The organism is Promicromonospora sukumoe (genome assembly GCF_014137995.1).
Classification (GTDB): Bacteria; Actinomycetota; Actinomycetes; order Actinomycetales; family Cellulomonadaceae; genus Promicromonospora; species Promicromonospora sukumoe.
In genome coordinates this window covers 742,974-857,522 of the sequence record NZ_JACGWV010000003.1, presented here as the reverse complement: position 1 = coordinate 857,522, position 114,549 = coordinate 742,974, and the positions used below count along the sequence as shown (strand labels likewise).

Sequence of the window (114,549 nt, the reverse complement as noted above, 5' to 3'; positions counted from 1 at the left end):
ACCGTCTGCGCGCGCACCTCGGCGGCGACGGCGAGCGTGGGCTCGGCCGCCGAGTCGTCCAGCGAGCCCTCGCTCGCGCCCGCCTCCAGCAGCGACCGGAACGGTCCGGGCGTGCGGGCGAGCCGTGCCCGCGGGCCCTGCTGCACCACGCGGCCGTGGTCGAGGACCGCCACGAGGCCGGCGCGCTCGATGGTGCCGAGGCGGTGCGCGATGAGCACGCCGGTGCGCCCGCTGAGCAGCCGGTCGGACGCGGCGACGACGCGCGCCTCCGTGAGCGGGTCCATCCGCGCGGTCGCCTCGTCGAGCACGACCAGCTGCACGTGCCGCACGAGCAGGCGCGCGAAGGCGACGAGCTGCTCCTCCCCCGCCGACAGCGTGGTGCCGCCGGGGCCGAGGAGCGTGTCGAGGCCGTCGGGCAGGCCGGCCGTCCAGTCGGTCAGGCCGAGCTCGCGGACCGCGGCCTCGATGTCGGCGCGCGGCACGTCGGAGAACAGCGCGATGTTCTCCGCGAGCGTGCCGGCGATGATCTCCGTGCGCTGGGTGACCACGCCCACGGCGCCGCGCAGCTTCTGCAGGTCCAGGTCGCGCACGTCGGCGCCGCCGAGGAACACCGAACCGCGCTCCGGCTCGACGGCGCGCGACAGCAGCGCGGCCAGCGTCGACTTGCCCGAGCCGGTGCGGCCCACGAGGGCGATGGTCTCGCCGGCGGGGACCAGCAGGTCCACGCCGCTCAGGGCGAAGGTGCCCTCGTCGTAGGCGAAGGTCAGGTCCCGCAGCTCGAGGTCCAGCGGTCCCTCGGGGAGGTCGTCGCCGCCCTCGGGCTCGGGCTCGACCTCCAGCATCTGCCGGATGCGCAGCACCGCGCCGAGGCCCTCCTGGATGTCCGGCAGGTGGTGCACCAGGTTGTCCATCTGTCCCACGAACATCGCGGTGACCAGGAACAGCGTGACGAGCTGCTGCACCGACAGGCCGCCCCCGGCGGCCACGACCGCACAGGTGACCGCGGTGCCGGCGAGCAGCGCGTACATCACCAGGCCGGCCCGCCGGAGCAGGCGCTCCTCGACGCGCACCACCGCGCGGAACTTCTCGTGCACGATCGCGGAGAGCTGGGCGACGCGGCGCACGGCGAACGCCTGGCCGAGGCTGGTGCGCAGGTCGTTCCGTGCGGCGACCGCCTCCTCGAAGGCGGCGGCGTGATCGGTCCAGGCGGCTTCCTCGATCACCTTGCGGCGCGCGATCTCGCCGAGCAGCGGCCGGGTGAGCAGGGCGACGATGCCGCCCAGCACCGGGAACAGCAGCCAGGCCGGCCACCAGGTGACGCCGGCGATGATCCACATGGGCACGACGCCGACGACGGTGCGGCCGGCGCCCCAGAGCTGGCGGCGCACGAGGGTCCCGACGGCGTGGGTGTCGTCGTCGACCCGGTCGAGCACCTCGCCGACGGCCTGCTCGGAGAGCGTGGCGAGCGGCTGCCGGAGCGCCGCGCTGAGCAGGTCGCTGCGGAGCTTGCCCTCGGCGCGGTCGACGACGCTCGCCCAGGTCACCTGGCCGATGCCGTCGAAGATGGCCCCGCCGACGACGCACACGGCGAGCAGCGCCAGACCGACGACGGTCGCGTCGTCGGCCAGCCGGCCTGCCGCGACGGTGCCCAGCGCCAGACCGACGGCGCCCGCGGTGAGCGCGAGCAGGGCGATGACGGCGGCCGGACCGCGCAGCCGGCGCCAGTCGAGCCGGCGTGCCGGGTCGGTCGGCTTCACGGGCGCAGGACGAGGCGACGCCTCAGGAACGGGCGTGGTCTCGGGGGTCCGGGGTGCGTCGATCATCGTTTCCCGAGGCTACGTCCAGACACCGACAGTCCCCGCCTCTTTTTCCACAGGAGCGACCAAGGTCACTCCACACGTGTCAGACCCTCAGGTCACCCGGGGGACCTGAGGGTCTGACACGTGCGAGGGGGCGGCGTCAGAGGGACGCGAGCGCCTCGTTGAAGGTGCTGCTCGGGCGCATCACCGCGGTGGCCTTGGCCTCGTCCGGGCGGTAGTAGCCGCCGATGTCGGCCGCCTTGCCCTGGACCGCGACGAGCTCGTCCACGATGGCCTGCTCACCGGCGGCCAGCGCCTCGGCGAGCGGCTTGAACGTGGCGGCCAGCTCGGCGTCGTCCGACTGCGCGGCGAGCTCGCGGGCCCAGTACAGGGCCAGGTAGAAGTGCGAGCCGCGGTTGTCGATGGTGCCCAGGCGGCGACCCGGGGAGCGGTCCTCGTCGAGGAACGTGCCGGTGGCGCGGTCGAGGGTGTCGGCCAGGACCTGGGCCCGGGTGTTGCCCTCGGTCACCGCGAGGTGCTCGAAGGACGCGGCCAGCGCGAAGAACTCACCGAGCGAGTCCCAGCGCAGGTAGTCCTCCTCGACGAGCTGCTGCACGTGCTTCGGCGCGGAGCCGCCGGCGCCCGTCTCGAAGAGACCGCCACCGTTCATCAGCGGCACGATCGACAGCATCTTGGCCGACGTGCCGACCTCGAGGATCGGGAACAGGTCGGTGTTGTAGTCGCGCAGCACGTTGCCGGTCACCGAGATCGTGTCCAGGCCCTGGCGGATGCGCGCGAGCGAGAACGCCGTCGCCTCAGCCGGGTTCATGACGTGGAGCTCGAGGCCGTCGGTGTCGTGCTCCGGCAGGTACTTCTCGAGCTTGCCGATCAGGTTGGCGTCGTGCGCGCGGCGGGAGTTCAGCCAGAAGACGGCGGGCGTGTCCGAGAGACGGGCCCGCGTAACGGCCAGCTTGATCCAGTCGCGGATCGAGGCGTCCTTGGTCTGGCAGGCGCGCCAGACGTCACCGGCGTGGACGGCGTGCTCCAGGAGCACGGCGCCGGAGCCGTCGACGACGCGGACGGTACCGTCCGTCTCGATCTCGAACGTCTTGTCGTGCGAGCCGTACTCCTCGGCCGCCTTCGCCATGAGGCCGACGTTGGGCACGGAGCCCATCGTGGCCGGGTCGAGGGCGCCGTTGACGCGGCAGTCGTCGATGACGGTCTGGTAGATCCCGGCGTAGGAGGAGTCGGGGATCACCGCGAGGGTGTCCGCCTCCTCGCCGTCGGGGCCCCACATGTGGCCGCCGATGCGGATCATGGCGGGCATCGAGGCGTCGACGATGACGTCGGACGGGACGTGCAGGTTGGTGATGCCCTTGTCGGAGTTCACCATGGCCATCTTCGGGCCGTCGGCCAGCGCGGCGTCGAACGCGGCGCGGATCTCGGCGCCGTTCGGCAGCGCGGCCAGGCCGGCGAAGATGCCGCCCAGGCCGTCGTTCGCCGACAGGCCGGCGGCGGCGAGGTCCTGGCCGTACTTGTCGAAGACCGGCTTGAAGAACGCGCGGACCACGTGGCCGAAGATGATCGGGTCGGAGACCTTCATCATCGTGGCCTTGAGGTGCACGGAGAACAGCACGCCCTCGGCCTTGGCCCGCTCGATCGACTCGGCGAGGAAGGCGTCCAGCGCGGCGGCGTCGAGGAACGTGGCGTCCACGACCTCACCGGCCAGCACGGGCAGCGACTCCTTGAGCACGGTCACGGTGCCGTCGGCGGCGACGTGCTCGATGCGCAGGGTGTCGTCGGCCTCGACGACCACGGACTTCTCGTTGGAGAAGAAGTCGTCGTGGCCCATGGTCGCGACGTTGGTCTTCGAGTCGGCCGACCACGCACCCATGCGGTGCGGGTGCGCCTTCGCGTAGTTCTTCACCGAGGCGGGGGCGCGGCGGTCCGAGTTGCCCTGGCGCAGCACCGGGTTGACAGCGGAGCCCATGACGCGGCCGTACCGCTCGCGCGCGTCCTTCTGCTCGTCGGTCACGACGCTCTCCGGGAAGTCCGGCAGGTCGTAGCCGAGGCCCTGGAGCTCGGCGATCGCGGCCTTCAGCTGCGGCACCGACGCCGAGATGTTCGGCAGCTTGATGATGTTGGCGGACGGGTCGTTCGCCAGCTCGCCCAGCTCGGCGAGCGCGTCCGAGAGACGCTGCTCCTCCGTGAGCCGCTCCGGGAACTGGGCGATGATCCGGCCGGCGAGCGAGATGTCGCGGGTCTCGACGTCCACACCGGCCTTGGCCGCGTACGCCGAGACGATCGGCAGGAACGAGTAGGTCGCCAGCAGCGGGGCCTCGTCCGTGTGGGTATAGATGATCTTCGACATGGGTGTGGCTGACTCCCCGGGATGTTGGAATGTGCCGATCTCTCGACATCAAGATACCTGAGGGTGCCGCGCGGACCTGAATCGCGACATCCCCAGGAGTACCGCGACAAGCGTGAAGCCGGCCACTCCGACCCACAAGGCGGGGCGGTAGCCGAGGTGGTCGGCGAGCAGACCGCCGGCCGGCGCACCGATCACGAGCATGGCCCGGTTGATGCTGCGGATGGTCGTGTTGGTCCGTGCCTGCAGGTGGTCGGGCGTCACGGCCTGGCGGTACCCCATCTCGTTCGCGTTCTCGAGACCCGTCGCCAGCCCGTACAGCCCCTGCCCGACGGCGATGGTCGCCACGGTCAGCCAGGTCGCCGTCGTCCCGGGCCCGTCCGACGACGACGACGTCGCGCCCGCCGGTGCCAGCGCGACGACCGCCCACGCCGGGACCATCGCGAAGCGCGCCGCGACGACCGTGCGCCCGGCTCCCCAGACCCGGCCCGCCCGCTCGGAGAGCAGCGCCCCGGCCAGCCCCGCGGCGCCCGCGGCCGCGAGCGCCAGCCCGAGCTGGAACGCCGTCATCCCGAGCCCGACGAGCGCGAACGGGGCGAGCACCGTGGTGACGATGCCGTTGCAGAGGAACCAGCCGTGCGTGGCGAGGGCCAGCGGCGCGAGCATGGTGTGCCGGTAGACCCAGCGCAGTCCCTCGCGGACGTCGTCGACCAGGCGCCGGGCCGCGGGCCGCAGGCCGCCGTCGGGCCGGGGCGTGCCGCGGGCCGGGCCGGGCTCGGGCACCTTGGCCCGCCAGACGGCGAACGCGGCGAACAGGTAGGTGGCCGCGTCGACGAGGACGGCGAGCGGCGCGCCGAGCGCCGTCGTCAGCGCGCCGCCGATCGCCGGGCCGGAGGCCTGGGCGACCGCGCCGGTCTGGTCGAGCCGGGCGTTGGCCCGCACCAGCGCGGTGCGGGGCACCAGGCGGGGCACGAAGGACTGCGACGCCGCGTCGTTGAGCAGCGAGGCCAGCCCGAGAAGTGCCATGAACACGGCGAGCACGGGGATGTTCAGCATCCCGGCCCACCAGAGCAGGGGCACCGCGCCGAGCAGGAGCCCCCGGACAAGGTCGGTGGCGATCAGCAGCGGGCGGCGCCGCCAGCGGTCGACGACCGCGCCCAGCACGAGGCCGAGCACGAGGTAAGGGACCCAGCGGGCCGCGTTGACGACGCCCAGCTCGGTGGCGCTCGCCCCGAGCGTGACGACGACGAGCACCTGCAGCGCGACGGTGGTGACGTAGGTGCCCAGCTCGGACACGGCCTCGCCCGCCCAGAACCACTTGAACGCACGCCCGAGCAAGCGGTGCCCCCTTCGTCGGCGTGGGTCTCGTCGGTCCTGGGCGGGCAGGCGGTCCGGCTAGATCAGGCCCAGGGCCCGCACCGCGTCGCGCTCCTCGACCAGCTCGGCGACGCTCGCGTCGATCCGGCCGCGGGAGAACTCGTCGATGTCCAGGCCCTCGACGATCTTCCACTCGCCCGTGCCGTCGGACGTCACGGGGAACGAGGACACGAGCCCCTCGGGCACGCCGTACTCGCCGGACGACCACAGGCCCGCCGACGTCCAGTCGCCCTCGGGGGTGCCGAGCGTCCAGTCGCGCACGTGCGCGATGGCCGCGTTGGCCGCCGACGCCGCCGACGACGCCCCGCGCGCCTGGATGATCGCGGCGCCGCGCTTGGCGACGGTCGGGATGAACTCGTCGGTGAGCCACGCGGTGTCGGCCGCGACGTCGGCGCCGGGGCGGCCGCCCACGTCGGCGCGGAACAGGTCGGGGTACTGCGACGCGGAGTGGTTGCCCCAGATCGTGAGCCGCTTGATGTCGGCGACGGGGGTCCCGGTCTTGGCCGCGACCTGCGAGAGCGCGCGGTTGTGGTCGAGCCGGGTCATCGCGGTGAACCGCGTGGCCGGCACGTCGGGCGCGTTGGACGCCGCGATGAGGGCGTTGGTGTTGGCCGGGTTGCCGACCACGAGCACGCGGACGTCGTCGGCCGCGCCGTCGTTGATGGCCCGGCCCTGCGGGCCGAAGATGCCGCCGTTCGCCTCGAGCAGGTCGGCGCGCTCCATCCCCGGGCCGCGCGGGCGCGCGCCCACGAGCAGGGCGACGTTGACGCCGTCGAACGCCTTGACCGGGTCGTCGAAGATCTCGACGCCGGCCAGGTTCGGGAAGGCGCAGTCGTCGAGCTCCATGGCGGTGCCCTCCGCGGCGGCGACCGCCTGCGGGATCTCGAGGAGTCGGAGCCGTACCGGCACGTCCGGGCCGAGCATCTCGCCCGCTGCTATGCGGAAGAGGAGCGCGTACCCGATCTGGCCAGCGGCTCCGGTGACGGTGACATTCACGGGTTCAGTCATGACCCCACTCTTGCATCCACCGACCCGCCTCGCCCAGCCCCTGGCCCGATCCGAGTTACGCCTGGTAATCGACGCGAGTACGGTGAAGAAAATACCCGCGCGTATCCAGGGTTTGTTCAGGTGGGTAATGGCAGGATGTGCGCGACATCGCACTGCACGCCGCCATGACGCGCACCGGAAGGTGTGCCACTGAAAGGAACAGACTTCATGTCCCAGGACCTCGCCGCGACCAGCGGCGTCACCGAGGTCGAGGAGCGGTCGCCCAGCCTGCTCTCCCGCCTGCTCGCCGAGACCTTCGGCACGTTCCTGCTGACGCTCGTGATCGTGGGTGTGCTCGTCTACAGCCCGCTGAACACCGTCGGCGGGCTCGGCGTGGCGCTCGGTGCGGCATTCGCCTACATCGCGGGCGCCGCGACCGTCGGCCGTGTCTCCGGTGCGCACTTCAACCCGGCCATCTCGCTGGGCGCCTGGCTCAGCGGCCGTATCTCGGTCACGAGCATGTTCAGCTACTGGGGCGCCCAGCTCGTCGGCGCCATCCTGGCCTCCGCCGTGCTGTTCGCGACCGTGCCGCAGCCGCTGCTCGCGCTGCTCGGCAAGGAGAACACCTCCGACGCCTTCGACGCGGCCGTCAACGGCTTCTCCCAGCACTCCCCGCTCTACCTGCAGACGCAGGGCCAGGCCCAGTTCGACTGGCTCCCGGCGCTGCTCGTCGAGGTCATCATCTCCGCCGTGCTCGTGGGCGTGTACCTGGGCGTGCACGACCGCCGCAGCAAGATCGGCTACGCCCCCGTCGCCGTGGGCAGCGCCATCGCCGCCCTCTCGCTGGTCTCGTGGTTCGTCACCAACACGGGCATGAACCCGGCCCGCTCCACCGCCGCGGCGCTGTTCGCGAACAACTGGGGCGCCGACGGCTCCGGCCGCCAGCTCTGGCTGTTCTGGCTCGCCCCGCTGGTCGGCGCCGCGCTCGCCGCGCTGTTCTACCGCGCCTTCGCCTCGGTCGAGCCCGAGGAGCTGGAGCTCGACGAGGACGACGACGAGGACGACGCTCCTGAGCTCGTCGCCGCGCAGTCGGCCCCCGCGGCCACGACGACGGAGACCTCCCCGGTGACGGAGGAGAAGGCCGCCGAGCCCGTCGCCGAGCCGGCCACCGAGCCGGAGAAGAAGAACGACGACAAGGCCTGACCGCTCGCAGCACCCGTACGACACCGGGGCCGCACCTTCCGTCCGGGAGGTGCGGCCCCGGCGTCGTACGGGTCGTATGTCCCGGGGAAGGGGCGGCGGGCAGACGGCGGTCCATCGGGTGAAGTCGGCTCACGAAACGGTCACACCGCCACGACGAGGGCGGATCACCTGATAGAGATCAGCCGTGACCGTCCCCCCACCCGTTCCGCGGCTGCCCCTGCACCGCGGCTGGATCATCGCCTGCGCGATCCTGTTCTGGCCGCTCGCCGTCGCCGCCGTGCTCGCTGCCAACCAGGCAGCACGCGCCATCGGCGCCGGAGACACGGCGACCGCTGCCCGGGAGGCGCAGACCGCCCGCAACCGCGCCCGGACCGGGGTGCTGGTCGGCTCGATCTGGACGGTGCTCGTCCTCGCGGTCAACGCCCCGCTCGCCGTGCTGGGCATGCACTACGCGCCCGGCCTGCTCGACCAGGCAGGCCTCAGGACTGCACCGGAACAGCCGGTCGCCGAGTCCTACCGCACGGCCGCGGCGCCGGAGCGCGAGCCGATCTCGGTCGACCCGCTCGACCTGCGGACCGGCGACTGCTTCATGGCGCCCGACTGGGACTCGCCCTGGGCGGGTATCGACGTCATCCCCTGCAGCCGCCTGCACGACGGACAGGTGATCGGGGTCATCGAGCACCACCAGATCGATTTCCCCGGCAGCGCGGCCCTCGAGGACGACTTCTGGTACGACTGCTGGTCCTGGTACGAGACCTACTCGGGGCGAGAGGCCGTGGACAGCTCCCCGGTGTGGTCGTTCCAGCCCACCCGGGAGGACTGGGCCGCGGGCGACCGCACGAGCGTGTGCTTCATCGAGGCGTTGTACCCCGTGGAGGGTGAGTTCTCGGCCCACCCGCAGGTCTTCGAGCTGAAGGTCAACTCATGAGCGACCCGACCCTGCCTCCGCTGGTGCCGCCGAGCGGGCCTGCGACCACTCCGCCGCAGACTCCGCCACAGCACCACGGGACCGCCGTACCCCACGTCCCCGACCCGTACGCCCCGCTCCCGCTCCGCCCCGGTGTTCGCCCGCCCGGGCCTGTGGCCCATCCGCCGGCGTTCCGACCCGCGGCCGAGCCGTCCACCGGCGCGGGCTGGACCGTGGTCGGGCTGCTGTCCTGGTGGCCGTTCGGCGTCACGGCCTACCCGCACACCCAGCGGGCGACGGCGGCCCTGGCCGCCGGCGACCGCGAGCAGGCCGCCGCCGAGGGGGCGAAGGCACGCCGGATCGGGATCGCCGGCCTCGTGTTCGCGATCGTGATCACCTGCGCAGCGGTGGTCGCGATGACGGCCGGGCTCCTCGCGCTGGGCTTCTGGACGGCGTCGCAGGAGGACCGGACGGAGTCGGCGACGAGCTACGCCGCCGACGACGAGCCCGGGTCCGGCCCGGAGGCGGGGACCGACGTATGGGAGCTGCGCGAGGGTGACTGCTACCTCACAGAGGGCCTGACCGATGTGGTGCGGACCGTCGACGTCGTGCCGTGCGACGAGCCGCACGGCGGCGAGCTGTTCGACATCACGTACGTGGCCGACAAGGTACTGGTCCAGAACGACGACGGCAGCTACCCGGACTACCCGGGTGACGCGTGGATGGCCCGGTACGCCGACGAGGTCTGCCTGGCCGAGCTGGAGAAGCAGAACGGGACGCTCGCGGAGCGCTCGAACCTGCACCGCTGGCACATGGCGCCGGACGCCTGGGACTGGCGCACGATGGACCGGCGGATCGCCTGCCTGGTCGAGTCGGACACGGACCTGACCGGACGCGTGGGCAGCTCGTAGGGAGGCCGCCGTCTTCCACCGCGAAACCTCCCACCGCTACGATCGCGCATCATGGCCGACACCACGCAGACTCCCCGCGACGCCACCGAGCCCGACGGGGCGGAACCGCAGGTGACGGACCCCGAGGACGGCGAGGCGACGAAGCCCGAGTCGTCCGGGGCCCCGGAGGACGGGCCGGGCGAGGACGGACCGGACGAGGGTGGTCCGGACGAGGGACCGGGCGAGGACGAGCCGGACGAGGGCGGGACCGCGGACGCCGCGGACGCCGACGAGGACGGCGACCCCTACGAGCTCCCGTACCCGACCCGCGTGGGCTGGGTCGTCGCCGCGTTCCTGTTCTTCTGGCCGCTCGCGATCCCCGCGCTCGTGCAGTCGATGCGCACGGCCGAGGCCAACGGCACGGGCAACGCGCGCCGGGCGAAGAAGTCGTCGGTCCGCACGCTCGACTTCTCGCTGGGCGCCGTCACCGTGGGCGTGCTGAGCGTCGCCGGCCTGTGGATCGCGATCGCCGCGGCGCCCACGTACGCGTCGTCGCTCCCGCCCGGGGTCGTCGCGGCGGCCCGGTCGTTCGTCCCGCCGGCCCTGGCGGGCCCGCTCGGCATCACGCTGCCCGACGACGGCCCCGCGGTCGCCGAGCCGTCGTACTCCCCCACGCCGACCGACGACCCGTTCGCGACGACCGACCCGTACGCCACGGACCCGTACGAGGACCCGGCGGACGCGTCGGACCTGCTGCCCACCCCGGGTGCCGAGGGCGCGCTCGAGCCGAGCGGGGAGCCGACGGCGACGTCGGACGGCGCCGCGACCGCCGAGGCGGAGATCCCGGACCTGCAGGTGGGCGACTGCATCGACACGGCGGCGACGTCGGGCCAGACCACGCTGTACCGGATCCCGGTGGTGCCGTGCACGACCGCGCACGGCGGCGAGATCTACGCGGAGACGACGGCGGAGGACAGCCTCGCGCAGGGCGGGCAGCCGCCCACGCAGCAGGCGCTGTGGGACGCCGCGGACGCGTACTGCTATCCGCAGTTCACCAAGTACGTGGGCCTGCGGTGGGCCCAGTCGGAGCTGCTCTACTGGCCGATCGCGCCGTCGGAGGAGAGCTGGGCCGAGGGCGACCGTCGCATCCTGTGCGTGGTCGAGTCGGAGCAGCCGGTGACGGGCACGCTCAAGGGCGCAGACCGCTAGGCGGGACGCCCGGCGTCGGACGGCTCGGCGTCAGATGCTGGGCGTCAGATGTGCTGAGCGTCAGATGCTGGGCGTCAGATGTGCTGAGCGTCAGATGCTGGGCGTCGCGACGGCGAGGATGCCGATCAGCACGGCCGTCGAGCCGTACAGGATGATGTCGACGGTCCGGCTGCGGATGACCAGGCCGACGGGGCTGTCGAGCACCGCGCGGAAGATCGCGCAGACCACGAGCACCACGCCGATGCCGATCGCCCCGGCGCGCGCGCCGGCGAACATCCCGAGCAGCACCGAGATGCCGACGCCGCCGAGGACGAGCCAGATCGCGAGGTTGCTGCGGTGCGGCTCCGCCGGACTCACGTCGGAGTCCTCGCCGCTGGCTGGCTCACTGCGGTCGAGCTCCTGGCTGGTCGTCGTGATGGCCGTCAGAAGGTCGGCCGGTCCGGTGCGTTCGAGCGTAGCGGTTCCGACCGGGCCCGGCTCGAGGAGCGTCGTGGCACCGCCCGGTGCGCCGGGCGTCGTCCGCATCTCACTGAGATCCACGGGACGAGACTACAACCGAAACGTCGCGATTCTGCAGGACCGTGACCTGCTTGCAACCTGATCCGAAGCACATTCCCAGGTTGGCGGCCTGCGAGCTACCGTGAGGTCCATGCCGTCCCCTTCAGGTCAGGTCCCCAGCAGCGTGGTCGTCGTGGGTGCGGGGCTGGCGGGCGCACAGACCGCCGCCGCGCTGCGCAAGCACGGTTTCGAGGGGCACCTGACGGTGCTCGGCGCGGAGGGCCTGCCGCCCTACGACCGCCCGCCGCTGTCCAAGGAGCTGCTCAAGCGCACCGAGCCGGTCTGGCTCGCCGACGACCTCGGGACCGATCTCACCGCCCTCGTCGACGACCTGCGGCTCGCGGACCCGGCGACCCGCCTCGAGGCGGACCAGGAGCGGGTCGTGGTGCGGACGGCGTCGGGCGACGACGTGGTGGCCGACGCCGTGGTGCTCGCCTGCGGCAGCGCTCCCCTGCGCCCCGCGGGCTGGGACGCCGCAATGACTCTGCACACGGCGCCGGACGCGGAGCGGCTCCGTGCCGCCGTCGCCGTGCCGGGCATGCGGCTCGTGGTGGTCGGCGCGGGCTGGATCGGCGCGGAGGTGGCGGGCGTCGCCGCGGGCGCGGGCGCCCGGGTGACAGTCGTCGAGGCGGGCCCGGTGCCGCTGGAGCGGCAGCTCGGCCGCACGGTCGGCGGCCTGCTCACCCCCTGGTACGACGCCGCCGGGGTCACGCTGATCACGGGTGTCGCCGTCGAGAAGGTGCTGCCCGGGCCTGCGGACGGCGCCCCTGGGGCGGGCAGCGTGGTGCTCGCGGACGGCCGGGTGCTGGAGGCCGACCTGGTGCTCGCCGCCGTGGGGGCGCGGCCGGCGTCGCGCTGGCTCGCCGGCTCCCTGCCGCTGGAGACGAACGGCGGGCTGCGGGTCAACCGTGCCGGCCGGTTCATGGGCGTGCACTCCCCGACCGACCCGGCGGGCCGGCTGCACCTCGACGCGCTGCGCCGGGTGTGGGCGGTGGGCGACATCGCGACCCGGGAGCACCCGGTGTTCGGGCCGGTGCCGGGCGGGCACTGGTCGGCCGCCCTGCACGACCCCGAGGTGACCGTCCGGGCCCTGCTCGGCCTCGACGAGCGCGCCGCCGAGCCCGACCACGTGCGCGAGCGGCTCGGCCTCGTGCCGATCCCCGCGCACGCGCCGTACGTCTTCTCGCAGCAGCTCGGGCACGACCTCGCCCTCTTCGGCGTGCCCTCCCCGTTCGACGACGTCGTCCTGCGCGGGACCCCCACGGCGTCGGGCGGATGGGCGGCCCTGTACCTGGAGAACGCGCTCGACCGGCACCCGCGCCGCACCGCGGACGGGCACCGCGTGGCGACCGTGCGGGCGGTGCTGCTGGTCGACTCGCCGCGCGAGGTGGGGCAGGTGCGCAAGCTGATGAACCGCAGCGTGCCGCTGACGGTCGACCTGGACCGCGCGCTGGACCCGGCGACCAGGCTCAAGGACGCCGTCGTCTGAGCCGGAGGTGCAGCGCAGGGTGGGGGCCGAGGAACGAGGCGCCCGCCCGGAGCGGAACCGCAGGCTCAGACGACCAACAAGCAACGCCTGACCGATCTCGCTGGTCGAGGCCTCTCCTTCGAGACCTAAGTTTCTTCGCTTTCGACTGCCGCAAAGCGAAGAAACTTAGGTCTCGAAGGAGAGAGCCGCTCGCTGGTCGAGCTTGTCGAGACCTGGTGAGGTCTCGACAAGCTCGACCAGCGGAGGGACGACTCGACCGGCGGAGGGTGCCAGATCGGGAACGACGTCAGTGCGCGAAGTGGCGGGTGCCCGTGAGGTACATCGTGACGCCGGCCGTCTCGGCAGCCTTGACGACCTCCTCGTCGCGGATCGAGCCACCCGGCTGCACGACGGCGGTGACCCCGGCGTCGAGCAGCACCTGCAGGCCGTCGGCGAACGGGAAGAACGCGTCCGACGCCGCGACGGCGCCACGGGCCCGCTCGACAGGACCGGACTCGCCGTCGGCCAGGGTGTTGGCGCGCTCGACGGACAGGCGGCACGAGTCCACGCGGTTCACCTGGCCCATGCCGATGCCGACCGCGGCCCCGTCGCGCGCAAGCAGGATCGCGTTCGACTTGGCAGCCCGCACGGCCTTCCACGCGAACGCGAGGTCGGCGAGCACCTCGGGTGACGCCGCCTCGCCGGTCGCCAGCGTCCAGTTCTCGGGGCTGTCGCCGTCGGCCTGGAACCGGTCGGTCGCCTGCATGAGCAGCCCGCCGGAGATGGGCCGGGTCTCGACGGCGCCGGCGGGCGCCTCGGGGACCACGAGCAGCCGGATGTTCTTCTTGGCCTGGAGGATCTCCAGCGCCTCGGGCTCGAAGCCCGGGGCCACGACGACCTCGGTGAACACCGGGGCGATCTGCCGGGCCGCCGCCGCGGTGACGGTGCGGTTCGCGGCGATCACGCCGCCGTACGCGCTGACCGGGTCGGTCGCGTGGGCCCGGGCGTGCGCCTCGGCGATGTCGGTACCGACCGCGATGCCGCAGGGGTTGGCGTGCTTGATGATCGCGACGGCGGGGCCCTCGTGGTCCCAGGCGGCGCGCCACGCGGCGTCGGCGTCGACGTAGTTGTTGTAGCTCATCGCCTTGCCGTGCAGCTGCTCGGCCTGGGCGAGGCCGGTGACGCCGTCGCCGCGCGTGTAGAGGGCGGCGCGCTGGTGCGGGTTCTCGCCGTAGCGGAGCACGTCGGCGCGCTCCCAGGTGCCGCCGACCCAGGCGGGGAAGCCGGTCGAGACCGGACCGTCGGCGCCGTCGACCGCGTCCGTCGGGGAGACGACGGAGCCCATCCAGGACGCCACGGCGACGTCGTAGGTCGCGGTGTGCACGAACGCGGCGGCGGCGAGCGCCTTGCGCTGGGCGTAGGTGAAGCCGCCGGCACGCACGGCGGCGGCGACGTCGTCGTACCGGGCCGGGTCCACGACCACGGCGACGGACGGGTGGTTCTTCGCGGCGGCGCGCACCATGGACGGCCCGCCGATGTCGATCTGCTCGACGACGGCGTCCGGCCCGGCGCCCGACGCGACCGTGGCCGCGAACGGGTAGAGGTTCACGACGACGAGCTCGAACGGCGAGATCTCGAGCTGCGCGAGCTGGTCGAGGTGGTCCTGCTTGCGGGTGTCGGCCAGGATGCCGGCGTGCACGCGCGGGTGGAGCGTCTTGACGCGGCCCTCGAGGCACTCGGGGAAACCCGTGAGCTCCTCGACCGGCGTGACGGGGATGCCCGCGTCGGCGATCTTGGACGCGGTGGAGCCGGTGGAGACCAGCTCGACGCCGGCGTCGTGCAGCGCCGTGGCGAGCTCGATCAGGCCGGTCTTGTCGTAGACGCTCAGCAGCGCGCGCCGGACGGGGCGCTGCGAGTCGTCGGTGAGCTGGACGTCAGGGGTGGACGGGGCGCCGGACATGGCGGTTCTCCTCGGAAGTAGCCTCGTGGAAAACCCTGGCACCCAGGCGGGCGGCGCGCATCACGGGTCGGTCGGCCGCTCCCCGGTGGTGACCCACCCTCGCCAGTCACGGCCAGGTGCAGTCTAGCGGTGGCCGGAAGGTGCCGTTCCGCCCCGGGGTCTTGCGGCCCTCCGGGGGCACGGGAGTAGGTTGTGCCCCAACCGGACAACGTCGTCCGGTAGCGCCGGGAGACCGGCGCCGGGCAACCGGAGGGATCGCGCGATGACGCACGAGGAAGTGGTCGACGTACTGGTCGCGGGGACGGGCGCCGCCGGGCTCAGCGCGGCGATCGCCGCGGCCGACGCCGGGGCGAAGGTGCTGGTCGTGGAGTCGGCGGACCGGTGGGGCGGCACCACGATGCGCAGCGGCGGCGGGCTGTGGCTGCCGGACAACCCGGTGATGCGACGCGCGGGGATCGCCGACTCCCGCGCGGAGGCGCTGACGTACCTGGAGGCGGCGATCGGCGACGTCGGCCCCGCGAGCTCGGCCGCGCGCCGGGAGGCGTTCGTGGACACCGTCGACGAGCTGGTCACCGCGCTGGAGGGGCACGGCGTGCGGTGGTCGACGGCGAAGAAGTACCCCGACTACTACCCCGAGCGGCCCGGCGGCAAGATCGGCCGGTCCATCGAGCCCCGGCCGTACGACACGCGGCGGCTCGGCGACTGGATCGAGCGGTCCCGCGTCAAGGACGGCGTGCCGCTCGCCGTCATGAACGACGACTTCTACGAGCTGGGCCGGGCCTGGTCCACGCCGTCGGGCTTCGTCCGCGGGGCGCGGCTGGTGTTCCGCGTGCTGGGCGGCCTGCTCACCGGCAAGAAGCAGGTGGGCATGGGGGCGGCGCTGGCCTGTTCCCTCATGGAGGTCGTGCGGGCGCAGGGCACGGAGGTGCGGCTGAGCACGCCGCTGACCGAGCTCCTGGTGGAGGACGGCGCCGTGGTGGGCGCCGTCGTCGGCATGCCGCAGGCCCGGCGCACCGTCCGCGTGACCGGCGGCGTCGTGCTGGGCGCGGGCGGGTTCGCCCACCGGACCCGGTGGCGCGAGAAGCACCACGGCGTGCCCGGCTGGAGCGCCGCGTCCGAGGACGACCAGGGCACGGGCATCGAAGCCGGGGCCGACGCCGGCGGCGCGCTCGCTCTGATGGACGACGCCTGGTGGGGCGCGGGCGTGGACAACAGGGGCCAGGGGATGCACGGCTTCGTGCTGTCCGAGCGGTCCATGCCGTACTCGATGGTCGTGGACTCCTCCGGCGCCCGGTACGTCAACGAGTCCACGAGCTACATCGACTTCGGCCACGCGCTGCTGGAGCGGGACCCGCAGGTGCCGGCGAACCCGTCGTGGCTGGTCATGGACGTGCGCGCGCGGCGTCGGTACCTCAACACGTCACTCCTGGCCGGCCGACGGCGGTACGTCGACGACGGCACCCTCGTCTACGCGGACACCCTCGCTGAGCTGGCGGACACGCTCGGCCTGGACCCGCGGACCTTCCGGGACACGGTCGCGCGGTTCAACGGGTTCGCCCGGACCGGCAAGGACACCGACTTCGGCCGCGGCGACTCCGGTTACGACCGCTACTACTCCGACCCCACCGTCCGGCCCAACCCGAACCTCGGCGCGATCGAGCGCGGACCCTTCTCCGCGCTGCGGATCGTGCCCGGCGACCTGGGCACCAAGGGCGGGCTGCTCACCGACGAGCACGCGCGGGTGCTGCGCGAGGACGGCTCAGCGATCCCGGGCCTGTACGCGGCGGGGAACACCACGGCGTCCGTGATGGGGCGCACCTACCCCGGGCCCGGGTCGACGATCGGCCCGGCGGCCGTGTTCGGCTGGATCGGCGGGCAGCAGGCGGCGGGGAGGCGGGACTAGGGCGCGGGCCGCGTGCTACGCGGCGTCGGGGATGCGGACCTCCAGGCCCAGCAGCTCCCAGGCGCGCCGCGCGCGGCGCACGCGGTCCTCGCCCTCGGCCTGCGACAGGCCGCCGGCCATCATGGCGACGGCGAGCAGCAGGTCGTCCGACGTCGTCCCGGCGGGGACGTCACCGGAACCGGTCGCGCCCGCCAACCGGGTACCCAGGGCGGCGGCGACCCGCTCGCCCAGGGCGACGATCCGCTCGTCCGCGGGCACCCGCGACCGCACCAGGTCCACGAAGCCCACCGAGTCGACGGCGTTCCGCGTGACCAGCCCGAGCAGGTCGGCCAGGTCGGCGTCAGGGGTTGCGGCAAGCTCCTCGACGGCGACGACCTGCTCCTCGAACACCGCGACCACGAGGTCCAGCCGGTCCGGGAAGTGCCGGTACAGGCTCCCCTGCCCGACGCCGGCCCGCTTGGCGACCGCGCTCAGCGGCGCGTCCGTCCCGCCGGACCCGAAGATCTCGCGGGCCGCGGCCAGCAGCGCCGCGCGGTTTCCCGCGGCGGCGCGGGGGCCGAGGTTGGGCGCCCCGCCGCGGCGCGTCGTGCCGTGCGGGACGGCGGTGCCGTGCGGAAGGGCACCGGGGCGGGGGTCGCGGAGTACGCCGGTCATGGGGCTATCCTAGAACCGGACAGTGTTGTCCGGTATCCACCCCGTCCGAGGAGCGCACCATGGCACTGACCCCCCGATCGACCGTCGGCGACTGGCTCGACCACCCCGTCGGTGGCCCGATCCTGACCGCATTTCTCGCCCAGGGCGGCGCGACGCCGGACTCGCTGGCCCCCACTCGCGGGCTGGCGCTGGAGCAGCTCGTCGCGATGTCCGGCGGCAAGTTCCCCGCCGAGGCCCTCGACGCCCTGGTCGCGGCGTACTGGGAGGCGGCACCCGAGGAGGCCGCGGCGGGCGACGCGGCTGCTGCGGCCGGCGAGACGGCGGGCGGCGAGCCCGCCGCGGCCGGCTGGGCCGAGCAGATCACGCCGGGCCGCTTCGCCGGGCAGACCGTCGTCGTGACCGGCGCGGCCTCCGGCATCGGCCGGGCCGTCGCCTCCCGTGTGGCCCGTGAGGGCGGGCGCGTGATCGCCGCCGACCTCTCGGCCGAGAAGCTCGACGAGGTCGCCGCCGGCTTGACCGGGCTGCCGTCCGGGGCCCAGATCATCCCCGTGGCGGGCGACATCTCGCGCCAGGACGACGTCGAGCGCATCGCCGCCGCGGCCGGCGAGCGGGTGGACGCGCTCGCGAACATCGCCGGGATCATGGACGACATGTCGGCGGTGCACGAGGTGAGCGACGCCCTGTGGGAGCGGGTGCTGCGCGTGAACCTGGAGGGCACCATGCGGCTGAGCCGCGCCGTCGTGCCCGGGATGCTGACGGCGAAGGAGGGGCGCATCGTGAACGTCGCCTCCGAGGCCGGGCTGCGCGGCTCGGCCGCCGGCGTCGCCTACACGGCGTCCAAGCACGCGGTCGTGGGCCTGACGAAGTCGAGCGCCGTGATGTACGCGAAGCACGGCATCCGCACCAACGCCGTCGCGCCCGGCGGCGTCGCCACGGGCATCCCGGTGCCCGGGCAGGCTGAGTTCGGCGCCCCGGTGCTGCGGCCCCACCAGGTCAACATCCTCAGCCTCGCCATGGCCGAGGAGCTCGCCGCCACCATCACGTTCCTGCTGTCGAAGGACTCGGTGAACCTGAACGGGGCGATCATCGCGGCGGACGGCGGCTGGTCCGCCGTCTGACCCCTCCCCTCCCCTCCCCTCCCTTCCCCTTCCTCCGTGTCAGACGCTCAGGCCCCCCGGGGGACCTGAGCGTCTGACACGGGCCGCGTTACTCCAGCGCGTCGGCCGCCCAGGTGTCCGGGAGGCCGACCCGCCACAGCGGGCGCACCAGGAACATCGCCAGGAACAGCACGGTCCACGCGGCGGCGAAGCACCACATCGCGGCGCTGATCCCGACGCCGTCGAGGAGCAGGCTGCCGACGAGCGGCGCCGTCGGGCCGGCCACCAAACCTGTCAGCCCCAGCGTCGCGGCCATCCGGCCCTGCATCCGGCCCGGCGTGATGGCCGTGACGTACGAGAGCATCCCGGCGTTGAGGGCGGGCGCGAACAGCATCATCCCGGTAAGCGCCGCGACGAACCCCCAGTACGTGGGGAACAGCGCCATCACGACGACGGCGACGCCGGAGACGCCGAGCGCCAGCACGGTCAGGACGCTCACCCGCACCCGCCGGACGAGCGCGCCCGCGAGGACCGAGCCCGTCAGCACACCCACGCCGACCGCCGTGTTGACCAGGCCGATGAGCGCGGGCGCCGTGCCGGTGCTGACCAGGTGCAGGTTGATCGCGACCATCATGCCGTTCAGAACCACGTTGACCAGCATGAACAGCCAGATCGTGGCGCGCAGCAGGGGCACGGCGAACACGTACCGGAGCCCGGCCCGGAGCGCGGCGACCGGATGCTCGGCGCGTGCGGCGCCGAGGTCGCCGTTGAGCGGTTCGCGCACCAGGGAGGTGGTGACGACGGCGACGAGCCGGCCCGCCGCGGAGACCACGAAGGGCAGCACCGTGCTCATACCGTAGAGCAGCCCGCCGAGCGGGCCCTGGAGCAAGGCGGCCGCGGCGTCGCGCCCCTGGGCCACGGACATCGCCTGGCCCAGGTGCTCCGTACGGACGACGGCGTGCAGCGCGGCCGTGCCCGCAGGGTCCAGCAGGGAGCCGACGGCGGACGACACGAACAGGGCCGCTGCCAGGTGCGGGGCGGTGATCGAGAGCCCGTCCGCCAGCCCCGCGACCACGACCGTGGCCCAGGCGAGGGCCGCGACCGCGCCGCCGGCCATGATGAGCCGACGCCGGTCCACGCGGTCCACGATCACGCCGGCCGGGAGGGTCATGAGCACCGACCCGAGCTGGCCGACGAACGAGATCACCCCGGCCTGGACCACGGACCCCGTGATCGCGAACGCGGCGAGCGGCACTGCGAAGGCGCCGACGGCGGCTCCCACGTCCTCGGCCGTCGCGCCCGTCAGGAGCAGGCGGTAGGAGCGGTTCTTCCAGAGGCTGGGCGCCGTCTCGGTGGGCACCTCGCCCGGCATCCGGGCCTCGTCCGTCGTCATGCCGCACACCATAGTTCCGCAATTTGAATTGCGCAATGGATCTTGCGCAATTCGAGATGCACGCTCTTGCTAGCCTGACGGCATGCCGAAGGAGCCCCTCCAGATCACCGACCCGGAGACCCTGCGCGCCATGGCGCACCCGCTCCGGCAGCGGATCCTGGTCGAGCTCAACGTCCGCGAGCACGCCCGGGCGGCCGACCTCGCCCGGTCGCTGGGCGAGCCGGCCAACTCGATCAGCTTTCACCTCCGGGTGCTCGCGAGGCACGGGTTCATCGAGGAGGCGCCCGAGCTCGCCCGCGACAAGCGGGACCGGGTGTGGCGGCCCGTCGTGGAACGGTTCGTCGTCGACCGCAACATCGCGGGCGCCGAACGCGTCATCGAGCCGTACCTGCACTGGCTGCGCGACATGTTCCTCCGCGACCGGGACGCACCCGGCGCGCGAGACGACCTGCACGAGGGTGTCGCGTCGGCCGGGTTCTTCACCCGGGAGGAGGCCGAGGAGATGACGGCCGAGGTCCTGACCGTGCTGGAGAAGTGGTCGGAGCGCACCAGCGCTGCCAAGCGTGCCGATCCCGACGACCCGAGGCGCCGGTACTACCAGCTCCTCTTCGCCATCGGCCCGCGCGCCGTGGACACCCCACCGGAGGCTTGAACCGGCTCAGCAGTCGCTCTCCAGCGCGTCGTCCGCCCACGTGCCGGGGCGCCCGATCCGCATCAGCGGGCGGGTGCACGCCAGCGCGACGAGGACGGCGACCATGGCGCCGACCATGACCCACAGCGTGACGCCGATGCCCCAGCCCTCCAGGAGCGCGCTGCCCAGCACGGGCGCGGTGGGCGCGGCGATGAGGCCGGTCAGCCCGAGCAGCGACGTCGCGCGGCCCATCATGCGGTCCGGGATGATCACCGTGAGGTAGCCGGTGAAGCCCGCGTTGAGCGCCGGGTAGAGGAAGACGCCGACCGCGAGCATCGACACGAACACCCAGTACGACGGCGCCAGCGCCATGACGACCAGCGCCGCGGCGAGCGTCCCGATCGCGAGCAGCCCGAGCCGGCCGACGCGGGTGCGCCGCACGATCGGGCCGGCGACGATCGCGCCGGCCAGCATGCTGACGCCGGCGCACGCGTCGACCAGGCCGATGAGCCGCGGGTCGGTGCCGGTGCGGACCAGCTCCAGGTTCACGGCCACGACCAGGGCGATCGCGGTGAGATTGAGCAGGGTGATCAGCACCAGCACCGCGCGGAACAGCGGCACGGCGCCCACGAAACGCAGGCCCTCGCGGAGGTCGGCGAGCGGGTGGCTCCGCTGGGTCCGCTCGCCGTTGAGCGGCTTGCGCACGAACGACACGGCGACGACCTCGATCAGGTGCCCCAGCACGGACGCCACGAACGGCAGCACGTGCGCCATGCCGTACAGGAACCCGCCCACGGGACCCGCGAACAGCGCGACCGCCGCCATCCGCCCCTGGTTCACGGCCATCGCGTTCGCCATCTGGGCGGGCGGGACGACGGCGCGCAGCGCGCCGCCCGACGCCGGGTTCACGAACGCGCTCACCATCGACGACCCGAACAGGACCGCCGCCAGGTGCCACGCGCCGAGGGTCCCCACCAGCCCGGCCGCGACGACCGTCGCCCACAGGACGGTCCCCGTCGCGGCGGCGACCACCAGGAGCGCGCGGCGGTTGACCCGGTCCGCGACGACGCCCGCGGGGAGCGTGGCCAGCAGCGCACCCGCCTGGCCGATGCCGCTGATCAGCCCCGCCTGCCCCACCGAGCCCGTGACCTCGAACGCCAGCAGCGGGATCGCGAACGTACCGACCCCGGCGCCGATCGCCTGCGCGAACCGCCCGGTCGTCAGCAGCAGATAGGCGGTGTTGCGCCGCAGGGGCGGTTCGGGGGTGCCCGGGTCCGGGGTCGCGAGAGCCGGCGTCACGACCACCGAACTCTCAAGATCGGCAGAACCCGCCGTCGTCGTCTCCCCAGTCACGCTGCACAACGTACCGGGTGAAATGTCCGCCTGATGACGCCGCGTGACTCGGGCGCCGCGGCCTCGTCAGTGGCCGATGGATGCCTTGCGGCCCGTGACGTGGAGGCCCTCGCGGGCCAGGCGGCCGACCGTCTCGACCAGCAGCGCGCGCTCGGCGACCTTGATCCGCTCGGTCAGGGTGGGCTCGTCGTCGGTGTCGAGCACGGGCACGGCGGTCTGGGCGACGATCGGGCCGGTGTCGACGCCGTCGTCGACCAGGTGCACCGTGCAGCCCGTGACCTTGACCCCGTGGGCGAGCGTGTCGCGCACCGGGTGCGCGCCGGGGAAGCTGGGCAGCAGCGCCGGGTGCGTGTTGATCATCCGGCCCTCGAACTTGCGGACGACGCCCGGCGCCAGGATGCGCATGAACCCCGCCAGGATCACGTAGTCGGGCTGGAACACCGTGATCGCCTCGAGCACGCCGTCGTTCCAGGCCGCGCGGTCGTCGAAGTCCTTCAGCGCGACGACGGCGGACGCCACCCCGGCGTCGCGCGCGAGGTCGAGCGCCCCCGCGGCCGGCCGGTCGGTGACGAGGCCGACGACGCGCGCGCCGTAGGCGGCGTCGTCGTGCGCGGCCAGGAGTGCCGCGAGGTTGGATCCGCCGCCCGAGGCGAGCACCACCAGGCGCTTGGCGGATGTGGACTCGACGGGGTGACCGGAGGGCGTCTGCACGGGCCCCAGCCTACTTTCCCGGGCCCGTCCCGCGTGCGTCGTCGGCGTCGGCGCCGACGTCGCTCGGCTTTCGCCAGGGATCAGGTCCCGGGTCCGAGTCCGGGTCCGAGACCGCGTACGCCTGGGTCCGCGCCCAGTCGCCGGCAGGACCCGCGCCCTCACCTGGCGAACCCGCGTCCGGGCCGACGGCGTCCCGCGGGTCCGGATCGCCGTCCGACGTCGCGCCCCCATCCCCGTCGTCGCCGTCGCCGTCCGAAGCGGGCGAGCCGTCGAACCCGAGCTCCGCCGCGAGGTCGCGCACCTCCCCATCAGCCGCGCCACCAGCCGCTTCGTCCCGGTCACCACCCACCGAACCGTCGCCACCCACAGCCCCAGGACGCCGCAGCCACGCCACGAGGTCCTCCCCGATCTCGCCGCGCCGCGCCACCACGTCCAGCTTGGCGCCGAGCAGCACGGCCGCCGCTCCCCCGCCCACCTCGGCGGCGACGAGCCCGGCGGTCACCAGGGGCTGGGCGCCGATCTCGGACAGCCGCCCGGGGCCGACCGCGCCCGCGGCGGCCCACTGGCCGAGCAGCACGAACACCCCCGGCACGAGGACGATCCCGCCGAGCACCCAGCCGACGTCGGCCCACCGCACCAGCGACGGCTCCAGCCGGCGCCAGGCGAACACGGCCGCGGCGACGCCGCACGCGACGACGAGCGCGGGCGACCAGGCGCTGACCGGGTTGGCCCAGTCCTCGCCCGGCAGCGACCCGAGCAGCGGCACGGCGGGCAGCGGCCCGGAGACCGTGCCGAACGGCGTGAAGCTCGTCCCCTCGCCGACGGCGAAGCCCGGCCCGGCGAGCCAGGCGAGCGCCCAGAGCAGCAGGTTGGGCAGCAGCGCGAGCTGCGCCACGGCGAACACGATGCCGCCGGTCCAGCCGGGTTCGAGGGACGTGACGATGTCCGACGACGTCGCCCGGCCCGCCAGCGCCCACGCCGCCACGAGCAGCGCGGCTCCGCCGACGAGCAGCGCGACGACGACGGCGCCGCCGCGCAGCCCGAGGCGCAGCGTCGCGGGGACCAGGTCGACGCCGGTGAGCCGGCGGGCCAGCGTCTCCGCGCCCTCCCCGATCTCGGCGGCCGACGGCGCGTCCGGGCGCGCGAGGATACCCAGGCCCGTGCCGAGCCCGCCCATGACCAGGCCCGCGACCGGCGCCAGGGCCAGCGACCAGCCGGGGGCGCTGCCCGCGAGGACGGCGACCGCCGTCGTGCCCAGGGCGTAGGTGACGGTGCCCGCCGCCCAGGCCCGGACCGAGGCCGCGGCGAACCGCTTGGCGCAGGCGTACGTCGTGAACAGCGCCAGGGCAGCGATGCCGAGCGGCGCGAGGGTGACCGTCACGTCGTCCGCGGTCAGCGGGACGCCGTGACCCAGCAGCCAGAGGCCCGCGGCGACGTCGATCGCGGAGCGGACCTGGGTGCCGCCGTCCGCGGCGTCGGACGGGGCGGCGAGCGCGGCGTTGCCCACGAGGAAGGCCACCACCGCCGGGAGCACCACGACGGCAAGCGACAGGACCAGCGCCTGGGCGGCCGCGAGCACCCCGGCGACGACGTGGGCGAGCGCGGACGACGCCTGCTCGGGGGCGGGTTCCTGCTCGACCACGCGGCCGCGGCGGGCCGCCGGCCGGTTGCCGGCCGGACGGGTCGTGCGGGTGCCGGCGGAACGGGTGGCCGTGCTCGGGCGGGGTGGTGCGCTCACCCGGCAATCTTCACCCGGGGCCCGGCGTCACCCCGGGGACCTGCCTCGGCGTGGCCCGGGTGAACTTCGGGAGATATTACGGCCGGGTATGGAGTTCACCGGGGGAACTGGTGTAGGAACGCCCCTTTTGCGAAGAGCCCCTCGGTCGCTTCAGCAGAACGGGCCCGGCCGCGCCCAGAGCAACGAGTCCGATCACCCCGGTGCCGAAAACTGCCCAAGGGATGAGGTATCGCCATTCGGGCAGGCTCTCAGCACTCGCGTCAGCGCTGTAACCCATCTGCACCAGGAGCACGATCCCGAGGACCGTCACCGCTCCGGCAGCTACGAGGGATCCCCAGAACGGATGGACCCGAAGTATCGACTCCCTGTCGTTCACGATCTCGACGTCGTTCACGATCTCACTCCGCTCGGTTGCGTGCCGCCGGACAGGACGACGACGGCGGCTCCCCCGAGAGAGGGAACCGCCGTCGCCGATCAGGGTCAGAGCCCCTGCAGGATCTCCCGCATGAGGTCGGCGGTCTCGGACGGCGTCTTGCCGACCTTCACGCCGACGGCCTCGAGGGCCTCCTTCTTGGCGGCCGCGGTACCGGCCGAGCCGGACACGATCGCGCCGGCGTGGCCCATCGTCTTGCCCTCGGGGGCGGTGAAGCCCGCGACGTAGCCGACGACCGGCTTGGTGACGTGCGCCTTGATGTACTCGGCGGCACGCTCCTCGGCGTCGCCGCCGATCTCGCCGATCATCACGATCGCCTTGGTCTCCGGGTCGTTCTCGAAGGCCTCGAGCGCGTCGATGTGCGTGGTGCCGACGATCGGGTCGCCGCCGATGCCGATGGCGGTCGAGAAGCCGAAGTCCTTCAGCTCGTACATCATCTGGTAGGTCAGCGTGCCCGACTTCGACACGAGACCGATCGGGCCCTTGCCCGTGATGGTGTGCGGGGTGATGCCGGCGAGCGACTCGCCCGGGGTGATGATGCCGGGGCAGTTCGGCCCGATCATCCGGGTCTCCTTGCCCTGCAGGTACGCCCACACCTCGGCGGTGTCCTGCACCGGCACGCCCTCGGTGATGACCACGAGCAGGCCGATGCCCGCGTCGATGGCCTCGATGGCCGCGTCCTTGGTGAAGGCCGGCGGCACGAAGACGACGGAGACGTCCGCGCCGGTCTCGGCCATGGCCTCCTTGACGGTGCCGAACACGGGGAGGGTCACGTCGGCGCCGGTGGCGTCCTTGTGGGTCACCGTGGTGCCGGCCTTGCGGGCGTTCACGCCGCCGACGATCGTCGCGCCGGAGTCCAGCATCAGGGCGGTGTGCTTGGCACCCATGCCACCCGTGATGCCCTGGACGATGATCTTCGAGTCCTGGTTCAGGTAGATCGACATTGTCTTCTTGTCTCTGCTTTCGAAGTCTTCAGCGGGCGATCAGGCGGCGGCAGCCTTGGCGGCGGCAAGGTCGGCGCCACCGTCCATGGTGTCGGCGAGGGTGACGAGCGGGTGGTTGCGCTCGTTCAGGATCTGGCGGCCGAGCTCGACGTTGTTGCCGTCGAGGCGGACGACCAGCGGCTTGGACGCCTCGTCGCCAAGGATGTCCAGCGCGCCCACGATGCCGTTGGCGACCTCGTCGCAGGCGGTGATGCCGCCGAAGACGTTCACGAAGACCGCCTTGACCTGCGCGTCGTTCAGGATCACGTCGAGGCCGTTGGCCATGACCTGCGCGTTGGCGCCGCCACCGATGTCGAGGAAGTTGGCGGGCTTGACGCCGCCGTGCTTCTCGCCCGCGTAGGCGACGACGTCGAGGGTGGACATGACCAGGCCCGCGCCGTTGCCGATGATGCCGACCTCGCCGTCGAGCTTCACGTAGTTGAGGTCGTTCTCCTTGGCCTTCGCCTCCAGCGGGTCGGCCGCGGCGGAGTCCTCGAGCTCGGCGTGGTCCGCGTGGCGGAAGCCGGCGTTCTCGTCGAGCGTGACCTTGCCGTCGAGGGCGACGATCTCGCCGTCCTCGGTCTTGACCAGCGGGTTCACCTCGACCAGCGTGGCGTCCTCGGCCTTGAACACGGTCCACAGGCCCTGGATGACCTCGGCGACCTTGCCCTTGATGTCCTCGGCGAAGCCGGCGGCGTCCACGATCTCGGCGGCCTTGGCCTCGTCGATGCCGACGGCCGGGTCGACGGCGATGCGCGCGAGCGCCTCGGGCCGCTCGACGGCGAGCTGCTCGATCTCCATGCCGCCCTCGACGGAGCACATGGCGAGGTAGTTGCGGTTGGACCGGTCCAGGAGCACGGAGAAGTAGAACTCCTCGGCGATCTTGGCGCCCTGGGCGATCATCACGCGGTGCACCGTGTGGCCCTTGATGTCCATGCCGAGGATCTCGCCGGCCTTCTCGGCCGCCTCCGCGGGCGAGTGGGCCAGCTTGACGCCGCCCGCCTTGCCGCGACCACCGGTCTTGACCTGGGCCTTCACGACGACGGTTCCGCCGCCCAGCTTCTCGGCGCCTTCGCGAGCCTCCTCGGGGGTCGTCGCGACAACCCCGCCCAGCACGGGAACGCCGTGCTTCTCGAAGATGTCGCGCGCCTGGTATTCGAACAGGTCCACCCTGCTGCGTCCTTCCATCGGGATGCGGCCCTCGGACGTCGTTGTCGCCCGGAGCCCGGCTGAAGCGATGTCTCGACGTCAAGACATCCCCGTACAGAGTAGCCCTGGATCGCCCGTGGTTCCGAACGAGAGCGGCGGTATTCCGGGCCTCTTCGGCGCAGGTGTGTGGCACACGTCTCGTTCGGCGACGGTACGGCGAATTCTGTCAACCAGGGTTGACAAGATGCCGGATTGTCAACCATGGTTGACACATGACCCAGCAAGCACTCGCCGCATCCGCAGCCGGGGACGACCCCGCCGAGGGACTGCGCGCCGTGAAGGCCATGCGCGAGCTGGCCGACCGCCTGGAGACCCTCCAGGTGGAGCGGGCGCGGCGCCTCGGCTGGTCGTGGCAGGAGATCGCCGACGCGCTCGGCGTCAGCCGGCAGGCGGTGCACAAGAAGCACAACAGGAGGATCTGATGTTCGAGAGGTTCACGAAGGACGCCCGCTCCGCCGTCGTCGACGCCCAGCAGGTCGCCCGGCACGCGCACAGCGACCAGATCGACAGCCGCCACCTGCTCGTCGCCCTCGCCGAGTGCGCGGGCCCGGCCCGCACCGCCCTCGCCGACGGCGGGGTGGACACCGCCGCCCTGGTCGAGAGCGCCCGGGCCCGGATCGAGGCGGGCGACGCGCTCGACCCGGCCGCGCTGGCCGCCGTCGGCATCGACCTGGACGAGGTGACCCGCGCCACCGAGGCCACGTTCGGCGAGGGCGCGCTCGCCCGGGCGGGCCGCACCCTGCGCGGACGCCGCAAGCACATCCCGTTCACCCCGGACGCCAAGAAGTCGCTGGAGCTCGCGCTGCGCGAGGCGATCCGCCTAGGCTCCAAGGAGATCCACGGCGGGCACCTCCTGCTCGGGCTCACCCGGGGCGAGTCCCCCGCCCGCACCCTCCTGTCCGACGCCGGCGCGGACGTCGACCGGGTCCGGCACCTCGCGGAGGGGTCGAGCAGGGCGGCGTAGCCGCGCCGTCGGGCACGCCCCGTACCCCCTCCCGGGGTGCGGGGCGTGGCCGTTGCCTGCCACCTGTCCGGAGTAGGCCAGGAAATGGCGTTGCCGTTACACGGGGGAAACCCAGCGCACCGCGTCCGAGGGTTAGGAAATGGGCACACCACTCTCGAAAGGGACACCTGTGTTCACCATCTCCACCCGCGCCGGGGCGTTCGTCGCCGCCGGTGTGGCCGCGGCCCTGGCCGTCGGGTCCGCGACGGCGTCCGCCGCGGCGCCCGCGCACCCCGGCGGCACGGTGCCGCCGGGCGGCACCGCCGCCGCCCTCCCGCCATCGGCGGCGGGATCGCGCAGCGTCACCCTGATCACCGGCGACACCGTCACCATCACGACGGCGGCGGACGGCACCAGCGTCACGAACGTCACCGGCCCCGGCGGGACGACGTCGTCCTACCACCGCACCGAGCGCGACGGCGCCACCTTCGTCTACCCCGACGCCGTGCTGCCCTACGTCACGGCCGGCACGCTCGACGACCGCCTCTTCGACGTCACAAGCCTGCTCGCGAACGGCTACGACGACGCGAGCACGGACACCCTGCCGCTCATCGTCCGCTACACCGAGGCCGCGGCCCGGTCGCGGGGCACGACGCCGCTCGACGGCGCCGACGTCGTCCGCGCGCTGCCCAGCGTCGACGGCGCCGCCGTCGAGCAGGACCGCGACGGGGCCGCCACCTTCTGGGCGGACCTGACCGACACCGGCTCCCCCGCCGGGGCCCGCCGTGAAGGCGGCGCCCCCGCGTTCGCCGGCGGCATCGAGAAGGTCTGGCTCGACGGACCCGTCACGGCCGACCTCGCCGAGTCGACCGCCCAGATCGGCGCGCCCGGCGTCTGGGCCAGCGGCAACACCGGCGAGGGCGTCGACGTCGCCGTGCTCGACACGGGCATCGACCCGACGCACCCCGACCTGGCCGACCAGGTCGAGGACGCGGCCAACTTCGTCGAGACCGAGGACTACGTCGAGGACTACCAGGGGCACGGCACCCACGTCGCCTCGACGATCGCGGGCACCGGCGCGGCCTCGGAGGGCCTGGAGCGCGGCGTCGCGCCGGGCGCCCGGCTGCACGTCGGCCGCGTGCTCGACAGCAACGGCCGGGGCATGGAGTCCTGGATCATCGCCGGCATGGAGTGGGCGGCCCGCGACCAGGACGCCCGCATCGTCAGCATGAGCCTGGGCGGCGACCCCGCCGGGGCCGACGACCCGATGGCGACCGCCCTGGACGAGCTCACCGCCGAGACCGGCGCACTGTTCGTGACCGCCGCCGGCAACGGCGGCCCGCACACCATCGGCACCCCCGCCCTGGCGGACTCCGCGCTGGCCGTGGGCGCCGTCGACGCGACCGACACGCTGGCCGACTTCTCCAGCACCGGGCCCGCGCTCGGCGGCGGGATCAAGCCCGAGGTCACCGCCCCGGGCGTCGACGTGCTCGCGGCCCGGTCGCAGCTCGTGCGCGGCTCCGGGATGTACACGACGATGAGCGGCACCTCGATGGCGACCCCGCACGTCGCGGGCACGGCCGCCCTGGTCGCCGCGGCGCACCCCGACTGGACGGCGGAGCAGATCAAGGAGGCGATCGTCGGCACGGCGGCGCCGACCCCCGACTACACCCCGTACGAGGCCGGCAGCGGTCGCCTCGACGCCGCGGCCGCCGTGGAGGCGACCGTGCTGGGCACCGCGAGCGCCGGGTTCGGCTTCCACACATACGACTCCGGCACGGACGAGCCCGTGTCGAAGCCGGTCACGTACACGAACCTGGGCGACGCCCCGGTGGACCTGCACCTCGCGGTCGACGGCGCGGTCCCGGCGGGCTTCCTCACGCTGTCCTCGGAGACCGTGACGGTGCCCGCGCAGGGCACGGCGTCGGTGGACCTCACGGCGGACCTCTCGCTGCTGCCCGCCGAGGCGGACCTGAGCGCGACGGTCGTCGCGACGGACGACGCCGGGGCCGTGCGGGCCCGGACCCTGACGGGCGCGACCCGCGAGGGCCAGCGTCAGGAGCTGACCGTCACCGTGAAGGGTGACGACGGGCACCCCGCGGTGGGCAAGCTGCTGGTGACGTCGGACGAGATCTTCTCCGGGGCGGACCTGGACGAGAACGGCACGGCCGTGCTGCGGATGCCGGTGGGCAGCTACAGCGGCTGGCTGACGGTCGACGTCGAGGGCGCCAACGGGGCGGGCTCGCTCGGCACGGCGCTGCTGAGCTTCGTGGACGTGGACCTGAGCCAGGACCGCGACATCGTGCTGGACGCCCGCAAGGCGGTCCAGGTGCGGGCCGAGGTGCCGCAGGACACGGACCCGGGCTCCATGCGCCTGGACGTGATCCGGCAGTTCCCGAACGGCGGGTACACGGCGAGCTCCATGTTCCCGGCGGGCGAGTACGACAGCCTGTGGGCGCTGCCCACCGGCAAGAAGGTCACCGCGGGCCTGTTCGAGTTCGGGGCGCAGTTCCGGCTGGAGCAGCCGGCGCTCACGGTGCTCGGGGGCCGGGGCGGCTTCGACGGTCTGGGCGACCTGCGGGTCAAGCGGGGCGCGACGCCGCTGCCGGCGGGGAAGCGCACGCTGCGGGTGGTCGAGGTCGAGAGCGCGTCCGACCTGGCGCGGCAGGGGGGCGGGCACGGCCTGAAGGACACCGCCGTCGTCGTGCGTGCCGGGGACACGCGGGAGATCGCCGCGCTGGCGCAGGCCGCGGCGGACGCCGGGGCGCGTCTGCTGCTCGTGGTGCACGACGGCGCCGGGCGGCTGGCGCCGTGGGACGAGTCGCCGTGGATCCCGGGCGAGCCCGCGCCGCTCACGGTCGCGACACTCACGTCCGGCCAGGGCGCGGAGCTGCTGCGGTCGCTGGACCGGCGTCGGCCGGAGGTCACGGTCTCGGCGGAGCCGACGACGGAGTACGCCTACGACGTCGTGCACCACTGGACGGGCGCGGTGCCGGCCCGGCCTACGTGGACCTCGACGACGCGTGACCTGGCCCGGGTCGACATGTCGTTCCGCCACCACCGGCAGGGTCCGGCGCTGGAGGCGCGGTTCGACGTCTGGCACGGGTGGACGGCGGGCAACCAGCTCGTCGCGACCGCGCAGGGCGAGCGGACCGACTGGGTCGCGGCCGGCGTGCCGTGGACGCAGAGCGCGTACCTGCCCGGCGAGATGGGGCAGGCGAACGTCGACGTGCTGGAGTACCGGGCGCGCACGACGAGCGACGTGACGTGGTTCGGGCCGGTCCTGCGCCCCCGCATGGGCCTGGGCTCCCAGCCGATCCGGTACCTGGACCAGATGTACGTGCCGGTGCCGGGCTGGGGCGACTCCGGCAGCGGGCACGTGGGCAGCACGGGCGGCGGCAACTTCGACGTCCGCAACCGGGCGACGCTCTACCAGGGCGACACCGAGCTGCTGTGGGGCAACGCCGAGTTCCTGCCCGTCAACGGCGGGCTGGCCGCCGAGCGGCTGCCGTACCGCGTGGTGGCCGACAACGACCGTGCCGGCTGGGCGGGGCCGTACTCGACGCACACGCACACCGAGTGGGACTTCACGTCGGAGGCGAGCGGGCCGGACGCCGTCGAGCCGCTGCCGCTGATCCAGCTCGACTACGCCGTGGACACCGACCTGGCGGGACGCGCGTCGCGCACCACCCGGCTCGCGGTGACGCCGTCGCACCTGCCCGGCATCGAGGCGCGGGTCGGCAGGCCCACGGTCGAGGTGTCGTACGACGACGGGGCGACCTGGAAGCGGCTCGACCTCACGCGGGACCGGCAGCCGGGCGGGCCGGACGCCTGGTCGGCGCGGCTGTCGGCGCCGCGGGGCGCGCAGTTCGCGACCCTGCGGACGGTCGTCGAGGACGGTGAGGGCAACCGGGTGGCACAGACGCTGACGAGGGCGTTCGGGCTGCGCTGACGTCGCCGTCGGGACCTGATCGGCACCTCTCCTTCGAGACCGGGGTTTCTTCGCTTTCAGCAGGCTGAGAGCGAAGAAACCCCGGTCTCGAAAGGGTGGCCGTCGCGGGCTTGTCGCGGTCGTGGACTTTCGCCCGGTTGGTCCGTGATGCACCGCTACGATCGTGCGCCATGAAGCATGCCCGCACCGGCGGCCCCGACATCGCGTTCCGGCTGGGCCGCCGCGTCGTCTCCGCCGTCGCCGACGACATGTCGACGATGCAGCGCGTCGGCGCGGGCGTCGCCGCCGCGCTCGTGGCCGTGACCCCGTTCGGGGCGTGGAGCAAGGTCGAGGCGCAGGCCGACCCGGTCGTGGCGGGCACCGCCATCGAGGTGGGCCCGTTCGACGTGACCGTCGTGCGCGTGGTGAAGACCGGCGACCTCGGCTACCTCACGCCCGCACCGGGCAACCACATGCTCGCCGTGGTCGCGGACGTGACGAACACCGGCGACGAGCCCCAGTACAGCAGCACGCTGGGCAGCGCGATCCCCGCGCCGAAGGGCGTCGGCGTCGTGCCCCAGGAGCCGCTGGCGGGCCTGGACACGGACCTGGACTCCGGGGCCGACGACGGCGCGGAGCCCGAGGCCGAGCCGTCCGCGAGCGCCTCCCCCGAGCCCGGGGAAGAGGACGCCGAGGAGGAGCCCGACCTGCCCTCCGCGACCATCGTGAACGTCGCCGACGCGAGCAACATCCGCATCTTCAACCCGGGCGTCACCTATCAGGTCGCGCTGATCTGGGAGCAGAGCGACGAGTTCACGGGCGACGAGATCCCGGTCGAGGTCGTGGGGCTGGACTGGATCGACGAAAGCCGGCTGACCCTGGACAACGGGTACTGGCTGCCCGGCGAGGTCGCGTTCCAGGGCGACCTCCCGCTCAAGGACAACACCGACCGGACCGGCGACGGGCAGGGGCAGCAGTGAGGCACGGACGCCGCCGGATCACCTGGAAGGGCTCGCTCCTCGTCGTCGGGGGCGTGGTCGCGGGCTGCACGCTCGTCACCCTCGTGCCGCAGGAGGCCGTCGTGGAGACGCCGTTCGTCGTCGAGGGGACGGTGGGCGAGACGCTCGACCTGACCTATGCCGACCTCACGGTGACCGAGGTGCGGGTGGCGGACACCCTGGAGAGCTTCTCGGAGGCCGCCCAGGCGGGCGGCACGTTCGTGGTGGTGGACGCGACCTGGCGCGCGACGCAGGGCGCCACGACCTTCGTGGGCGCGGAGATCACCGACGCCGAGGGCCGCACGTTCTGGCCCACCGACCAGGCCGGCTGCTCGACGTCGGCCAACGCCCAGCCGGGCTACGCGTGGCGCGTCACGTACTGCTTCGACGTGCCGAAGGACGCGCTGGCCGGCGCGAGCGTGCGCCTGGCGCGCGGCGGGCAGACGGAGGAGCACGCGGGGCAGCGGCGGGACGCCGCCGGCGTCGTCGACCTGGGCATCTCGGCCGAGGACGCGACCGCGCTCTGGGAGGCGACCGACACGGTGACGCCGGAGTCGTCGGGCTATGCGACGGCGAGCACGGAGGGTGACGAGGGATGACGACGCTGGTGACCCCGGCCGTGCCGGGACCGTCCCAGGGCGGGCCACAGAGTATGCCGCCGGGCGGCGCCCCGAGCCTGCAGCCGGGGCTGCTGCCGGGATCGGTTCCGCCCGACGTCCCGACGGCGGGGCGGCCGCGGGGCTGGTGGCGGCGCAACGCCGTCTGGCTGGTGCTGCTGCCGGTCGCGATCGTGGTGGCGACGGGTGCGTCGTCGTTCCGGGTCTGGGCGTTCTGGTGGCCCGCGGGCGTGCACTACGAGTCCCAGCGGGTCAGCCTGGGCGAGCCGGCGCACCTGGCGAGCGAGTACCTCGACATGGGCTTCGACGTGCCGGAGCGGGCCAACACCACCGTGCTGCGCGAGCTCGACGCGACGGTGACCGGCGTCGAGCGGGTGGACGAGCTGCCGGCGCCGTCGTACGGCGACCCGGTGCCGATCCCCGAGGGCTCGGTCGCGTACGAGGTGCAGCTGCACTTCGCCGCCGAGCTCCAGACAGACCTGTCGCTGTGCTCGATCGCCCTCGTGGCCGACGACGGCACCCGCTACGGGGAGGCGTCGCCCGACGTGCTGGGCAACTCCAACCGGTGCTCGCTCCCGGACGCCGACGGGTTCGTGAGCGAGCAGCCCGAGTGGGACGTCAGCTCGTTCGTGCTGGCCGACCCGGACGCGGCGATCGAGCAGGTGCGGCTGTCGTTCGGGGGCCCGGACTACCTCACGGTCGAGCTGCCGTAGCCAGAGTTCCGGGGGCGGTCGGCCTGCCAGGGGCCGCGACCGCGCGGTTCCCGGCGACGGGCGTCGCGTCGTCGTCCAGGTCACGGACCGCGAGGCCGCGCTCGACGAGCGCCTCGACCGTCGCCGCGATGAGCGCGGCGGCGAGCGCGAGCGAGATCACGAGACCCGCTGCCGCCTCGAAGGGGCTGAACGCGATCCAGGCGTTGGTCTCGACGGGCCCGGTCACGGTACGCACCAGCCAGCCGACGGCGAGCGGCGCGCGCATCACCACGAGGTAGCCGAGGCAGAACACGAGCATGGGGCCGAGGCCGCCGTGCACGATCAGCTTCAGCCCGTTCCAGAGCGCGGAGAACCGGGCGCGGAGGTCCTCGGTGAGCGACTCCAGGATCGAGCGCAGGCCGGCGGGGATCCAGGTCATCCGGTCGAGCCAGCGGTGCTCCGACGACGGCGGGTCCATCAGCTTGTGCCCCAGCACCACGGCGCCGATGGCGAGCCAGGCCACGGGCGCGACGAGGACGACGTCGAGCGACTCCAGGACGGTGACGAAGCCGTTGGCGGCGAAGGCCGCGGCGTCGTTCCCGGCGTCGCCCACGCTCTCCTGCGCGGCGCCCACGGTGCCGACGGCGGCCGCGACGAGCTGCCGCTCCTCCGCGAGGTACCAGAGGCCACCCTCGAGCGACTCGATCTGGCCGGCGACCTGGCTGGTCCAGTAGATCTCCAGGCACCCGCCGAGCACCGCGATCCCGAGGAACTGGACCTTGCCCTCCAGGCGGCCGAGCAGCCAGCGCAGCACGAACGCGCCCGCCACGATGGCGACGAGCGTCCAGCCGGACCAGACGCCGAGGCGGGACATGAAGTCCACGCCCTCGGCGCTGAAGGTGTCGTTGAACAGCTCGTCGGCCGCGGCCTCGTTGGTGAACCGCAGGCGGTCGGCGTCCATGAGGCCCTCGACCTCGTAGACCACCAGGAACGGCACCAGCACGGACAGGGCGATGTCGATGAGGCGCCGCTCGCGTCGCTCCGAGGGCATCATCGGCGCGCGCCGAGTGGGCAGCATGCCGGGGATCGCCGCCTGCGCGGCGCGCTCCCGGCGGCCGAGGTCCGAGCCGCCCAGGCTCGGCAGGCTGTTCCGGCAGACCCACAGCATCCCGACCACGGGCACCAGGTAGCCGAGCGGGCTCAGGATCAGCAGGAGCTGCGCCACGAACGAGTTCCACTGGCTCAGCTCGACCGCGCCCCACATCGCGCCGTTGCGGACGGCGACGCCGAGCAGGCCGAGCGTCAGGAGCGCGGGCCAGTGCGCCACGAACAGGCGACCCGCGGAGACCAGAATCCTCATGGCGACACATAGTGGCCTAAAGCGGGCAGGCTGCGCCAAGCCGTGTCATTCCGGGGTCACTCCGGGGTCACTCCAGGGTCGCGAACGACTTCTCCACCAGGTCCGTGTAGGCCTCGACGCCGTCGAGGTTCGGGTGGGTCGCGTCCGCGTGCAGCAGGCCGGGGTGGCGGTCGACGAGCGCGTGCCAGTCGGCGACCGCGACGTTCTCCCGGCCCGCGGCGACCTGGTCGAGGGTCTTGTTCGCGTCGGGCACCCAGTAGCTGATCCCCACGCTGTTGACGAGCACGACGCGGCGGTCCGGGCCGATCATGTCGAGCACGTTCCGGGCGGCGTCGGCCGAGCCGTCGAGCTGGAACCCAGCGTTGGTGCCGAAGTTGAGCAGCACCGTCTCGCGCAGCCGGCCCTCACGCTTCGCGGCCCGGACCATGCGCTCGGCGTCGAGCCAGTCGGTGCTCACCACGCCCTCGACCTCGGCACGCGGGTAGCGCGCGAGGATCGCCGGGGTGGCCGCGGCCAGCACGGAGTCGCCGAAGGCGGAGACCTGGGCACCCTCCCGTGCGCCGAAGGGCAGACGCTCCGGACCCGGCCGGCCGCTGCGCGACGTCGGCTCGGGCGTGCCGGTCCGCGCCGCGGCAGTGGCGGCCTGCGGGCCCGCGGCGTCCTGCCCGGCCTGGACGCCCGCGGCGATGGCGAGCTCCGTCGCCGTCCGCTCCGGTGCGGAGGTGACCGCCGCGCCCGTCCCGGCCAGCGCGAGCACCGCGACCACCACGGCACCCTTCGGCACGACGGCGGACGTGCGTACCGCGCCGAGCAGCTCCCGCAGGGCGCCGCGGAAGCCGAGCCGCCGCACCGGCATCTCCACCCACCGGTACGACGCCGCCGCGAGTCCGAGGGTGAGCACGACGGCGAGGCCGGTGCCGACGCCCCACCACGGCGTGCCGGGCTGCGCCCCGACCGCCGCAGTCACGATGCAGGCGACCGGCCAGTGCCACAGGTAGATCCCGTACGACCGCTCCCCCACCCAGCGCAGGACGGGAAGCTCCAGCGCGGCGACGAACCAGGTGGGCTGGGTGCGGGCGGCGTCGCACGCCAGCACCAGGACGAGGGCCAGCAGCGACGCGGCCAGCAGCCCGAGCGGATAGGTGAGCGGCGAGTCGCTGCGCAGCAGCAGGAAGAGCGCGACCAGGCCGGCCAGCGCCAGCGGCGGCAGCAGGTGGGCGCGCGCACCCCGCAGCGCGGGACCGGCCTTGGCCCAGCGCAGCGTCACCGCGGCGCCCAGGAGCAGGCCGAACGCGTGGGTGTCGGTGCCGTAGTAGACGCGGGTCGGGTCGACGCCGGTGCCGTACGCCGGCATGAGCAGGAGCGCCATGGCCGCCGCCGAGACGAGCGCGCCCACGGCCACGACCCGCACCCGCCAGGCCGCCGAGCGCACCGCGATCAGCAGGACCACCAGCAGCACCGGCCACGCCAGATAGAACTGCTCCTCGATGGCCAGCGACCACAGGATGCGGAGCAGCTCCGGCTGGGACTCGTCGAAGTAGCCGGTGCCCGCGGCGATCTCGACCCAGTTGGTGCTGAACGTGACCGCCCCGAGGATCTGCCGCCCGATCCCGACCGTCAGGTCCGGCTCGACCACCCGCGCCACGGGGATGCTGACGACCAGCACCAGCGCGATGGCGGGCAGCAGCCGGCGGGCCCGGCGCACCCAGAACCGCGGGAGCCGGATCCAGCTCGTGCCCGCGACCTCGCGCAGCAGGAGCGTGGTGATCAGGAACCCGCTGACCACGAAGAACACGTCCACGCCCAGGAACCCGCCCGGCACCCACGCGGGCGCCAGGTGGAACGCCACGACGGCGACCACGGCAAGTGCCCGCAGCCCGTCGAGCCCGGGGATGCGTGCGCTGCGGGCGGCCGGGGACCCTGGGGGCTGGTGGGTCGGGACGCCGGCCGGGGAGTGCGGTGCCACGGCGGCGGCCGCTGCCGGAGTGCCCGCCGTCGTCGGGCCGGCTGCCGGTACCGGGGCCGGTGCTGCGCCCGGTGCCAAGGCTGGGGCCGGTGCCGGGGCTGCGGCCGTGGCGGACCCGGCGACCAGGCCGGGCCGGGCGTCGTCGGTCAGGACCATGGGCGGACGGTACCGAACCTCCGTAGACCGAAAAAGTCCGGAATGTGAAGCCCCCGCCCCGCCGGGCGTCCGGCGTCCGCCGACGTCTCCTTCGAGACCTAGGTTTCTTCGCTTTGGGCCGCCGCAAAGCGAAGAAACCTAGGTCTCGAAGGAGAGGAGCGGCCGCGGCCAGTCCCGGCCCCGATCCCGAAGGTCCGGTCAGAGCTTGGTGATGGCCGTGTACTTCAGCGCGATGCGCTTGGTGCCGTTGGTGCCGAAGTCGATCTTGACCACCGCGTTGGCCTCGACGTCCACGACGGTGCCCAGACCGTACGAGTCGTGCGTGACGCGGTCGCCGATCTCCAGGCTCGGGACGTCCTTCTGGACGTTGAGCCCGCCGAACCCGCCCTTGGCGCCCGCCTTCTTCTGCGGGGAGAACGGGTTGGGCTGGCTGCCGCCCGACGACGACGCCGTGCCGGCGCGCGAGGACCCCGACCGGCCCGAGGACCAGCTCGACCCGGACCCCGACCCCGACCCGGAGCCCGAGCGCCCGCCGGAACCGTAGCCGCCGGAGCCGTACCCGCCGCTCCAGCCGCCCCGGCCCGCGCGGATCGCGGCCGTCGACGACTCGCGGCGCCGCCAGTCCCACAGCTCCTCGGGGACCTCCTGGAGGAACCGGCTCTCCGGGAACTCGTTGGCCATGCCGAAGGCCGCGCGCACCGACGACCGCGTGATGTAGAGCCGCTCGCGCGCCCGCGTGATGCCCACGTAGGCCAGGCGGCGCTCCTCGGCGAGCTCGCTGTCGTCGTGCAGGGAGCGCATGTGCGGGAACGTGCCGTCCTCCATGCCGGTGAGGAACACGACCGGGAACTCCAGGCCCTTGGCGGTGTGCAGGGTCATCAGCGTGACGACGCCCTGGTTCTCCCGGGGCGCCTCCTCCGCGGCGCCGTCGGCGACGTCCTCGGCGGGGATCTGGTCGCTGTCCGCGACCAGCGAGACCCGCTCCAGGAAGTCGGCCAGCGACCCCTCCGGGTCGGTCTCGCCGAAGTCGACGGCGACGGCGTGCAGCTCGGCCAGGTTCTCGACCCGGCCCTCGTCCTGCGGGTCCTCGCTCGCGCGCAGCTCGGCGAGGTAGCCGGTGCGGTCGAGCACGGCGCCGAGCACCACGGCCGGGGCCGCGCCGTCGTCGACCAGGCCGCGCAGCTCGCGCATCAGGTCGCGGAACACGAGCAGGGGCTTGAGCGAGCGGTTGGTCATGCCGGGGATCTCGTCGGCGCGCTCCAGGGCGGCGCCGAACGAGATGCGCTCCCGCTCCGCGAACGTCGCGACGAGCGACTCGGCGCGGTCGCCCAGCCCGCGCTTGGGCACGTTGAGCACCCGGCGCAGGTTCACGTCGTCGTCCTCGTTGGCCAGCGCGCGCAGGTAGGCGACGGCGTCCTTGACCTCACGGCGCTCGTAGAACCGGGTGCCGCCCACCACCTTGTACGGCAGGCCGACGCGGACCAGCACCTCCTCCAGCGCCCGCGACTGGGCGTTGGTGCGGTAGAAGATGGCGACGTCGCCCGGCCGGACGCCGTCGCTGTCACCGAGCTTGTCGATCTCGTCGGCGACGAACCGCGCCTCCTGGTGCTCGTCGTCGGCGACGTAGCCGGTGATCTTGGCGCCGGCGCCCGAGTCCGTCCACAGGCGCTTGGGCGTGCGGCCCGCGTTGCGGGAGATGACGGCGTTGGCGGCGCTCAGGATGTTCTGCGTGGAGCGGTAGTTCTGCTCCAGCAGGATCGTGGTGGCGTCCGGGTAGTCCTTCTCGAACTCCAGGATGTTGCGGATCGTGGCGCCGCGGAACGCGTAGATGGACTGGTCGGAGTCGCCGACGACGGTGAGCTCGGCGGGATCCAGGCCACCGTTCGAACCGGCGGAGTCGTCGTCCGCGCCCACGCCCGCGAGCTCCCGCACCAGCGTGTACTGCGCGTGGTTGGTGTCCTGGTACTCGTCGACCATGATGTGCCGGAACCGGCGGCGGTAGTGCTCCGCGACGTTCGGGAACGCCTGGAGCAGGTTCACCGTGGTCATGATGATGTCGTCGAAGTCCAGGGCGTTCGCCTGGGCGAGGCGCGCCTGGTAGCGCGTGTAGACGTCGGCCAGCACCTGGTCGAACTTGGGCACGGCGGTGTTGCGCTCGTCGGCCGACTGCCCGCCCCACGGCCGCCGGATGCCGCCGGACGCCGCCGACGCGGCCTCGGCCTGCGCCTCCTGCTCCGCGTACGCCCCGGCCTGCTGCGCGTAGGTCTCGGGGTCGACCAGCTCGTTCTTCAGGTCGCTGATCTTGTTCGACAGCCCGCGCGCCGGGTACTTCTTGGGGTCCAGGTTGAGCTCGCGCGTGACCAGCGTGATGAGGCGCTGGCTGTCCGCGGCGTCGTAGATGCTGAAGCTCGACCGCAGGCCGAGCGTCGTCGCCTCGCGGCGCAAGATGCGCACGCACGCCGAGTGGAACGTGGACACCCACATGCGGTTCGCGGCGGGGCCGACCAGGCCCTCGACGCGCTCGCGCATCTCGGCAGCGGCCTTGTTCGTGAAGGTGATCGCGAGGATCTCGCCCGCGCGCGCACGGCCGGTGGCCAGCAGGTAGGCGATGCGGTGCGTGAGCACGCGCGTCTTGCCCGACCCGGCGCCGGCCACGATGAGCAGCTGCCCGCCCTCGTGGACCACGGCGGCGCGCTGCTCCGGGTTCAGCCCGTCGAGCAGGGCGTCCGGGTCCAGGTGCGCGAAGGCCCCGCCGGCGCGTGGCGCCTCGGACTCGTGCGGCAGGCCGGCCAGCCAGTCCGGCTCGGCGGGCACGGCCGCCTCGCCGGGGTCGCCTTCGCCCCCGTCGTCCCACCGCGGGGCGGTGCGCGGCAGGCGCGCCCCGTCCCCCGGCGACGCGGGGTCGAGGCCGGGCAGGGAGAGGCTGTCGAAGAGGGAAGTCATCGCCCCTAAGCCTAGGCGGGCTCACCGACACTGCCGACGGGCCGCGCGGTCGCGAGCGTCACGGACCGGAGGCGGTCCCCGGTCGAGCGCGTGGACGACGCCGTTCGCCGGGTCGGCCCCGCCCGGACGACCCCGGGCTCCGGCCCCCGGCACCGCCCGCACCCCACCCCGGGCATTCCCCGGAAACAGCACAGGATGAAATATCGGCGACCCCTTTTCCTGGACCTACCCGGAAAGAGCACGGATAAATCAACCTCCGCGAGGGTGATGTTCGGGTGATATCTCGCACCGGCGTATCACCGAGGCCCGCGGGTGAATCCCCGTTCTCACCCGCTCCCCGGCTTTCTGCACGCCGTACCTGCGGCAAGACTTTCGTCATGCATTCCGACGCTCCACACGTTCTGGTGATCATTCAGAACCTACCGTTCCGGATCGACCGCCGGGTCCGGTCCGAGTGCCGCGCCCTGACGGACGCCGGCTACCGCGTGAGCGTCGTCTGCCCGCAGGAGAACGGCGACGAGCCCGCCAGCTTCCAGGTCGACGAGGTGACCGTCCACTCCTACCCGCCCCCGCCCGAGTCGCGCGGGGTCATGGGCTACGTGCGCGAGTTCGTCGTCTGCTGGTGGCGCACGGCCCGGGCCGCGGCCCGCGTGCACCGCGACGCGCCCTTCCAGGTGATCCAGGCGTGCAACCCGCCGGACACGTACTGGCTGCTCGCGCTGCTGTGGCGGCTGCGGCGCGGGGTGCGCTTCGTCTACGACCAGCACGACCTGTGCCCCGAGGTGTACGTCGCGAAGTTCGGCCGGCGGGACGTCCTCTACAAGGCCCTGCTCCTGCTGGAGCGTGCGACGTACCGCACGGCGGACCACGTGATCTCGACCAACGGCTCCTACCAGCAGATCGCGCTGGAGCGGGGCCACGTGGACCCGAGCCGCAGCTCCGTGGTGCTCAGCACGCCCGACGCCGACCTGATGCACCGCGGCGACCCCGAGCCGGGGGCCCGTGACCTGGGCAAGCACCTCGTGTGCTACGTCGGGATCATGGGCTCGCAGGACGGCGTCGACCGGCTGCTCGCGGCCATCGAGCACGTGGTCAAGGTGCGCGGCCGCACCGACGTGCGCTTCGCGCTGCTCGGCTTCGGGGACGCGCTGGAGGAGCTGCGCGCCGACTGCACGCGCCGCGGGCTGGACCTGTGGGTGCAGTTCACCGGCCGGGTCGACCACGCGGCCATCGGCCGCTGGCTGTCCAGCGCGGACCTGGGCGTCACGCCCGACCCGCCCAGCGAGTTCAACGACCGCTCCACCATGAACAAGACGCTGGAGTACATGGCGCACGAGCTGCCCGTGGTGGCGTCGGACCTGACCGAGACGCGGCGCAGCGCGGGCGAGGCGGCGCGGTACGTCCCCGGGACCGACCCGGCGGCGTTCGGCGACGCGATCCTCGAGATCCTCGACGACCCCGACCGCGGTCGGGAGATGGGCCTGGCGGGCCGCGCCCGGATCGAGGGCGAGCTGTCCTGGCGCCGGCAGGCCGAGACCTACGTGCGGGTCTTCGACGGGCTGACGGGCCGCACGCCCGCATTCTCGGAGAAGCAGGGCTGAATACCGGCCACGGCAATTGAGGGCATTCATCTTTCACCCCCGGGTGAAACACGCGCCGGGTGAAACAAGCACCGGCCACGGGTGATTTCCAAAGGCACCGGCGGGTTCGCCGTGAGGCCGGGACGTACATTGATCGAAGCCAGGATGACAACACTCCAGGCCGATCCGAGCTGATACCGGAAGAAGGCAGCATGGACCAGAGAATCTTGCGGGCGGCCGTGGTGGGCGCCGGCTACTGGGGACCCAACCTGGCACGGAACCTCGCGGCGTCGGACCGCTGGGAGCTGGCCGCCGTCTGCGACCTCGACGCGGACCGGGCGGCCAAGGTCGCCCGCGCGAACGGCCGGGCCGACGTCGAGACGTCGCTCGACGCGCTGCTCGCCCGCGACGACATCGACGCGGTGGCCATCGCCACCCCGGCGCGGACGCACCACGCCATCGCCCTGGCCGCCCTGCGCGCCGGCAAGCACGTGGTCGTCGAGAAGCCGATCGCGGACAACGCGGCGGCCGCCGCCGAGATGGTCGCCGAGGCGAAGGCCCGCGGCCTGGTGCTGATGACCGACCACACCTACTGCTACACGCCCGCGGTCAGCAAGATCCGCGAGCTCGTGGCGGCCGGTGACCTGGGCGACATCCTCTACATCGACTCCGTGCGCATCAACCTCGGCCTGGTCCAGCCCGACGTCGACGTGTTCTGGGACCTGGCGCCGCACGACCTGTCGGTCCTCGACCACATCTTGCCCGGCGGGCTGCGGCCCGAGTCCGTGGCGGCGCACGGCGCCGACCCGATCGGCGCGGGCAAGTCGTGCGTGGGCTACCTTGTGCTGCCGCTGCCCGGCGGCGCCGTGGCGAGCGTGCACGTGAACTGGCTCAGCCCCACCAAGGTGCGGCGGATGACGATCGGCGGGTCGCGCCGCACGCTGGTGTGGGACGACCTGAACCCGCAGCAGCGGATCAGCGTCTACGACCGCGGCGTCGACCTGGAGACCCAGGCGTTCGACAGCCTGGAGCGCCGGGCCGCGACCATCTCCTACCGCCTGGGCGACACCTGGTCGCCCGCGCTGGAGGAGCGCGAGGCGCTCGGCTCCATGGTCGACGAGCTCGCCTCGGCGATCCTCGGCGAGCGCCAGGCGCTGACGGACGGCTCCGCGGGTCTGCGCGTCCTGGAGGTCCTGGAGGCGGCGGACCGCAGCCTCGCGGCGGGCGGCGGGGTGTCCCCCGTCGGGGCCGGCGCGCGCACGCCGGTGCTCGCGGGCGAGCCGGCCGGGAACGGTGCGGCATGAGCGGGCTCGACCGCACGAGCGGTCTCAAGGGCGCGGACGTGCTGGTCACGGGCGGCGCGGGATTCATCGGCAGCCACCTGGTCGACGAGCTGGTGCGCCGCGGCGCGGCGTCGGTCACCGTGGTGGACAACCTGGTCAACGGGCGGCGCGCGAACCTGGCGCACCACCTGGACGACGCCGCCGCGAACGGGGCGGACGGCACCGGCGCGCACGCGGGCACCGTGCGGCTCGTCGCCGACGACATCCGCAGCGAGGCCGCGCTGGCGCTGGTCGACGGCGCGGACGTCGTCTTCCACCTGGCCTGCCTCGGGGTGCGGCACAGCCTGCACGACCCGCGCGAGAACCACGAGGTCAACGCGACCGCCACGCTGGAGCTGCTCGAACGGGCCCGCGCCGCGGGCGTGGGCCGGTTCGTCCACGTGAGCTCCAGCGAGGTGTTCGGCACCGCGCAGTACGCCCCGATGGACGAGAAGCACCCGACCTGGCCCGAGACCGTCTACGGCGGCTCCAAGCTGGCCGGCGAGGCGTACGCGCGCGCCGGCTTCCGCACCCACGGCATGCCCGTGGTCGTGGTCCGGCCGTTCAACACCTTCGGCCCGCGCAGCCACTTCGAGGGCGACAGCGGCGAGGTGCTGCCGCGCACGATCGTGCGCGCCCTGTGCGGCCTGCCCGGCTTCGTGTACGGCGACGGCGAGCAGACGCGCGACTTCCTGCACGTCACCGACACCGCGCGGGCGCTGGCCGACATCGCCGAGGCGGACGCCGCCGTCGGCCGCACGGTCAACGTGGGATCGGGCGCCGAGGTGACCATCAACGAGCTGGTGGACACGGTGGCCCGGCTCGCCGGGCGGCCCGACCTCGAGCCGGTGCGCCTGGAGGCGCGCCCGGGCGACGTCCGCCGCCTGCTGGTGGACAACACCCTGGTCAAGGAGCTGACCGGCTTCGAGCCGCGCACGAGCTTCGAGCAGGGCGTGGCCGACCTGGTCGACTGGTTCCGCAGCCGACCGGAGAGCCCCGAGGAGATGCTGAGCCGGATCGAGGACCGCAACTGGGTGGCCTCGTCGCCGGACGCGACCGACACGGCGGACGCCGTCGACACCCCGGACGCGAACGACACGGCCGACGCCGCCGACGAGCCCGCACCCGCGGGGGTGGTCGCATGACCGCCGTCGAGACCGGCCTGCCGCGCGTCGACGTCATGAAGCCGTGGCTCGGCGCGGAGGAGGTCGCCGCGGTCACCGAGGTGATCGAGTCCGGCTGGGTCGCGCAGGGTCCGCGCGTGGCCGCGTTCGAGTCGGCGTTCGCCGACGCGATGCGCGCCCGCGCCGCCGTCGCGACGTCGAGCTGCACGACGGCGCTCCACCTCGCCCTGGTCGTCGCGGGCATCCGCGCCGGCGACGACGTCGTGGTGCCGTCCTTCTCGTTCGTCGCCACGGCGAACGCCCCGACGTACGTGGGCGCGCGCCCCGTCTTCGCGGACGTGGACGCCGCCACCGGCAACCTCACCGCCGAGACGGTGGCCGCGGCCCTGACGCCCGCCACCCGTGCCGTCATCGCCGTCGACCAGGCCGGCGTGCCGGTGGACCTCGCCCCCATCCGGGAGCTGTGCGACCCGCGCGGCATCGTGGTGATCGAGGACGCCGCGTGCGGCGCCGGCTCGACCTACCACGACCGGCCGGTCGGGGCGGGCGCCGAGATCACCGCCTGGTCCTTCCACCCCCGCAAGATCCTCACCACCGGCGAGGGCGGCATGATCACCACCAGCCGCCCCGACTGGGCCTCCCGTGCGCGCCGCCTGCGCGAGCACGCGATGAGCGTCTCGGCCGCGGACCGGCACGCCTCTCTCGTGTCACCGCCCGAGGAGTTCGGCGAGGTCGGGTTCAACTTCCGGATGACGGACCTCCAGGCGGCCGTCGGCCTCGTGCAGCTCGGCCGCCTCCCCGCGATCGTCGCCCGACGGCGGGAGATCGCCGCCCGCTACCGCCACGAGCTGGCGGACGTCGCGGGCCTGCGCCTCGTCGACGACCCCGCCTGGGGCGCCGGCAACGCGCAGTCGCTCTGGGTCGAGGTGCTGCCCGCCTACCGGCTGGACCGGGAGGGGCTGCTGCTCGCGCTGGCCTCGGCGGGCATCTCCGCGCGGCGCGGCATCATGGCCGCCCACCGTCAGCCCGCGCACGCCGGCCGCACGCACGTGCCGCTGCCGGTGACCGAGCAGCTCACGGACAGCACGCTGATCCTGCCCCTGTTCCACCAGATGACGGACGACGAGCTCGGCCGCGTGGTCGACGTCCTCCGCGGGTACGGAGGAGAGTGACGTGGCAGCGAGCTGGGGCGGGCCGCTGCTGCTGGTCGGGGCGAGCGGCCTCGCCCGAGAGGTGCTCCCGGTCGTGGCCGAGGCCGGGCACGACGTGCTCGGCGTGCTCGACGACCGGTTCGCGGAGCTGTCGATCACGGTCGGCGGCGCGCCGGTGCTCGGGCCGGTGACCTCGGCCGCCGAGCACCCCGGCGCCCGGCTGCTGCTGTGCGTCGGCCCGAGCCTGACCCGGGCCGCCGTGCACGGCCGGCTGACGAACGGGTCGACGTACGCGCGCGTCGTCGACCCGTCGGTGCGCAACCCCGCCGGGTCCCCGGTCGGGGAGGGCTCGATCCTGCTGGCCGGCGTGACGATCACCGCGGACGCCGTGCTCGGCGCGCACGTCGTCGCGATGCCGCGGGTGACGGTCACGCACGACTGCGTGGTCGGGGACTTCGCGACGCTGGCGGCCGGGGTCTCCCTGGGCGGCGGCGTGCGCGTGGGCCGCGCGGCCTACGTCGGCATGAACGCGTCGGTGTACCCCGGGGTCCGGATCGGTGCCGGCGCCGTCGTCGGCATGGGCGCCGTGGTGCTCACCGACGTGCCCGACGGCGAGACCTGGGCCGGCGTCCCGGCCCGGCGGATCACGTCCCGCGCCGTGGGGGCGGCCCGATGAGAGTCGTCGTGTACGTGCACCACATGGAGATCGGCGGCAGCCAGCTCGGCGCGCTCGAGCTCGCCCGCGAGACCATGGCCCGCGGCCACGACGTGCTGGTGCTCGCCCCGCCCGGCGGGGCCCTGTGGGAGGTGGCCGACCGGTTCGGGCTCGACACCGAGACCCTGCCGACCCACCTGACCTGGCCGTCGCCCCGGAACATGGCGCGGGTGGTGTCGGCCGTGCGCCGCACCCGCGCCGACGTCGTGCACGCCCACGAGTGGGGCCCCGCGATCGACGTCGCGCTCGGCACGCACCTCCTGCTCGGCACCCCGGCCGTGGTGACGACCATGTCGATGTACGTCTCCGGCTACATCCCGCGGCACCTGCCGCTCGTCGTCGGCACCCGCGACCTCGCCGAGGACGCGGAGGGCCGGGGCTACCGGCAGGTCGAGCTCCTGGAGCCGCCCGTGGACACCGTCGCCAACGCGCCGGGCGTCGCGGGCGGCCCGGTGGCGCGCGCCCGCTGGGGCTTCGGGCCCGACGACGTCGTGGTCTCCGTGGTCTGCCGCCTCACCGACGACCTCGACAAGACGGCGGGCGTCCTGGAGGCGATGGACGTCGTCGAGCAGGCCGGCCCGGCCAGCCCGGTCCGCCTGCTCGTCGTGGGCGACGGCCCCCGGTCCGACGCCGTCGTGGCGCGGGCCGAGAAGGTCAACGCCGAGCTCGGGCGGCCCGCGGTCGTCGTGGCGGGAGCCCTGGACGACCCGCGGCCCGCCTACGACGCGGCCGACGTCGTCATCGGCATGGGCAGCTCCGTGCTCAAGGGGATGGCGTTCGGGAAGCCCGTCGTCGTCCAGGGCGAGCGCGGGTACTGGCGCGCGCTCGACGAGCAGAGCCTGGCCGTGTTCCTCGGCCAGGGCTGGTTCGGGGCCGGGGGCGCCGGGGCAGCGGCGCTGGCCGCCGCGCTGAGCCCGCTGGTCCGCGACGCCGGCCTGCGGGCGGAGCGCGGCGCGTTCGGCCACCGGGTCGTGACCGAGCGCTACTCGCTCGTGGCGTCGGCCGAGCGGATGGAGCAGGTCTACCGGGCCGCCGCGGCGACCGGACGCCGCTCCCCGCGCGACCTGGCCCGGCTCGGCGCCCGCGTCGCGTGGGACGTCGTCCGCGGCCGCCTGCGGGAGAGGCCGGCCCGTGACTGACGAAGGCACCCTGAGCGGCAAGGTCGGGCGCGCCCTGCGCTGGAGCACCACCGGCACCGTCGTGGTGCGGCTGGGGAACCTCGGCCTGGGCATCGTCATCGCGCGCATCGTGTCGCCGGAGGAGTTCGGCCTGTACGCGATCGCCCTGACGGTGCAGAGCGTCGTCATGGCCCTGGCCGACCTCGGCCTGAGCGCCGACCTGGTCCGCAGCCCCGACTTCCAGCGGCGCACCGGCCCGGTCGCGATCCTCGGCCTGGTCACCGGCGGCACCCTGACCGTCATCACGGCGCTGTCCGCGCCCGCGCTCGCCTCCGCGATGGGCGGCCCCGGCGCGGCCGGGCCCATCGCGATCCTGGCCGCGACGTTCCTGCTGGCCGGCATCGGCGTGGTGCCGTTCGCCACGCTCCAGCGCAACCTCGACCAGCGCGGGCTGTTCCGCTCCACCGCGCTCGACTTCGGCGTCGGCGCCGTCGTGACCCTCGCCTTCGCCGCGTTCGGCTACGGCCTGGTGGGGCTCGCCGTGGGCCGGGTCGCCGGCCAGGCGTGCGGCGTCGCGATGCAGTTCTGGCTCACCCGGACCCGGCTGCGGCTCTCGTGGGACCGCACGGTCGCCCGGTCCGTGCTCGCGTTCGGCCTGCCCGTCGCGGCCGCGAACCTGCTGTCCTGGGTGCTCCTGTCGGTCGACCGCGTGGTGCTCGGCAACACGGCCGGCGCCGTCGCCCTCGGCTTCTACGTGCTCGCCGCGAACATCTCGACGTGGCCGATGACGCTCGTGGGCCAGGCCCTGCGCTCGGTCACGCTGCCCGCCTTCTCACAGGTGCGCGAACGCGCCCGGGCCGCGCTCGTGCCGCTGCTCGGCCCCGTCTGGTGGGCCGTCGCCGCGGCGGCCGCCATGCTCGCCGCACTGGCCCACCCGGTCGTCGTGCTCGTCTACGGCTCCCGGTGGGAGCCGGCCGCGCAGATCCTGGTGCCGCTGGCCGTCGTCGGCGCCGTGCGCGTGATCGCCGACGTGCTGGCCGGATACCTCTACGCGCTCGGCCGCTCGCGCGGCGTGCTCGTGGTGCAGATCGTCTGGCTCGCCGCCCTGGTCCCCGCCACCGTGGTGGGCGCCCGGACGGGTGGCAGCATCGGCGTCGCCGTGGCGCAGGCGGCCGTCGCCGTCGGCGTGCTGGTGCCCGCCTACCTGGTGCTGCTGCGCCGCTCGCGCGACGAGGTCGGGGCCCTGGCCTGGGCGCTCACCGTGCCGGCGGTCGCCGCCGTGGCCTCCGTCGCCGCGGGGATGCTCGCGGCCGACCGGGTCGAGAACGCGCTGCTCGGCGGGCTCCTCGCCGGCGGCGTCACGCTCGTGCTCTACGCGGCCAGCACCCTCGCCTGGGTGCGGCCGCGCTGGCGCGCCGCCCGCACGGCGCTCGACGGTCCGGCCGAGCCGGACGCCGGGACCGACGCCGAGCCCGAAGCCACCGACCAGACCCCGGACCTTCTGCCGGACGCCGTCCCGGCTGCCCGACCGAGAGGAACGACCTCATGACCGAGACCACCACCGCGACCCCCGCCGTCGCCCCCACCGCGGTCCCCGCCCCGGCTCCCGCGACGATCCCCGTCGCGCCCCCGCACTCCCCCGTGCCGTTCCTGGACCTGGGCGTCCAGACCGCCGAGGTGGAGGCCGACGTCCGCGAGCGCTGGGACGCGATCCTGCGCACCTCCGGCTTCGTGCTGGGGCCCGACGTCGAGCGGTTCGAGCGCGAGTTCGCCGTCTACAGCGGGGTGCGCCACGCGATCGGCGTCGGCAACGGCACGGACGCCCTGGAGATCGGCCTGCGCGCGGCCGGCATCGGCCCCGGCGACGAGGTGATCGTCCCGGCCAACACGTTCTTCGCGACGGCGGAGGCGGTGCTGCGCTGCGGCGCCCTGCTGGTGCCCGCCGACGTGGACGACGACTTCCTGATCGACCCCGAGGACGTCGCCGGCCGGATGTCGGCGCGCACCCGCGCCGTCGTCGGCGTGCACCTGTACGGGCAGATGGCGCCGGTGGCGCGGCTCCGCGAGGTCGTCGGCCCCGACGTCCTCGTGGTCGAGGACGCCGCCCAGTCGCAGGGCGCGAGCCGCGACGGCGCCCGCTCGGGCGGGGCGGGCGACGTGGCCGCCACGAGCTTCTACCCGGGCAAGAACCTGGGCGCGTTCGGCGACGGCGGCGCGGTCATGACGCCGTCGGACGACGTGGCCGAGCGGGCGCGCCGCCTGCGCAACCACGGCGGCATCAACCGGTACGAGCACCTGGAGGTGGGCGCCAACTCGCGCCTGGACTCCCTGCAGGCCGCCGTCCTGTCCGCGAAGCTGACCCGGCTGGACGCCTGGAACCAGCAGCGGTCGGAGGCCGCGACCCGGTACGGGGCGCTCATCGCCGAGGCGTTCGCGGACGTGCCGGAGCTCGTCGCGCCGCGCGAGCTGCCGGGCGCCACGCACGTGTGGCACCTGTACGTGGTCCGGACGCCGGACCGGCCCGCGGTGTCCGCGGCGCTGTCGGCCGCCGGGATCGGGCACGGCATCCACTACCCGGCCCCCGTGCACCTGCTGCCCGCGACCGAGCACCTGGGCTTCCGCCCCGGCACCGCGCCACGCGCCGAGGCGCACGCCGACCAGATCCTCTCGCTGCCGATGTTCCCGGGGATCACCGCCGACCAGCAGGAGCACGTGGTGCGCACGCTGCACGACGCCGTCACCAGGCGGGTGCCGCGATGAGCGCCGGGACGCTCGACCGGGCGGCGAACGCCTGGCGCGGGTGGGTGGACCGGCACGCCACGGGCGGGCAGGGTCCGGGCGCCCGTGTGGTCCGGACGCTCGGGTCGTGGGTCCGGTCGCCGCTCGCGGCGCAGTCCTTCCGACGTCGTCCCGCGGCCGCCCCGCAGCTGCGCCCGAAGGTCTCCGTGGTGGTGCCCTGCTACAACTACGGCCGGTTCCTGCCGCAGACGGTGGGCAGCCTGGTGACCCAGGAGGGGGTCGACGTCGAGGTGATCGTCGTCGACGACACGTCCACCGACGACAGCCTCGCCGTCGCGCGGGCCCTGGCGGCCGAGCACCCGGCGGTGACGGTGCTGGCGAACGAGCACAACCTGGGCCAGGTCGGGTCGTTCAACCGCGGCTGGGAGCAGAGCACGGGCGAGTTCGTCGTGCGGCTGGACGCCGACGACATGCTGCCGCCCGGCGCGCTCGCGCGGGCGACGGCGGTCATGGAGCAGTACCCGCGGGTCGGGCTGGTCTACGGCCACCCGCAGCACTTCGAGGACGGCACGCCGCCCGTCGGGGCGCTGCACGAGCTGTCCTGGACCGTCTGGGACGGGCGCGCGTGGCTGTCCGAGCGGTGCCGCACGGGCGTCAGCTCCATCACCTCGCCCGAGGTGGTCATGCGCGCCGACCTGCTCAAGGACGTCGGACCGCTGGACCCGCACCTCAAGTTCACGATGGACGTCGAGATGTGGCTGCGGCTGGCCGCCGTCGGCGACGTCGCCTACGTGGGCGGCGCCGACCAGGCGCTGCACCGCGAGCACGCGGGCAGCCTGAGCGTGAACGAGGGCTCGGGCGCGCTCCTGGACCTGCGCGCCCGCGTGGACGCGTACGACCGGCTGTTCGCCAACGTCGGGGACCGGATCACCGGCGCGCGCGGGCTGCACGACCGCGCCCGGTCGGCGCTGGCCCGGGACGCCCTGCGGTACGCCGCGGCGGCCGCCGACCGGTCGGAGCCGCCCGCGCCCTACCTGGAGCTCGCGGCCGAGGTCTGGCCGGCGTCGGCGTCCTGGCCCTCGACCGCGCGGATCGGCCGCCGGGCGGTCCGCGCCGAGCGGACGGGCCGGGCCGGGTCCGGCGCCGTCGTCCGCAAGGTCGCCCGCCGCGCCCGGGCCGAGCTGATGTACCTGCGCTGGGCGACGTCCGGCCTGTGACGCCGCCCGAGACCGCGCCACCGAACGAGCCCGTGAACGAGGGGACCTACCGATGAACCGGCTGACCAAGGCCACCGCGAAGCTCCGGCGCCTGCGCCGCGTGGGCGCGCGCGGGCTGGCGCAGCGCGCCGCCGCCCGCGCCTACCGGACGACGGACGCCGCCTCGCTCGGCTTCCAGCTCGACGCCGCCGACATCGCCGAGGACGTGCCCGATGCGCTGCCGACGCCGGAGCCTGTGCTCGGCGACCGGCCGCTGACCGTGGGCTGGGTGACGTCGCCGCCCGCCGCGGGCTCCGGCGGCCACACCACCCTGTTCCGCATGGTCGAGGGCCTGGAGGCCCGCGGGCACAAGTGCGTCGTGTTCCTCTACGACCGGCACGGCCTGGACGTCGCCCAGCGGACCGCCGAGCTGCGGGCGGGCTGGCCCGGGGTGCGCGCCGAGGTACGGGACGCGCGCGCCGGCATCACCGGGATGGACGCCGTCGTCGCGTCGTCGTGGGAGTCCGCGCACGTCATCGTGGCGAACGCGGCCCGGCCCGTGCACCGCCTCTACTTCATCCAGGACTACGAGCCGTACTTCTACCCGCGCGGGTCCGAGTACGAGCTGGCGGCGATGACCTACCGGTTCCCGTTCCGGCGCATCGCGCTCGGCGACATGGTGGCCGGCTGCCTCACCTCCGAGCTGGGGCAGGGCAGCGACGTCGTCCCGTTCGGCTGCGACACCGACACGTACCACCTGCCCGAGGTCGAGAAGCCGCGGTCCGGGGTGGTGCTCTACGCGAAGCCCGACGTCGGCCGCCGGGGCTACCTGCTGGCCCGGCTCGCCCTGGAACGCTTCCACCGCGCGCACCCCGAGCAGGAGATCCACGTCTACGGCTCGCGCCCGGCGGACCTGACGATCCCGGTCACCTACCACGGCCGCCTGACGCCCGCGGAGCTCAACGACCTGTACGGGCGCGTCGTGGCGGGCCTGGCGATGTCGTTCACCAACATCTCGCTCGTGGCCGAGGAGATGCTGGCCGCCGGCGTCGTGCCCGTGGTCAACGACTCGCCGCTGGCGCGCGCCGACCTGCCCAACCCGTACGTCGGGTGGGCCGAGCCGACCGCCGCCGGGATCGCGGCGCAGCTCGCCGCCGCCGTCGAGCGGCCCGACGGCGCCGCGTACGCGGCCAAGGCCGCCGCGAGCGTCCTGGGCCGGTCCTGGGCCCCGGCGCAGGAGTCGGTCGCCCGCATCGTGGAGGACGAGGTCCGTGGCGCCGCGCACGGCTGACGGCCGGGGCGTGGCTGACGACCGGGGCACGGCCGTCAGCCGGCGGCCCGGGTCAGCGCGCGGCGGCCGGTTCCGGCTCCGCGGGGACCTGCTCTGCCGGGACGGGCTCGGCGGGCTCCGCCGGGGCCGGCTCGGCTGCGGCCTCGGCGGCGCGCCCCGCGGCGTCGCGCCGGCGGGCGCGGGTCTCCAGCACGGCGATGAGCGTGAACGTCGCGCTCGCGCCGAGCAGGCCCGCCATGCCGGCGGCCCGCATGCTCGATCCGCCCACCTGGTGCACCACGGTGGACTCGGGGGCGACCGTCACGGTGATGTCGTTGACGGGCGCCACGCCGGCGTCGCGCTGCAGGCGGTCCAGCTCGTGCTCGATCTGGTCGATGATCTCCTCCTGCCGCGCGCCGACCTGCTCGGCCGTGGCGCCGACGACCTCGACGTACAGCACCTGCTGGGCGAAGTTGGGGGCCCACTGGCCGCCGGTGTCGGGCAGGCGGACCGACCAGCCGTCGCGGATGCCCTCGCCGACCAGGGTCGCGTCGGGCGACGCGTACTTGGTGACCGCGGCGGGCCCGGAGACGGCCTTCGCGACCACGCCGGCCGTGATGATCAGGTCCTCGGAGGTGGTGCGCAGGGCGTTCGGGTAGGCCTTGCTCGCGGGCGCCAGGAAGACCACCTGGGTACGGCTCCAGTAGACGCCGTCGTCCAGCGTGGTCGTGTACACGAGCCCCAGGGAGGCGACGGCACCGGCCAGCAGGACGGGCCACCGCCGTACCGCCGCACGTATCAGGTCCCACACCGTCATCGATTCCCCGCAATTTCTCGGAGCGGGCGAAATTCCCGTCGGAGTTCCGCGACTCGTTCCTTTGCCCGCCCTCGGCACGATACCTTTGTCGAGCGCGGCGTGATACGCCCGGAAAGGGTGAACAAATGTCATTCCTCGACGTGATAGCAGCCTTGGGCCGCCGGTGGTACGTGACCGTCGCGGGCCTGTTCGCCACGGTCGCCCTGCTCCTCGGCGCGAGCACGCTGGAGCCGCCGGTGTACACCGCGCGCGGCCTCGTCCTGCTCGTGCCGTCCCAGCAGATGGTCGGCAAGGGCGGCAACCCGTTCCTGGCCCTCGGCGGGCTCGACCTGCCCGCCCGCGTGGTGGTCGCGTACTACGAGAGCGACGTCGCCAAGGCGCGGTTCACCTCCGGCTCGGCCGACTCCGAGTACGTCGTGGCCATCGAGGAGTCGACGCGCGGCCCGGTCATCTCTGTCGACGTGACCGACAGCAGCCCCGAGGGCGCGCTCGCGACGCTGGAGGAGCTCACGACGTCGGTGCCCGTGGAGCTGCGCCGCCTCCAGGAGGAGGTCGACGCGCCCGAGAACGCCATCGTCTCGACGCTGGTCCTCGCCAAGGACGAGGAGGCGGAGGCCGACAACAGCGGCACGGTGCGCATGATCATCGCCGCGGCCGGCGTCGGGCTCGTGGTGACCGTCGTCGGCGCCGTGGCGGTGGACGGGATGGCGCGCAGCCGGATGCGGGGCCGCAAGCGGGTAAGCCCGGCGAAGCCGAAGCCGGAGCCGAAGGACCCGTCCGACGGCGACCCGGAGGCGCCGGACGCGACGTCCGGCGCGAAGGCGACGGGCGCGAAGGTGGCCGAGCCGAAACCGGCCGGATCGAAGGCGGAGGCCCCGCAGAAGACGGACCCGGAGCAGGCCGCCGCGCAGCAGGCGGAGCCGAGCACGGCCGACGCCGGGGCGCAGACCGTGAAGCCGTTCGTCGCCAAGCCGCCGACCGTCAAGCTGCCCACCCTCCGCCCGCCGTCGGTGCAGCCGCAGGGCGGCGCCGCCCCGGACGACCGGTCCCTCCCACCCTGGCACAACCCCCCGCTGGAGTCCCGTGAGCGACGCCGCGACGAGGCCGCCGCCCGGGCGTCCTCCGCGGAGTCCCGGTGACCCAGGCCCGGCCCGTCGCCGTCCAGCGGCACGCCGCCCCGGCGCGGCCGCTGCTGCGGCGGGGGGCGGTGCGGTTCGACGTCGTCACCTGGCTCTCGATCTACCTGCTCCTCCTGTTCGCCATCCCCTCCAAGCTGGTGATCGGGCCGCTCGGCAGCGCGGGCGCACCCTCGATGGTGGTGGGCCTCGCGAGCCTGCTGCTGTGGGTGCTCATGGGCGTCGGGGCGGCGCGGCCCACGCTGAGCGGGCCGCGGCTGATCCGCGTCTCGCTCTCCGTGTTCCTGTTCAGCGTCGGCGTCACCTACGTCCTGGCGATGTCGCGGCCCGTCGTGTCGAACGAGGTGAGCCCCGCCGACGTCGCGATCCTGGCGCTGCTCGCCTGGTCCGGGGTGCTCCTGCTGGCGCACGACGGCATCACGTCGGCCGCCCGGCGCGACCAGCTCGTCTGGCGGCTGGCCCTCGCCGGCGGCGCGCTGGCCGTGCTCGGGCTGGCGCAGTTCGCCTTCGGCGAGCTCTTCGTGGACCGGCTGACCCTGCCGGGGCTGACCCTCACGTCGCCGTACGAGCTGGGCCAGCGCAACGGCCTGTTCCGCCCGCAGGGCACCGCGACCCACCCGATCGAGTACGGCGTGCTCGTCACGATGCTGCTGCCGCTGACGCTGCACGTCGGCTTCGAGCACACCGAGCGCAGGGCGGTGGTCCGCTGGGCGCCCGCCGCGGCGGCGCTCGTCCTGGTCCCCGCGACGGGTTCGCGGTCCGCCTACGTGGGCGCCGCCGTCGCCCTGATCGTCATGCTGGTCGGCTGGAGGGGCGCGCGGCGCCGGGTCATGCTCGGCGTCACCGCCGTCGGGGCCGTGGCGGGCATCGTGGTCGCGCCCAACATGCTGTCCTCGATCCTCGGCCTGTTCACCGGCGCCTCGGAGGACCCGAGCGTCACCTCCCGGACCGGCTCCTTCGAGCTGGCGGGCGAGTTCATCGCGCGCGACCCCCTGTTCGGGCGCGGGCTGGGCACGTTCCTGCCCACCTACCGGATCTTCGACAACCAGTACCTCCTGCTGCTGGTGACCGTCGGCCTGGTGGGCACGGTGCTGTTCCTCGGCATCTGCGTGGCGACCGTCCGGGTGCTCGTGCGGGTGCGCAAGCGCAGCGCGGACACCGACGCCCGCACCTACGACCTGGCCCTGGCCCTCATGGCAGCGGTGCTCGTCGGGTTCGTCAGCCTGTTCTTCTTCGACGCCTTCGCGTTCCCGATGACGATGGGCGCGCTCTTTCTCCTGGTCGGTGTCGCGGGCTCGCTGCGCACCCGGGCATAGGCCTGCCGCTATGTCCCGAGAATCACCCGGAGAATCACCCGGTAATACATTCCACGGCCCCGGCCCGTCGTTCACGATAAACAAATGATCAATCTCTGCTTTCACGGCATCGGGACGCCGCCGGACGACGTCCCGGCCGAGGAGGCCGCCTACTGGGTCGACGCCGACACGTTCCGGCGCGTCCTCGACCTGGTGGCCGTCCGGCCGGACGTGCGGCTCAGCTTCGACGACGGCAACACATCCGACCTGACGGTGGCGCTCCCCGAGCTGGTCGAGCGCGGGCGCGCCGCCGACTTCTTCGTGATCGCCGGCCGGCTCGGGCAGCCGGGCTCGCTGTCCGCCGGCGACGTGCGCGCGCTGCGCCGGTCGGGGATGGGCGTCGGGTCGCACGGCATGCACCACCGGGTGTGGCGCCGGCTGACCCCGGACCAGGTGCACGAAGAGCTCGTCGAGGCGCGGGAGCGGCTGGAGGAGGTGCTGGACGAGCCGGTGACCACCGCCGCGTGCCCGCTGGGCCGCTACGACCGGACCACCCTGGCCGCGCTGCGCAGGCTGCGCTACACGCGTGTCTACACCAGCGACCGCGCGCTGGCCCGGCCGGACTCCTGGCGGCAGGCCCGGTTCAGCCTCCGCGCGAACGACACGGCCGACGACGTCGCCGTCTGGCTCCGGCACGGCGACCGCTACACGGTGCGCGCCGCGGACCGGGCCCGGACCTTCGTCAAGGGGCTGCGCTGATGGGGGCCGAGGTGGCGGCGGTCGTCGTGACCTACAACAGCGCCCAGCACGTCGACGCCCTCCTGGACAGCCTGCCCGCGGCCTTCGGCGACGTGCCGTACACGACCGTGGTGGTGGACAACGGGTCCACGGACGACACGCTGGCGCTGCTGCGCCGGCGCGGCGACTGCACCGTCGTGGAGAGCGTGAACGACGGCTACGGCGCGGGGATGAACCGGGCGGTGCGGCACTCCCCGGAGGCCGCGGAGATCCTGGTGCTCAACCCGGACGTGGAGCTCGACGCCGAGTCGGTGCCGCGGATGCTGTCGGTGCTGCGCCGGCCGGGGGTCGGCATCGTGGCGCCGCGCACCCGCGAGGCCGACGGGAGCCTGTCCCCGACGCTGCGCCGGGAGCCGACCCTGGCCCGGGCCGGCGGCCTGAGCTTCACGGGCCTGCCGCTGCTCGCGGAGCGGATCGAGGACCCGCGCGCCTACGTCACGGAGCACCCGGTGGACTGGGCCGTCGGCGCCATCTGGCTCGTGGACCGGGAGTGCTTCGACGCGCTCGGCGGGTTCGACGAGACGTACTTCCTCTACTCCGAGGAGACGGACTTCGCGCTGCGCGCCCGGGACCGCGGCTGGCTGTCGGTGTACGCGCCGGACGCCGGCGGCATGCACGTGGGCGGCGGGTCGGGCACCAGCCACGCGACGCACACCATGCAGATGCTCAACCGCGTGCGCCTGATCCGGCGCCGCCGCGGCACCCCGGCGGCCTGGACGTACTACGGCGTGACCCTGCTCGTGGAGCTCCGGCGGGCCCTCCTGGGGCACCGCGCGTCGTGGCCCACCCTGCGGGCGCTGGTCCGGCCCTCCCTGCGGCCGGCGGCGCTCGGCGCGAGCGACGCGGTGCTGCCCCGATGAGCGGGCCCGTCGCGTCCGTCGTCGTGCCCGCGCACGACGAGGAGCGCACGATCGGCCGCCTGCTCGACGCGCTGTGCGCCACCCCCGGGCTGCTGGAGGTCGTGGTCGCGTGCAACGGGTGCACGGACGGGACGGCGGCCGTGGCCGCGCGGTACCCCGTGACGGTCCTGGACCTGCCCGAGCCGTCCAAGGCCCGCGCGCTGCGCGCCGCAGACGACGTGGCCGTGACGTTCCCCCGCGTGTACCTGGACGCCGACGTCGAGATCTCCGCCGACGGCGTGGCCCGGCTCGCGGCCGCCGTCGGGCCAGGGGATGCCGCCGTGGCGGCGCCGTCGCGCACCCTGCCCCGTACCGGGGTGACGCCGCTCGCCCGCTGGTACTACGACGTGTGGGAGGCGCTGCCGACCGTGCGGTCCGGGCTGTTCGGGCGCGGGGTGCTGGCCGTGTCGCGGGACGCCGCCGCGCGGGTCGCCGCCCTGCCGCCGGTGATGGCGGACGACCTCGTGCTCTCGGAGGCGTTCGCCCCCGCCGAGCGCGTCGTCGTGCCGGACGTCGCCGTCGTCGTGCACCCCGCCCGCACCCTGGGCGACCTCGTCCGGCGCCGGGCGCGCGTGACGACCGGCAACGTCCAGGCCGACCGCGCGGGCCTGCGCGGGGCGGAGGCGCGGACGTCGCTCGGCGACCTCTGGCGGGTCGTCCGGGAGCGCCCGGCGCTGGCGCCCAAGGTGCCGGTGTTCGCCGGCGTCGTGCTCGCGGGGCGGCTGCGCTCGCGCGCCGCGGTGCGCGCGGGCGACTTCACGACCTGGGAACGCGACGCCAGCTCGCGGGCGTGAGGGGCGGCTGCCTGGTCCCCTCGCGCCTGAGGCCGACTGCCGCCCTCCGCTGCACGCCTCAGGGCGGCTGCCGCCCTCTCCTTTGAGACCTAAGTTTCTTCGCTTTGGGGCGGCCCAAAGCGAAGAAACTTAGGCCTCGAAGGAGATCGTCACCCAGGGCGTTGGGGACAGATCGGGGCAGAGCGGACGACGCCGTACGGCAGGCCTCGATCAGCGGACGTCAGTTGCCGCTGCCCGCGCACTCGATCGGGTCGCCCGGCCGCGTGCCGCTGCTGCCGACCGTCACGGTGTTCGCCTGCCACTCGGTGAGGGCCCCGCACAGGACGTCGACCGGGCCGTAGCCCCAGGCGTCCTGCACGATCTGGAGGTTGCGCACGCTGCCCGGGGTGCCCGCGCGGAACGCGTAGCCGCCGCCCTCGACCAGCAGCCCGTCGACGGTCAGCGACGTGTTGCCCTGGCCGCTCGGGTAGAAGAACGGCGCGGTCCCGTAGCAGTCGGGGGCCTCCTCCATGATGATCCGGACGTTCCGGACGGTCACGCTGCCACCGCCGTAGCCCTGGATGCCGTCGCCGTGCCAGTCCTCGCACACGTCGGGCGGGACGATCTTGACGTACGTGTCCTCGACGACGACGTCGCCGCACTCCTTGGCGCCGACCCGGATGCCCTCGGGCAGCTCGTCGATCACCACGTCGCGCACGGTGAACCCGCCGTTCCCGATGATCGGCTGGTCGGTGTCGCGGGTCTGCACCGAGCTGCGCAGGAACTCGGACTGCTCGACCACCATCCCGGACCCGCACACCCCCGGGGTCGCGTCGTTGACGACCCGCGACCCGAGGGCCTGGACGCGACGCAGCGTCACGTTGTCGGCCTCGACGTAGATGACGCCGTCCGTGATCCGCAGGTCGCTGACGACGGTCCCGGCCTCGCGGATGAACAGGTCGCCAGTGTGGGTCTCCTTGGGCTTCCAGCCCTCGGGCAGGCCCGCGGTCGCCGGCGTCGGGAACTCCAGGGCCTCGCCCTTCTCGACCACGCTCGCGGGCGGCGACGGCGCCTCGGTGGACACCGGGCTCTCGGCGGGCGCGGAGGCGCCCGAGCCGGCCGGGTCGGTGCCCGGAGCGGTGGTGGCGACGGTGGTCAGCGCGGCGGCGAACAGCGCGCCGACGGCCCAGCGGAGCGGTGACCGCCACGACGAGGTGCCCATGCCGGTCATCCTCACACGCCGGTCGTTCTCGCTCATCCGGACGCCTGTGATCCCGAGGTGAGCCGCGTCGCCGCGACCTGCTCGTACAGCTCCACCATGCGGTCGACCTTGCGCTCCCACAGGTGGGTGGCGGCCACGTGCTCGCGCGCGGCCTCCCCCATCTTGAGGCGCTGGTCCGGGGCGGTGACCAGGCGGCGGACCGCCGCGGCCACGTCGCGGGCGAGCTGGTCCGGGGACAGTGCGGGCACCCGGACGGCGCACTCGTCCGACACGTTGGCGCCCGGGCCGCCCCGATCGCAGACGACGAGCGGCAGCCCGTACGCCATCGCCTCCAGCACGACGGCGCCGCCCGGCTCCCGGTAGCTGGGGAAGACGAAGACGTCGGCGCGCTCGTAGAACCCGTCGACCTCGGCGCGCGGCACGGCGCCGTGCACCGTCACCCGGTCGGCGAGCCCGAGCTCGCGCACGAGGTCGTCGCAGGCCTGGCGGTCGTTGCCGTCGCCGACGACGTCGAGCACCACGGGCAGGTCGCGCAGCTCGGCCATGGCGCGGATCGCGTCCCGGGCGCCCTTGGTGCGCACCAGCCGCCCGACGTGCAGCAGCCGGACCGGCCCGGGACGCCCCGTGCGGTCGACGGCGGGCCGCACGGCGTCGACGGACACGTCGCCGATCGTCTCGAACCGGCGCAGCCGCAGGTCGCCCAGGAGCTCGCGCACGTAGGGCGCGATGCCCACCACGCAGTCGGCCTGCTCGTAGGTGGAGCGCAGCAACGGGTCGCGCCGCAGCCGCACCCGGTCGAGCCGGCGGAGCTGCTGGTACCAGGGCGTGGCCGCCTCCTCGGCGGCGAACGCGGGCGGCGACTCCAGGCTGCCGCCCACCGGACCGATCACGAGCGGGATGCCCAGGCCGACGACGGGCGACGGGTAGCGCAGCGCCACGGGCGTCGCCTGGTGCGCGACGTCGAACCGCTCGCCCTCCGCGAGGCGCGCGCGGACCCACCGCCGGGCCCGCGCGTAGAACGGGACGTACGCCGGCTGGAGCAGGCTGTTCAGCCGCTCGGCGCGGTGCACGAGCGGCGGCTCGGGCCACTCCACGACCCGCACCCCGGGCAGCTGCCGGGACGGCGGCACGTGGCCCTTCTTCCAGGTGGACAGCAGGGTCACCTCGAACCGCCGCGACAGGCGCTCCGCCCACTGGTGTGCGAGCCACGACTCGCCCACGTCGTTGCCGTCGCACGCGGGTGCGACGAGCAGCACGTGGGCCCTGCGGGCGGACCCGGCTCCATCAAAGACGACCACACCCCGATAGTGACGGCTGGCGTCCGCAGAAGCACGCGCCTCCCGGGTGAACGCTGGGGTGATAAATGCCTCGCGGCACGCTTACGCAAATCACCGGATGAAATTGACGCGCGTTGTTCCTTTCACCCCGCCCCACCCCGGACGGCGACTATTTCCGGGGTCATACTCACCGACGTGGCACATTCGAAAGAGGTCAGTCTCGCCCCCGTCACGACAGGTGACCTGCCGCGTGTGGGCGAATTTCTCAGCGTGCACCTGGACAGCACCCTGACGCCCGGGCAATGGGCGCGCTCGCTGCGCCCCACGTGGACCACGAGCCATCCCGACCACGGGTTCCTGCTGGAGTCCGAGGGCACCGTCGTGGGCGTCTACGCCGCCCTGTACTCGGAGACCGAGGGGCGCGCCGTGTGCAACGTCGCGGCGTGGTGCGTGCTCGACGAGTTCCGGCACCACTCGCTCCGGCTGCTGCGCGCGATGCTCGCCCAGCGCGACCGGGAGCTCACCGACCTGTCCCCGAGCGGCACCGTGATCCCCCTGAACGAGCGGCTCGGGTTCCACCACCTCGACACCTCGGGCGCCCTGGTGGCGAACCTCCCGCTGCCCACGCCGGGCGTACGCCTGCTGACCGGGCGCGCCGACATCGAGGCCGTGCTCAGCGGCGCTGACCTGGCCGCTTACCGGGACCACGCCGACTCCGCCGCCGCCCGGCACGTCGTCGCGGTCGTCGACGGGCGGCCGTGCTGGGTGGTGTTCCGCGCCGTGCGCCGCAAGCGGGTGCGGCTGTTCGCCTCGGTGCTGCACGTGAGCGACCGCGACCTGTTCCGCGCCGCCGCGCCCGCGGTCTACCGGCACGTGCTGCTCGCCCACGGGCTGCCGTTCACCCTGCTGCAGACCCGCGTCAGCGGCCCCCGGCCGTGGCACTCGGTGCCCCTGCCGGCGCAGCGGCCGACGATGTACCTGAGCCGGACCGGCGAGCCGCCGGAGACGGTGTCCTACCTCTACAGCGAGCTCACCCAGGTGCCGTGGTGAATCCGGCCGGGTGAATCCCGCGAGGTGAAAAGGGCACGGCGGGGCCTAATTCACCATTTGCTTTCCTTGAACAGGGGATGACATCGGGTCCATGCACGGTAATTCACCTCCTGCGCCTCGTGGATGTGATTGACATAACACTGCACACGCGTTGTGACCTCGCCTTTTTCACCTCTCCCGCGGTTCACCCGCTTTTCGGCCCTATTCACCCTCGCCTGGCCTGCCGAAAATGATCGTGCGCGCTTTACCGTGATGTTCGTGACCACCATCCATCAGCATCTGGAGCATCAGGCGCGCCTGCGGCCGGACGCCCCCGCGCTGTCGGCCCGCGACGCGACCCTGACGTACGCGGAGCTGTGGCGCGCCGTGCGGCGGGCCGGCGTCCGCCTCGCCGGGCTCGGCGTGGCGCGGCACGACCGGGTGGCGGTCTTCCTGGAGAAGCGGTTCGAGACGGTCGAGGCCCTGTGGGGCACCTCCGTGGCCGGCGGCGTCTTCGTCCCCGTCAACCCGCTGCTGAAGGGCAAGCAGGTCGCCCACGTCGTGCGCGACTCCGGCGCGCGCGTGCTGGTCACCTCCACGGGTCGGCTGAGCGCCGTCCGCGACCACCTCGGCGACACCGGGCTGGTCACGGTGCTGCTCGTCGACCAGCCCGACGGCGGCGCCGCGGACGACCTGCCCCAGGTACCCGGCCTGGAGGTGCGGCGCTGGAACGACGTCGCCGACGGCGAGGCGCCCGGCGGCACGGCGTCCGACGACGAGGCCCCGGCGGCCGCCCCCGAGCTGCACGACGGCCCCGACACCGACATCGCCGCGATCCTGTACACGTCCGGCAGCACCGGCGCCCCGAAGGGCGTCGTCCTGTCGCACCGCAACCTGGTCGTGGGCGCCACGAGCGTCTCGGGCTACCTGCACAACACGGCCGACGACGTGCTCCTGGCGGTCCTGCCGCTGAGCTTCGACGCCGGGCTGAGCCAGCTCACCACCGCGTTCGCCGTCGGCGCCCACGCGGTGCTGCTCGACTACCTGCTCCCCCGGAACGTCACCGCCGCGTGCGAGAAGTACGGCGTCACCGGCATCACGGGTGTGCCGCCGCTGTGGACCCAGCTCGCCTCGGTCGAGTGGCCGTCCGGCGCCCGGTTCGCGCTGCGGTACTTCGCCAACACCGGCGGCCGCATGTCGGGCGCGCTCCTGGGCGAGCTGCGCGAGCTGTTCCCCACGGCCGCGCCGTACCTGATGTACGGGCTGACCGAGTCGTTCCGGTCCACCTACCTGGACCCCGCGCAGGTGGACGCGCGCCCCGGCTCGATCGGCAGGGCGATCCCGAACGCCGAGGTGCTGGTGCTGCGCCCGGACGGCACCCCGTGCGCGCCCGACGAGCCCGGCGAGCTGGTGCACCGCGGCAGCCTCGTCGCGCTCGGCTACTGGAACGACCCGGAGCGGACGGCGGCACGGTTCCGCCCCGTGCCGGGCTACGACGAGCCGTGGCGTGCCGTGCCGGAGCCCGCCGTGTGGTCGGGCGACACCGTGGTGCGCGACGCCGACGGCTACCTGTACTTCGTGGGCCGCGAGGACGAGATGATCAAGACCTCCGGGTACCGCGTCAGCCCCACCGAGGTGGAGGAGGCCGCCCTGGCCTCCGGCCTGGTGCGCGAGGCCGTCGCGATCGGCGTGCCGGACGAGCGCCTGGGGCAGCGGATCGAGCTCGCCGTCCTGGCCCCCGAGGCGGTCGACACCGACCGGCTGCTCAAGGAGATGCGGCAGACCCTGCCCACCTTCATGCTGCCGGCACAGGTCCACGTCGCCGCCGCGTTCCCCCGCAACCCCAACGGAAAGCTCGACCGCCCCGCCATCCGCGCGGAGCTGGTCGCGGAGGTGTCCCAGTGACCGCCCAGCCCCTGGCCGAGGCCCCCGTCGGCGCCACGGCGCCCGCCCCGGCGAGCCCCGCGGCCCCCGCCCCGGCAACACCCACCCCGCACCCGGCCGTCGCCGCGATGCCCGTGTCCGGCGACGAGATCCTCGTGGGCGGCGTCCCGCTCGAGCGCCTCGCCGCCCGCGTGGGGTCCACGCCCTTCTTCGCCTACGACCGGCAGCGCATCACCGACCGGGTCCGCGAGGTCAAGGCCGCGCTCGGTGACGCCGTCCGGCTCGGGTACGCCGTCAAGGCCAACCCGATGCCCGCCGTCGTGCAGCACCTGTCCGGGCTGGTGGACGCGCTCGACGTCGCCTCCGCGCACGAGATGCACACCGCCCTGGACACCGGGACGGACCCGGGCCGGATCAGCTTCGCCGGCCCCGGCAAGACGCCGGCGGAGATCCGGTCGGCGGTCGCCGCAGGCGTGCTGATCGAGCTCGAGTCGTACACCGAGGCCCGCCGCGTCGTCGCGGCCGGCGAGGCACTCGGCGTCGTCCCGCGCGTGGCGATCCGCGTCAACCCGGACTTCGCAGTGCGCGGCTCGGGCATGCGCATGTCCGGCGGCCCGCAGCAGTTCGGCGTCGACGCCGAGCAGGTCCCCGACCTGCTGTCCTACCTGGGCACCACGGGCGCGGACGTGACCGGGTTCCACATCTTCGCCGGCTCGCAGAACCTCGACGCGGAGCTGATCGCGGGCGCGCAGCGCGCCACGGCCGACCTCGTCGTCGCGCTCGCCGAGCACGCGCCCGCCCCGGTGCGGTACGTGAACCTGGGCGGCGGCCTGGGCATCCCGTACTTCCCCAAGGACCGGCCGGTGGACCTGGCCCGCGTCGGCGAGAGCCTCGCGGCCGTCGTCGCCGACCAGATCGCCCCGGCGCTGCCCGAGGCCGACGTGCACATCGAGCTGGGCCGCTACCTCGTCGGCGAGGCGGGCAGCTACGTGACCCGCGTCATCGACCGCAAGGTCTCCCGCGGCCGCACCTACCTGGTGGTCGACGGCGGCATGCACCACCAGCTCGCCGCCTCCGGGAACCTCGGCCAGGTGATCCGGCGCAACTACCCGGTGCTCGTCGGCAACCGGATGGCGTCGTCCGACGTCGAGCAGGCGACCGTCGTCGGCTGCCTCTGCACCCCGCTCGACCTGCTGGCCGACGACGTGCCCCTGCCCCGGGCCGAGCCCGACGACCTGGTGGTCGTGCTGCAGGCGGGGGCCTACGGCCTCACGGCCAGCCCGACCGCCTTCCTGGGCCACCCGGCGCCCGCCGAAGTACTGGTGTGAGGCGGAGGTGCAGCGAAGGGTGGGGGCCGAGGAACGAGGCACCCGCCCGTAGCGGAACCGCAGTCTCACACCACAAAGACACAGTGTGAAGCCACGACAGGAGACCCTCATGACCAGCGACGTGACAGACAGCCCCGCGGGCACCACCACGAGCGGCGTGGCCCTCGCCGACGTGCTCGAGGTGCTCGGCAGGGTGCTCGGCATCGAGGACCGGGTGCGCACGTTCGACGCCGCCACCCCCCTCTTCGGCGACGTGCCCGAGCTCGACTCGCTCGCCGTCCTGGAGCTCGTGACCGCCCTCGAGGACCGGTTCGGCATCACGGTCGAGGACGACGAGCTCGCCGGCGGCCTGCTGGAGACCGCGGGCAGCCTGCACGCGTTCGTCAGCGAGCGGGCTCGGTGACGGGGACACCATGAGCACCGGTGAGCAGGGGGCGGCGCGGGTCCTGGACTCCGCGGACGTCGACGAGCGCGCGACGATCGGCGACGGCACCACCATCTGGCACCTGGCCCAGGTGCGCGAGGACGCCGTCGTGGGGTCCGGCTGCATCGTGGGACGGGGCGCCTACGTCGGGCCCGGCGTACACCTGGGTGACGGCTGCAAGCTGCAGAACTACGCCCTGGTCTACGAGCCGGCGGTGCTGGAGGACGGTGTCTTCGTCGGCCCCGCCGCCGTGCTCACCAACGATCTCTACCCGCGCGCGGTGACCCCGGACGGGACCGTCAAGACCGGCGACGACTGGGAGGCCGTGGGCGTCACGATCCGCACCGGTGCCGCCGTCGGCGCCCGGGCGGTCTGCGTGGCCCCGGTGACGATCGGCCGGTGGGCGACCGTCGCGGCGGGCGCCGTCGTGACCGCCGACGTGCCGGACTTCGCGCTCGTCGCCGGCGTCCCGGCCCGGCGCATCCGCTGGGTCGGCCGGGCCGGCGTCCCGCTGGAGCGGACCGAGGGCGACGGCTGGCGATGTCCGGTCACCGGTGACGAGTTCACCGAGGCGGACGGCGTGCTCACCGAGGCCGCGTCGAACGCGTCTTTTCCTCGCTGAACCACGTTCCGTTATTTCTTTCCGACGCGCGCCGTCCGCTTTTCCTCACCCATTCCTTGAGAAGGGTGAGGTCGCGGGTGAAGGCTTGGGTGAAAGGGGCACCCGGCGCACGACAGAAAGCATCGCTCCTCATATTATCGAGTTGAGGAAATAGCACCGAGAACCGGGCACACACAACGCCCCGTGGCTGCTGTAGCAAGGCCCGGACCACCACCCCCGGCTCCACCAGAGCGCGTCGACGCGTCACGATCGAATGCGCCCGAAAACTCATCCTTGGCAAGAGGTAAGGAAGGATTCGACGTGGCGAGCCAGACAATAGGTGGCGGTTTCGAAATTCGCCCTCGAACCCCCGAGAGACGGGTGAAGAATGCGGCGTCGCGTGGTTTTCACGACGTCCGCGCGAGGCGCGCTCATCCTGAGTGGCAGGTGCGTTACCGCGCCCGGCTGCGCTTCACCGACACGGCCGTCGTGATCGCCTCGGCGGTCCTCGCGTACGTGCTCGACGCGACCCTGCTGGCCGGCACCCCCGGCCATCCCGGACCGCTCTGGTCGGCCGTCGCGCCGGCGCTGGTCGCGGTGGTCTGGATCGCGGCGCTGACCGCGCGCAGCTCCTACGACCTGCGCGTCGTGGGCCGCGACCACACGGAGTACCGGCGCATCGTCGGCGCCACCTGGACGTCGATGAGCCTCCTCGTCGTGGTGGCCTGGCTCACCGCGTCCGTCGGGCCACGCGACGTTCTCGCGCTGGCCGTCGCGCTGCCGCTCGGGCTCGTCGGGCTGATCGGCTCGCGGTACGCCTGGCGCCAGTGGGTGGCGCGCACGCGGCGGCGCGGCACGGGCTGCATGACGCCGGTCCTGGTGGCCGGGCACCGCGAGCACGCCGAGCGGGTCATCCGCCGGCTCAACGACGCCCCGTACCGGGGGTTCGTGGTGGTGGGCGCCTGCCTGCCGTCCGACGAGACGCCGGCGGGCGAGACCGCCCCCGGCGAGACCCCGCCGCTGGACGGTCTGCCCGGCGACGAGGTGGGCGGCGTGCCCGTGCTCGGCGACCTGTCCCGGGTGGGCGAGGCAGCGGCCCTGGTCCGCGCGAGCGCCGTGGCGGTGAGCGCGTCCGGCAGCATCACGACGGAGGTCGTGCGCCAGCTCGGCTGGCAGCTCGAGCGGGTCGGCGTCGACCTGATGCTCACCACGGAGCTGGCCGACGTCGCCCCGGCGCGCGTCAGCGTCGCCCCCGCGGCGGGTCTCTCGCTGCTGCACGTGGCCGCGCCCCGGTTCCGGGGGAGCAAGTTCCGCGTGAAGCAGGCCATGGACTGGGTGCTGGCCGCCGTGCTGACCCTGCTCGCGTCGCCGGTGCTGCTCGGCGTGGGGCTGGCGGTCGCGCTGACCAGCCAGGGCCCGCTGTTCTACCTGTCGGAGCGGGTGGGCCGGGACGGCAAGATCTTCCGGATGTTCAAGTTCCGCACCATGCGGGTCGGCGCCGACCGTGAGGTGAAGGCGCTGACCGAGGACAACGACGGGGCCGGACCCCTGTTCAAGATGCGCACCGACCCGCGCATCACCCGCGTGGGCCGCGTGCTGCGGCGGTACTCGCTCGACGAGCTGCCCCAGCTCCTCAACGTCCTCGGCGGCCACATGAGCCTCGTGGGCCCCCGGCCGGCCCTGCCGCACGAGGTGGCGGCGTACGAGGAGCGCATGCGGCGGCGCCTGCTGGTCAAGCCCGGGATGACGGGCATGTGGCAGGTCTCCGGCCGCTCCGACCTGCCCTGGGAGGAGGCCGTCCGGCTCGACGTGTACTACGCGGAGAACTGGACGCCGCTGCAGGACCTCGCCATCCTCGGGCAGACGGCCCGCGCCGTCGTGTCGGGCCGCGGGGCCTACTGAGACCGGGCGGGCGGGCCCGGCCGCCTACCCGGCCCGGTCCGCCCGCCCTCAGGCCTTCTCCCACACGGAGACGTGCTTCTCGGAGTCGGCGGTGAACGGCGACCGGTCCCAGTCCGCCCACCGGTCCCGGAGGCGGAGCCCGGCGATCCGGGCCATGAGGTCCATCTCGGCGGGCCAGGCGTACCGGAACGGGGCCACCCGGAACTGGCCGGTGCCGTCGGGCCGCACGGTCACGTGGTTCGACGTGAAGAGCTGCGTGACGACGTCGTACCGGTCGAAGCCCACGTAGCCGCTGTCCCCCGCCTCCGGCGCGACGGTGAACGGCACGGTGTCCTGCCCGGGCGGGAGCCGGCGCAGGCCGGGCACGCCGACCTCGACCAGGAACAGCCCGCCGGGCCGCAGGTGCGCCGCGGCGTTGCGGAAGACGTCGACCTGCCCGTCCTGGGACGTGACGTTGCTGATCGTGTTGAACACGAGGTAGGCCAGCGAGAAGTCCCCCGGCCCGACGGCGCCGTCGAACCCGTCGAACCGGGTGGACGTCATGTCGCCGACCGTGACGGCGACGTCGGCCCCGCCGGGCTTGCCGGCGATCCGCGCGGCCATGGCCCGGCTCAGCTCGATGCCGCCCACCTGGAGGCCGCGGGCGGCCAGCGGCGCCGCGATCCGCCCGGTGCCGACGGCGAGCTCCAGCACGGGCCCGCCGTCCGCGAGCCGTTCCAGCAGGTCCACGGCGGGCGTCACGACCGCCGGGTCGTTCGCGCCGCCCGGGCCGTCGTAGCCGGCGGCCACGCTCTCGGGGAACTGGCCGTCGGCGGGGTCGTCGCCGGGGTGGTGGGCACGCAGGTCCGTGGTGTGTGCGTCGTCGGTCACGCGCCCGACGCTATGCCCGACGGCGGCGTCGGCTCACCCTCTTTTCCGAGGCTCAGGCCGTGGCGCGCACCGTGCGGCGCATCGGCGTGTGCGGGATGCCGTCGTCGAGGAAGTCGGCGCCGTCGGCCACGAACCCGTGCTTGCCGTACCAGCCCGTCAGGGGCGACTGCGCGTCCAGCACGATGTCCCGGGTGTCGTCGGCGTCGGCGATGTACGCCAGGGCGGCGCGCATGACCTCGTCGGAGAGGCCCTTGCCGCGCGCCTCCTTGGCCAGCGCGACCCGGCCGATGCGCCACACGTCGCCGTCGTCGAGCACGCGGGCCGTGCCGAGCACGCGGGTGCCGCCGTCGGACACGGAGTCGGGTGCGGCCTCGGCCAGCAGGACCACCTGCACGGCGCCCGGCTCGACGTCGCGCCCGTCGAGGTCGTGGTACGGGCAGTCCTGCTCGACGACGAAGACGTCCTGGCGCAGCTTCCAGACCCCGTAGGCGATGACGACGTCGAGCTGGGCGAGCGGGGCGGTGATGATCTGCACGCATCGATCCTCGCACGCCCAAGCCCCTCCCGTGTCAGACATACAGGTCACCCGAGGGACCTGTACGTCTGACACGTCGTTAGGCGACCGGGAGGTACCGCTTCCACCAGTCGAGGAGGATCTCGAACCGCTGCTGCCGGTGGCGCGGGCGCCCGGAGCGGGACAGCTCGTGGTTCTCCCCGGGGAAGACCACCAGCTCCGTCTCCACGCCGTGCCCCTTGAGCGTCGAGTAGTAGCGCTCCGCCTGAGACAGCGGGCAGCGCAGGTCCAGCTCGGAGTGCAGCACGAGCGTGGGCGTCGTCACCTGGCCGGCGACGGCCTGCGGCGACTGCGCGGCCACCTGCTCGGGCTTCTCGCCCACGTACTCCAGGCCGAAGAACGAGCCGATGTCGCTGGTGCCGAAGAACGTCTCCGGGTCGAGGAACCCGCGCTCCACGACCGCCCCGGCGAACCGGTGGTCGTGCGCGATGGTCCAGGCCGTGAGGTACCCGCCGTACGAGCCGCCCAGCACCCCCACGCGCGACCCGTCCAGGCGCCCGTCCGCGGCGACCGCCCCGTCCAGGAAGTCGAGCACGTCGTGCAGGTCCACGGTGCCCATGGCCTGCTTGATCGTGCGGCCGTGCGCCTGCCCGTAGCCCGCGGAGCCGCGCGGGTTGCAGTAGACGACGGCGTACCCGGCGTCGACCAGCACCTGCGTCTCGTCGAACAGCCCGACGCCGTACGACGAGTACGGGCCGCCGTGGATCATCAGCAGGGTCGGGTGGGTGCCGGTCCCCTCGGGCACCGCGACCCAGCCGTGCACCGGGTACCCGTCGCGGCCCGTGACCGTCAGCTCCGTGGGGGTGACGACGCCGGCCGCGCGCAGCGGCGCGGAGAAGTCCGTCCGACGCCGGATCGCGCCGTCGGCGACGACGCCCACCTCGCCGTAACTGCCCGGGTCTCCGTACGAGACGGCGATCGTCCCGCCGCCGGCGCCGACGCCGACGCCGATGTCCGTGACGACCACGTCTCCGCTGGTCAGCTGGGTTGTGACGCCGTCGTCGGCGACGTGGACCACCTGCTGGGTGCCGCGGCTCGCGAGCACGAGCAGCACGCCGCCGTCGGCCAGCGGGACGGGCTCGTGGCCGAGCTCCTGCGTCTCGGGGTCGGTCAGACGACGGGGTGCCGGGTCGGCCCACGCGGACAGCACGTAGAGCGCGGCGTTGCGGGCCACGAAGTCCTTGCCGTCGGGGCCGTGGTCCTGGGCGAGCACGTACAGCTCGCCGCCCGGGCCGAACGCGACCGCCTGCGGTCCGAGCGTGCCGAGCTCGACCTCGGAGCCGCCGCCCGCCGCCCCGGCGGCCAGGGGCAGCACCCGAAGGATGCTGCGGCCCACCTGGCCCGCGCCCTGCTCGCGTTCGGCGAGCACGGCGATCGAAGCGCCGTCGGGCGTGAAGGCGATCCCGCTGTGGTCGACGTCGTCCGTGGTCAGGCGGCGCGGCTCGCGCACGGTGGGACGGGGCTCGGCCGGGCCCTGCGCGGTCGCGACGGGCTGGACCACGGGCTCGGCCGCGACGTCGGGCACGTCGACGAGATAGACGTGCTGCGGGCGGTCGCGGTGGTAGCCCAGGCCGTTGCGCGTCCAGCTCCACTCCGTGATGCGGCGGGGGCCCTCGGCGGCGGGCGCGATGCCCTCGACGGAGCCGTAGCGGCCCGCCTCGGGCTCGCGGCTCAGGAACGCCAGACGCTTGCCGTCGGGCGACCAGCGGAAGCCGCTGACGCCGAGCGTGCGGTCCGTGACCTGCACGGCCTCGCCGCCCGCGACCGGGAGCACCCAGAGCTGCGGGGCGGCCTGCGGCGCGGCGCGCAGGAAGGCGACCAGGGCGCCGTCGGGCGAGAAGCGCGGCTCGGTGTCGCGGAAGCCGCGGGTGAGGCGGGTGGGCGTCGCTTCGCTGGTCGAGCTTGTCGAGACCAGGGGCACCCGCCAGAGCTGCCCGACGACGGCGTCCGCCTCCAGGTCGGGGCGGGTCACCGACACGACGGCCCACGTACCGTCCGGGTGGACGGCGGGCCGGGAGACGGTACGGATCAGGGGAAGGTCGGCTGCCTGCATGACCCGGACATTACCCTTGCGAACATGTCCGAAACACAGCAGACCGACGCGCCCGACGCTCACGAGGCCACCAGCGCGCACGAGGCCTGGGGCGCACCGCGCAGCCGCGACCTGACCTGGTACGACCCGATCCAGACCGCGGCACAGGCGCCGCTGATGTCCGGCGTCGAGTTCCTGCGCCGGATGCGCGACGGCCTCATCCCGCCGCCGCCCATCGCCTCGCACTTCGGCCTCGACATCGACGAGGTCGAGGAGGGGCGCGTGACCTTCCGGTGCACGCCCGACGAGTCCGGCTACAACCCGATCGGCACCATCCACGGCGGCGTGCTCTGCACGCTGCTCGACACGGTGTGCGGCTGCGCCATCCAGTCGGTGCTGCCGCAGGGCAAGGGCTACACCTCGATCGAGATCAAGGTCAGCTACGTCAAGGCCGTGCGCGGCGGCGGCGGGCCGCTCAGCGCCGAGGGCACCGTGGTCAAGGCAGGCTCCCGCGTCGGCTTCACCGAGGGCGTGGTCCGGGACGCGACGGGCGCGGTGGTCGCAACGGCGTCGAGCACCCTGCTGATCTTCGACCTCCCGACGCCGACGCCGCAGGCCTGACGCCGTCGTCGGCCCCCGGAGCGCGCCCGCGCCGGCTGGCCCCGCCGCGCCCCGGCCCGCCCCCAACGCAAAGGTGCGCTTCTACCCCGCCATTAGGCCCGGAATCACACTGTTTCGGGGCGCAATGACTGGGTAGAAGCGCACCGTCGCCGCGACCTGGCCAGGGCGGCCGCGACCAGCCCGGCGTCATCGGCCCGCGGAGCGCGCGCCGGCCCGCACCAGCCCGCGCCGCCGCAACGCAACAGTGCGCTTCTACCCAGCCATTGGGCCCGGAATCACGCTGTTTCCGGGCGCAATGACGGGGTAGAAGCGCACTCTCGCGGCGGCCGACGGCGACGCCTCGACCAGCCCGGCGTCGTCGGCCCAAGCGCCGCGGCAGCCCGGCGTCGTCAGGTGAAGAAGAGGCCCACGACCCACGTGCCCGCCGCGACCAGCGAGCCGACGAGCTGCACGCCGATCGTGATCAGCGTGGCCTGGACGGCGGCCTTGGTGGAGGCCCACGCCGCCGGGACCTCGCGGTGCCGCGCCCACTCCATCAGGAAGATCGCGCCGACGAAGAACAGGAACAGGCCGAGCACCGGGATCACGAAGAAGCCGATGATGCCCGCGATGCCGCCCACGGCCAGGGTCAGCCACGGCACGTTCGCCTTGCGCAGGTGCTTGCCCGCGATGAGCCACTGCGCGACCTCGGCGATCGCGATGGCGGCGGCGGCGATGCCGAACACGACCCACGCCTCGACGCCGCCGGTGAAGATGGCCCACACCAGGATGCCGCCGAGCACGAGCACCGCCCCGGGCAGCACCTGGACCACGATGCCGATGAGTCCGACCAGGATTGCCACACCGACGAGTACCTCTGCCCAAACGTCCACGGCCGCACACTAGCCTGCTGGAGCAAATCGGACACAAAGCGGGTGTATATCCTGCTCGGCATGACGCACGAGGCGGCCGGCTACCTGACCCGGCTGGGCCTGGACGAGCGGCCGCCCGCGACGGCCGGCACGCTGGCCGAGATCCACCGGCGGCACGCCGAGCGCATCCCTTACGAGAACCTGCACACCATGCTCGGCGACCCGCCCGCCATCGACGCGACGTCGACCCTGGCGCGCGTCGCGGCGGGCGGCAACGCGGGGTACTGCTTCCACCACAACGGCATCCTGACGGCGGCGCTGCGGGCGCTCGGGTACGACGTCGTCCCTGCGTGGGGCCACAACTGGGACTCCGAGGCCGAGCGCCGGGACCCGTACGTCGGGCACCTGGCGCTGTCGGTGCGCGGCCTGCCGACCGAGGACAACCCGGGCGGCGTCTGGTGGCCCGACGTCGGCTGCGGCGACGGCCTGCACGAGCCGCTCCCCCTCGTCGCGGGCAAGTACCGGCAGGGCCCGTTCACCTACCGGCTGGAGGTGCGCGACGGCGGCTGGACGTTCCACCACGACGCCCAGGGCAGCTTCGGCGCCGTCGACCTCTTCGACGAGGTGCTCACGCCGGAGCGCGCGGACGCCGCCCACCGCCGGCTGACCGCGCCCGACGGCGGGGCGTACGCCCGCACGCTGGTGGTGCAACGCCGTCTGCCCGACGCCGCGGAGACGTTGCGCGGCTGCCTGTTCATCCGGACCGGCGCGCGGCCCGAGCGGGTCGAGCTGACGACGTACGACGACTGGCGGGACGGGCTGCGGTCGCTCGGCATCGCACTGGACGGCATCGACGACGACGCCTTGCGCGGCCTGTTCGACCGCAGCCTCACGGCGCACCACGCCTGGGTGGCGAGCCGCTAGCGGTCTGCTTCCCGGCTGAAGAAGGTCAGTTCCAGAACACCGCGACCGCGATGTTCACCAGGGTGAGCCCGAGCACGGAGCCCTTGAGGCCCTGCGAGACGTTCTCGCCCTTGCGGACCGCGATCACGGCGACCACGGCGACGGCGAGCGCGATGATCAGCTTCACGCCGATCTTCGCCATCGACGGACCGCCGTCGTCCCAGAGGCCGGCCATCTCCGCGATGCCGACCATGATGACGCCCGCCACGACGGCACCCATGGCGCCGTGCGAGACCCCCTTGTAGAGGGCCTTGGTGCGCAGCGACGCGATCGACCCGCCGAAGACCAGGGCCCAGCTCGCGAAGTGCAGGAACACGAAGACGTTGTAAAGGAACTCCATGCTGGTCAGCCTATCCGCGGCAGGGGTTCGAAACGGCCGTAAACCGCGCCCCCGGGACGTTAGTGACAATTTTCACGAGCCCACCCGCCGGCCGCCGTCGCACGCCCCTCGCAACCGCCCGGCCACACCCTCCTTCGAGACCTAGGTTTCTTCGCTTTGGAGCGCCGCAAAGCGAACAAACCTAGGTCTCGAAGGGGACCCGCCAACCGCCGACCCGCGCCGCCCCGCCTCCAGGCGACGACGGCCACCAGCCCGAATTCCCGACCCTTTAGGTAGGGAAATACATAGGCAACATTGATGCACCCAATAGACATCCACTATATGGACATGGTCTTCCGTCCGTTCTGAGCCGCGGTTACCGTCTTCGCCATGACCAAGGCAGCGCGCATCTCCCTCGTGACACGGCGTCACGAGATGCCCATGTGTGCCATGCCGACCTGTGCCTGCGACCGCTGTCGCAGCTGTCAGCCCTGACGCGCCCCTCGCACCCGCAAGGTCAGCGCGCGCCGCCGGCCCGCAGCGCTGAGTCCCTGGTCATCCCCGGGAAACGGCCTCCTGTGCCCGTACGTCGCGCACCACTCCCCCAGCACGTTCCACGCCCGCGCGCCCCGCACGAACAGGACCCCGCACATGGTGAACACGGCCCCCACCCCGCCCGAGACCCGCACCCCTGCACGGCGCACGCCCACGACGTCGAAGCGCCCCGCCCGCCCGAACGGCCAGTGGAAGGTCGACGGCACCGCACCGCTGAACCACAACGAGGAGTTCAAGCAGGAGTCGGACCCGCTGGCGGTCCGCGACCGCATCGAACAGGTCTACGCCAAGGACGGCTTCGACTCGATCCCCGGCGACGACCTGCACGGCCGGTTCCGCTGGTGGGGCCTGTACACGCAGCGCAAGCCCGGGATCGACGGCGGCAAGACGGCCACGCTGGAGCCGCACGAGCTCGAGGACAAGTTCTTCATGCTGCGCGTCCGGATCGACGGCGGCGCGCTGACCACCGAGCAGCTGCGCACCATCGCGGGCATCAGCACGGAGTTCGGCCGCGGGTCGGCGGACATCACCGACCGGCAGAACCTGCAGCTCCACTGGATCGAGGTCGAGTCGGTGCCGGAGATCTGGCGCCGTCTGGAGGCCGTGGGGCTGAGCACCACGGAGGCCTGCGGCGACGTGCCGCGCGTCATCCTCGGCAGCCCGGTCGCCGGCGTCGCGAAGGACGAGCTGATCGACCCGACGCCCGTGATCGAGCAGATCCAGGAGCGCTTCATCGGCGATCCCGCCCTGGCCAACCTGCCGCGCAAGTTCAAGTCGGCGATCACCGGCCACCCGAGCCTCGACGTCGTGCACGAGATCAACGACATCTCCTTCGTCGCCGTCGACCACCCGGAGCTCGGCATCGGCTACGACCTGTGGGTGGGCGGCGGCCTGTCGACGGCGCCGCGCCTCGCCGAGCGGCTGGGCGTGTTCGTCACGGAGCAGGAGGCGCCCGACGTCTGGCACGGCGTCATCCGGATCTTCCGCGACTACGGCTACCGCCGGCTGCGCAACAAGGCCCGTCTGAAGTTCCTGCTCGCCGACTGGGGCACGGAGAAGTTCCGCCAGGTGCTGCAGGACGAGTACCTGGGCTACGAGCTGCCCGACGGCGTCGCCCCGCCGTCGCCCGCCTCCCTGGGGCTGGACGACCGCGGCGACCACGTGGGCGTGCACGAGCAGCACGACGGCCGGTTCTACGTCGGCGCCGCGCCGACCGTCGGGCGGGTCTCGGGCGAGGCCCTGACCCGGCTGGCCGACCTCGTCGAGGCGCACGGCAGCAGCCGCGTCCGCCTGACGCCGCACCAGAAGCTGCTGGTGCTCGACGTCGAGCAGGAGCAGGTCGAGCCCCTGATCACGGGCCTGGCCGAGCTCGGCCTGCAGGCCCGGCCGAGCCCCTTCCGCCGCAACACCATCGCCTGCACGGGCATCGAGTACTGCAAGCTCGCGATCGTCGAGACCAAGGCGACGTCGGCGGCTGCGATCACGCAGCTCGAGGAGCGCCTCGGGGACCTGTCGAACCTGAAGCCCCTGAGCCTGCACGTCAACGGCTGCCCCAACTCGTGCGCCCGCATCCAGACCGCCGACATCGGCCTCAAGGGCCAGCTCGTCATGGACGACGACGGCAACCAGGTGCCCGGCTTCCAGGTACACCTGGGCGGCGGCCTGACCTCGGAGGAGCGGGACGACGCCGGGCTCGGGCGCACCGTGCGCGGGCTCAAGGTGACCGCCGACGGCATCGGCGACTACGTGGAGCGGGTCGTGCGCCGGTACGACGCCGACCACGACGGCGAGGAGTCGTTCGCCCAGTGGGCGCACCGCGCCGACGAGGAGGCCCTCCGATGACGGCCCTCAACGAGGCGCCGACCTCCTCTCTCCGGCTCTCCGGGCTCGTCCCGGGCGAGAACCCGCGCCTCGCGCGGGTCCGCGCCCGGGCGGCGGCCCGCGAGAGCATCCATGACGCGCGCCGGGACGCCCGGGCCACGCGCCGCCGTCGGACGCCGGAGGAGCTGCGGGCCGTCGTGGAGCGCGGGCAGGCCCAGCTCCACGCCTCGGCCGGCAGCCCCGAGGCGGACGCCGAGGCCGTCATCGCCTGGGCCGTCCGCGAGTTCGGCCCGTGGCTGGCCGTGGCCTCCTCGATGCAGGACACCGTGCTGTCGCACCTCGTGGCGCAGCAGCTCCCGTTCGTCGACGTGCTGTTCGGCGACACGGGCTACCACTTCGCGGAGACGCTCGGCACGCGCGGCGCCGTCGACATCGAGCTGGACGTGAACGTCGTGGACGTGCGCCCCGAGCTCACCGTCGCCGAGCAGGACGCCGCGTACGGGCCGAGGCTGCACGACCGCGACCCGGAGGCGTGCTGCGCGATGCGCAAGGTCGCGCCGATGAAGCAGGCCCTGCAGGGCTACGAGGCGTGGGCCACGGGCGTGCGCCGCAGCGAGACGGCGGCCCGCGCCAACGCGCCGCTCATCACCTGGGACGAGCGCAACGGCGTGGTCAAGATCAACCCGATCGCCGCCTGGTCCGACGAGCAGGTCGCCGACTACGCCGCCCGGCACGGCCTCGTGGTCAACCCGCTCCTGGCCGACGGCTACCCGTCGGTCGGCTGCGAGCCCTGCACCGCGCGCCCGCTGCCGGGGCAGGACGCGCGCTCCGGGCGCTGGGCCGGGCGCGACAAGGACGAGTGCGGTCTCCATGTCTGACGCCGCACAGTCCGACGCCGCGCAGATCTATCCGCTGGGCCTCCAGGTCGCGGGCCGGCTCGTCGTCGTGGTGGGCGGCGGACCCGTCGCCGCGCGCCGGGTCCACTCGCTCGTCGACGCCGGGGCGCGCGTGCGCGTCGTCGCGCCGCACGCCGTGCTCGGGGAGCAGGAGATCCCGGTCGCGGCGGAGACGCTCGAACCTTTGAGCGGGCCCGCGGGCGAACCGCAGCCGGGCACGATCGAGTGGGTCCGGCGCGAGTACCGCACGGGCGACCTCGACGGGGCGTGGCTCGCGCACACCGCGACGGGTTCCGCCGCGACGGACCGCCAGGTGGCCGACGACGCCGAGCGCGCCCGGATCTTCTGCGTCACCGCGGGCGACGCGTCTGTGGGCAGCGCGTGGGTCCCCGCCGTCGCCCGTACCACCCTGACCGACGACGCCGAGGTGACCGTCGCGGTGACCGCCGGCCGGGACCCGCGGCGTGCGCGGGCGATCCGGGACGCGGTCGCGGGCCAGCTCGCCTCGGGCACCCTGCCGCTGCGCCGGCGCCGGCCGCGCAAGGAATCGCTGGTCGAGCCTGTCGAGACCGCCCCGCTGGTCGAGCCTGTCGAGACCGCCCCGCTGGTCGAGCCTGTCGAGACCCAGGTTTCGACAGGCTCAACCCGCGCCGGCTCAACCCGCGCGGGCCGCGTCTGGCTCGTCGGCGGCGGCCCCGGCGACACGGGCCTCATCACGGCCCGCGGTCGATCGGTTCTGGCGCAGGCCGACGTCGTCGTCGTGGACCGGCTCGGCCCCCGCGCCCTGCTGGAGGAGCTCGCCCCCGAGGTCGAGGTGATCGACGTCGGCAAGACGAGCGGCAACCACCCCGTGCCGCAGCACGAGATCAACGCGCTGCTGGTGCAGCACGCGCTGGCGGGGCACGACGTCGTGCGGCTCAAGGGCGGCGACCCGTACGTGTTCGGCCGGGGCGGCGAGGAGCTCGCGGCGTGCCGCGACGCGGGCGTCGAGGTCGAGGTGGTGCCGGGCGTGACGTCGGCCGTGTCGGTTCCCGCGGCGGTCGGCATCCCGGTGACGCACCGCGGCGTCGCACGCGGCTTCAGCGTGCTGACCGGGCACGACGGCGCGGCGAACGTCCCAGGCGGCCCCGACCACACCCTCGTGCTGCTCATGGGCGTGACCCACCTGGCCGACACCGCGGCGGCGCTGATCACCGACGACCGCCCGGCGGACACCCCGGCCGCCGTCGTCGAGGACGGCTACGGCCCGCGCCAGCGCGTCACGGTCGGCACGCTGTCCACGATCGCGGCCCGCGCCGCGGCGGCGGGCGTCAAACCCCCGGCCATCATCGTGATCGGCGACGTCGTCCGCCTCTCCCCGGCCTGGCCCACCTAAAGCTCGTTGAGTGCTGGGTATTTGTCGGCGCGAAGGCCATCAACCCGCAAATACCCAGCACTCAACGGAACTACTAGAGCAGGCGGCGGGCCACCGCCCAGCGCGTCAGCTCGTAGCGCGAACTGAGCTGGAGCTTGCGGAGCACCGCGCTCACGTGCGTCTCGACCGTCTTGATCGAGATGAACAGCTCGCTCGCCACCTCGCGGTACGAGTACCCGCGCGCGATGAGCCGCATGACCTCCTGCTCGCGCTTCGAGAGGCGGTCGAGCTCGTCGTCGGCCACGGCGATGTCGTTCGCGGAGGCGCCGAACGCGTCCAGCACGAAGCCGGCCAGCCGCGGCGAGAACACGGCGTCGCCGCCCGCCACCTGCACCACCGCGGACGACAGCTCGGACGGCGCGATGTTCTTGGTGACGTAGCCGCGGGCACCCGCGCGGATGACGGAGACGACGTCCTCCGCGGCGTCGGACACGGACAGCGCCAGGAACCGCACGCCCTCGGTCAGCAGGTCGGCGCAGCGCTGCACGACCTCGGCGCCACCGCCGCCGTTGCCGCCGGGCAGGTGCACGTCGAGCAGCACCACGGGCGGGCGGTGCTCGTGCACCTGCGCCACCGCGGTATCGACGTCGGAGGCCTCGCCCACCACGGTCACGCGGTGGTCGAGGGAGGCGCGTACGCCCGTCCGGAACAGGTGGTGGTCGTCCACGAGCACCACCGGTACCGGGAGCGGCACCAGCCCGCCGCCCGACGCCGTCGCCTGGGTTGTCATCTCGTCGCACCTTCCGCCGTGGTGGGCACGGAGTCGGGGGCCGTCGCGGCCCGCGCCCTGCCGTTCTTCTCGGTCTTCTTCTCGCCGTTCGCCGGCTTCTTCTCACCGTTGCCGGGCTTGCGGTCACCGTTGGCGGGCTTCCGGTCGCCGTTCGCGGGCTTGTCCAGCGGCATCCGCAGCCGGACCTCGGTGCCCCAGCCTGCCCGACTGACGACCTCGGCGGTGCCGCCGCGCCGACGCACCCGGCCGAGGATCGACTCCCGGACGCCGAACCGGTCGACGGCGATCTCGTCGAGGTCGAACCCCTCGCCGCGGTCGCGGACGAACACCTCGGCCACGGAGTCGGTGACCTCCAGGTACACCGAGACCGGCGGCTTGCCGTGCTTGAACGCGTTGAGCATGGCCTCGCGCGCGGCCTGGAGCAGCGCGGCGGTGCACTCGGTGGGCGGGCAGTCGCCCACGACGACGGTCTCGACGGTGAGCGGCGCGACGGCGTCCTCGATCTCGGCGACCAGGTCCTTCAGCTCGGCGGCCACGGACGTGCCGGGCTCCTGCCGGTCGTCGTAGAGCCAGCCGCGCAGCTCGCGCTCCTGGGCCCGGGCCATGCGGGAGACCGCCTCGGGGTCGTTCGCCTGCGCCCGGATGAGGGCGAGGGTCTGGAGCACGGAGTCGTGCAGGTGGGCGGCGATGTCGGCGCGCTCGGACTCCCGCGCGCGGGCGGCGCGCTCGTCGCCGAGCTGCCGTACGAGCCGGATCCACCAGGGCACCGAGACGAGCACGAGACCCGCCACCATCGCGAGGGACGCGACGGTGGCCTGCATCAGCACCGTCAGTGGCGTGTCCTGGCCCACGAGCATCAGCACGCCGAGCATCGTCAGCACCACGCCGCCGGCGAGCCGCAGCAGCGCCGTCCGCGAGCGCAGGAGCGAGCCGGTTCCCGACCCGCCCACCCAGCGGTCCCGGTCGGTCGCGTCGATCTGGCTCCAGGCCAGGGCCACGCCGCCGAGCCCGATGAGGGCGGGCAGCACCCAGGAGGCGACGGGGTCCCAGCCCGCGCGGTACGCGACGAGCAGCGCCGCGCCCGACAGCAGGGCGACGCCGAGCCAGATGTCCCGGGCGGCGAGCCGCGACACGGGTCCGGACAGCCGCATGCGCTCGGCGAGGGAGGCGGCGTTGCGTTCCTGCGAGCCGGCGTCGGCGTCCGCGTCGGTGGTGAGGCGGGGCGCGAGCCGGGCACGGTCGGTGGGTACCGCGGCGACGGGCACGGTGGGCACGCCCGCGGGGACGGTCACCCACCAGAAGACGTAGGCGACCACCCCGGCCCCGGCGAACCCGGTCAGCACGACGAACGCGAGCCGGACCAGCCACACCGGCAGGCCGGTGTGCGCCGCCAGGCCGGCGGCCACGCCGGCCACCCAGCGGCCGCTGTACCCGGGCCCGGCCTTGCCGGGTCTGCGGAGGGTGAGTCTTTGGTTCACACCCTGATCGTCACATGTCCGGGGCCCCCTGAACACGGCTGGGCCGGGATCTCAGGGTCCCGCGCGGGGGTAACCAGGGTCGGTTCAGGGCAGGTCCCGATGCCGGAAGCGCCGCCGGTCGACAAGCATGGTTGTCATGAGCACCGACGAGACGCGTCCCGAGGACGCCACGAGAGAACCGGGTGGCCCGGCCGACGCCGGCTCGTTCGGCCCCGACCCCGTACAGCCCGCCGCCCACGCCGCACCTGACGCGGCCGCCGGCCCGAATCCCGGCCCTGCACCCGCCGGCCCCGGCGCCCCTGGCACCGGCCCCACGTCCGGAGCACCGGGAGCGCCCGGCGCCCCCGCCGCGCCCGGCCCCAAGCCCTACCCGGAGACCGGCTTCTTCGCCTCGATCCGCCGCGGCCTCTTCCCGCGCTCCGACCAGCGCTGGGTGGGCGGTGTCGCCGGCGGCCTCGCCGAGCGCATCGGCTGGGACCCGCTGCTGGTGCGCGGCCTGCTGATCGTCAGCTTTTTCCTGGGCGGCCTCGGCCTCATCCTGTACGGCCTGGGCTGGGCGCTCCTGCCCGAGCGTGACGGCCGCATCCACCTGCAGGAGGCGATCCGCGGCAACTTCGACGTCGCCATGCTCGGCGCGGTGGCCGTGTTCCTGATCGGCTTCTCCTGGGGCGGCCCGCTCGGCTGGTGGGACGACGGCGGCTGGCACTGGCTCGTCGTCCTCTTCTGGCTGGCTGTCCTGGGCGTGACGCTGTACCTGATCGTCCAGGGCGTGCAGCGCGCCCGGGACAACAACGTGGCCCGCGGCCAGGGCTACGTGCCCGGCCCGGTCGGCACCCCGGGCAACCCCGGCAACCCGGGTACGCCCGGTGCCCCCACGGGTACGCCTGGCGCGCCCGGCACGTCCACCGGCACGCCCACCCCGGGTGCGCCGTCGGGCCCCGGGACGGGTACGAGCGCGCACTTCACCCCGGCGCCGCAGGTCGACTACCGCCGCAACGGGGGCCTCGTCTACGCGACGGGCGCCGGACCCCGGCACCAGGGCCAGCCGCTCCAGTCCCAGTACCGCCCGGCCCCGACCGCGACGCTCCCGCCGCAGCCGGTCTACGCCGCACCCCGGGTGCGCACGTCGCGCGGTCCGGGCGGCGCCGCGGTCGGCATCACGCTCGGCGTGATCCTGCTGGCGGGCGCGCTGCTCCTGGCGGCCCACCGCCTGGGCGAGCCCAGCTACCTGCTCGACGGCGGCGCGACGTTCCTGGCCGCCTGGCTGGGCATCGGCACCGTGGCGCTCGGCGTCGCGATCCTCGTCTCGGGTCTGCGCGGGCGCACCAGCGGCTGGCTGGGCTTCTTCGCGATCGTCGCCCTCGTGTTCGGGGTCGGGTACGTGGGCATCGCCGGTACGGCGGGCCCGCGCTGGGTCGACGACGCCGTCGTGAGCGGCCGCCAGATCGAAGGTCTCGTGAACGAGAACAACAACCCGGACGCCGCCACCATCACCGAGGGCACCATCGCCGTCCAGACGGTGCGCGAGGCGGAGAACGGCTTCTACGTGCAGTGGGGCGACCCGACGATCGACCTCTCCGAGCTCGACCTGTCCCGCACCGAGCCCGGCGACCCGGTCGTGGTGCCGATCCAGCTCGGCGCCGGCCAGACGGTCGTGGTCGTGCCGCAGGACGCCGCCGTCGAGGCGGACGCCTACGTCGCCGCCGGCGTCGTCCGGTGGACGGTCGACGACCAGGACCGCTCGACGAGCGGCGTCGGCTCGACCAACTACTTCGCGAGCGACGAGGTCGGCGACGAGGGCGCCGTGCTCAGCCTCCAGATCGAGGCCGGCGCGGGCGAGGTCATCGTCACCGAGAGCAACTGAGGGAGCACGCCATGACCGACCAGACGAACGACCGGAAGAACCCGAGCGAGATCCCCGGCGGGCCCGAGGGCCAGGACACGAGCGAGAACATGAGCGAGAAGACACCGCAGGACCCGGACACCACCGAGGTGCTCCCGGCGCAGGCGACCCCGCCGACGCAGCAGATCGTGCTGGGCGACCTCCAGCAGACCCAGCAGGTGCCCGCTGCCTCCGCACCGGAGGGCGAGGTGCACCCCGCCTACGGCGTCGCCGCGGCCCGGGTCGAGGCGGAGGCCCGCGCGGCCGAGGCCCGTTCGGCCGAGGTCCACGACGCCCCCGTGCACGACGACTCCGACCCGCTCGCGGCGCTGCGGGAGCCGGCGCGGTCGACGTCGTCCGCGCCCGAGGCCCCGGCGTCGGGCAGCCCGGCCCCGGCCCAGCCCGTGCCGGGTCAGCCGGGCCAGCCGGGCCAGGCCGTCCAGCCGGCGCCGCCGGCCCAGGCCGCTCCCAAGCGCGGCCCGCGGGTGGGGACGGCGGTGTGGGGCCTGGTCGTGATCGCGGTCGGGCTGGGCATCCTCGCGGTCGCCGCGGGCGTGGTGTTCGACCTGGGCGTGGCCCTGATCGTCCTGCTCGGCGCCGCGGGCGTCATCCTGGTGGCGGGCTCCGTGATCTCCAGCGTCCGACGGCGCTAGGGGGTCCGGGCCAGCCGGCGTAGTGCTCCCCCGATCACGCCCAGGACGATCCCGAGCCCGATCACAAGGGCACAGACCCCGAACGCGACCACCGAGGTGAACAGCGACGCGCGCAGGAACGACGCGTCCATCACGGTGTCGCGGACGGGGTCGTCCTGTGCCAGCTCGGCGTAGGTCGCACCGCCGGAGGCCTCGAGGGCGTGGTGGTTGATGATGTCGGCCTGCGCGTAGGCCGTGAACGGGCCCTGAACCTGCTGACCTGCAAAGACGCCTCCCATGAACGTGGAGTCGTCCGAGACTGTGATCTTCTCCGCCGAGAGCTGGGTCGCGACGAGGATCCACACGGCGATCCCCGCCAGGATCATGACGATCCCCGCGACGATCACGAACACGCCAGCACCCTTGACGCCTCTGGCAGGGACGTTCGTGTAGCTGCTCATGCTGCAACGCTAGGTACGGCTCGCCCGGTGCGCGCGGCGGAGCACCGGGCAGGGCACCCCTCGGTGCGAGGATGACGGGCGTGCGCATCACCCACGTGTCCGACACCTACCTTCCGCTCCTCGGCGGGATCGAGGCCCAGGTGAGCCGCCTGGCCGCCCAGCAGGTCGCGGCCGGGCACGACGTCGAGGTCATCACGACGACGCCCGCCGCCCCCGGCGCCCACGGGGTGAGCACCGCCGTCGAGGACGGCGTCGTCGTGCACCGGGTCGCGGCGCGCGTCCCCGGCGGCTGGCCGGTCCACCCGCGCTCCACCGCCCACGTGACCGCCCGCCTGCGGGCGGCGATCGCCCGGGGCGAGCGGCCCGACGTCGTGCACCTGCACATGGGGGTGCTCGCCCCGACCGTGCAGGCCGCGCTGCGGCCGGTGACCCGGCTGGGGCTGCCCGCCGTGCTGACCGTGCACAGCGTCTGGGGCGGGGCGTCGCGTCTGTTCGCCGCCGCCGACGCCGTGGCCCGCTGGTCCCGCTGGCCCGTGCGCTGGTCGGCGGTCAGCGAGCTGACGGCGGCGCCGCTGCGCCGGCTCGTGCGCACCGACGTGGCGATCCTGCCCAACGGGCTCGACCTCGACGCCTGGCGCGTGCCGCGCACGGAGCGCGCCGACCGGCCCGAGGGCTCCGCCGTCCACGTGGTGGCGGCCGCGCGGTTCGCGCCCCGCAAGCGCATGCTGCCGCTGCTCGCCGCCGTCGCCTCCGCGGTGCGCGCCCTGCCCGACGGCGCCCTGTTCGTCACGCTCGCCGGCGACGGCCCCGAGCGCGCCGCGGCCCGCCGGTTCGTCGCCGAGCACGGCCTGGGCGACGTCGTCTCCCTGCCCGGACGTCTCACCGCGACCGAGCTCAAGCGGCTCTACGCGCGCGCCGACGTGTTCGCGGCGCCCTCCTCCGACGAGGCCTTCGGCATCGCGGCGCTGGAGGCCCAGGCCGCCGGGCTGACCGTGATCGCCCACTCCCGGTCGGGCGTCGCCGAGCGGGTGGTCGACGGTGCGACCGGCCTCCTCGTGCCCGACGACGCCGCATTGACCGCCGCCCTCGTGCGGCTCGCGACCGAGCCGGGACTGCTCGACGGCCTGCTGGCCGCCGCCACGACGCCGCCGTCGGGCATGGACTGGCCGGAGGTCCTGAAGACGACGCACGCCGCCTACACGGAGGCGGCAACCCTCCCGAGCCGCTGACCGGCGCCCGGCCCGAACCGCTGGACGCCGAATCCCGGATCCCTCTCTTCTCCTTTGAGACCTAAGTTTCTTCGCTTTGGGGCGGCTCAAAGACGAGAAAAGTCGGGTCTCGAAGAGAACCCGCCGACCGCGCGACTCCGCACCGCCGTCCGCCCGATCCCCTTCGAGACCTAAGTTTCTTCGCTTTGGAGCGCCCCAAAGCGAAGAAACTTAGGTCTCAAAGGAGAACCCCCGGGGCCACTGCGGCGAGTCCGGGGCCCGCTTGGACCGCGATCCGACGACGGCCCGACGACGGCACGGCCGTCCGCAGCCCGAGAGGGGGTGCGGCCGCACCGGCCCGCCGATAGCCTCCCCGGGTGAGCCCCACCGAACCGGCCGCGACCAGCCCGGTCGAGCCCTTCGCCGTCCGGCACCTCCGGCGTGCGCGTGCCGAGGTGACGCCCTACGCGCGGACCATCGGCATCGTGGCCGTGCTCGCGGCGGTGTGGGGCGTCTGGGCGAGCGGACCGGGCTGGCTCACGCCCGCGTACCTGGTGCTCGCCGTCGTCGGCGCGGCGCTCGGCGTGATCGACGCGCACACGCACCGGCTGCCGAACGCGCTGGTCTTCCCCCTGACCTGGGCGACGGGCGTGCTGCTCGTGGTCGCCGCCCTCGGCACGAGCTCGTGGGCAGACCTGGGCCGGGCGGCGCTGGGCGGGCTCGCGTTCTTCGCCTTCTACCAGGTGCTGTACCTGGTGTCGCCGCGCGGCGGGATCGGGTACGGGGACGTCAAGCTCTCCCTGAGCCTGGGCGCCTTCCTCACGTGGCACTCGTGGACCACGCTCCTGATCGGCGTGTTCGCCACGCATCTGGTGGCCGGCCTCGTGGCCGTGGTCCTGGTGCTCGGTCGGCGCGCGGGGTGGAAGACGGGCATCGCGTTCGGCCCGTACATGCTGCTCGGCACCGCGATCGGGCTGACCTGGGCGCGCCTCGCCGGCTAATCCACATCCGCCTTCATGCCATTAAGCGACCCCAAAAGCCGTTTCCACGAATAAGACCCCATAACCGGTCGATCACGCGATGAAAACTAGTTTTCAGGTATCAGCGACCGGGTGAAATCCTCGCCTATGTATGACCGGCGACAACAGCGTCGCCGGCAGACATGAGGAGCACTCATGAGGTACGCAGACGCAGCGACCCGTAGCTTCCGGACCCGGCTGACCGCCGTCGTCTCGGGGGCGATCGTGCTGGTGGCGCTCGGGGCGGCCGGCCCCGCGGCGGCAGGGACCGGCGACGGCGCGGGCGACGCGGGGGTGCGGACCCAGCAGGTCGCGTCCGCGGCGCCCGTGCTGGTCGAGGACCTGGCAGCGGCCCCGGCCGCCGTCACGGCGACGTACTACTGTGCCGTCGCCGACGGCACCTTCGGCTGCCGGGCCGGCACCCCGGGCACCGGCCTCGTGGTCGCCGAGCTCTACCAGCATGCCGACTTCGGCGGGTGGCGCGTCGTCGTCTTCAACCCGTCCTACTCCGTCGGGTGCAGCGGCGGCACCGGTGACAACGAGGGTGGCGCCAACCTCGGCGCCTACCAGAACGCGGTCAGCTCCGTGAAGACGTACAACAGCTGCGACGTGAAGCTCTTCGACGGGACCGGGAAGACCGGGGCGTCGACCGGGTTCATCGACCGGGACAACAACGTCGGCACCTTCAACGACAAGGCGAGCTCGTTCGCCATCTCCTGATCTTCCCTGCGAGGCGATCAGAAAGAACCGCGGCCCCGCCCCTCGAGTGGGACGGGGCCGCGGGACGTCACTCCCACTCGATGGTGCCCGGCGGCTTGCTCGTCACGTCGAGCACCACGCGGTTGACCTCACGCACCTCGTTGGTGATGCGCGTCGAGATGACCGACAGCACGTCGTACGGCAGGCGCGTCCAGTCCGCCGTCATGGCGTCCTCGGACGAGACCGGGCGCAGCACGATCGGGTGGCCGTAGGTGCGGCCGTCGCCCTGGACGCCCACCGAGCGGACGTCGGCGAGCAGCACCACGGGGCACTGCCAGATCTCGTTGTCCAGGCCGGCCTTGGTCAGCTCCTCGCGGGCGATCGCGTCGGCGCGGCGCAGGATCTCCAGGCGCTCGGCCGTGATCTCGCCGACGATCCGGATGCCCAGGCCGGGCCCGGGGAACGGCTGGCGCGAGACGATCTCCTCGGGCACGCCGAGCTCGCGGCCCACCGCGCGGACCTCGTCCTTGAACAGGGTGCGCAGGGGCTCGACGAGCTCGAAGTCCAGGTCGTCGGGCAGGCCGCCCACGTTGTGGTGGCTCTTGATGTTGGCCGCGCCCTCGCCGCCGCCGGACTCGACGACGTCGGGGTACAGCGTGCCCTGCACCAGGAACTTGACCTCTTCGCCGTGCGCGCCCGCCTCGGCGACGATGTCCCGCTGCGCGTCCTCGAACACGCGGATGAACTCGCGGCCGATGATCTTGCGCTTGGTCTCCGGGTCGCTGACGCCGGCGAGCGCCGTCAGGAAGCGCTCCTTCTCGTCGCGGATGACGAGGTTGACGCCGGTCGAGGCGACGAAGTCGGTCTCGATCTGCTCGACCTCGCCGGCCCGCATGAGGCCGTGGTCCACGTGCACGCAGGTGAGCTGGTCGCCCACGGCCTGCTGCACGAGCGCGGCGGCGACGGCGGAGTCGACGCCGCCGGACAGCGCGCAGATCACGCGGGCGCTGCCGATCTGGGCCTTGATGGCCGCGACCTGGTCGGCGATGACGTTGCCGGGGGTCCAGTCGGGCTTGAGCCCGGCGCCCTCGTACAGGAAGTGCTCCAGCACGGTCTGGCCGTGCGCCGAGTGCCGCACCTCGGGGTGCCACTGCACGCCGAAGAGGCGGCGGCGGGTGTCCTCGAAGGCGGCGACGGGCGAGCCGTCCGACGTCGCGAGCACCTCGAAGCCGACCGGGGCGCGGTGCACGGCGTCGCCGTGGCTCATCCAGGCGGTCTGGTGCTCGGGGGTGTCGGCGAGCAGCACGCCCGAGGAGCAGACCTCGACCTCGGTGCCGCCGAACTCGCTCACCCCGGTCTGCGCGACCTCGCCACCGAGGGCCTGCGCCATGGCCTGGAAGCCGTAGCAGATGCCCATGACCGGCACGCCGGCCTCGAACAGCTTGGGGTCCACGAACGGGGCGCCGGCCGCGTACACGGAGGAGGGCCCGCCGGACAGGATGATGGCCGCGGGGTCCTTGGCGAGCATCTGCTCGACCGTGAACGTGTGCGGCACGATCTCCGAGTACACCTTGGCCTCGCGCACGCGGCGCGCGATCAGCTGGGCGTACTGCGCGCCGAAGTCGACGACGATGACCGGGCGGGGGGTCTGCGGCTGGTTCTCAGGGGCAGTGGACGACACGCGGCAAGTCTAAGTGCCCGACGGCGCCCCGGCGCCCCACGGTTGAGTTACGTCCCGCACGTCGGGCGCCGGGCTCCCCGCGCTCACCACTCGGCGAACGACCCGTCGTCGTGCCGCCAGACCGGGTTGCGCCAGCGGTGCCCCTCGACCGCGCGCTCCCGCACGTAGTCCTCGTTCACCTCGATGCCCAGGCCGGGCCCTTGCGGGATGGCGACGGAGCCGTCCTCGTAGGCGAAGACGCCCGGGTCGACGACGTAGTCCAGCAGGTCGTTCGCCTTGTTGTAGTGGATGCCCAGGCTCTGCTCCTGGATCACCGCGTTGTACGCGACGGCGTCGAGCTGCAGGCAGGCGGCGAGCGCGATCGGGCCGAGCGGGCAGTGCGGCGCGACGGCGATGTCGTACGCCTCGGCCATGGCGGCGATCTTGCGCACCTCGGTGATGCCGCCGGCGTGGGACAGGTCGGGCTGGATGATGTCGACGACGCCCGTGGTGATGACGTTCTTGAAGTCCCACCGGGAGTACAGCCGCTCCCCGAGCGCGATGGGCGTGGTCGAGTTCCGCAGCACGTCGGCGATCCCGTCCACGTGCTCGGACAGCACGGGCTCCTCGACGAACATCAGGTGATAGGGCGCCAGCGCGTCGAGCAGCACGCGCGCCATCGGCCGGTGCACGCGCCCGTGGAAGTCGACGCCGATGCCGATGTTCGGCCCGACGGCGTCGCGCACGGCCGCCACGTTCGCGACGACCTTCTCGACCTTGTCCCGCGAGTCGACGTACTGCAGCTCCTCCGGCCCGTTCATCTTGACGGCCGAGAAGCCGCGCTCGACGGCGTCCTTGGCCTGCGCCGCGGTCTCGGCGGGCCGGTCGCCACCGATCCACGAGTAGACCTTGATCCGGTCGCGCAGCCGGCCGCCGAGCAGGTCGTGCACCGGCACGCCGAGCGCCTTGCCCTTGATGTCCCACAGCGCCTGGTCGATGCCGGCCAGGGCGCTCATGTGGATGCCGCCGCCGCGGTAGAACCCGGAGCGGTACAGCACGGTCCAGTGCTCCTCGATCCGGCGGGGGTCCTTGCCGATCAGGTAGTCGGACAGCTCCTCGACGGCGGCGGCAACGCTCGCCGCGCGGCCCTCCAGGACGGGCTCGCCCCAGCCGACGATGCCCTCGTCGGTCTCGATCTTGAGGAAGAGCCACCGGGGCGGCAGGACGAATGTCGTCATCGACGTGATCTTCACGGCAGGCCTCTCAGTCGTTGCTGTTCTCGTGCCAGATCCGGACGAGGTCGGCGGCCCGCGCCCCGACCGTCTCCGGGGAGTCGCCCGGCCGGTACAGCGAGGTACCGAGGCCGGCGCCGGACGCGCCGGCCCGCGCCCAGTCGGCGAGGTTCCCGGCGTCGACGCCGCCCACCGGGACCAGCGCGGTGCCCGACGGCAGCACGCTCGCCCAGGCCCGCATGCCGCCGATGCCGACGGCGGAGCCGGGGAAGATCTTGATCGCCTGCGCGCCCGCGTCCAGCGCAGCGAAGGCCTCGGTGGGCGTCGCCGCCCCGGGGTAGCTCTCCAGGCCGAGCCGCACCGTCTCGGCGATCACGTCGGGCCGGGTGTTCGGCGAGACGATCAGCGAGGCCCCGGCGTCGGCCGCCCGGCGCACGTCGTCGGGGCTGAGCACGGTGCCGGCCCCGACGCGGCGGTCCGTCGGCCCGGCCGCGCGGATGCGGCGCACGGACTCCAGCGGGTCCGGGGAGTTGAGCGGCACCTCGACGGCGTCGAACCCCGCCTGGAAGGCGGCCTCCGCGACGGCGACGGCGCCGTCGGGCGTGACGCCCCGCAGGATGGCGATCAGGCCGGGGCCGGTGGGTCGGGTGTTCATGCGAGCTGCTCCTCAGGGGTGTCGAGCGAGGCGAGTCCGGCGTCGAGGGCGACCCGCCACAGGCCGTGGGCCGCGGCGTCCTCGCCGACGGCGCGGACCATGACGCCGGACCGTTCCAGCGCGACGCGGTAGCGGTCGGTGGTGGACGGCGAGCCGCACAGGGTGACGACGTCGGCCGGCTCGGCGCGCAGCGCGTGCCGCACCTCGGCGCCGATCAGCAGCCCGGACAGGTAGTCGGCGACCTGGGTACCCGCGAGGCGGTCCGCCAGCACGAGGGTGCGGGCCGTGAACAGCAGCGCCGGCAGGCCGCGCTCGTCGCCCTGCCCGGCCTCGGCCTCCAGCCCCCAGGTAAAGGTGTCCGACGCCGCCGGGCCGGCCTCGCCCTCCGCGAGCCGTCCGAGGATGCTGTCCCGCAGCAGGAGGCCGTAGAGCTCGCCGGTCATGGCGGTGCTGAATCCCGCGACGCAGCCGCCGTCGAGGCGCACCCACTTCGAGTGGGTGCCTGGGAGAACGACGGTCCGACGGCGGTCCGTGCCCGCGTCGCGCTCGTCCGACGTCGCTGCCGCGTCGCGCTCGTCCGACGTCGCGGCCGCGTCGCGGCCGGTCGACGTCGCCGCCAGCGCCCCGACGAGCTGGACCTCCTCGCCCCGTATGACGTCCGGGTGGGCGCCGGTGGCCCGCAGCCCGGGCACGAGGTGGACCACGGAGTCGCCGGCGGGCACCACGGTCAGCCGGTAGGCGAGGCCGCCGAGCTCCGCCGGCACGTCCAGGTAGCCGGCGTCGGCCCAGCCGAGGTTCGACCCCGCCATCCCGGAGCACAGCACGGGGATGCCGGGGTGCTCGTCGAGCCAGGACCGGCACAGCCGGGCGAACGTCGCCTCGAACGCGGCGGCCCGGGCGCGGGCGGAGTCGGCCCGCGCCGACAGCGTGAGCGCGCCGTCCGCCGACCGGACCTCGTCCAGGACCGCACCGGTGCCGTCCAGGAGCCAGGCGCGGAACGTCGTCGTACCCCAGTCCAGGGCCACCAGCGCTGCGTCGCGCCGCGGTGCGTCGTCTGCCATGTCCTGGACGCTAGATCGAGAGTCCCGATAATCCGAACCCCATCCCTATTATCGGGATAGCGTGGGCCGATGACCGCCGCACCCGAATCCGCCGCGCCGCACGCCGCGCCGCCGGGCACGCAGACCCTCGCGCGGGGCATCGCCGTCGTGAACGCCGTCGCCCGGGGCCACACGCGCCTGCGGGAGATCTCGGCGGAGACCGGGGTCGGGCGCAGCACCACGCACCGCCTGCTCCAGCTCCTGCTGTCCACCGGCTACCTGCGCCAGCTCGACGACGGCGCCTACGCGCTGGGCCCCGCCCTGATCGAGCTCGGCTACCAGGCCCTGCAGGAGAACCCGGTGACCGGGGTGGCCGGCCCCGTGCTGCGCGCGCTGGCCGACCGCGTGCACGACACCGTGCACCTCGCGATCGAGGACCGCGGGCAGGTGCTCTACCTCGACAAGATCCCGGGGACGCGCGGGGCGGTGATGCGCTCGCAGATCGGGCACCGCATGCCGCTGACCCGGACGGGCATCGGCAAGGCGCTGCTCCTGGACGAACCGGGGCGCTGGGGCGAGCGGTTCCTCGCCGAGCAGCCCGCCGGCGCGGGGCACGGGCTGGACCGGGACGTGCTCACCGCCGAGGAGTTCGTGCGGGTCATGACGACGTCCGCGGACCGCGGGGTGGCCTTCGACCTGGAGGAGAACGAGCCGGGCATCCTCTGCGTCGCGGCGCCGGTGCGCGACACGTCGGGCGCGATCGTCGCCGCGATCAGCGTCACGGCGACCCGCCCGTACATGCCCCCGGAACGCCTGGAGACCCTGACCCCGGTAGTCCGCGAGGCGGCCTCGAGCATCTCGGCCGCCCTAGGCCACCGCCCTCGTTGAGTGCTGGCTATTTGCGCTCTTCGCGGCCCGGAAGGCGCAAATACCCAGCACTCAACGAGGGGGGTTACTCGTGTTGCCAGCTGTGCCAGAGGCTGGCGTACTCACCGTTCGCCGCGACCAGCTCGTCGTGCGGGCCGATCTCCGTGATGCGGCCGCCGTCGAGCACGGCCACGCGATCGGCGTCGTGCGCCGTGTGCAGCCGGTGCGCGATCGCGACGACCGTGCGCCCGTCGAGCACCGCGTTGAGCGAGCGCTCCAGGTGCCGGGCCGCGCGCGGGTCCAGCAGCGAGGTCGCCTCGTCGAGCACGAGCGTGTGCGGGTCGAGCAGCACGAGCCGCGCGAGCGCGATCTGCTGCGCCTGCGCCGGCGTGAGCTTGTACCCGCCGGAGCCGACCTCGGTGGCGAGGCCCTCCTCCAGCGCCTCCACCCAGCCGTGTGCGTCGACGGCGCGCAGCGCGTCCATCAGCTCGGCGTCGTCGGCCTCGACCTTGGCGAGCCGCAGGTTGTCCGCGAGCGACCCCACGAACACGTGGTGCTCCTGGGTCACGAGCGCCACGTGCTTGCGCAGGTCCTCCAGCGGCAGGTCGACCAGCGGCACGCCGCCGACCTGCACCGAGCCGCCCGTGGGCGGGTGGATGCCGGCGAGCATGCGGCCGAGCGTCGACTTGCCCGACCCGGACGGCCCCACGATCGCGAGCCGCTCCCCCACCTTGAGGTCGAGGTCGATGCCGTGCAGCACGTCCGTGCCCGCCCGGTACGCGTACCGGACGTCGGTGCCGCGCACCTCCTCGTCGTCGGGCTCGGCGTCGCCCGCCGTGCGGTCCATCGGCACCAGCCGGACGCCGATGATGCGCGACAGGGACGTCGCGGCCACCTGGATCTCGTCCAGCCAGAAGATGAGCTCCCAGACCGGGCCCTGGAGCTGGTACGTGTACATGACGATCGTGGCGACCATGCCGATGGTCACGGTGCCCTCGGAGGCCAGGAACCCGCCCCAGACGAGCACCGAGATCGGCGCGATCATGAACGCGAAGTCCACGCCCGGGAACAGCACGGTCCGCAGGTTGAGCGTCCCGCGCTCGGCCTCGAAGGCCTCGCGCAGGTCGTCGTCGCCGCGCGAGGTACGACGGCGGCCGATCTTGAGCGCGTCGATCGTGCGCGCGCCCTCGACGGACTCGGTGACCGTGCCGTCGAGCAGGGCGTACGCCGCGGACTCCCGCTGGTAGGCGGGCGTCGCGCGCTTCAGGTACCAGCGCGCGACCCACACGAGCACCGGCACGCCCACGAACATCGCGACCGCCACCAGCGGCGAGACCACGATGCTGGCCACGGACGTCAGCACGAGCGTGACCACCGCGATGACCAGCCGCGGCACACCGAAGCGCACGGCGTTCTGGATGCGGCTGACGTCGCGCGTGGTCCGCGCGATGAGGTCGCCGGTGCCCGCGGTCTCGACCGTGGACAGCGGCAGCGCCGTGACCGTCTCGACGAACTCCTCGCGCATGTCGGCGAACACCGTCTCGCCGAACACCATGGCGCGGCGCTGCGCGAACCGGGTGATCAGCGACTGCACCAGCACTGCCGCGACGGCAACGAGCACCAGGTTCCGCGCCACCTCCAGGGTGGTCCCGTCGGTCACGGCGTCGACGAGCCTGCCCAGCACGAACGGGCCGACCAGGCCCGCGACGGCAGCCACCGTGTTCGCCACGGTGATGACGATCAGCGGCCTGCGGTGCCGTCCGAGCAGCGTGCGCGTGTACCGCCAGGTCTCGGCGGCGTCGGCGATCGGCAGGATCTTTCCCGTGCTCATGCCTTGCCTCCTTCCCCTGCGTTCGTGGTGCCTGCGTTGGTGCCTGCGTTCGTGTTGCCTGCGTTGGTGGCGCCCAGCAGCTCGTCGAGCTCGGCGTCCAGGTCGTCCTCGTCCATCGAGCGGCCCACGACCTTGCGGTAGCGGGCGGCCTCGCGCCCGCCCGGTGCGCTCGTGGGCAGGTCCAGCAGCTCGCGGTGGGTCCCGTGGGTGACCACGCTGCCGCCGTCCAGGAAGATCACGTCGTCCACGTGGTCAAGCACCAGCGGGCTGGCGGTGACGATCAGCGTGGCCCGGCCCTGGCGCCAGTCCGTGAGCCGCTGCGCGATGCGCGCCTCGGTGTGGGCGTCGACCGCCGAGGTCGGCTCGATGAGCACCAGCACCTCAGGGTCGGTGAGCAGCGCCCGCGCGAGCGCGACCCGCTGCCGCTGACCGCCGGACAGCGAGCGCCCCTTCTCGGGGATCTCGCCCTCGATGCCGTCGGGCAGCGAGTCCAGCACGTCGTGCGCGTCGGCGACGTGCATGGCCCGCAGCAGCGCCTCGGCGTTCGCGGAGTCCCGTACGTCGAGCTCGCCCGCGAGCCGCCCGGAGAACAGGGCCGGGGTCGCGTCGGCGACCACGATCCGTTCCCGCAGCTCCTGCTTGTCGAGGTCGGCCAGCCGGACGCCGCCGAGCGTAACCGGGGTGCCGGTCTCCGCCTCGTCGTCGAACCGGCCCATCCGGATCGCGACCTGTGCCGACTCGTCCGGGTCCGCGCTGACCAGCGCGACGACCCGGCCGGGGCGGAGCGTGACGCCCGTGGTCTCGTCGACCAGCGGCACGCCGGCCGGCGGCATCTCGGCGGTCGGTCCCTCGGCGCCGGTCGCGGGCACGACCTGCAGCACCTTGACGACCTTGCCCGCGGCGACGTGCGCCTTGGTGACCACGTTGACCGACTGCACCAGCAGGTGCACCGGCCAGGACAGGAACGAGGCGTACCCGTAGAACGCGACGAGCTGGCCGGTCGTGATCCGCCCGGCGATGGCCTCGGCCGCGCCCAGGTACACGACGAGCGCGATGAACAGCCCGGGCAGCAGGATCTGCAGGGCGTCCAGCACCGACTGCGTGCCGGCGACCGCGACCCCGGCCTCCCGGACCTTCTGCGACTGCACCTGGTAGCGGCCGGTGAAGACCTTCTCGCCGCCGATCCCGCGCAGGATGCGCAGGCCGGAGACGGTGTCCGCGCCGAGGGTGGTGAGCCGCCCCTGCGCGTCGCGCTGGTTCTTCTGGTGCCTCTGCAGCGGCTTGACCAGCAGCGCGAGGACCGCCGCGACGACCGGCAGGCCGAGCGCGATGACGAGCCCGAGCCGGAGCGACTGGTCGAACATCAGCACCACGACGATGCCGTACGTGGCGACGCTGCCGATGGTCTGCGCGGCGATGCCGAAGACCTCGCCGATGCGCATGGTGTCGTTCGCGACCGACGAGACGACCTCGCCGGTGGGCAGCTCCTTGGTGATGTTGTGCCCCGACCGGGCCACGGTGCGGGTCACGAGCTGTGAGGTACGGAACGCCGCGTGCATCCAGGCGGTGATGTCCCACCGGTGGCCGATGGCGTTCGCGGTGATCCAGACGAGGCCGACGGCGACCATGACCCCGGCCCACGTCCACGTCTCCCGGTCCAGCCCGGAGTCGGTCGCGCTGTCGATGATCTTTCCCAGCAGGAACGGCTGGAACGCGCTGCAGGTGAACCCGACCACGCCGAAGAACACCGCGACGAGCAGCACGCGGATCTGCTTCCGGGCGAGCCACAGGAGCAGGGTGAGCGGACCGCGCAGCGGCGGTGTGCCGGGATCGGCGAAGGGGAGGGGGCGCACGACAACCACCGTACGGAGCACCACTGACATCGAGCCACGCTTTATCCACAGGGTCCCGGCAGGCCCCGTGGACGACATATCCTCGATGCTTGTGAGCACCCCTCAGACCACCCCCGAGATCATCGCCGAGGCGGCGGCCACCGCGATCCGCAAGGCGCGCGGCGCCATGGCCCGCTACCGCTTCATGGCCCTGGTCACCGGCGTCATGCTGCTGATCCTCTGCGTCGAGCTGGGCATCAAGTACGGCCTCGGCGCGGTGACCGACGTCGACGGCGTCATGCCGTTCATCGCGTGGGTGCCGTTCGCCCACGGCTGGATCTACGTGGTGTACCTGGTCACGGTCGCCGACCTGTGGTCCAAGATGCGCTGGGGCTTCGGCCGCCTGGTCACCATGGTGATCGCGGGCGTCATCCCGGTGATGTCGTTCGTGCTGGAGAAGAAGGTGCACGGCGAGGCCGAGGCGAAGCTCGCCGCGCTCGAGGCGCGCTACCTGTCCTGACGCGCTACCTGTCCTGAGAGGGCGACCACCCATGGGCCGCAAGATCGTCGTCGTGGTAGGTGTGCTCGTCGTCCTGGCGGGCCTCGGCTTCCTCAGCACGCGGATCTACGCGTCGATGCAGACGGGCGGCGACGTGCCCGCGCCCGCCGTCGGCTCGTCCGCGCCCGCCGCGACCGCCGACGTCGCGGACCTCGACGGCGAGTGGACCGGGGCCGACGGCTCCGAGGCCGGCTACCGCGTGGACGAGGTGCTCTCCGGGCAGGACGTCACCGTCGTCGGCCGCACCCCGCAGGTGACGGGCACCGGCACGGTGGCCGACGGCGAGCTCACCGCCGCGGGCATCGAGGTCGACCTCGCCAGCATCACCACCGACGAGTCAGCACGGGACGGCCAGTTCCAGGGCATCCTCGACACGCGCACCTTCCCCACGGCGACCTTCGAGCTCACCGGTCCCGTGGACATCGCGGCCGTGGCCGACGGCGAGACCGTCAGCGTGGACGCCCCCGGCACGATGACCATCAAGGGCGTGGCCCAGGAGGTCACGGCCGGCCTGGAGATCCGGCTGGCGGACGACGGCGGCGACGTCGTCGCCGAGCTCGCCGCGACCGTGCCGGTCACCTTCGCCGACTACGGCGTCGAGGCGCCGGACCTGGGCTTCGTCACCGTCGAGGACACGGGCTTCGTCGAGGCCGAGCTCACGCTGACCCACTGACGGTCACGCCGCCGGGAGCCCCGCGATGCCTGTGTCGGCGTCGGTCGGGGCGCCGCCGCGACGCCCGCCGGCCATCTCGTCGCGCACCAGGCGCACCCACAGCAGCACGGCGAAGCCGCCGAACAGCCACCACTGCAGCGCGTAGAAGATGTTCTGCAGGTTGGCGCCCGTGCCGCCGTCGATCGTGGGGCGCGGCAGGGCGGCGACCCCGCCCTCCTCGGGCGATCCCGGACCGGACGTCGCGACGAGGTAGCCCGTGTAGATGGGCCCGCCCCACTCGTTGACCAGCGCGCTCAGGGCGATCTGCTCGGTCTGCCCGTCCACCACGGCGGCGCTGCCCACCGTCGACTCCCCCGCCTGCAGCCAGCCCGTCACGGTGACCTCGCCCTCGGGCAGGGACAGCGCGTCGGCGTCGGCGGGGTCGGCCACCCAGCCCTGGACGAGCGCGAGCACCGGCGGACCGGACAGGTCGGCCCAGGAGGCGCCGCCGGTCCCGTCGTCGGACACGCGGAAGGGGGTCAGGACGAGGTAGCCGACGCGCCCCTCCAGGGCGCGGCCGGGGACCAGGAGCGTGCCGGACGGCTCGAACGCCCCGGTGACCCGGACCTCGCGGCCGACGAGCTCGCCCGGGAAGCTCTCCTGCGGCACGAGCACGTCGCCCAGCCAGGCCGGCCCGGCGGCGACGGCCTCAGCCGCCTCCTGCTGCGCGGCCAGCGCGGCCCGCTCGTAGGCGCGGTCGAGCTGCCAGGCACCCAGCCGCCCGCACACGAACGCCGCCAGCACGAACACGAGCAGCAGTCCGATCATCCGGGGCTGCCTGGCCACCTGGAGAAAGCTGCGGCGCTCGGTGACGGTGTCGACGTCGATCACCTTCGACGGGGATGTGCTGGGGGCACTGACGGGCATAGCCTCAACGGTAACCGCCGCCGGCGGGTCAGCGGCACAGGTCACCGGCACGATCTGTCGGACGCGTCACAGATCACGGGGCCGCGCGGTCGTCTCGCGGGTAGAGCGGTTGTGCGTTCGAATGAACGGGCAGCAGCACCGGCACGGTTCCACAGGCATCCCCAGCAGGAGCGTGAGCGATGACGACGACAACTGTCCCCGACTCCCCGACCACCGGCTGGCGCACCACAGGTGTCGCCGACCCGGCCCCCGCCGACCTGGAGCGGATCGACGCGTGGTGGCGAGCCGCCAACTACCTCTCGGTCGGCCAGATCTACCTCCTGGACAACCCGCTCCTGCGCGAGCCCCTGACCGCGGACCACGTGAAGCCGCGTCTGCTGGGCCACTGGGGCACCACACCGGGGCTGAACTTCCTGTACGCGCACCTGAACCGCGCCATCAAGGAGCGCGAGCAGCAGACCGTCTACGTCACGGGCCCCGGTCACGGCGGCCCCGGGCTGGTCGCCTCCGCGTACCTGGACGGCACGTACTCCGAGGTCTACAGCGACATCACGCAGGACACGGAGGGCGTCAAGCGCCTGTTCCGGCAGTTCTCCTTCCCGGGCGGCATCCCGAGCCACGTCGCGCCGGAGACACCGGGGTCGATCCACGAGGGCGGTGAGCTCGGCTACGCCCTGAGCCACGCGTACGGCGCGGCCTTCGACAACCCGGACCTGCTGGTCGCGGCCGTGGTGGGCGACGGCGAGGCCGAGACCGGCCCGCTGGCCACGTCGTGGCACTCGAACAAGTTCCTCAACCCGGCCCAGGACGGCGTCGTGCTGCCGATCCTGCACCTCAACGGCTACAAGATCGCCAACCCGACGGTCCTGGCGCGCATCTCGCAGCAGGAGCTGAACGACCTCATGGTCGGCTACGGCCACAAGCCGTACTTCTTCGACGGCGGGTACGACGAGAGCGAGTCGCCGCTGGACACGCACCGCCGGTTCGCGACGCTGCTGGACGAGGTGCTCGACGAGATCGCCGCGATCAAGGCGCGGGCGGCGCAGGGCGACCTCACCCGCCCGGCGTGGCCCATGATCGTTTTCCGCACCCCCAAGGGGTGGAGCGGCCCGGCGGAGATCGACGGCAAGAAGACGACGGGGTCGTGGCGCGCGCACCAGGTGCCGCTCGCGAACGCCCGCGACACCGACGAGCACCTCAAGGTCCTGGAGACCTGGCTGCGGTCGTACCGCCCGGAGGAGCTGTTCGACGACGAGGGCCACGTGCTGGCCGACGTCGCCGCGCTGGCGCCGGAGGGCGCGCTGCGGATGAGCGCCAACCCGCACGCGAACGGCGGCCTGCTGCTCAAGGACCTGCGGCTGCCGGACTTCCGCGACTACGCGGTGGACGTGCCCGTGCCCGGCGGTTCGACGTCGGAGGCGCCGCGCGTGCTGGGCCAGTGGCTCACCGACGTGATCCGGCTGAACCCCGACAACTTCCGCATCTTCGGGCCGGACGAGACGGCGTCGAACCGCCTGCAGGCCGTGTACGAGGTGACGGACAAGCAGTGGAACGCCGAGTACATCGGCCCCGAAGTGGACGAGCACATGGCCCGCGCGGGCCGCGTCATGGAGATGCTGAGCGAGCACCAGGTGCAGGGCTGGCTGGAGGGCTACCTCCTGACCGGCCGGCACGGGCTGCTGACCAGCTACGAGGCGTTCATCCACATCGTCGACTCGATGTTCAACCAGCACGCCAAGTGGCTCAAGGTCACCAACCACATCCCGTGGCGGCGGCCCATCGCCTCCCTGAACTACCTGCTGTCGAGCCACGTGTGGCGCCAGGACCACAACGGGTTCAGCCACCAGGACCCGGGGTTCGTCGACCACGTGGTGAACAAGAAGGCCGAGATCGTGCGGGTCTACCTGCCGCCGGACGCCAACACCCTGCTCTCCACGTACGACCACTGCCTGCGCAGCCGGCAGTACGTCAACGTGGTGGTTGCCGGCAAGCAACCCGCGCCGAACTTCCTGGACATGCCCACCGCGATCGAGCACTGCACGCGTGGCCTGGGCATCTGGGAGTGGGCGGGCACGGAGGTGTCCGGCGAGAAGCCCGACGTCGTCCTGGGCTGCGCGGGCGACGTGCCCACCCTGGAGGTGCTCGCCGCGGCCGACATCCTGCGCCAGGAGCTGCCCGGCCTGAAGGTGCGCGTGGTCAACGTCGTGGACCTCATGCGGCTGCAGGACGCCAAGGAGCACCCGCACGGCCTGACCGACTCCGAGTTCGACGGCCTGTTCACGCCCGACCGGCCCGTCGTCTTCGCGTACCACGGCTACCCGTGGCTCATCCACCGCCTCACCTACCGCCGCACGGGTCACGTCAACTGGCACGTGCGCGGGTACAAGGAGGAGGGCACGACGACGACGCCGTTCGACATGGTCATGCTCAACGACCTGGACCGGTACCACCTTGTGATCGATGTCATCGACCGGGTGCCGTCGCTCGGTACGGCCCAGGCCGGGCTGCGCCAGCGCATGCAGGACGCGCGACTTCGTGCGCGTGCATGGACCCGTGAGCACGGCGACGACATCCCCGAAGTGCGCGACTGGGTCTGGCCGGACGCCCAGGACCAGTCCGACGAGGGTCAGGTTGCCGCTACGCTCGACACCGGTGGAGACAACGAGTAGCAGCAAATCCCACGAAGTGAACACGGAGCGACACGTGACCGGCGCAACCCGCAGCATCGTCATCGCGAGCCCGGAGGGCGAGAGCGGAAAGTCGACGGTCGCACTGGGCGTCCTCGACCTGCTGGTCCGCAAGGGCCAGCGGGTCGGCGTCTACCGGCCCGTCTCGCGCGCGAGCGCCACCGAGGAATCGGGCGACGAGCGCGACCACGTGCTGGAGCTCCTCCTGGAGCACGACGGCGTCGACATCGCGTACGACGACGCCGTCGGCGTGACCTACGCCGACCTGCACAACGACCCCGAGGACGCGCTGAGCCGCATCGTGTCCCGGTTCCACGACCTGGCGGCGCGCTGCGACTCGGTGGTGATCCTCGGCACCGACTACACCGACGTCGCCGGGCCCACCGAGCTCTCGTTCAACGCGCGCATCGCCGCGAACCTGGGCGCGCCGGTCCTGCTGGTCGTGTCGGGCCGCGAGCGCACCGCGGACGGTATTCGCGCGCTCGTGGACGTGAGCCTCGCCGAGCTGGCGGCGCACCACGCGCAGGCGGTCGGCCTGGTCGTCAACCGCGCGGACACGCACAGCGCGCGCGAGATCCGGACGACGCTGACCGAGGCGCAGCCCGACCTGCCCGTGTGGACCATCCCCGAGGAGCCGTTCCTGACGGCCCCGACGGTGGGGCAGCTCCTGGAGGCCGTGGACGGCACGCTCGTGCTGGGCGACCCGGAGCTGCTGGGCCGCGAGGCGCTGGACGTGCAGGTGGGGGCCATGAGCTTCGAGCACCTGCTGGAGCGGCTGACCGACGGCGGCGTCGTGATCACGCCGGGCGACCGCACCGACCTGCTCATCGGCCTGCTCGCGACGCACATGACGCCGTCGTTCCCGTCGCTGGCGGGGCTGATCCTGAACGGCGGGTTCTACCCGCAGGGCCGTCCCGCGCAGCTCCTGGAGGCGATGCGCCCCAAGCTGCCGATCATCACCACCGATCTCGGCACGTACCGCACGGCCCGCGCGGCGGCGACGACCCGCGGCCGGGTGGACAAGAACTCGGTGCGCAAGGTCGAGACGGCCCGCGCGCTGTTCGAGCGGAACGTCGACTCCGCCGCGCTCGCCGCGCGCCTCGACCTGCCGCGACCGCAGGTGGTCACGCCGCTGATGTTCGAGTACCAGCTCATCGAGCGGGCGCGGGCCGACCGGCGGCACATCGTGCTCCCGGAGGGCACCGACGACCGCATCCTGCGCGCCGGCTCCACGGTCCTGGCCCGGCAGATCGCGAACCTGACGATCCTGGGCGACGAGGAGCCGATCCGCGCCCGCGCCGCCGAGCTCGGCCTGGACATCGAGGCCGCGCGCGTCCTGTCGCCGCACGACCCCGAGTACGTCGAGAAGTTCGCCACCGAGTACGCACGGCTGCGCGCCCACAAGGGCATGACGGTCGAGCGGGCGCGGGAGATCGTCACCGACGTCTCCTACTTCGGCACGATGATGGTGCACCTCGGGCTCGCCGACGGCATGGTCTCCGGCGCGGCCCACTCGACGGCGCACACCATCCGGCCGTCGTTCGAGATCATCAAGACCAAGCCCGGCACGTCATCGGTGTCCTCGGTGTTCCTCATGTGCCTGGAGGACCGGGTGCTCGTGTACGGCGACTGCGCCGTCATCCCCGACCCGACGTCGGAGGAGCTCGCCGACATCGCCGTCTCCTCGGCCGCCACCGCACGGCAGTTCGGCGTCGAGCCGCGCATCGCGATGCTGTCCTACTCGACGGGCGAGTCCGGCACGGGCGCCGACGTCGACAAGGTGCGCACCGCCACGGGCCTGGTCCGCGAGCGCACGCCCGAGCTCGACGTCGAGGGCCCCATCCAGTACGACGCCGCCGTCGACGCCTCGGTCGCGGCGTCCAAGCTGCCCGGGTCCGACGTCGCCGGGCGCGCCACGGTGTTCGTCTTCCCCGACCTGAACACGGGCAACAACACCTACAAGGCGGTGCAGCGCTCGGCGGGCGCGGTCGCCGTCGGGCCGGTGCTGCAGGGCCTGAACAAGCCGGTCAACGACCTCTCGCGCGGGGCGCTGGTGCAGGACATCGTGAACACCGTGGCGATCACCGCCATCCAGGCGCAGACGTCCTCGCGGGTCGAGCCTGACGCGTCGCGGGTCGAGCCTGTCGAGACCAAGGAGCCGAACGCATGAGCACCGTCCTCGTCCTCAACTCCGGTTCCTCGTCGCTGAAGTACCAGCTCGTCGACCCCGAGTCGGGCGACGCCGTCGCGGGCGGCATGGTCGACCGGATCGGCCAGTCCTCGGGCACGGTCAAGCACGAGACGGGCGGCGAGAAGGTCGTCCGCGACCTCGACGTGCCCGACCACGGCGAGGCGCTGCGCGTGGTCAAGGGCATGTTCGACGAGGTGGGCCCCAAGCTCGCGGACGCCGACGTGATCGCCGTCGGGCATCGCGTCGTCCACGGCGGCGAGATCTTCTCGGCGCCCACCCTGGTCGACGACGACGTCGTGGCCGGCATCCGGGACCTCATCCCGCTGGCGCCGCTGCACAACCCGGCCAACGTGACCGGCATCGAGGTGGCGCGCGAGCTGCTGCACGTGCCGCACGTCGCGGTGTTCGACACCGCGTTCTTCGCATCGCTTCCGGCCGCCGCCTCGACCTACGCGCTGGACCGCAAGATCGCCGCGGAGCACGGGGTGCGGCGGTACGGCTTCCACGGCACGTCACACCAGTTCGTGTCGACGGCGGTCGCCGCGCACCCCGCCGTCGTCGCCAAGCTCGCGGCCGAGGGGCGCGGGCCCGAGACGCTGCGGCAGGTGGTGCTCCACCTGGGCAACGGCGCGTCGGCGTCGGCGGTCCTGGGCGGGAGGCCCGTGGACACCTCGATGGGCCTGACGCCGCTCGAAGGGCTGGTCATGGGCACGCGCTCCGGCGACGTCGACCCCGGCGTCGTCTTCCACCTGATGCGCGGCGGGCTGTCCGGCGCCGACGTCGACACGCTGCTCAACAAGAAGTCCGGCGTGCTGGGCCTGTCCGGCGTGAGCGATATGCGCGAGCTGCGCGGGCTCGTCGCCGCGGGCGACGCCGACGCGCGCCTGGCCCGCGACGTCTACCTGCACCGGCTGCGCAAGTACGTGGGCGCGTACGCGGCGGTGCTCGGCGGCATCGACGTGCTGACGTTCACCGCGGGGGTCGGCGAGAACGACTACACCATCCGGTCCGGCGTGGTGCGGGACCTGGGGTTCCTGGGGCTTGCGATCGACCCGGCGGCCAACGAGGCGCCGTCGGGCGAGGCGCGGGTGATCTCGGCCTCGCCGCTGGTCGAGCCTGTCGAGACCTCGCCAGTCGGGACCCCCCTCGTCATGGTCGTCCCCACCAACGAGGAGCTGGCGATCGCGCGGTTCGCCGCGGACCTGGTCGCGGCCGACTAGGCCTCGCTCGTCCGGTTCTCGGGCCTCGGGCTCTTCCCGCCAGGAACGACCGGGGGAAGCCCGAGGTGCGCGCGCAGCGCCGTCGTCGCCTCGCCCAGGACGTCGAGCTGCTCGTCGGTGAACGCGTCGACGAAGATCTCCTTGATCGCCTGGAGGTGCGGGACGGTGCTCGCGTGGAACGCGCGCGCGCCCTCCTCGGTGAGCACGACCTGCGACCCACGGGCGTCCTCGGCGCACGGCTCGCGCCGCACCAGCCCGCGCTTCTCCATGCGGCCCAGGTGGCCGGACAGCCGGCTGCGCTCCCACTCGATGTGCGCGGCGAGCGTGGACGAACGGAGTGTGTGGTCCTCCGCCTCGCTCAGCGCGAGCAGCACCCGGTAGTCGCCGGTGGAGAGCTGCGAGTCGCGGTGCAGGCGCGTCTCGACGCGGTTGCGCAGGATGTCGTAGGTCTCGATGTGCCCCCGCCAGATGTCGAGCTCGCGGCGCGTGGGAATCCTGCGGCGCTTCGACGTCGTCATCGACCCTCCTCCATGAGTAGTTGACATGTGAACTATATGGCGAGATGATTCACGTGTCAATCAAATGAGCACCCTGAAGGGGCTGGTCACGGTGGATGTCTCGCAGATCGAGTTCGGTATCGACAGCTTCGGCGACCTGCCGCGCAACGCGGACGGCGACCTCGTCTCGCACGCGGAGGCGATCCGGGCCGTCGTCGCCGAGGCGGTCCTGGCGGATCAGGTGGGCATCGACGTCATCGCGCTGGGCGAGCACCACCGCCCCGAGTACGCGATCTCCACCCCGGAGACGGTCCTCGCCGGCATCGCCACGGCGACGAAGCGCATCAAGCTCGCGTCGGGCGTGACGGTGCTGTCGTCGGACGACCCGGTCCGGGTCTTCCAGCGGTTCGCGACCGTCGACGCGCTCTCGAACGGACGCGCCGAGGTGATCCTCGGGCGCGGCTCCTTCACCGAGTCGTTCCCGCTGTTCGGGTACGACCTGAAGGACTACGACACCCTGTTCGAGGAGAAGATCGACCTCTTCAGCCACCTCCTCGACGAGAAGCCGGTCACCTGGGAGGGCACGATGCGCGCGTCCCTCCAGAACGCCGACGTCTTCCCGAAGACCGAGTCCGGGCGGCTCAAGACCTGGGTGGGCGTGGGCGGGACGCCGCAGTCGGTGCTCCGCACCGCCTACTACGGGTTCGGTCTGATGCTCGCGATCATCGGCGGGCCGCCCGACCGGTTCGCGCAGTACGTGGAGTTGTACCGGCGGGCGCACGAGAAGCTCGGCACCACGCCGCAGCCGGTCGGCATGCACTCCCCGGGCTTCGTCGCCGCCACGGACGAGGAGGCGAAGGAGCTGTTCTACCCCGGCTACCGCGAGATCCGCGACCGCATCGGCGCCCTGCGCGGCTGGCCTCCCCTGCGCAAGGACGAGTTCGACGCCGACGTGGAGCAGGGCTCCCTGTACGTCGGGTCGGTCGAGACGGTCGCGCGCAAGATGGCGCGGGCGATCCGCGTCCTGGATGTCGGCCGGTTCGACATGATCTACTCCTCGGCCGGCGCGGTGTCGGCCGACGCGCGGCTGCGCTCGGTCGAGCTGTACGGCACCGAGGTCATCCCGCGGGTGCGCGAGCTGCTCGCCGAGCAGCCGAGCACGGTCGGGACGTTGTGATGGCTCCAGCCGGCACGACGATCGGCATTCTCGGGGCCGGCAAGGTCGGCACCGTCCTGGCGCGGCTGGCCGTCGCCGCCGGCTACCGCGTGCTGATCTCGGGGTCGGGCGATCCCGAGAAGATCGCGCTGACCATCGAGGTGCTCACCCCCGGCGCGACGGCGGTGTGGCCCGCCGAGGCCGCGGCGGCCGACGTCGTCGTCCTGGCGCTCCCGCTCGGCAAGCACGACGGGCTGCCGGTCGCGGAACTGGAGGGCAGGCTCGTCGTCGACGCCATGAACCACTGGTGGGAGGTCGACGGCCCGCGCGACGGGATCGTCCCGCGCGACCTCTCGTCGAGCGAGTTCGTGGCGCGGCTCCTGCCGGGCGCGCGGGTCGTGAAGGCCTTCAACCACATGGGCTATCACGACCTGGAGGACGGTTCCCGCCCCGCGGGCGCCGTCGGGCGCAAGGCCATCGCGCTCGCCGGGGACTCCCCCGACGACCTCTCGGTCGTTGCCGGCGTGATCGACGCGCTCGGGTTCGACCCGCTCGTGATTGGTGACCTCGAGGCGGGCGCCCGGCTGGAGCCCGGCACCCCGGCGTTCGGCGCGAACGTCGGCCTGGACGAACTGCGTACGCTCACGGATACCCCCGCAACAACGACCGTTCTGGAGGCCTCATGAAGGACAGGACCGGTGCCCCCGTCACCGTCACGCTGAACACGGGTGGTCCGATCGGCGCGTACGCCGTGCAGGTCGACGACGGGCCCGTGGTCGGTCGGGCCGACTTCGTGGACGGGGCCGCGGGTGGTTCCGGGGACGACGGCGCCGCCGGAGGCGGCGGTGCCGGCGAGGCCGGCGGCGACCGGGTCTTCTTCCACACCGAGGTCGACGAGGAGTACGGCGGGCGCGGCCTCGCGGGCATCCTGGTGCGCGAGGCCCTCGCCGACAGCATCCGCAAGAACATCGTCGTCGTCCCGGTGTGCCCGCTGTTCGCGGCGCACCTGGAGAAGCACGGCGACGAGTACGTGGCGGCGGGCGGCGTGTTCCGGCAGCCCGCCAGGGACGACATCGCACAGGTCACCCAGGCCGTGAAGGAGCAGCGCGCGGCGGCGAGGGAGGCTCGCCGGGCGAACCGGGCGAGCGAGTGAGGGAGGCGGCGATGAGCGACGTCTCCGCGGACACGGTCGAGTCCCGCCCGGACGAGGCTTCGCCGTCGGCCCTTGAACCGACGGGCCCGCGCGTCCGCGCGTCGGGCCGGGTCAGTGCGAACGCCGACGACGGCCGCTGGGCCCGCCGGCGCGCACCGCGCCGGGCCGCAGCGCACTGGAGCGCCGAGGCGCGCGAGGTGCGGGCGCTCGACCGCCTGCGCGCGCAGGAGCCCGTGCGTGACCAGGCGCTGCTGCCGCTGCGGTACGCCCGCATGGCGTCGTCGCCGTGGGCGTACCTGCGCGGCGCTGCCGCCGTCATGGCGGCCGATCTCGCGGCGGCGCCGCACTCGGGGCTGACCGTGCAGATGTGCGGTGACGCGCACGTGCTCAACTTCGGGCTGTGGGCCTCCCCGGAGCGTCAGTTCCTGTTCGACGTGCGCGACTTCGACGAGACGCTGCCGGGCCCCTTCGAGTGGGACCTGAAGCGGCTCGCGACCAGCATCAACGTGCTCGCCGGTACGGAGCGGCTCGGCGACGCGTGCGCCCAGGACGCGGCAGCGGCTGCGGTGGCGGGGTACCGCGACGCGATGCGGCGCTATGCCGAGATGGGCGAGCTGGACGTCTGGTACGACCGGATCACCTCCGACGTGCCGCTCCGCGACCTCACGTCGGAGTTCGCGGAGGCGGCCGCCCGCACGATCGAGAAGCAGGCGCGGAAGCGCACGCACCACGGCGTCGCGCAGCGGCTCGTCTCCGAGCAGGACGGCGTGCGCCGCATCACCCTCGACCCGATGAAGCGCGTCGACGAGGGCATGAGCCACGAGGAGCGCATCCGCGCCTACGAGCAGGTGTACGACACGTACCTCGCGTCGATCCCCGCGCACCTGCGGCGGCTCGTCGAGCGGTTCACGCGGGTCGACTCGGTACGGCAGATCGTCGGCGTGGGCAGCGTCGGCATGCGCGTCTGGCTGCACCTGCTGGAGGGCGACAGCGGTCAGCAGCCGGTGTTCTCGCAGATCAAGCAGGCGACGGCGTCGGTGTACGAGGAGTTCCTCGGCCCGAGCGAGTTCGAGAACCACGGCGAGCGTGTCGTCGTCGGGCAGCGCCTGATGCAGTCGGCGAGCGACATCTTCCTGGGCTACACGCGCGTCGACGGCACGGACTACTACGTGCGCCAGTACCGCGACATGAAGATCATCCCGAGCGGCACCGAGATCGCGGGGTACCTGCCCCAGTTCGCCGCGGTGTGCGGGCACGCGCTGGCCAAGTCGCACGCGCGCAGCGGTGACCCCGAGGCCATCGCCGCGTACATCGGCAAGGGCGAGGCGTTCGCGGCCGGCATCCTCGGCTACGCCCGGGCGTACGCGGCCCAGACAAGTGCGGACCACGCGGACCTGGTCGCGGCTGTTGCCGACGGCGAGGTGGAGGCGGCCGAGCGGGGCTGGTAGGTGCCCTGCGCCTCGGCTACGGCTGAGGCGCGGGCTCCGCGACCGGAAGCTGCTCGACGAACGCGTGCTCGCGGGCGTGCGGGATCACGATGCCGAGCTCCTGGCCGTCGGCCGTGACGGCCTCCCAGACGGGAGTACCCGGGTCCAGGAAGAAGAGGTCGGTCTTGTTGCGCGGGCGGGACTCGCGGCTGCGCAGGGTCAGGGCCAGCGGCTCGCCCGCTGGCTTGACCCACACCAGACGGCCGGACTCGTCGGCGCTGACCTTGGCCTTGACCCACTTCTTCTGCCGCGCCAGCCCGGGAACCTTCCCGGAGCGCGCCCAGACGACGATCTCCACGGTTCCCGAGCCTGCGCGCCTCGCCGCCTGCCGCCTGAAGATCCACTGCGTCACGACACCGGCGAGAGCGATCATGAGAACGATGATGACAACGCCGACGATTTCGTCAGACACAGTGGTTCCTTGTCGTGGATGTGGGTGTGGATGTCGCGGGCCAGCACTGGCCTGGAGGACCATAAGGGGTCGACAGGCATGACGATCACCAGATCGGCCGTCTAGCGGGCCTTCCCCCAGAAGATCACCCGCATCAGCCGCTGCGCCCGTGGACCGTCCCGCCCTCCAAGGAGCGCTAGCCTCACCCCGTGACCCTCTTCATCGACCCGCCGGCCTGGCCCGCGCACGGGACGCTCTTCTCCCACCTGGTCTCGGACGGGTCGCTGCAGGAGCTCCGCCTCTTCGCCCGCGCGGCCGGCGTGCCCGACCGCGCGCTCGACCTCGACCACTACGACGTCCCTGCCGAGCGGTACGACGACCTCGTGGCAGCGGGCGCGGTGCCCGTCGACGGCGGCAACCTGGCCCGGCGGCTGGCCGGCTCCGGTCTGCGCGTCTCGGGCGCCGAGCGGAACCGCGCCAAGCGCGCCGCGCTCCTGACCGGCTGGGACACGCTATGGGCCGACCCGATCGCGGCTCGCGGCGCTGGCGAGGACCTGGTCGACCGCTGGCGCGAGCCGCACCGGGTCTACCACACGACGTTCCACCTGGCGGCGGCCCTGGACGCGTTCGACGTCGTCGCGGGCGAGAGCGGCGTCGCCGAGCGCGAGCTCTGGCGCGCGCGCCTCGCGCTCTGGTTCCACGACGCGGTGCACGACGGCGTGGCGCAGCAGGACGAGGAGCGGTCCGCGGAGCTCGTCGGGGAGCTGCTCGGGCCGCTCTCCGGGGCCGGCGTCACCAGCGAGGACATCGACGAGACGGCACGCCTCGTCATGGTCACCGCCGATCACGACCCGGCGCCCGACGACGTCGTCGGCGGCCTGGTCAGCGACGCCGACCTGGCCGTGCTGGGCGGCAGCCCCGTCGTCTACACGCGGTACACGCACCAGGTCAGGGCCGAGTACTGCGACGTGCCCGACCCGCTGTTCCGCGCCGGCCGCTCCGAGGTGCTCCGCACCCTCCTGTCCGGCGGCCCCCTGTTCCGCACCGCCGCGGGCACCACTCGCTGGCAGACGGCGGCCGAGTCCAACCTCCGCACAGAACTGACCCTGCTGACCCCCTGACCGTTCTGCTGCGGGAGGGCGGATCAGGGTGGTCGGCAGAATGTCAGGTGATCGGTAGTCCGGGGTGCCGACCACCTGACATTCTGCCGACCACTCACCAACAGGCGAAGCCAACCCGCGCCAGCACCCCCGCCGGACCAGGTACCGTTCCCGTCGTGACTCCCCTCAAGGTCGCCGCGATCGTCGCGGGCGTGCTCGCCGTCGCCTTCACCGTCCCCGTCGTCGCCGTCCAGGCCACCGGGAACGCCCGGGTCCGCGGCGACGCCAGCGAGATCGAGAAGGCCGACGCCGTCATCGTGCTCGGCGCCGGCCTCCGCACCGACGGCACGCCGTCGACCTACCTGCGCCGCCGCGTCGAGGGCGGCGCCGAGCTGTACCGCGCCGGCGTCGCGCCCACGGTGATCCTGAGCGGCGACGCCCACGACAACCCCGACGGCACCCGCTACGACGAGCCCGGCTCGATGCGCGCCTGGCTCCTGGACAACGACCTCGGCGTCCCCGACGACGCGATCGTGCTGGACCGCGAGGGCTTCAACACCACGGCCACCTGCCGCCGCGCGTACGACCTGTACGACGTCCGCACCGCCGTCGTCGTCACGCAGGACTACCACCTGCGCCGCACCCTCTACTCCTGTGTGGAGGCCGGGCTCGACGCCGTCGGCGTCGGCGTCAGCGCCGCCAGCGCCCGGCCGGCGCAGTGGGCCTGGTGGCATGTGCGCGAGCTGCCCGCGAGCTGGAAGGCCGCCGTCCGCTCCGTCGCGCGACGCCGCCCCTCCTGACCTGTCAGACACTCAGCGACGTGTCAGACGTACAGGTCACCCAAGGGACCTGTGGGTCTGACACGTGCGGGACCGTCTGACAGGTCAGCGCTTCTTCGGCGTGACCCACAGGTGGATCGTGCCCTCGACCACCACGGTCCCGTCCGCCAGCACCCCGCGTACCCGCACGGGCAGGTCCTTGTCGTCGCCGTCCCACTGCGCCTGGTCCGTCTCGGCCACGCAGGTGACGTCGCCGGTCGACTTGGCGAGGTAGGACACCTCCATGCCCTTGGGCAGCCAGCGCTTGTCGTCGGGCACGCTGGCCTCGGCGAGCGAGCCCATCGCCATCTCCAGCCCGTTGCAGACGGCGATCGCGTGCACCGTGCCGATGTGGTTGCGGTTGCGCCACCGGTTGGGCACGACCACCTCGCCGTAGTTGGGGCGCATGTCCACCACGCGCGGCGCGATGGTGCCGAAGTACGGCGCCTTGAGGCTGTAGGCCACGCTGAAGATCCGCTTGCCGAGCAGCCCGCCGATCACCGGGAGCGAGTTGGCGGACTTCCAGAAGGCGTGGAGCTGCGTCGTCATGCGGGTGAGCGTACTCGCCCCGGTGACGGCCGTTCACTCCTTCGACGACCGTACGGCCACCGCGCCGGCCTCACGACATGCGCAGCTTGCGCATGACCCCCAGCGCCGTCGTGAGCACCCTGCTCGGGGTGTCCCCGCCCAGGCCGTACAGGTTGTCGAGCGTGGCCCCGATCCGGGTGCCGCGCGACGTGACCACGGTCTGCTGCCGCGTGAGCCCCGTGATCGACGCCGCCCCGTGCCGCCCGCCGAGCCCCGAGGCCTTCCAGCCGCCGATCGGCGCGGAGACGGAGCCCCAGGTCATCGTGTACCCGTCGTTGATCGCGACCGACCCGGTCTCGATGCGCGCGGCCACGCGCCGCGCCCGGGGGACGTCGCGGGACCAGACGGCGGCGTGCAGCCCGTACGGGGTGTCGTTGATGACGGTGACGGCGTCCTCGTCGCAGTCGACCCGCGTGATCGTGACGACCGGCCCGAACGTCTCCTCGCGCGCCACGACGGCCTGCGCCGGGACGTCGTCGAGCACGGTCGGGGCGTAGAAGTAGGGGCCGACGTCGGCACGGTGCACACCGCCGGCGAGCACGCGGGCGCCCCGCGCCAGGGCGTCGTCGACGTGGGCGGTCACCTTGTCGAGCTGCGCGGCGGAGGTGAGCGAGCCGATGTCGGCCGAGTAGTCCAGGGCCGGGCTGAGCCGCAGGTTCCGGACGGCGCGCACGAACTTCGCCACGAACTCGTCCGCGATCGCCTCGTGCACCACGAGCCGTTCGACGGAGACGCACAGCTGGCCCGCGTTCGAGAAGCAGGCCCGAACGATGCCGGGCACGACGGCGTCGACGTCGACGTCCTCCGCCACGTACAGCGCGTTCTTGCCGCCCAGCTCCAGCGTGGCCCCGATGAGCCGCTCGCCGGCGCGGGCCGCGACCTTGCGGCCGGTGGCGGTCGACCCGGTGAACGCGACGTGGTCGACGTGCTCGATCAGCGCCTCCCCCGCGTCGGGCCCGCCGGCGACCACCTGGAACAGACCGGCGGGCAGGCCGGCGTCGTCCAGGGCCTCCGCCGCCCACAGGGCGGTCAGCGTGGTCTGCGGGTCCGGCTTGAGCACCACGGCGTTACCGGCCAGGAGAGCGGGCAGCGCCTCCGAGAGCGCGAGCACCAGCGGGTAGTTCCAGGGCGAGATCGCACCGACGACGCCGACGGGCCGGCGGTGCACCTGCACGCCCGCGAGCAGCGGGACCATGCCCCCGACCCGGCGCGACGCCAGGTAGCGCTCGCCGCGGACGGCGTAGTGGCGGGCGACCTGCGCGATGTCCGCGATCTCCTCGAACGCCGCGCGGCGCGACTTGCCGGTCTCGAGCTGGATCAGGTCGAGCGCCTCGGACTGGCGCTCCAGGACGATCCGGCCGAGCCGCTGGAGCACACCGGCGCGGTCGCGCACCGGGAGCCGCGCCCAGGTGCGTTGGGCGACGCGGGCTCTGACGACACTGGCCGCCACGTCGTCGGCCGAGGAGACCGGGAAGGTCACCAGCGGCGCGCCCGTGAACGGGCACATCGAGCGGTGCGTACCCGACCCCTCGGAGGTCGCGATCCGGGCCACGAGCGGTGCCATCACGCCAGGTTCGAGAACGAAGGTTCCCTGCGGGTGCTCGGGGTCGAGCACCCCGCCGACGGCGCCGCTCGCGGCCGCGTCGGCTGCTGTGTCGTCGATCATGGCGGCCACCCTACGCGCAAAACCCTGCACCACGTATTGATAGATGTGTGAAACTGGCTTTCATAGCGGGTAGCCGCAGGGCTCTGACCTCGCACGGGACCGCCGCAGGTGCTAGTTCGACTCGACCCAGCGGCCGAGCACCGTGCACTCCTGGTCGGCGTAGCCGAGCTCCTGGTAGAACCCCAGCACGTCCGTGTTCGTCGTCCGCACCATGAGCTGGATCTTGCGGGCGCCGCGCGCCACGAGCCACGCCTCGGCCGCGACGACGGCCGCCCGGCCCAGACCCGTGCCCTGCAGCCCGGGTGCGACCGCCACGTAGTACAGCCAGCCGCGGTGCCCGTCGAGCCCGGCCATCGCGGACGCCGCCACCCGGCCGTCAGCCCGCGCCACCAGCACCGTCGAGGTGCTGCCCGCGCGGGCGTCGGCGATGTCGAGGTGCGGGTCGTTCCACGGCCGGGTCAGGCCGCACTCGCGCCACAGCTCAACCACTTGGTCGACGTCGGCGTCCGTGACCTCGACGAACTCGCCGTCGGCCACGGGCGCCGCGGCCAGGACCGGGGCGAGCGGCTCACCGCTGGTCACGGGCGTCACCGAGGCTGGTACGGCGACACGACGACCTCGACCCGCTGGAACTCCTTCAGGTCGGAGTAGCCGGTCGTGGCCATGGCGCGGCGCAGGGCACCCACGAGGTTGAGGGTGCCGTCGGCCTGCTTGCCCGGCCCGAAGAGGATCTCCTCCAGCGTGCCGACCGTGCCCACCTCGACGCGCTCGCCGCGGGGAAGCTGCGGGTGGTGCGCCTCGGGGCCCCAGTGGAAGCCCCTGCCGGGCGCCTCGTCGGCCCGGGCGAGCGCCGCGCCGAGCATGACGGCATCGGCGCCGCAGGCCACGGCCTTGACGATGTCCCCGGAGTGCCCCACGCCGCCGTCGGCGATCACGTGCACGTAGCGGCCGCCCGACTCGTCGAGGTAGTCGCGGCGCGCCGCGGCGACGTCGGCCACCGACGTGGCCATGGGCGCGTGGATGCCGAGGCTGACGCGCGTGGTGTGCGCGGCGCCGCCGCCGAAGCCGACCAGCACGCCCGCGGCGCCCGTGCGCATCAGGTGCAGGGCCGCGGTGTACGTCGAGGCCCCGCCGACGACGACGGGCACGTCGAGCTCGTAGATGAAGCGCTTGAGGTTCAGCGGCTCGGCGTTGCCCGAGACGTGCTCCGCCGAGACCGTGGTGCCGCGGATGACGAACAGGTCGACGCCGGCGTCGACCACCGTCTTGTAGAACTCC

General features: G+C 73.4%; 97 protein-coding genes and 1 riboswitch (2 of these 98 running past the window's edge). Of the genes, 57 read left to right on the top strand and 40 right to left on the bottom strand.

Annotated features, from left to right (window positions below):
• The 4 genes from FHX71_RS27865 to FHX71_RS27850 all read right to left on the bottom strand — a co-directional run.
• Positions 1-1,823, bottom strand: partial view of an ABC transporter ATP-binding protein gene (locus tag FHX71_RS27865; RefSeq protein ID WP_182620697.1) — the 5' portion only. It extends 1,858 nt beyond the left edge of the window; the window shows 1,823 of its 3,681 coding nt (coding positions 1-1,823); the start codon lies at positions 1,821-1,823; its stop codon lies off the left edge, out of view.
• Positions 1,824-1,959: 136 nt separating this feature from the next.
• The gene (locus FHX71_RS27860; RefSeq protein WP_182620696.1) at positions 1,960-4,170 is read right to left on the bottom strand and encodes an NADP-dependent isocitrate dehydrogenase; all 2,211 of its coding nucleotides are present in this window, start codon (positions 4,168-4,170) and stop codon (positions 1,960-1,962) included.
• Between the two features lie 48 nt (positions 4,171-4,218).
• Positions 4,219-5,505 (bottom strand): MFS transporter, encoded by a 1,287-nt coding sequence (locus FHX71_RS27855; RefSeq protein ID WP_182620695.1) that lies wholly within the window; start codon positions 5,503-5,505, stop codon positions 4,219-4,221.
• Between the two features lie 57 nt (positions 5,506-5,562).
• Complete coding sequence (locus FHX71_RS27850; protein ID WP_182620694.1) at positions 5,563-6,552, bottom strand: malate dehydrogenase; 990 nt, start codon at positions 6,550-6,552, stop codon at positions 5,563-5,565.
• Between the two features lie 207 nt (positions 6,553-6,759).
• Between FHX71_RS27850 and FHX71_RS27845 the strand changes: the two genes are divergently transcribed.
• The 4 genes from FHX71_RS27845 (at position 6,760) to FHX71_RS27830 (ending at position 10,740) form a co-directional block, all read left to right on the top strand.
• Positions 6,760-7,734, top strand: a complete 975-nt coding sequence (locus tag FHX71_RS27845) for an MIP/aquaporin family protein (protein WP_182620693.1) — start codon at positions 6,760-6,762, stop codon at positions 7,732-7,734.
• 184 nt (positions 7,735-7,918) lie between these two features.
• Positions 7,919-8,662: a septum formation family protein gene (locus tag FHX71_RS27840; protein ID WP_182620692.1), complete on the top strand. Its 744-nt coding sequence runs from the start codon at positions 7,919-7,921 to the stop codon at positions 8,660-8,662.
• On the top strand, positions 8,659-9,552 hold the full coding sequence (locus tag FHX71_RS27835) for a CD225/dispanin family protein (RefSeq protein ID WP_182620691.1): 894 nt from the start codon (positions 8,659-8,661) through the stop codon (positions 9,550-9,552). The genes FHX71_RS27840 and FHX71_RS27835 overlap by 4 nt, the downstream gene beginning before the upstream one ends.
• Positions 9,553-9,603: 51 nt before the next feature.
• Positions 9,604-10,740 carry a septum formation family protein gene (locus FHX71_RS27830; protein ID WP_182620690.1) on the top strand — a complete coding sequence of 379 codons (1,137 nt, stop codon included), beginning with the start codon at positions 9,604-9,606 and terminating at the stop codon, positions 10,738-10,740.
• Positions 10,741-10,830: 90 nt separating this feature from the next.
• On the opposite strand, the gene FHX71_RS29895 is transcribed toward FHX71_RS27830, so the two are convergent.
• Positions 10,831-11,280, bottom strand: coding sequence for a DUF3017 domain-containing protein (locus tag FHX71_RS29895; protein ID WP_182620689.1), 450 nt, complete (start codon positions 11,278-11,280; stop codon positions 10,831-10,833).
• A 109-nt stretch (positions 11,281-11,389) separates the two neighbouring features.
• On the opposite strand from FHX71_RS29895, the gene FHX71_RS27820 reads away from it, so the two are divergent.
• Positions 11,390-12,787, top strand: a complete 1,398-nt coding sequence (locus FHX71_RS27820) for an NAD(P)/FAD-dependent oxidoreductase (RefSeq protein WP_220490506.1) — start codon at positions 11,390-11,392, stop codon at positions 12,785-12,787.
• A 286-nt stretch (positions 12,788-13,073) separates the two neighbouring features.
• Here the strand turns inward: FHX71_RS27820 and purH are convergent, their stop codons facing one another.
• Positions 13,074-14,726: a bifunctional phosphoribosylaminoimidazolecarboxamide formyltransferase/IMP cyclohydrolase gene (gene purH / locus FHX71_RS27815; protein WP_182620688.1), complete on the bottom strand. Its 1,653-nt coding sequence runs from the start codon at positions 14,724-14,726 to the stop codon at positions 13,074-13,076.
• Between the two features lie 33 nt (positions 14,727-14,759).
• A riboswitch (ZMP/ZTP riboswitch) is annotated at positions 14,760-14,846 on the bottom strand.
• 142 nt (positions 14,847-14,988) lie between these two features.
• Here purH and FHX71_RS27810 point away from each other — a divergent pair.
• Positions 14,989-16,629 carry an FAD-dependent oxidoreductase gene (locus FHX71_RS27810; RefSeq protein ID WP_182620687.1) on the top strand — a complete coding sequence of 547 codons (1,641 nt, stop codon included), beginning with the start codon at positions 14,989-14,991 and terminating at the stop codon, positions 16,627-16,629.
• Between the two features lie 15 nt (positions 16,630-16,644).
• On the opposite strand, the gene FHX71_RS27805 is transcribed toward FHX71_RS27810, so the two are convergent.
• Positions 16,645-17,283 carry a TetR/AcrR family transcriptional regulator gene (locus FHX71_RS27805; RefSeq protein ID WP_182620686.1) on the bottom strand — a complete coding sequence of 213 codons (639 nt, stop codon included), beginning with the start codon at positions 17,281-17,283 and terminating at the stop codon, positions 16,645-16,647.
• 59 nt (positions 17,284-17,342) lie between these two features.
• On the opposite strand from FHX71_RS27805, the gene FHX71_RS27800 reads away from it, so the two are divergent.
• Positions 17,343-18,401, top strand: coding sequence for an SDR family NAD(P)-dependent oxidoreductase (locus FHX71_RS27800; RefSeq protein WP_182620685.1), 1,059 nt, complete (start codon positions 17,343-17,345; stop codon positions 18,399-18,401).
• Between the two features lie 88 nt (positions 18,402-18,489).
• On the opposite strand, the gene FHX71_RS27795 is transcribed toward FHX71_RS27800, so the two are convergent.
• Positions 18,490-19,773, bottom strand: a complete 1,284-nt coding sequence (locus FHX71_RS27795; protein WP_182620684.1) for an MFS transporter — start codon at positions 19,771-19,773, stop codon at positions 18,490-18,492.
• A gap of 82 nt (positions 19,774-19,855) precedes the next feature.
• Between FHX71_RS27795 and FHX71_RS27790 the strand changes: the two genes are divergently transcribed.
• Positions 19,856-20,425, top strand: a complete 570-nt coding sequence (locus FHX71_RS27790) for an ArsR/SmtB family transcription factor (protein WP_182620683.1) — start codon at positions 19,856-19,858, stop codon at positions 20,423-20,425.
• Positions 20,426-20,431: 6 nt separating this feature from the next.
• Here the strand turns inward: FHX71_RS27790 and FHX71_RS27785 are convergent, their stop codons facing one another.
• From FHX71_RS27785 to sucC, 5 genes are all read right to left on the bottom strand, one after another.
• A complete protein-coding gene (locus FHX71_RS27785) occupies positions 20,432-21,757 on the bottom strand; it encodes an MFS transporter (RefSeq protein WP_312877245.1) in 1,326 nt (441 codons plus the stop codon).
• A gap of 66 nt (positions 21,758-21,823) precedes the next feature.
• Complete coding sequence (gene purN / locus FHX71_RS27780; RefSeq protein ID WP_182620682.1) at positions 21,824-22,468, bottom strand: phosphoribosylglycinamide formyltransferase; 645 nt, start codon at positions 22,466-22,468, stop codon at positions 21,824-21,826.
• A 10-nt stretch (positions 22,469-22,478) separates the two neighbouring features.
• The gene (locus FHX71_RS27775) at positions 22,479-24,206 is read right to left on the bottom strand and encodes a cell division protein PerM (protein ID WP_312877244.1); all 1,728 of its coding nucleotides are present in this window, start codon (positions 24,204-24,206) and stop codon (positions 22,479-22,481) included.
• 480 nt (positions 24,207-24,686) lie between these two features.
• A complete protein-coding gene (sucD, locus tag FHX71_RS27770; protein ID WP_182620681.1) occupies positions 24,687-25,583 on the bottom strand; it encodes a succinate--CoA ligase subunit alpha in 897 nt (298 codons plus the stop codon).
• Between the two features lie 39 nt (positions 25,584-25,622).
• Positions 25,623-26,792, bottom strand: a complete 1,170-nt coding sequence (gene sucC / locus FHX71_RS27765) for an ADP-forming succinate--CoA ligase subunit beta (protein ID WP_182620680.1) — start codon at positions 26,790-26,792, stop codon at positions 25,623-25,625.
• Positions 26,793-27,043: 251 nt separating this feature from the next.
• On the opposite strand from sucC, the gene FHX71_RS27760 reads away from it, so the two are divergent.
• From FHX71_RS27760 to FHX71_RS27735, 6 genes are all read left to right on the top strand, one after another.
• Positions 27,044-27,253 (top strand): helix-turn-helix domain-containing protein, encoded by a 210-nt coding sequence (locus tag FHX71_RS27760; protein ID WP_182620679.1) that lies wholly within the window; start codon positions 27,044-27,046, stop codon positions 27,251-27,253.
• A complete protein-coding gene (locus tag FHX71_RS30245; RefSeq protein WP_182620678.1) occupies positions 27,253-27,795 on the top strand; it encodes a Clp protease N-terminal domain-containing protein in 543 nt (180 codons plus the stop codon). The genes FHX71_RS27760 and FHX71_RS30245 overlap by 1 nt, the downstream gene beginning before the upstream one ends.
• Before the next feature lie 169 nt (positions 27,796-27,964).
• Positions 27,965-31,726: a S8 family peptidase gene (locus FHX71_RS27750; protein ID WP_182620677.1), complete on the top strand. Its 3,762-nt coding sequence runs from the start codon at positions 27,965-27,967 to the stop codon at positions 31,724-31,726.
• A 170-nt stretch (positions 31,727-31,896) separates the two neighbouring features.
• The gene (locus FHX71_RS27745) at positions 31,897-32,685 is read left to right on the top strand and encodes a hypothetical protein (protein WP_182620676.1); all 789 of its coding nucleotides are present in this window, start codon (positions 31,897-31,899) and stop codon (positions 32,683-32,685) included.
• Positions 32,682-33,302, top strand: a complete 621-nt coding sequence (locus FHX71_RS27740) for a hypothetical protein (RefSeq protein ID WP_182620675.1) — start codon at positions 32,682-32,684, stop codon at positions 33,300-33,302. The genes FHX71_RS27745 and FHX71_RS27740 overlap by 4 nt, the downstream gene beginning before the upstream one ends.
• Positions 33,299-34,033, top strand: a complete 735-nt coding sequence (locus tag FHX71_RS27735) for a hypothetical protein (protein WP_182620674.1) — start codon at positions 33,299-33,301, stop codon at positions 34,031-34,033. Before FHX71_RS27740 ends, FHX71_RS27735 begins: the two co-directional genes overlap by 4 nt.
• On the opposite strand, the gene FHX71_RS27730 is transcribed toward FHX71_RS27735, so the two are convergent.
• The 3 genes from FHX71_RS27730 to FHX71_RS27720 all read right to left on the bottom strand — a co-directional run bounded on the left by FHX71_RS27730 (position 34,014) and on the right by FHX71_RS27720 (position 40,437).
• Entirely contained in the window at positions 34,014-35,372 is a 1,359-nt protein-coding gene (locus tag FHX71_RS27730) for a hypothetical protein (protein WP_182620673.1), read from the bottom strand. The two genes, FHX71_RS27735 and FHX71_RS27730, sit on opposite strands and share 20 nt — an antisense overlap.
• 67 nt (positions 35,373-35,439) lie before the next feature.
• Positions 35,440-37,494: an acyltransferase family protein gene (locus tag FHX71_RS27725; protein WP_182620672.1), complete on the bottom strand. Its 2,055-nt coding sequence runs from the start codon at positions 37,492-37,494 to the stop codon at positions 35,440-35,442.
• Positions 37,495-37,692: 198 nt separating this feature from the next.
• Positions 37,693-40,437, bottom strand: coding sequence for a UvrD-helicase domain-containing protein (locus FHX71_RS27720; RefSeq protein WP_182620671.1), 2,745 nt, complete (start codon positions 40,435-40,437; stop codon positions 37,693-37,695).
• A gap of 404 nt (positions 40,438-40,841) precedes the next feature.
• Here FHX71_RS27720 and FHX71_RS27715 point away from each other — a divergent pair, with 404 nt between their 5' ends.
• The 10 genes from FHX71_RS27715 (at position 40,842) to FHX71_RS27670 (ending at position 52,673) form a co-directional block, all read left to right on the top strand.
• Positions 40,842-42,038 (top strand): glycosyltransferase family 4 protein, encoded by a 1,197-nt coding sequence (locus tag FHX71_RS27715; RefSeq protein WP_182620670.1) that lies wholly within the window; start codon positions 40,842-40,844, stop codon positions 42,036-42,038.
• Positions 42,039-42,229: 191 nt separating this feature from the next.
• Positions 42,230-43,321 carry a Gfo/Idh/MocA family protein gene (locus tag FHX71_RS27710; protein WP_182620669.1) on the top strand — a complete coding sequence of 364 codons (1,092 nt, stop codon included), beginning with the start codon at positions 42,230-42,232 and terminating at the stop codon, positions 43,319-43,321.
• The gene (locus FHX71_RS27705) at positions 43,318-44,484 is read left to right on the top strand and encodes a dTDP-glucose 4,6-dehydratase (RefSeq protein WP_246403569.1); all 1,167 of its coding nucleotides are present in this window, start codon (positions 43,318-43,320) and stop codon (positions 44,482-44,484) included. The genes FHX71_RS27710 and FHX71_RS27705 overlap by 4 nt, the downstream gene beginning before the upstream one ends.
• On the top strand, positions 44,481-45,635 hold the full coding sequence (locus FHX71_RS27700; protein ID WP_182620668.1) for a DegT/DnrJ/EryC1/StrS family aminotransferase: 1,155 nt from the start codon (positions 44,481-44,483) through the stop codon (positions 45,633-45,635). The genes FHX71_RS27705 and FHX71_RS27700 overlap by 4 nt, the downstream gene beginning before the upstream one ends.
• A 1-nt stretch (position 45,636) precedes the next feature.
• Entirely contained in the window at positions 45,637-46,290 is a 654-nt protein-coding gene (locus tag FHX71_RS27695) for a NeuD/PglB/VioB family sugar acetyltransferase (RefSeq protein ID WP_182620667.1), read from the top strand.
• Entirely contained in the window at positions 46,287-47,468 is a 1,182-nt protein-coding gene (locus FHX71_RS27690; protein ID WP_182620666.1) for a glycosyltransferase, read from the top strand. Before FHX71_RS27695 ends, FHX71_RS27690 begins: the two co-directional genes overlap by 4 nt.
• Complete coding sequence (locus tag FHX71_RS27685; protein WP_182620665.1) at positions 47,461-48,996, top strand: oligosaccharide flippase family protein; 1,536 nt, start codon at positions 47,461-47,463, stop codon at positions 48,994-48,996. Before FHX71_RS27690 ends, FHX71_RS27685 begins: the two co-directional genes overlap by 8 nt.
• Entirely contained in the window at positions 48,993-50,207 is a 1,215-nt protein-coding gene (locus FHX71_RS27680) for a DegT/DnrJ/EryC1/StrS family aminotransferase (RefSeq protein WP_246403568.1), read from the top strand. Before FHX71_RS27685 ends, FHX71_RS27680 begins: the two co-directional genes overlap by 4 nt.
• Positions 50,204-51,403, top strand: coding sequence for a glycosyltransferase family 2 protein (locus FHX71_RS27675; RefSeq protein WP_182620664.1), 1,200 nt, complete (start codon positions 50,204-50,206; stop codon positions 51,401-51,403). The genes FHX71_RS27680 and FHX71_RS27675 overlap by 4 nt, the downstream gene beginning before the upstream one ends.
• A gap of 52 nt (positions 51,404-51,455) precedes the next feature.
• Complete coding sequence (locus tag FHX71_RS27670; RefSeq protein WP_182620663.1) at positions 51,456-52,673, top strand: rhamnosyltransferase WsaF family glycosyltransferase; 1,218 nt, start codon at positions 51,456-51,458, stop codon at positions 52,671-52,673.
• 52 nt (positions 52,674-52,725) lie between these two features.
• Here FHX71_RS27670 and FHX71_RS27665 read toward each other — a convergent pair whose 3' ends face one another.
• The gene (locus tag FHX71_RS27665; RefSeq protein WP_182620662.1) at positions 52,726-53,469 is read right to left on the bottom strand and encodes a hypothetical protein; all 744 of its coding nucleotides are present in this window, start codon (positions 53,467-53,469) and stop codon (positions 52,726-52,728) included.
• Between the two features lie 125 nt (positions 53,470-53,594).
• Here FHX71_RS27665 and FHX71_RS27660 point away from each other — a divergent pair, with 125 nt between their 5' ends.
• The 5 genes from FHX71_RS27660 to FHX71_RS27640 all read left to right on the top strand — a co-directional run bounded on the left by FHX71_RS27660 (position 53,595) and on the right by FHX71_RS27640 (position 58,391).
• On the top strand, positions 53,595-54,608 hold the full coding sequence (locus tag FHX71_RS27660; RefSeq protein ID WP_182620661.1) for a hypothetical protein: 1,014 nt from the start codon (positions 53,595-53,597) through the stop codon (positions 54,606-54,608).
• Positions 54,605-55,921, top strand: a complete 1,317-nt coding sequence (locus tag FHX71_RS27655) for an O-antigen ligase family protein (protein ID WP_182620660.1) — start codon at positions 54,605-54,607, stop codon at positions 55,919-55,921. Before FHX71_RS27660 ends, FHX71_RS27655 begins: the two co-directional genes overlap by 4 nt.
• Positions 55,922-56,005: 84 nt before the next feature.
• Positions 56,006-56,659 carry a polysaccharide deacetylase family protein gene (locus FHX71_RS27650; protein WP_182620659.1) on the top strand — a complete coding sequence of 218 codons (654 nt, stop codon included), beginning with the start codon at positions 56,006-56,008 and terminating at the stop codon, positions 56,657-56,659.
• Positions 56,659-57,558 carry a glycosyltransferase family 2 protein gene (locus FHX71_RS27645; protein WP_182620658.1) on the top strand — a complete coding sequence of 300 codons (900 nt, stop codon included), beginning with the start codon at positions 56,659-56,661 and terminating at the stop codon, positions 57,556-57,558. The genes FHX71_RS27650 and FHX71_RS27645 overlap by 1 nt, the downstream gene beginning before the upstream one ends.
• Positions 57,555-58,391 (top strand): glycosyltransferase, encoded by an 837-nt coding sequence (locus tag FHX71_RS27640; protein ID WP_182620657.1) that lies wholly within the window; start codon positions 57,555-57,557, stop codon positions 58,389-58,391. The genes FHX71_RS27645 and FHX71_RS27640 overlap by 4 nt, the downstream gene beginning before the upstream one ends.
• Before the next feature lie 220 nt (positions 58,392-58,611).
• Here FHX71_RS27640 and FHX71_RS27635 read toward each other — a convergent pair whose 3' ends face one another.
• Together FHX71_RS27635 and FHX71_RS27630 are read right to left on the bottom strand one after the other, a co-directional pair.
• Positions 58,612-59,592 (bottom strand): hypothetical protein, encoded by a 981-nt coding sequence (locus tag FHX71_RS27635; RefSeq protein WP_182620656.1) that lies wholly within the window; start codon positions 59,590-59,592, stop codon positions 58,612-58,614.
• Between the two features lie 32 nt (positions 59,593-59,624).
• Positions 59,625-60,890 (bottom strand): glycosyltransferase family 4 protein, encoded by a 1,266-nt coding sequence (locus tag FHX71_RS27630; RefSeq protein WP_312877243.1) that lies wholly within the window; start codon positions 60,888-60,890, stop codon positions 59,625-59,627.
• 174 nt (positions 60,891-61,064) lie between these two features.
• On the opposite strand from FHX71_RS27630, the gene FHX71_RS27625 reads away from it, so the two are divergent.
• The 6 genes from FHX71_RS27625 to FHX71_RS27600 all read left to right on the top strand — a co-directional run bounded on the left by FHX71_RS27625 (position 61,065) and on the right by FHX71_RS27600 (position 68,037).
• Complete coding sequence (locus tag FHX71_RS27625) at positions 61,065-61,919, top strand: hypothetical protein (RefSeq protein ID WP_220490501.1); 855 nt, start codon at positions 61,065-61,067, stop codon at positions 61,917-61,919.
• A gap of 252 nt (positions 61,920-62,171) precedes the next feature.
• On the top strand, positions 62,172-63,803 hold the full coding sequence (locus tag FHX71_RS27620) for an acyl-CoA ligase (AMP-forming), exosortase A system-associated (protein WP_182620655.1): 1,632 nt from the start codon (positions 62,172-62,174) through the stop codon (positions 63,801-63,803).
• Positions 63,800-65,110 (top strand): pyridoxal-dependent decarboxylase, exosortase A system-associated, encoded by a 1,311-nt coding sequence (locus tag FHX71_RS27615; protein WP_312877242.1) that lies wholly within the window; start codon positions 63,800-63,802, stop codon positions 65,108-65,110. Before FHX71_RS27620 ends, FHX71_RS27615 begins: the two co-directional genes overlap by 4 nt.
• 109 nt (positions 65,111-65,219) lie before the next feature.
• Positions 65,220-65,513 carry an acyl carrier protein gene (locus FHX71_RS27610; protein WP_182620654.1) on the top strand — a complete coding sequence of 98 codons (294 nt, stop codon included), beginning with the start codon at positions 65,220-65,222 and terminating at the stop codon, positions 65,511-65,513.
• Positions 65,514-65,523: 10 nt separating this feature from the next.
• Complete coding sequence (locus FHX71_RS27605; RefSeq protein WP_182620653.1) at positions 65,524-66,156, top strand: acyltransferase; 633 nt, start codon at positions 65,524-65,526, stop codon at positions 66,154-66,156.
• A gap of 426 nt (positions 66,157-66,582) precedes the next feature.
• Positions 66,583-68,037, top strand: coding sequence for a sugar transferase (locus tag FHX71_RS27600; RefSeq protein WP_182620652.1), 1,455 nt, complete (start codon positions 66,583-66,585; stop codon positions 68,035-68,037).
• A 48-nt stretch (positions 68,038-68,085) separates the two neighbouring features.
• On the opposite strand, the gene FHX71_RS27595 is transcribed toward FHX71_RS27600, so the two are convergent.
• From FHX71_RS27595 to FHX71_RS27585, 3 genes are all read right to left on the bottom strand, one after another.
• Entirely contained in the window at positions 68,086-68,907 is an 822-nt protein-coding gene (locus FHX71_RS27595) for a class I SAM-dependent DNA methyltransferase (protein WP_182620651.1), read from the bottom strand.
• A 52-nt stretch (positions 68,908-68,959) separates the two neighbouring features.
• Positions 68,960-69,442, bottom strand: coding sequence for a GNAT family N-acetyltransferase (locus FHX71_RS27590; RefSeq protein ID WP_182620650.1), 483 nt, complete (start codon positions 69,440-69,442; stop codon positions 68,960-68,962).
• Between the two features lie 79 nt (positions 69,443-69,521).
• Positions 69,522-71,534, bottom strand: coding sequence for a S9 family peptidase (locus tag FHX71_RS27585; protein ID WP_182620649.1), 2,013 nt, complete (start codon positions 71,532-71,534; stop codon positions 69,522-69,524).
• Positions 71,535-71,558: 24 nt separating this feature from the next.
• Between FHX71_RS27585 and FHX71_RS27580 the strand changes: the two genes are divergently transcribed.
• Positions 71,559-72,134, top strand: a complete 576-nt coding sequence (locus FHX71_RS27580; RefSeq protein ID WP_182620648.1) for a PaaI family thioesterase — start codon at positions 71,559-71,561, stop codon at positions 72,132-72,134.
• Between the two features lie 389 nt (positions 72,135-72,523).
• Here FHX71_RS27580 and FHX71_RS27575 read toward each other — a convergent pair whose 3' ends face one another.
• The gene (locus FHX71_RS27575) at positions 72,524-73,006 is read right to left on the bottom strand and encodes a DUF456 domain-containing protein (protein ID WP_182620647.1); all 483 of its coding nucleotides are present in this window, start codon (positions 73,004-73,006) and stop codon (positions 72,524-72,526) included.
• Positions 73,007-73,066: 60 nt separating this feature from the next.
• Between FHX71_RS27575 and FHX71_RS27570 the strand changes: the two genes are divergently transcribed.
• Positions 73,067-73,909, top strand: a complete 843-nt coding sequence (locus tag FHX71_RS27570; RefSeq protein ID WP_182620646.1) for an arylamine N-acetyltransferase family protein — start codon at positions 73,067-73,069, stop codon at positions 73,907-73,909.
• Positions 73,910-73,934: 25 nt separating this feature from the next.
• Here FHX71_RS27570 and FHX71_RS27565 read toward each other — a convergent pair whose 3' ends face one another.
• Complete coding sequence (locus FHX71_RS27565) at positions 73,935-74,288, bottom strand: hypothetical protein (RefSeq protein ID WP_182620645.1); 354 nt, start codon at positions 74,286-74,288, stop codon at positions 73,935-73,937.
• Positions 74,289-74,918: 630 nt separating this feature from the next.
• Here FHX71_RS27565 and FHX71_RS27560 point away from each other — a divergent pair.
• The 3 genes from FHX71_RS27560 to cobA are packed head-to-tail and all read left to right on the top strand — an operon-like array spanning position 74,919 to position 78,914.
• A complete protein-coding gene (locus FHX71_RS27560; RefSeq protein ID WP_182620644.1) occupies positions 74,919-76,664 on the top strand; it encodes a nitrite/sulfite reductase in 1,746 nt (581 codons plus the stop codon).
• Entirely contained in the window at positions 76,661-77,521 is an 861-nt protein-coding gene (locus FHX71_RS27555; RefSeq protein WP_220490499.1) for a phosphoadenylyl-sulfate reductase, read from the top strand. Before FHX71_RS27560 ends, FHX71_RS27555 begins: the two co-directional genes overlap by 4 nt.
• A complete protein-coding gene (gene cobA, locus FHX71_RS27550) occupies positions 77,514-78,914 on the top strand; it encodes a uroporphyrinogen-III C-methyltransferase (RefSeq protein ID WP_182620643.1) in 1,401 nt (466 codons plus the stop codon). The genes FHX71_RS27555 and cobA overlap by 8 nt, the downstream gene beginning before the upstream one ends.
• A 73-nt stretch (positions 78,915-78,987) precedes the next feature.
• Here cobA and FHX71_RS27545 read toward each other — a convergent pair whose 3' ends face one another.
• Both FHX71_RS27545 and FHX71_RS27540 read right to left on the bottom strand, forming a co-directional pair.
• The gene (locus FHX71_RS27545; protein ID WP_182620642.1) at positions 78,988-79,683 is read right to left on the bottom strand and encodes a LuxR C-terminal-related transcriptional regulator; all 696 of its coding nucleotides are present in this window, start codon (positions 79,681-79,683) and stop codon (positions 78,988-78,990) included.
• On the bottom strand, positions 79,680-81,161 hold the full coding sequence (locus FHX71_RS27540; RefSeq protein WP_182620641.1) for an ATP-binding protein: 1,482 nt from the start codon (positions 81,159-81,161) through the stop codon (positions 79,680-79,682). The genes FHX71_RS27545 and FHX71_RS27540 overlap by 4 nt, the downstream gene beginning before the upstream one ends.
• 136 nt (positions 81,162-81,297) lie before the next feature.
• Here FHX71_RS27540 and FHX71_RS27535 point away from each other — a divergent pair, with 136 nt between their 5' ends.
• Together FHX71_RS27535 and FHX71_RS27530 are read left to right on the top strand one after the other, a co-directional pair.
• Positions 81,298-83,025 carry a PspC domain-containing protein gene (locus FHX71_RS27535; protein WP_182620640.1) on the top strand — a complete coding sequence of 576 codons (1,728 nt, stop codon included), beginning with the start codon at positions 81,298-81,300 and terminating at the stop codon, positions 83,023-83,025.
• 11 nt (positions 83,026-83,036) lie between these two features.
• Positions 83,037-83,696 carry a hypothetical protein gene (locus FHX71_RS27530; protein WP_182620639.1) on the top strand — a complete coding sequence of 220 codons (660 nt, stop codon included), beginning with the start codon at positions 83,037-83,039 and terminating at the stop codon, positions 83,694-83,696.
• Here FHX71_RS27530 and FHX71_RS27525 read toward each other — a convergent pair.
• Positions 83,693-84,136 carry an aromatic ring-opening dioxygenase LigA gene (locus tag FHX71_RS27525; protein WP_182620638.1) on the bottom strand — a complete coding sequence of 148 codons (444 nt, stop codon included), beginning with the start codon at positions 84,134-84,136 and terminating at the stop codon, positions 83,693-83,695. The two genes, FHX71_RS27530 and FHX71_RS27525, sit on opposite strands and share 4 nt — an antisense overlap.
• Before the next feature lie 71 nt (positions 84,137-84,207).
• On the opposite strand from FHX71_RS27525, the gene FHX71_RS27520 reads away from it, so the two are divergent.
• The 3 genes from FHX71_RS27520 (at position 84,208) to FHX71_RS27510 (ending at position 87,083) form a co-directional block, all read left to right on the top strand.
• Positions 84,208-85,365: a glycosyltransferase family 4 protein gene (locus tag FHX71_RS27520; protein WP_220490498.1), complete on the top strand. Its 1,158-nt coding sequence runs from the start codon at positions 84,208-84,210 to the stop codon at positions 85,363-85,365.
• Positions 85,366-85,721: 356 nt separating this feature from the next.
• Positions 85,722-86,345 (top strand): prepilin peptidase, encoded by a 624-nt coding sequence (locus FHX71_RS29590; protein WP_182620636.1) that lies wholly within the window; start codon positions 85,722-85,724, stop codon positions 86,343-86,345.
• A gap of 174 nt (positions 86,346-86,519) precedes the next feature.
• The gene (locus FHX71_RS27510) at positions 86,520-87,083 is read left to right on the top strand and encodes a hypothetical protein (protein WP_182620635.1); all 564 of its coding nucleotides are present in this window, start codon (positions 86,520-86,522) and stop codon (positions 87,081-87,083) included.
• Between the two features lie 67 nt (positions 87,084-87,150).
• On the opposite strand, the gene guaA is transcribed toward FHX71_RS27510, so the two are convergent.
• The 4 genes from guaA to FHX71_RS27490 all read right to left on the bottom strand — a co-directional run bounded on the left by guaA (position 87,151) and on the right by FHX71_RS27490 (position 91,670).
• On the bottom strand, positions 87,151-88,743 hold the full coding sequence (gene guaA / locus FHX71_RS27505; protein WP_182620634.1) for a glutamine-hydrolyzing GMP synthase: 1,593 nt from the start codon (positions 88,741-88,743) through the stop codon (positions 87,151-87,153).
• Between the two features lie 83 nt (positions 88,744-88,826).
• Entirely contained in the window at positions 88,827-89,960 is a 1,134-nt protein-coding gene (gene dgoD, locus FHX71_RS27500) for a galactonate dehydratase (protein ID WP_220490497.1), read from the bottom strand.
• Positions 89,961-89,985: 25 nt separating this feature from the next.
• Positions 89,986-90,609, bottom strand: a complete 624-nt coding sequence (locus FHX71_RS27495) for a 2-dehydro-3-deoxy-6-phosphogalactonate aldolase (RefSeq protein WP_182620632.1) — start codon at positions 90,607-90,609, stop codon at positions 89,986-89,988.
• Positions 90,606-91,670: a 2-dehydro-3-deoxygalactonokinase gene (locus FHX71_RS27490; RefSeq protein WP_182620631.1), complete on the bottom strand. Its 1,065-nt coding sequence runs from the start codon at positions 91,668-91,670 to the stop codon at positions 90,606-90,608. Before FHX71_RS27490 ends, FHX71_RS27495 begins: the two co-directional genes overlap by 4 nt.
• Positions 91,671-91,739: 69 nt before the next feature.
• On the opposite strand from FHX71_RS27490, the gene FHX71_RS27485 reads away from it, so the two are divergent.
• Entirely contained in the window at positions 91,740-92,537 is a 798-nt protein-coding gene (locus tag FHX71_RS27485; RefSeq protein WP_182620630.1) for an IclR family transcriptional regulator, read from the top strand.
• 64 nt (positions 92,538-92,601) lie between these two features.
• On the opposite strand, the gene FHX71_RS27480 is transcribed toward FHX71_RS27485, so the two are convergent.
• Together FHX71_RS27480 and FHX71_RS27475 are read right to left on the bottom strand one after the other, a co-directional pair.
• Positions 92,602-94,347: an ABC transporter ATP-binding protein gene (locus tag FHX71_RS27480; RefSeq protein WP_182620629.1), complete on the bottom strand. Its 1,746-nt coding sequence runs from the start codon at positions 94,345-94,347 to the stop codon at positions 92,602-92,604.
• Positions 94,344-96,230 carry an ABC transporter ATP-binding protein gene (locus FHX71_RS27475; RefSeq protein ID WP_220490496.1) on the bottom strand — a complete coding sequence of 629 codons (1,887 nt, stop codon included), beginning with the start codon at positions 96,228-96,230 and terminating at the stop codon, positions 94,344-94,346. The genes FHX71_RS27480 and FHX71_RS27475 overlap by 4 nt, the downstream gene beginning before the upstream one ends.
• Before the next feature lie 55 nt (positions 96,231-96,285).
• Here FHX71_RS27475 and FHX71_RS27470 point away from each other — a divergent pair, with 55 nt between their 5' ends.
• Positions 96,286-96,699 carry a DUF3817 domain-containing protein gene (locus FHX71_RS27470; protein WP_182620628.1) on the top strand — a complete coding sequence of 138 codons (414 nt, stop codon included), beginning with the start codon at positions 96,286-96,288 and terminating at the stop codon, positions 96,697-96,699.
• Between the two features lie 31 nt (positions 96,700-96,730).
• Positions 96,731-97,411, top strand: coding sequence for a YceI family protein (locus FHX71_RS27465; RefSeq protein WP_182620627.1), 681 nt, complete (start codon positions 96,731-96,733; stop codon positions 97,409-97,411).
• Between the two features lie 3 nt (positions 97,412-97,414).
• Here the strand turns inward: FHX71_RS27465 and FHX71_RS27460 are convergent, their stop codons facing one another.
• On the bottom strand, positions 97,415-98,317 hold the full coding sequence (locus FHX71_RS27460; protein WP_220490495.1) for an SURF1 family protein: 903 nt from the start codon (positions 98,315-98,317) through the stop codon (positions 97,415-97,417).
• A gap of 179 nt (positions 98,318-98,496) precedes the next feature.
• Here FHX71_RS27460 and FHX71_RS27455 point away from each other — a divergent pair, with 179 nt between their 5' ends.
• The 3 genes from FHX71_RS27455 to FHX71_RS27445 are packed head-to-tail and all read left to right on the top strand — an operon-like array spanning position 98,497 to position 104,415.
• Positions 98,497-100,986 (top strand): phosphoketolase family protein, encoded by a 2,490-nt coding sequence (locus FHX71_RS27455; RefSeq protein WP_182620626.1) that lies wholly within the window; start codon positions 98,497-98,499, stop codon positions 100,984-100,986.
• 34 nt (positions 100,987-101,020) lie between these two features.
• Positions 101,021-103,174 carry a phosphate acetyltransferase gene (gene pta / locus FHX71_RS27450; protein WP_312877240.1) on the top strand — a complete coding sequence of 718 codons (2,154 nt, stop codon included), beginning with the start codon at positions 101,021-101,023 and terminating at the stop codon, positions 103,172-103,174.
• Positions 103,171-104,415 (top strand): acetate/propionate family kinase, encoded by a 1,245-nt coding sequence (locus tag FHX71_RS27445; protein WP_182620624.1) that lies wholly within the window; start codon positions 103,171-103,173, stop codon positions 104,413-104,415. The genes pta and FHX71_RS27445 overlap by 4 nt, the downstream gene beginning before the upstream one ends.
• Here the strand turns inward: FHX71_RS27445 and FHX71_RS27440 are convergent.
• Positions 104,412-104,933: a MarR family winged helix-turn-helix transcriptional regulator gene (locus tag FHX71_RS27440; protein WP_182620623.1), complete on the bottom strand. Its 522-nt coding sequence runs from the start codon at positions 104,931-104,933 to the stop codon at positions 104,412-104,414. The two genes, FHX71_RS27445 and FHX71_RS27440, sit on opposite strands and share 4 nt — an antisense overlap.
• Before the next feature lie 64 nt (positions 104,934-104,997).
• Between FHX71_RS27440 and FHX71_RS27435 the strand changes: the two genes are divergently transcribed.
• Genes FHX71_RS27435 through FHX71_RS27420 form a run of 4 tightly spaced genes read left to right on the top strand, consistent with a single transcriptional unit; the run spans position 104,998 to position 108,669 of the window.
• Positions 104,998-106,089, top strand: a complete 1,092-nt coding sequence (locus FHX71_RS27435; protein ID WP_182620622.1) for an LLM class flavin-dependent oxidoreductase — start codon at positions 104,998-105,000, stop codon at positions 106,087-106,089.
• On the top strand, positions 106,089-106,754 hold the full coding sequence (locus FHX71_RS27430; RefSeq protein ID WP_182620621.1) for an NADPH-dependent F420 reductase: 666 nt from the start codon (positions 106,089-106,091) through the stop codon (positions 106,752-106,754). Before FHX71_RS27435 ends, FHX71_RS27430 begins: the two co-directional genes overlap by 1 nt.
• Complete coding sequence (locus FHX71_RS27425) at positions 106,751-107,221, top strand: GNAT family N-acetyltransferase (protein WP_182620620.1); 471 nt, start codon at positions 106,751-106,753, stop codon at positions 107,219-107,221. Before FHX71_RS27430 ends, FHX71_RS27425 begins: the two co-directional genes overlap by 4 nt.
• Before the next feature lie 11 nt (positions 107,222-107,232).
• Positions 107,233-108,669, top strand: coding sequence for a DUF2252 domain-containing protein (locus tag FHX71_RS27420; protein ID WP_220490493.1), 1,437 nt, complete (start codon positions 107,233-107,235; stop codon positions 108,667-108,669).
• Positions 108,670-108,685: 16 nt separating this feature from the next.
• Here the strand turns inward: FHX71_RS27420 and FHX71_RS27415 are convergent, their stop codons facing one another.
• Entirely contained in the window at positions 108,686-109,081 is a 396-nt protein-coding gene (locus FHX71_RS27415) for a hypothetical protein (RefSeq protein WP_182620619.1), read from the bottom strand.
• A gap of 227 nt (positions 109,082-109,308) precedes the next feature.
• Here FHX71_RS27415 and FHX71_RS27410 point away from each other — a divergent pair, with 227 nt between their 5' ends.
• Together FHX71_RS27410 and FHX71_RS27405 are read left to right on the top strand one after the other, a co-directional pair.
• On the top strand, positions 109,309-110,220 hold the full coding sequence (locus FHX71_RS27410; RefSeq protein WP_182620618.1) for a DUF4031 domain-containing protein: 912 nt from the start codon (positions 109,309-109,311) through the stop codon (positions 110,218-110,220).
• 155 nt (positions 110,221-110,375) lie between these two features.
• Entirely contained in the window at positions 110,376-110,999 is a 624-nt protein-coding gene (locus FHX71_RS27405; protein WP_182620617.1) for a SanA/YdcF family protein, read from the top strand.
• An 84-nt stretch (positions 111,000-111,083) separates the two neighbouring features.
• Here the strand turns inward: FHX71_RS27405 and FHX71_RS27400 are convergent, their stop codons facing one another.
• The 4 genes from FHX71_RS27400 to FHX71_RS27385 all read right to left on the bottom strand — a co-directional run.
• Positions 111,084-111,566: a hotdog fold domain-containing protein gene (locus tag FHX71_RS27400; protein WP_182620616.1), complete on the bottom strand. Its 483-nt coding sequence runs from the start codon at positions 111,564-111,566 to the stop codon at positions 111,084-111,086.
• Positions 111,567-111,636: 70 nt separating this feature from the next.
• Complete coding sequence (locus FHX71_RS27395; protein WP_182620615.1) at positions 111,637-113,271, bottom strand: succinic semialdehyde dehydrogenase; 1,635 nt, start codon at positions 113,269-113,271, stop codon at positions 111,637-111,639.
• Positions 113,272-113,382: 111 nt separating this feature from the next.
• Positions 113,383-113,853 (bottom strand): GNAT family acetyltransferase, encoded by a 471-nt coding sequence (locus FHX71_RS27390; protein ID WP_312877239.1) that lies wholly within the window; start codon positions 113,851-113,853, stop codon positions 113,383-113,385.
• A gap of 5 nt (positions 113,854-113,858) precedes the next feature.
• A protein-coding gene (locus FHX71_RS27385; RefSeq protein ID WP_182620614.1) for a GuaB3 family IMP dehydrogenase-related protein crosses the window boundary here: on the bottom strand, positions 113,859-114,549 show its 3' portion. 434 nt of this gene lie beyond the right edge of the window; only the last 691 of its 1,125 coding nucleotides appear in the window; its start codon lies off the right edge, out of view; its stop codon occupies positions 113,859-113,861.

Coding starts and splice junctions, on each gene's coding strand:
- FHX71_RS27860 (WP_182620696.1), bottom strand. CDS start 4,170: ATGTCGAAGATCATCTATACCCACACGGACGAGGCCCCGCTGCTGGCG.
- FHX71_RS27850 (WP_182620694.1), bottom strand. CDS start 6,552: ATGACTGAACCCGTGAATGTCACCGTCACCGGAGCCGCTGGCCAGATC.
- FHX71_RS27845 (WP_182620693.1), top strand. CDS start 6,760: ATGTCCCAGGACCTCGCCGCGACCAGCGGCGTCACCGAGGTCGAGGAG.
- FHX71_RS27835 (WP_182620691.1), top strand. CDS start 8,659: ATGAGCGACCCGACCCTGCCTCCGCTGGTGCCGCCGAGCGGGCCTGCG.
- FHX71_RS27830 (WP_182620690.1), top strand. CDS start 9,604: ATGGCCGACACCACGCAGACTCCCCGCGACGCCACCGAGCCCGACGGG.
- FHX71_RS27820 (WP_220490506.1), top strand. CDS start 11,390: ATGCCGTCCCCTTCAGGTCAGGTCCCCAGCAGCGTGGTCGTCGTGGGT.
- purH (WP_182620688.1), bottom strand. CDS start 14,726: ATGTCCGGCGCCCCGTCCACCCCTGACGTCCAGCTCACCGACGACTCG.
- FHX71_RS27810 (WP_182620687.1), top strand. CDS start 14,989: ATGACGCACGAGGAAGTGGTCGACGTACTGGTCGCGGGGACGGGCGCC.
- FHX71_RS27805 (WP_182620686.1), bottom strand. CDS start 17,283: ATGACCGGCGTACTCCGCGACCCCCGCCCCGGTGCCCTTCCGCACGGC.
- FHX71_RS27800 (WP_182620685.1), top strand. CDS start 17,343: ATGGCACTGACCCCCCGATCGACCGTCGGCGACTGGCTCGACCACCCC.
- FHX71_RS27795 (WP_182620684.1), bottom strand. CDS start 19,773: ATGACGACGGACGAGGCCCGGATGCCGGGCGAGGTGCCCACCGAGACG.
- FHX71_RS27790 (WP_182620683.1), top strand. CDS start 19,856: ATGCCGAAGGAGCCCCTCCAGATCACCGACCCGGAGACCCTGCGCGCC.
- sucD (WP_182620681.1), bottom strand. CDS start 25,583: ATGTCGATCTACCTGAACCAGGACTCGAAGATCATCGTCCAGGGCATC.
- FHX71_RS27760 (WP_182620679.1), top strand. CDS start 27,044: ATGACCCAGCAAGCACTCGCCGCATCCGCAGCCGGGGACGACCCCGCC.
- FHX71_RS30245 (WP_182620678.1), top strand. CDS start 27,253: ATGTTCGAGAGGTTCACGAAGGACGCCCGCTCCGCCGTCGTCGACGCC.
- FHX71_RS27745 (WP_182620676.1), top strand. CDS start 31,897: ATGAAGCATGCCCGCACCGGCGGCCCCGACATCGCGTTCCGGCTGGGC.
- FHX71_RS27735 (WP_182620674.1), top strand. CDS start 33,299: ATGACGACGCTGGTGACCCCGGCCGTGCCGGGACCGTCCCAGGGCGGG.
- FHX71_RS27730 (WP_182620673.1), bottom strand. CDS start 35,372: ATGAGGATTCTGGTCTCCGCGGGTCGCCTGTTCGTGGCGCACTGGCCC.
- FHX71_RS27725 (WP_182620672.1), bottom strand. CDS start 37,494: ATGGTCCTGACCGACGACGCCCGGCCCGGCCTGGTCGCCGGGTCCGCC.
- FHX71_RS27720 (WP_182620671.1), bottom strand. CDS start 40,437: ATGACTTCCCTCTTCGACAGCCTCTCCCTGCCCGGCCTCGACCCCGCG.
- FHX71_RS27710 (WP_182620669.1), top strand. CDS start 42,230: ATGGACCAGAGAATCTTGCGGGCGGCCGTGGTGGGCGCCGGCTACTGG.
- FHX71_RS27705 (WP_246403569.1), top strand. CDS start 43,318: ATGAGCGGGCTCGACCGCACGAGCGGTCTCAAGGGCGCGGACGTGCTG.
- FHX71_RS27700 (WP_182620668.1), top strand. CDS start 44,481: ATGACCGCCGTCGAGACCGGCCTGCCGCGCGTCGACGTCATGAAGCCG.
- FHX71_RS27690 (WP_182620666.1), top strand. CDS start 46,287: ATGAGAGTCGTCGTGTACGTGCACCACATGGAGATCGGCGGCAGCCAG.
- FHX71_RS27680 (WP_246403568.1), top strand. CDS start 48,993: ATGACCGAGACCACCACCGCGACCCCCGCCGTCGCCCCCACCGCGGTC.
- FHX71_RS27675 (WP_182620664.1), top strand. CDS start 50,204: ATGAGCGCCGGGACGCTCGACCGGGCGGCGAACGCCTGGCGCGGGTGG.
- FHX71_RS27670 (WP_182620663.1), top strand. CDS start 51,456: ATGAACCGGCTGACCAAGGCCACCGCGAAGCTCCGGCGCCTGCGCCGC.
- FHX71_RS27665 (WP_182620662.1), bottom strand. CDS start 53,469: ATGACGGTGTGGGACCTGATACGTGCGGCGGTACGGCGGTGGCCCGTC.
- FHX71_RS27660 (WP_182620661.1), top strand. CDS start 53,595: ATGTCATTCCTCGACGTGATAGCAGCCTTGGGCCGCCGGTGGTACGTG.
- FHX71_RS27650 (WP_182620659.1), top strand. CDS start 56,006: ATGATCAATCTCTGCTTTCACGGCATCGGGACGCCGCCGGACGACGTC.
- FHX71_RS27645 (WP_182620658.1), top strand. CDS start 56,659: ATGGGGGCCGAGGTGGCGGCGGTCGTCGTGACCTACAACAGCGCCCAG.
- FHX71_RS27640 (WP_182620657.1), top strand. CDS start 57,555: ATGAGCGGGCCCGTCGCGTCCGTCGTCGTGCCCGCGCACGACGAGGAG.
- FHX71_RS27635 (WP_182620656.1), bottom strand. CDS start 59,592: ATGGGCACCTCGTCGTGGCGGTCACCGCTCCGCTGGGCCGTCGGCGCG.
- FHX71_RS27620 (WP_182620655.1), top strand. CDS start 62,172: ATGTTCGTGACCACCATCCATCAGCATCTGGAGCATCAGGCGCGCCTG.
- FHX71_RS27610 (WP_182620654.1), top strand. CDS start 65,220: ATGACCAGCGACGTGACAGACAGCCCCGCGGGCACCACCACGAGCGGC.
- FHX71_RS27605 (WP_182620653.1), top strand. CDS start 65,524: ATGAGCACCGGTGAGCAGGGGGCGGCGCGGGTCCTGGACTCCGCGGAC.
- FHX71_RS27585 (WP_182620649.1), bottom strand. CDS start 71,534: ATGCAGGCAGCCGACCTTCCCCTGATCCGTACCGTCTCCCGGCCCGCC.
- FHX71_RS27580 (WP_182620648.1), top strand. CDS start 71,559: ATGTCCGAAACACAGCAGACCGACGCGCCCGACGCTCACGAGGCCACC.
- FHX71_RS27570 (WP_182620646.1), top strand. CDS start 73,067: ATGACGCACGAGGCGGCCGGCTACCTGACCCGGCTGGGCCTGGACGAG.
- FHX71_RS27565 (WP_182620645.1), bottom strand. CDS start 74,288: ATGGAGTTCCTTTACAACGTCTTCGTGTTCCTGCACTTCGCGAGCTGG.
- FHX71_RS27560 (WP_182620644.1), top strand. CDS start 74,919: ATGGTGAACACGGCCCCCACCCCGCCCGAGACCCGCACCCCTGCACGG.
- FHX71_RS27555 (WP_220490499.1), top strand. CDS start 76,661: ATGACGGCCCTCAACGAGGCGCCGACCTCCTCTCTCCGGCTCTCCGGG.
- cobA (WP_182620643.1), top strand. CDS start 77,514: ATGTCTGACGCCGCACAGTCCGACGCCGCGCAGATCTATCCGCTGGGC.
- FHX71_RS27545 (WP_182620642.1), bottom strand. CDS start 79,683: ATGACAACCCAGGCGACGGCGTCGGGCGGCGGGCTGGTGCCGCTCCCG.
- FHX71_RS27535 (WP_182620640.1), top strand. CDS start 81,298: ATGAGCACCGACGAGACGCGTCCCGAGGACGCCACGAGAGAACCGGGT.
- FHX71_RS27530 (WP_182620639.1), top strand. CDS start 83,037: ATGACCGACCAGACGAACGACCGGAAGAACCCGAGCGAGATCCCCGGC.
- FHX71_RS27525 (WP_182620638.1), bottom strand. CDS start 84,136: ATGAGCAGCTACACGAACGTCCCTGCCAGAGGCGTCAAGGGTGCTGGC.
- FHX71_RS27520 (WP_220490498.1), top strand. CDS start 84,208: ATGACGGGCGTGCGCATCACCCACGTGTCCGACACCTACCTTCCGCTC.
- FHX71_RS27510 (WP_182620635.1), top strand. CDS start 86,520: ATGAGGTACGCAGACGCAGCGACCCGTAGCTTCCGGACCCGGCTGACC.
- dgoD (WP_220490497.1), bottom strand. CDS start 89,960: ATGACGACATTCGTCCTGCCGCCCCGGTGGCTCTTCCTCAAGATCGAG.
- FHX71_RS27495 (WP_182620632.1), bottom strand. CDS start 90,609: ATGAACACCCGACCCACCGGCCCCGGCCTGATCGCCATCCTGCGGGGC.
- FHX71_RS27490 (WP_182620631.1), bottom strand. CDS start 91,670: ATGGCAGACGACGCACCGCGGCGCGACGCAGCGCTGGTGGCCCTGGAC.
- FHX71_RS27485 (WP_182620630.1), top strand. CDS start 91,740: ATGACCGCCGCACCCGAATCCGCCGCGCCGCACGCCGCGCCGCCGGGC.
- FHX71_RS27480 (WP_182620629.1), bottom strand. CDS start 94,347: ATGAGCACGGGAAAGATCCTGCCGATCGCCGACGCCGCCGAGACCTGG.
- FHX71_RS27475 (WP_220490496.1), bottom strand. CDS start 96,230: ATGTCAGTGGTGCTCCGTACGGTGGTTGTCGTGCGCCCCCTCCCCTTC.
- FHX71_RS27470 (WP_182620628.1), top strand. CDS start 96,286: ATGCTTGTGAGCACCCCTCAGACCACCCCCGAGATCATCGCCGAGGCG.
- FHX71_RS27465 (WP_182620627.1), top strand. CDS start 96,731: ATGGGCCGCAAGATCGTCGTCGTGGTAGGTGTGCTCGTCGTCCTGGCG.
- FHX71_RS27460 (WP_220490495.1), bottom strand. CDS start 98,317: ATGCCCGTCAGTGCCCCCAGCACATCCCCGTCGAAGGTGATCGACGTC.
- FHX71_RS27455 (WP_182620626.1), top strand. CDS start 98,497: ATGACGACGACAACTGTCCCCGACTCCCCGACCACCGGCTGGCGCACC.
- FHX71_RS27445 (WP_182620624.1), top strand. CDS start 103,171: ATGAGCACCGTCCTCGTCCTCAACTCCGGTTCCTCGTCGCTGAAGTAC.
- FHX71_RS27440 (WP_182620623.1), bottom strand. CDS start 104,933: ATGACGACGTCGAAGCGCCGCAGGATTCCCACGCGCCGCGAGCTCGAC.
- FHX71_RS27435 (WP_182620622.1), top strand. CDS start 104,998: ATGAGCACCCTGAAGGGGCTGGTCACGGTGGATGTCTCGCAGATCGAG.
- FHX71_RS27430 (WP_182620621.1), top strand. CDS start 106,089: ATGGCTCCAGCCGGCACGACGATCGGCATTCTCGGGGCCGGCAAGGTC.
- FHX71_RS27425 (WP_182620620.1), top strand. CDS start 106,751: ATGAAGGACAGGACCGGTGCCCCCGTCACCGTCACGCTGAACACGGGT.
- FHX71_RS27420 (WP_220490493.1), top strand. CDS start 107,233: ATGAGCGACGTCTCCGCGGACACGGTCGAGTCCCGCCCGGACGAGGCT.
- FHX71_RS27415 (WP_182620619.1), bottom strand. CDS start 109,081: ATGATCGCTCTCGCCGGTGTCGTGACGCAGTGGATCTTCAGGCGGCAG.
- FHX71_RS27400 (WP_182620616.1), bottom strand. CDS start 111,566: ATGACGACGCAGCTCCACGCCTTCTGGAAGTCCGCCAACTCGCTCCCG.
- FHX71_RS27395 (WP_182620615.1), bottom strand. CDS start 113,271: ATGATCGACGACACAGCAGCCGACGCGGCCGCGAGCGGCGCCGTCGGC.